98 protein-coding genes, 2 pseudogenes, 1 CRISPR repeat array and 1 other annotated feature (1 of these 102 running past the window's edge) are annotated in these 115,343 nt (G+C 36.7%); of the genes and pseudogenes, 29 read left to right on the forward strand and 71 right to left on the reverse strand.

Features of this window, described 5'->3' with window-relative positions:
- Positions 1-195: 195 nt before the first annotated feature.
- The 4 genes from JZO71_RS09725 to JZO71_RS09740 form a co-directional block, all read right to left on the reverse strand.
- Complete coding sequence (locus tag JZO71_RS09725) at positions 196-1,128, reverse strand: alpha/beta fold hydrolase (RefSeq protein WP_206899302.1); 933 nt, start codon at positions 1,126-1,128, stop codon at positions 196-198.
- A 202-nt stretch (positions 1,129-1,330) separates the two neighbouring features.
- Complete coding sequence (locus JZO71_RS09730) at positions 1,331-1,687, reverse strand: Spx/MgsR family RNA polymerase-binding regulatory protein (protein ID WP_206899303.1); 357 nt, start codon at positions 1,685-1,687, stop codon at positions 1,331-1,333.
- Between the two features lie 26 nt (positions 1,688-1,713).
- On the reverse strand, positions 1,714-2,124 hold the full coding sequence (gene spx, locus JZO71_RS09735; RefSeq protein WP_206899304.1) for a transcriptional regulator Spx: 411 nt from the start codon (positions 2,122-2,124) through the stop codon (positions 1,714-1,716).
- Between the two features lie 121 nt (positions 2,125-2,245).
- The gene (locus JZO71_RS09740) at positions 2,246-4,411 is read right to left on the reverse strand and encodes an ATP-dependent helicase (protein ID WP_206899531.1); all 2,166 of its coding nucleotides are present in this window, start codon (positions 4,409-4,411) and stop codon (positions 2,246-2,248) included.
- Positions 4,412-4,635: 224 nt separating this feature from the next.
- Between JZO71_RS09740 and JZO71_RS09745 the strand changes: the two genes are divergently transcribed.
- A complete protein-coding gene (locus JZO71_RS09745; RefSeq protein WP_206899305.1) occupies positions 4,636-5,319 on the forward strand; it encodes a YoaK family protein in 684 nt (227 codons plus the stop codon).
- Positions 5,320-5,401: 82 nt separating this feature from the next.
- Here the strand turns inward: JZO71_RS09745 and JZO71_RS09750 are convergent, their stop codons facing one another.
- Both JZO71_RS09750 and JZO71_RS09755 read right to left on the reverse strand, forming a co-directional pair.
- Complete coding sequence (locus tag JZO71_RS09750) at positions 5,402-6,115, reverse strand: deoxynucleoside kinase (protein ID WP_206899306.1); 714 nt, start codon at positions 6,113-6,115, stop codon at positions 5,402-5,404.
- 149 nt (positions 6,116-6,264) lie between these two features.
- Positions 6,265-6,477 carry a hypothetical protein gene (locus JZO71_RS09755; protein ID WP_206899307.1) on the reverse strand — a complete coding sequence of 71 codons (213 nt, stop codon included), beginning with the start codon at positions 6,475-6,477 and terminating at the stop codon, positions 6,265-6,267.
- A 458-nt stretch (positions 6,478-6,935) separates the two neighbouring features.
- On the opposite strand from JZO71_RS09755, the gene JZO71_RS09760 reads away from it, so the two are divergent.
- The gene (locus JZO71_RS09760; RefSeq protein ID WP_206899308.1) at positions 6,936-7,664 is read left to right on the forward strand and encodes a LytR/AlgR family response regulator transcription factor; all 729 of its coding nucleotides are present in this window, start codon (positions 6,936-6,938) and stop codon (positions 7,662-7,664) included.
- A 118-nt stretch (positions 7,665-7,782) separates the two neighbouring features.
- Positions 7,783-8,991 carry an AI-2E family transporter gene (locus tag JZO71_RS09765; protein WP_347401346.1) on the forward strand — a complete coding sequence of 403 codons (1,209 nt, stop codon included), beginning with the start codon at positions 7,783-7,785 and terminating at the stop codon, positions 8,989-8,991.
- A 62-nt stretch (positions 8,992-9,053) separates the two neighbouring features.
- Here JZO71_RS09765 and treC read toward each other — a convergent pair whose 3' ends face one another.
- On the reverse strand, positions 9,054-10,685 hold the full coding sequence (gene treC / locus JZO71_RS09770) for an alpha,alpha-phosphotrehalase (RefSeq protein WP_206899309.1): 1,632 nt from the start codon (positions 10,683-10,685) through the stop codon (positions 9,054-9,056).
- Between the two features lie 251 nt (positions 10,686-10,936).
- Between treC and rbsR the strand changes: the two genes are divergently transcribed.
- The 5 genes from rbsR to JZO71_RS09795 all read left to right on the forward strand — a co-directional run bounded on the left by rbsR (position 10,937) and on the right by JZO71_RS09795 (position 17,221).
- Positions 10,937-11,950, forward strand: coding sequence for a ribose utilization transcriptional repressor RbsR (gene rbsR, locus JZO71_RS09775; RefSeq protein ID WP_206899310.1), 1,014 nt, complete (start codon positions 10,937-10,939; stop codon positions 11,948-11,950).
- Positions 11,951-12,059: 109 nt separating this feature from the next.
- Entirely contained in the window at positions 12,060-12,971 is a 912-nt protein-coding gene (rbsK, locus tag JZO71_RS09780; protein WP_206899311.1) for a ribokinase, read from the forward strand.
- A gap of 39 nt (positions 12,972-13,010) precedes the next feature.
- The gene (gene rbsD, locus JZO71_RS09785; RefSeq protein WP_206899312.1) at positions 13,011-13,406 is read left to right on the forward strand and encodes a D-ribose pyranase; all 396 of its coding nucleotides are present in this window, start codon (positions 13,011-13,013) and stop codon (positions 13,404-13,406) included.
- Positions 13,406-14,779, forward strand: a complete 1,374-nt coding sequence (locus JZO71_RS09790) for a PTS transporter subunit EIIC (protein ID WP_206899313.1) — start codon at positions 13,406-13,408, stop codon at positions 14,777-14,779. The genes rbsD and JZO71_RS09790 overlap by 1 nt, the downstream gene beginning before the upstream one ends.
- A 330-nt stretch (positions 14,780-15,109) precedes the next feature.
- Entirely contained in the window at positions 15,110-17,221 is a 2,112-nt protein-coding gene (locus JZO71_RS09795; protein ID WP_206899314.1) for a glucosaminidase domain-containing protein, read from the forward strand.
- 56 nt (positions 17,222-17,277) lie between these two features.
- Here the strand turns inward: JZO71_RS09795 and JZO71_RS09800 are convergent, their stop codons facing one another.
- Both JZO71_RS09800 and JZO71_RS09805 read right to left on the reverse strand, forming a co-directional pair.
- Complete coding sequence (locus JZO71_RS09800; RefSeq protein WP_206899315.1) at positions 17,278-18,447, reverse strand: galactokinase; 1,170 nt, start codon at positions 18,445-18,447, stop codon at positions 17,278-17,280.
- Between the two features lie 17 nt (positions 18,448-18,464).
- Positions 18,465-19,499, reverse strand: coding sequence for an aldose epimerase family protein (locus JZO71_RS09805; RefSeq protein WP_206899535.1), 1,035 nt, complete (start codon positions 19,497-19,499; stop codon positions 18,465-18,467).
- Between the two features lie 152 nt (positions 19,500-19,651).
- Here JZO71_RS09805 and JZO71_RS09810 point away from each other — a divergent pair, with 152 nt between their 5' ends.
- Entirely contained in the window at positions 19,652-20,557 is a 906-nt protein-coding gene (locus tag JZO71_RS09810) for an AraC family transcriptional regulator (protein ID WP_206899316.1), read from the forward strand.
- A gap of 264 nt (positions 20,558-20,821) precedes the next feature.
- Here JZO71_RS09810 and JZO71_RS09815 read toward each other — a convergent pair whose 3' ends face one another.
- The 9 genes from JZO71_RS09815 to JZO71_RS09855 form a co-directional block, all read right to left on the reverse strand.
- Positions 20,822-22,630, reverse strand: coding sequence for an ABC transporter permease (locus JZO71_RS09815; protein ID WP_206899317.1), 1,809 nt, complete (start codon positions 22,628-22,630; stop codon positions 20,822-20,824).
- A gap of 13 nt (positions 22,631-22,643) precedes the next feature.
- Complete coding sequence (locus JZO71_RS09820; RefSeq protein ID WP_206899318.1) at positions 22,644-23,396, reverse strand: ABC transporter ATP-binding protein; 753 nt, start codon at positions 23,394-23,396, stop codon at positions 22,644-22,646.
- Positions 23,397-23,405: 9 nt separating this feature from the next.
- Positions 23,406-23,768, reverse strand: a complete 363-nt coding sequence (locus JZO71_RS09825; protein ID WP_206899319.1) for a YxeA family protein — start codon at positions 23,766-23,768, stop codon at positions 23,406-23,408.
- A gap of 199 nt (positions 23,769-23,967) precedes the next feature.
- A complete protein-coding gene (locus JZO71_RS09830; protein WP_206899320.1) occupies positions 23,968-24,840 on the reverse strand; it encodes an SPFH domain-containing protein in 873 nt (290 codons plus the stop codon).
- A 50-nt stretch (positions 24,841-24,890) separates the two neighbouring features.
- Positions 24,891-25,379, reverse strand: a complete 489-nt coding sequence (locus JZO71_RS09835; protein ID WP_206899321.1) for a DUF5348 domain-containing protein — start codon at positions 25,377-25,379, stop codon at positions 24,891-24,893.
- A gap of 136 nt (positions 25,380-25,515) precedes the next feature.
- Positions 25,516-26,466 (reverse strand): DUF4097 family beta strand repeat-containing protein, encoded by a 951-nt coding sequence (locus tag JZO71_RS09840; RefSeq protein WP_206899322.1) that lies wholly within the window; start codon positions 26,464-26,466, stop codon positions 25,516-25,518.
- Positions 26,467-26,471: 5 nt separating this feature from the next.
- Entirely contained in the window at positions 26,472-27,098 is a 627-nt protein-coding gene (locus tag JZO71_RS09845) for a DUF1700 domain-containing protein (protein WP_206899323.1), read from the reverse strand.
- Positions 27,091-27,408: a PadR family transcriptional regulator gene (locus JZO71_RS09850; RefSeq protein WP_067481404.1), complete on the reverse strand. Its 318-nt coding sequence runs from the start codon at positions 27,406-27,408 to the stop codon at positions 27,091-27,093. The genes JZO71_RS09845 and JZO71_RS09850 overlap by 8 nt, the downstream gene beginning before the upstream one ends.
- Positions 27,409-27,815: 407 nt before the next feature.
- Positions 27,816-28,544 (reverse strand): DUF554 domain-containing protein, encoded by a 729-nt coding sequence (locus tag JZO71_RS09855; protein WP_206899324.1) that lies wholly within the window; start codon positions 28,542-28,544, stop codon positions 27,816-27,818.
- A gap of 152 nt (positions 28,545-28,696) precedes the next feature.
- Here JZO71_RS09855 and JZO71_RS09860 point away from each other — a divergent pair, with 152 nt between their 5' ends.
- Complete coding sequence (locus JZO71_RS09860; protein WP_206899325.1) at positions 28,697-29,587, forward strand: LysR family transcriptional regulator; 891 nt, start codon at positions 28,697-28,699, stop codon at positions 29,585-29,587.
- Positions 29,588-29,824: 237 nt separating this feature from the next.
- Here JZO71_RS09860 and JZO71_RS09865 read toward each other — a convergent pair whose 3' ends face one another.
- The gene (locus JZO71_RS09865) at positions 29,825-30,889 is read right to left on the reverse strand and encodes a sensor histidine kinase (protein ID WP_206899326.1); all 1,065 of its coding nucleotides are present in this window, start codon (positions 30,887-30,889) and stop codon (positions 29,825-29,827) included.
- On the reverse strand, positions 30,886-31,560 hold the full coding sequence (locus tag JZO71_RS09870; RefSeq protein WP_206899327.1) for a response regulator transcription factor: 675 nt from the start codon (positions 31,558-31,560) through the stop codon (positions 30,886-30,888). The genes JZO71_RS09865 and JZO71_RS09870 overlap by 4 nt, the downstream gene beginning before the upstream one ends.
- A gap of 142 nt (positions 31,561-31,702) precedes the next feature.
- On the opposite strand from JZO71_RS09870, the gene JZO71_RS09875 reads away from it, so the two are divergent.
- Positions 31,703-34,039 (forward strand): ABC transporter ATP-binding protein/permease, encoded by a 2,337-nt coding sequence (locus JZO71_RS09875; protein WP_206899328.1) that lies wholly within the window; start codon positions 31,703-31,705, stop codon positions 34,037-34,039.
- 78 nt (positions 34,040-34,117) lie between these two features.
- Here the strand turns inward: JZO71_RS09875 and JZO71_RS09880 are convergent, their stop codons facing one another.
- From JZO71_RS09880 to JZO71_RS09890, 3 genes are all read right to left on the reverse strand, one after another.
- Positions 34,118-34,414, reverse strand: a complete 297-nt coding sequence (locus JZO71_RS09880; RefSeq protein WP_206899329.1) for a hypothetical protein — start codon at positions 34,412-34,414, stop codon at positions 34,118-34,120.
- Positions 34,415-34,590: 176 nt separating this feature from the next.
- Positions 34,591-35,298, reverse strand: coding sequence for a DUF4811 domain-containing protein (locus JZO71_RS09885; RefSeq protein WP_206899330.1), 708 nt, complete (start codon positions 35,296-35,298; stop codon positions 34,591-34,593).
- Positions 35,295-36,773: an MDR family MFS transporter gene (locus JZO71_RS09890; protein ID WP_206899331.1), complete on the reverse strand. Its 1,479-nt coding sequence runs from the start codon at positions 36,771-36,773 to the stop codon at positions 35,295-35,297. The genes JZO71_RS09885 and JZO71_RS09890 overlap by 4 nt, the downstream gene beginning before the upstream one ends.
- 139 nt (positions 36,774-36,912) lie before the next feature.
- Here JZO71_RS09890 and JZO71_RS09895 point away from each other — a divergent pair, with 139 nt between their 5' ends.
- Positions 36,913-37,386 (forward strand): MerR family transcriptional regulator, encoded by a 474-nt coding sequence (locus JZO71_RS09895; RefSeq protein ID WP_206899332.1) that lies wholly within the window; start codon positions 36,913-36,915, stop codon positions 37,384-37,386.
- A 92-nt stretch (positions 37,387-37,478) separates the two neighbouring features.
- Here JZO71_RS09895 and xylB read toward each other — a convergent pair whose 3' ends face one another.
- Positions 37,479-38,993, reverse strand: a complete 1,515-nt coding sequence (xylB, locus tag JZO71_RS09900) for a xylulokinase (protein ID WP_206899333.1) — start codon at positions 38,991-38,993, stop codon at positions 37,479-37,481.
- A 157-nt stretch (positions 38,994-39,150) separates the two neighbouring features.
- Entirely contained in the window at positions 39,151-40,305 is a 1,155-nt protein-coding gene (locus JZO71_RS09905) for a class C sortase (RefSeq protein ID WP_206899334.1), read from the reverse strand.
- A gap of 159 nt (positions 40,306-40,464) precedes the next feature.
- On the opposite strand from JZO71_RS09905, the gene JZO71_RS09910 reads away from it, so the two are divergent.
- On the forward strand, positions 40,465-42,132 hold the full coding sequence (locus JZO71_RS09910; RefSeq protein ID WP_206899335.1) for a hypothetical protein: 1,668 nt from the start codon (positions 40,465-40,467) through the stop codon (positions 42,130-42,132).
- Positions 42,133-42,356: 224 nt separating this feature from the next.
- Here the strand turns inward: JZO71_RS09910 and JZO71_RS09915 are convergent, their stop codons facing one another.
- The 3 genes and pseudogenes from JZO71_RS09915 to JZO71_RS09925 form a co-directional block, all read right to left on the reverse strand.
- Positions 42,357-42,632: a hypothetical protein gene (locus JZO71_RS09915; RefSeq protein WP_206899336.1), complete on the reverse strand. Its 276-nt coding sequence runs from the start codon at positions 42,630-42,632 to the stop codon at positions 42,357-42,359.
- 440 nt (positions 42,633-43,072) lie between these two features.
- Positions 43,073-43,903, reverse strand: a complete 831-nt coding sequence (locus tag JZO71_RS09920) for an endonuclease/exonuclease/phosphatase family protein (protein ID WP_206899337.1) — start codon at positions 43,901-43,903, stop codon at positions 43,073-43,075.
- A 104-nt stretch (positions 43,904-44,007) separates the two neighbouring features.
- A pseudogene (locus JZO71_RS09925) lies at positions 44,008-46,108 on the reverse strand (PTS transporter subunit IIBC); the annotation flags it as partial.
- A gap of 290 nt (positions 46,109-46,398) precedes the next feature.
- Between JZO71_RS09925 and JZO71_RS09930 the strand changes: the two are divergent.
- From JZO71_RS09930 to JZO71_RS09950, 5 genes are all read left to right on the forward strand, one after another.
- The gene (locus JZO71_RS09930) at positions 46,399-48,693 is read left to right on the forward strand and encodes a glycoside hydrolase family 65 protein (RefSeq protein WP_206899339.1); all 2,295 of its coding nucleotides are present in this window, start codon (positions 46,399-46,401) and stop codon (positions 48,691-48,693) included.
- Positions 48,686-49,351: a beta-phosphoglucomutase gene (gene pgmB, locus JZO71_RS09935; RefSeq protein WP_206899340.1), complete on the forward strand. Its 666-nt coding sequence runs from the start codon at positions 48,686-48,688 to the stop codon at positions 49,349-49,351. Before JZO71_RS09930 ends, pgmB begins: the two co-directional genes overlap by 8 nt.
- Positions 49,344-50,351, forward strand: a complete 1,008-nt coding sequence (locus tag JZO71_RS09940) for an aldose epimerase family protein (RefSeq protein ID WP_206899341.1) — start codon at positions 49,344-49,346, stop codon at positions 50,349-50,351. The genes pgmB and JZO71_RS09940 overlap by 8 nt, the downstream gene beginning before the upstream one ends.
- Positions 50,352-50,375: 24 nt before the next feature.
- Complete coding sequence (locus JZO71_RS09945; protein ID WP_206899342.1) at positions 50,376-51,398, forward strand: LacI family DNA-binding transcriptional regulator; 1,023 nt, start codon at positions 50,376-50,378, stop codon at positions 51,396-51,398.
- Between the two features lie 144 nt (positions 51,399-51,542).
- Positions 51,543-51,815 (forward strand): SemiSWEET family transporter, encoded by a 273-nt coding sequence (locus JZO71_RS09950; protein WP_206899343.1) that lies wholly within the window; start codon positions 51,543-51,545, stop codon positions 51,813-51,815.
- A gap of 86 nt (positions 51,816-51,901) precedes the next feature.
- Here the strand turns inward: JZO71_RS09950 and nhaC are convergent, their stop codons facing one another.
- The 4 genes from nhaC to tyrS all read right to left on the reverse strand — a co-directional run bounded on the left by nhaC (position 51,902) and on the right by tyrS (position 58,469).
- A complete protein-coding gene (nhaC, locus tag JZO71_RS09955; protein ID WP_206899344.1) occupies positions 51,902-53,269 on the reverse strand; it encodes a Na+/H+ antiporter NhaC in 1,368 nt (455 codons plus the stop codon).
- Positions 53,270-53,349: 80 nt separating this feature from the next.
- The gene (tyrP, locus tag JZO71_RS09960) at positions 53,350-54,807 is read right to left on the reverse strand and encodes a tyrosine-tyramine antiporter (RefSeq protein ID WP_206899345.1); all 1,458 of its coding nucleotides are present in this window, start codon (positions 54,805-54,807) and stop codon (positions 53,350-53,352) included.
- Between the two features lie 237 nt (positions 54,808-55,044).
- Complete coding sequence (gene tdc / locus JZO71_RS09965) at positions 55,045-56,922, reverse strand: tyrosine decarboxylase (RefSeq protein WP_206899346.1); 1,878 nt, start codon at positions 56,920-56,922, stop codon at positions 55,045-55,047.
- 290 nt (positions 56,923-57,212) lie between these two features.
- Positions 57,213-58,469, reverse strand: a complete 1,257-nt coding sequence (tyrS, locus tag JZO71_RS09970; RefSeq protein ID WP_206899347.1) for a tyrosine--tRNA ligase — start codon at positions 58,467-58,469, stop codon at positions 57,213-57,215.
- A 107-nt stretch (positions 58,470-58,576) separates the two neighbouring features.
- Positions 58,577-58,780: a binding site (T-box leader), on the reverse strand.
- Positions 58,781-59,075: 295 nt separating this feature from the next.
- Here tyrS and JZO71_RS09975 point away from each other — a divergent pair.
- Entirely contained in the window at positions 59,076-60,371 is a 1,296-nt protein-coding gene (locus tag JZO71_RS09975; RefSeq protein ID WP_206899348.1) for a polysaccharide deacetylase family protein, read from the forward strand.
- A gap of 49 nt (positions 60,372-60,420) precedes the next feature.
- Here the strand turns inward: JZO71_RS09975 and nagE are convergent, their stop codons facing one another.
- Together nagE and JZO71_RS09985 are read right to left on the reverse strand one after the other, a co-directional pair.
- Positions 60,421-62,415: an N-acetylglucosamine-specific PTS transporter subunit IIBC gene (gene nagE / locus JZO71_RS09980; protein ID WP_206899349.1), complete on the reverse strand. Its 1,995-nt coding sequence runs from the start codon at positions 62,413-62,415 to the stop codon at positions 60,421-60,423.
- Between the two features lie 253 nt (positions 62,416-62,668).
- Positions 62,669-63,265 carry a TetR/AcrR family transcriptional regulator gene (locus JZO71_RS09985; RefSeq protein ID WP_206899350.1) on the reverse strand — a complete coding sequence of 199 codons (597 nt, stop codon included), beginning with the start codon at positions 63,263-63,265 and terminating at the stop codon, positions 62,669-62,671.
- Between the two features lie 220 nt (positions 63,266-63,485).
- On the opposite strand from JZO71_RS09985, the gene JZO71_RS09990 reads away from it, so the two are divergent.
- Both JZO71_RS09990 and JZO71_RS09995 read left to right on the forward strand, forming a co-directional pair.
- A complete protein-coding gene (locus tag JZO71_RS09990; RefSeq protein ID WP_206899351.1) occupies positions 63,486-64,367 on the forward strand; it encodes an ABC transporter ATP-binding protein in 882 nt (293 codons plus the stop codon).
- A 21-nt stretch (positions 64,368-64,388) separates the two neighbouring features.
- Positions 64,389-65,999: an ABC transporter permease gene (locus JZO71_RS09995; protein WP_206899352.1), complete on the forward strand. Its 1,611-nt coding sequence runs from the start codon at positions 64,389-64,391 to the stop codon at positions 65,997-65,999.
- A 300-nt stretch (positions 66,000-66,299) separates the two neighbouring features.
- Here JZO71_RS09995 and JZO71_RS10000 read toward each other — a convergent pair whose 3' ends face one another.
- The 7 genes from JZO71_RS10000 to JZO71_RS10030 form a co-directional block, all read right to left on the reverse strand.
- Entirely contained in the window at positions 66,300-66,959 is a 660-nt protein-coding gene (locus tag JZO71_RS10000; protein WP_206899353.1) for a helix-turn-helix domain-containing protein, read from the reverse strand.
- 12 nt (positions 66,960-66,971) lie between these two features.
- Positions 66,972-67,502, reverse strand: a complete 531-nt coding sequence (locus JZO71_RS10005) for a ferritin-like domain-containing protein (protein ID WP_206899354.1) — start codon at positions 67,500-67,502, stop codon at positions 66,972-66,974.
- A 1-nt stretch (position 67,503) separates the two neighbouring features.
- A complete protein-coding gene (locus JZO71_RS10010; protein WP_206899355.1) occupies positions 67,504-67,734 on the reverse strand; it encodes a cation transporter in 231 nt (76 codons plus the stop codon).
- A 27-nt stretch (positions 67,735-67,761) separates the two neighbouring features.
- Complete coding sequence (locus JZO71_RS10015; RefSeq protein WP_206899356.1) at positions 67,762-69,669, reverse strand: heavy metal translocating P-type ATPase; 1,908 nt, start codon at positions 69,667-69,669, stop codon at positions 67,762-67,764.
- A gap of 129 nt (positions 69,670-69,798) precedes the next feature.
- Positions 69,799-71,124 carry a DUF438 domain-containing protein gene (locus tag JZO71_RS10020; RefSeq protein ID WP_206899357.1) on the reverse strand — a complete coding sequence of 442 codons (1,326 nt, stop codon included), beginning with the start codon at positions 71,122-71,124 and terminating at the stop codon, positions 69,799-69,801.
- Complete coding sequence (locus JZO71_RS10025; protein WP_206899358.1) at positions 71,124-71,354, reverse strand: DUF1858 domain-containing protein; 231 nt, start codon at positions 71,352-71,354, stop codon at positions 71,124-71,126. Before JZO71_RS10025 ends, JZO71_RS10020 begins: the two co-directional genes overlap by 1 nt.
- Before the next feature lie 115 nt (positions 71,355-71,469).
- Positions 71,470-72,126: a glucose-6-phosphate 1-dehydrogenase family protein gene (locus JZO71_RS10030; protein ID WP_206899359.1), complete on the reverse strand. Its 657-nt coding sequence runs from the start codon at positions 72,124-72,126 to the stop codon at positions 71,470-71,472.
- A 144-nt stretch (positions 72,127-72,270) separates the two neighbouring features.
- On the opposite strand from JZO71_RS10030, the gene JZO71_RS10035 reads away from it, so the two are divergent.
- The gene (locus JZO71_RS10035) at positions 72,271-72,591 is read left to right on the forward strand and encodes a putative heavy metal-binding protein (RefSeq protein ID WP_206899360.1); all 321 of its coding nucleotides are present in this window, start codon (positions 72,271-72,273) and stop codon (positions 72,589-72,591) included.
- A gap of 269 nt (positions 72,592-72,860) precedes the next feature.
- On the forward strand, positions 72,861-72,980 hold the full coding sequence (locus JZO71_RS12500) for a putative holin-like toxin (RefSeq protein ID WP_242590566.1): 120 nt from the start codon (positions 72,861-72,863) through the stop codon (positions 72,978-72,980).
- 155 nt (positions 72,981-73,135) lie between these two features.
- Here JZO71_RS12500 and JZO71_RS10045 read toward each other — a convergent pair whose 3' ends face one another.
- From JZO71_RS10045 to JZO71_RS10060, 4 genes are all read right to left on the reverse strand, one after another.
- Positions 73,136-73,981 carry an LPXTG cell wall anchor domain-containing protein gene (locus JZO71_RS10045; protein WP_206899361.1) on the reverse strand — a complete coding sequence of 282 codons (846 nt, stop codon included), beginning with the start codon at positions 73,979-73,981 and terminating at the stop codon, positions 73,136-73,138.
- 221 nt (positions 73,982-74,202) lie between these two features.
- Positions 74,203-74,499: a rhodanese-like domain-containing protein gene (locus tag JZO71_RS10050; protein ID WP_206899362.1), complete on the reverse strand. Its 297-nt coding sequence runs from the start codon at positions 74,497-74,499 to the stop codon at positions 74,203-74,205.
- Entirely contained in the window at positions 74,492-76,141 is a 1,650-nt protein-coding gene (locus JZO71_RS10055) for an FAD-dependent oxidoreductase (RefSeq protein ID WP_206899363.1), read from the reverse strand. The genes JZO71_RS10050 and JZO71_RS10055 overlap by 8 nt, the downstream gene beginning before the upstream one ends.
- 1 nt (position 76,142) lies before the next feature.
- Positions 76,143-76,457 (reverse strand): rhodanese-like domain-containing protein, encoded by a 315-nt coding sequence (locus JZO71_RS10060; protein ID WP_206899364.1) that lies wholly within the window; start codon positions 76,455-76,457, stop codon positions 76,143-76,145.
- A 204-nt stretch (positions 76,458-76,661) separates the two neighbouring features.
- Here JZO71_RS10060 and JZO71_RS10065 point away from each other — a divergent pair, with 204 nt between their 5' ends.
- The gene (locus tag JZO71_RS10065) at positions 76,662-76,898 is read left to right on the forward strand and encodes a metal-sensitive transcriptional regulator (RefSeq protein ID WP_206899537.1); all 237 of its coding nucleotides are present in this window, start codon (positions 76,662-76,664) and stop codon (positions 76,896-76,898) included.
- A gap of 67 nt (positions 76,899-76,965) precedes the next feature.
- Here the strand turns inward: JZO71_RS10065 and JZO71_RS10070 are convergent, their stop codons facing one another.
- The 15 genes and pseudogenes from JZO71_RS10070 to JZO71_RS10140 form a co-directional block, all read right to left on the reverse strand.
- On the reverse strand, positions 76,966-77,529 hold the full coding sequence (locus JZO71_RS10070) for a CDP-alcohol phosphatidyltransferase family protein (protein WP_206899365.1): 564 nt from the start codon (positions 77,527-77,529) through the stop codon (positions 76,966-76,968).
- An 85-nt stretch (positions 77,530-77,614) separates the two neighbouring features.
- Positions 77,615-79,540 (reverse strand): endonuclease MutS2, encoded by a 1,926-nt coding sequence (locus tag JZO71_RS10075; RefSeq protein ID WP_206899366.1) that lies wholly within the window; start codon positions 79,538-79,540, stop codon positions 77,615-77,617.
- Between the two features lie 391 nt (positions 79,541-79,931).
- Positions 79,932-80,801, reverse strand: coding sequence for a VOC family protein (locus JZO71_RS10080; RefSeq protein WP_206899367.1), 870 nt, complete (start codon positions 80,799-80,801; stop codon positions 79,932-79,934).
- A gap of 148 nt (positions 80,802-80,949) precedes the next feature.
- Positions 80,950-81,666 carry an MIP/aquaporin family protein gene (locus tag JZO71_RS10085; RefSeq protein WP_206899368.1) on the reverse strand — a complete coding sequence of 239 codons (717 nt, stop codon included), beginning with the start codon at positions 81,664-81,666 and terminating at the stop codon, positions 80,950-80,952.
- Positions 81,663-83,495: a type 1 glycerol-3-phosphate oxidase gene (glpO, locus tag JZO71_RS10090; RefSeq protein ID WP_206899369.1), complete on the reverse strand. Its 1,833-nt coding sequence runs from the start codon at positions 83,493-83,495 to the stop codon at positions 81,663-81,665. The genes JZO71_RS10085 and glpO overlap by 4 nt, the downstream gene beginning before the upstream one ends.
- Positions 83,496-83,508: 13 nt before the next feature.
- Positions 83,509-85,005, reverse strand: a complete 1,497-nt coding sequence (gene glpK, locus JZO71_RS10095) for a glycerol kinase GlpK (protein WP_206899370.1) — start codon at positions 85,003-85,005, stop codon at positions 83,509-83,511.
- Between the two features lie 148 nt (positions 85,006-85,153).
- Positions 85,154-86,614: a helix-turn-helix domain-containing protein gene (locus JZO71_RS10100; protein ID WP_206899371.1), complete on the reverse strand. Its 1,461-nt coding sequence runs from the start codon at positions 86,612-86,614 to the stop codon at positions 85,154-85,156.
- Positions 86,604-87,905 (reverse strand): FAD-dependent oxidoreductase, encoded by a 1,302-nt coding sequence (locus JZO71_RS10105; protein WP_206899372.1) that lies wholly within the window; start codon positions 87,903-87,905, stop codon positions 86,604-86,606. Before JZO71_RS10105 ends, JZO71_RS10100 begins: the two co-directional genes overlap by 11 nt.
- A gap of 511 nt (positions 87,906-88,416) precedes the next feature.
- Positions 88,417-90,030: a glycoside hydrolase family 13 protein gene (locus JZO71_RS10110; protein ID WP_206899373.1), complete on the reverse strand. Its 1,614-nt coding sequence runs from the start codon at positions 90,028-90,030 to the stop codon at positions 88,417-88,419.
- A gap of 348 nt (positions 90,031-90,378) precedes the next feature.
- Positions 90,379-90,939 carry a bactofilin family protein gene (locus JZO71_RS10115; protein WP_206899374.1) on the reverse strand — a complete coding sequence of 187 codons (561 nt, stop codon included), beginning with the start codon at positions 90,937-90,939 and terminating at the stop codon, positions 90,379-90,381.
- 156 nt (positions 90,940-91,095) lie between these two features.
- The gene (locus tag JZO71_RS10120) at positions 91,096-92,409 is read right to left on the reverse strand and encodes an NCS2 family permease (protein ID WP_206899375.1); all 1,314 of its coding nucleotides are present in this window, start codon (positions 92,407-92,409) and stop codon (positions 91,096-91,098) included.
- Positions 92,410-92,601: 192 nt separating this feature from the next.
- Complete coding sequence (locus JZO71_RS10125; protein WP_206899376.1) at positions 92,602-93,312, reverse strand: B3/B4 domain-containing protein; 711 nt, start codon at positions 93,310-93,312, stop codon at positions 92,602-92,604.
- A 1-nt stretch (position 93,313) separates the two neighbouring features.
- Positions 93,314-93,843 (reverse strand): annotated as a pseudogene (locus JZO71_RS10130) (GNAT family N-acetyltransferase).
- Between the two features lie 18 nt (positions 93,844-93,861).
- On the reverse strand, positions 93,862-94,314 hold the full coding sequence (locus tag JZO71_RS10135; RefSeq protein WP_206899377.1) for a MarR family winged helix-turn-helix transcriptional regulator: 453 nt from the start codon (positions 94,312-94,314) through the stop codon (positions 93,862-93,864).
- A gap of 136 nt (positions 94,315-94,450) precedes the next feature.
- Complete coding sequence (locus JZO71_RS10140; protein ID WP_206899539.1) at positions 94,451-95,032, reverse strand: NUDIX hydrolase N-terminal domain-containing protein; 582 nt, start codon at positions 95,030-95,032, stop codon at positions 94,451-94,453.
- A 206-nt stretch (positions 95,033-95,238) separates the two neighbouring features.
- Here JZO71_RS10140 and JZO71_RS10145 point away from each other — a divergent pair, with 206 nt between their 5' ends.
- Together JZO71_RS10145 and JZO71_RS10150 are read left to right on the forward strand one after the other, a co-directional pair.
- Positions 95,239-95,946, forward strand: coding sequence for an AzlC family ABC transporter permease (locus JZO71_RS10145; protein WP_206899378.1), 708 nt, complete (start codon positions 95,239-95,241; stop codon positions 95,944-95,946).
- Entirely contained in the window at positions 95,933-96,262 is a 330-nt protein-coding gene (locus JZO71_RS10150) for an AzlD domain-containing protein (protein WP_206899379.1), read from the forward strand. The genes JZO71_RS10145 and JZO71_RS10150 overlap by 14 nt, the downstream gene beginning before the upstream one ends.
- A 446-nt stretch (positions 96,263-96,708) precedes the next feature.
- Positions 96,709-97,602: a CRISPR direct-repeat array (repeat unit 36 nt; unit sequence GTTTTGGAAGCATTCAAAACAGCATAGCTCTAAAAC).
- A 118-nt stretch (positions 97,603-97,720) separates the two neighbouring features.
- Here JZO71_RS10150 and csn2 read toward each other — a convergent pair.
- From csn2 to JZO71_RS10180, 6 genes are all read right to left on the reverse strand, one after another.
- Positions 97,721-98,374, reverse strand: coding sequence for a type II-A CRISPR-associated protein Csn2 (gene csn2, locus JZO71_RS10155; RefSeq protein WP_206899380.1), 654 nt, complete (start codon positions 98,372-98,374; stop codon positions 97,721-97,723).
- Positions 98,358-98,705, reverse strand: a complete 348-nt coding sequence (gene cas2 / locus JZO71_RS10160; protein ID WP_206899381.1) for a CRISPR-associated endonuclease Cas2 — start codon at positions 98,703-98,705, stop codon at positions 98,358-98,360. The genes csn2 and cas2 overlap by 17 nt, the downstream gene beginning before the upstream one ends.
- Positions 98,702-99,568 (reverse strand): type II CRISPR-associated endonuclease Cas1, encoded by an 867-nt coding sequence (gene cas1 / locus JZO71_RS10165; protein ID WP_206899541.1) that lies wholly within the window; start codon positions 99,566-99,568, stop codon positions 98,702-98,704. The genes cas2 and cas1 overlap by 4 nt, the downstream gene beginning before the upstream one ends.
- A gap of 4 nt (positions 99,569-99,572) precedes the next feature.
- Positions 99,573-103,556 (reverse strand): type II CRISPR RNA-guided endonuclease Cas9, encoded by a 3,984-nt coding sequence (cas9, locus tag JZO71_RS10170; protein WP_206899382.1) that lies wholly within the window; start codon positions 103,554-103,556, stop codon positions 99,573-99,575.
- 538 nt (positions 103,557-104,094) lie between these two features.
- Positions 104,095-104,481: a DUF1622 domain-containing protein gene (locus tag JZO71_RS10175; RefSeq protein ID WP_206899383.1), complete on the reverse strand. Its 387-nt coding sequence runs from the start codon at positions 104,479-104,481 to the stop codon at positions 104,095-104,097.
- The gene (locus JZO71_RS10180; protein WP_206899384.1) at positions 104,478-104,843 is read right to left on the reverse strand and encodes a DUF1622 domain-containing protein; all 366 of its coding nucleotides are present in this window, start codon (positions 104,841-104,843) and stop codon (positions 104,478-104,480) included. Before JZO71_RS10180 ends, JZO71_RS10175 begins: the two co-directional genes overlap by 4 nt.
- A gap of 233 nt (positions 104,844-105,076) precedes the next feature.
- On the opposite strand from JZO71_RS10180, the gene JZO71_RS10185 reads away from it, so the two are divergent.
- Together JZO71_RS10185 and JZO71_RS10190 are read left to right on the forward strand one after the other, a co-directional pair.
- Complete coding sequence (locus tag JZO71_RS10185) at positions 105,077-105,205, forward strand: methanol dehydrogenase (protein WP_206899385.1); 129 nt, start codon at positions 105,077-105,079, stop codon at positions 105,203-105,205.
- A 50-nt stretch (positions 105,206-105,255) separates the two neighbouring features.
- Positions 105,256-106,950: an oleate hydratase gene (locus JZO71_RS10190; RefSeq protein WP_206899386.1), complete on the forward strand. Its 1,695-nt coding sequence runs from the start codon at positions 105,256-105,258 to the stop codon at positions 106,948-106,950.
- Positions 106,951-107,038: 88 nt separating this feature from the next.
- Here the strand turns inward: JZO71_RS10190 and JZO71_RS10195 are convergent, their stop codons facing one another.
- Positions 107,039-107,470 (reverse strand): GNAT family N-acetyltransferase, encoded by a 432-nt coding sequence (locus tag JZO71_RS10195; RefSeq protein WP_206899387.1) that lies wholly within the window; start codon positions 107,468-107,470, stop codon positions 107,039-107,041.
- 242 nt (positions 107,471-107,712) lie between these two features.
- Here JZO71_RS10195 and JZO71_RS10200 point away from each other — a divergent pair, with 242 nt between their 5' ends.
- Complete coding sequence (locus JZO71_RS10200; protein ID WP_206899388.1) at positions 107,713-108,315, forward strand: sugar O-acetyltransferase; 603 nt, start codon at positions 107,713-107,715, stop codon at positions 108,313-108,315.
- A gap of 65 nt (positions 108,316-108,380) precedes the next feature.
- Here JZO71_RS10200 and JZO71_RS10205 read toward each other — a convergent pair whose 3' ends face one another.
- From JZO71_RS10205 to JZO71_RS10220, 4 genes are all read right to left on the reverse strand, one after another.
- Positions 108,381-109,619, reverse strand: coding sequence for a class C sortase (locus tag JZO71_RS10205; RefSeq protein WP_206899389.1), 1,239 nt, complete (start codon positions 109,617-109,619; stop codon positions 108,381-108,383).
- Positions 109,620-109,708: 89 nt separating this feature from the next.
- The gene (locus JZO71_RS10210) at positions 109,709-111,364 is read right to left on the reverse strand and encodes a SpaH/EbpB family LPXTG-anchored major pilin (RefSeq protein ID WP_206899390.1); all 1,656 of its coding nucleotides are present in this window, start codon (positions 111,362-111,364) and stop codon (positions 109,709-109,711) included.
- 9 nt (positions 111,365-111,373) lie between these two features.
- Positions 111,374-112,669: a pilin N-terminal domain-containing protein gene (locus JZO71_RS10215; protein WP_206899391.1), complete on the reverse strand. Its 1,296-nt coding sequence runs from the start codon at positions 112,667-112,669 to the stop codon at positions 111,374-111,376.
- On the reverse strand, positions 112,666-115,343 hold the 3' portion of the coding sequence (locus JZO71_RS10220) for a SpaA isopeptide-forming pilin-related protein (protein ID WP_430733288.1). 1,852 nt of this gene lie beyond the right edge of the window; only the last 2,678 of its 4,530 coding nucleotides appear in the window; the start codon falls outside the window, past its right edge; the stop codon is at positions 112,666-112,668. The genes JZO71_RS10215 and JZO71_RS10220 overlap by 4 nt, the downstream gene beginning before the upstream one ends.

A 115,343-nucleotide genomic window follows, 5' to 3' on the forward strand; every position in this document is an offset into this window, starting at 1 on the left:
GTTATTTGTCAAGAACTTTTTTGAAGTTTTTCTTGATAAGATCAAGCTTCATGAGTAGTTCTTTTTAAACGACTTAGTTATCTTATCATGTGACAACTCACAAGTCAACAACTATTTTTCATGTTATTTACGAAAGTTTCATGAATGTTACTTTCGCAACAACGGGAATAAATATATCATGTAATTTTTTACCTGTCAATAAGTATCAATATATTTTTTTAACCAATGATAAAGATCTTGATATACCACCTCTTGATTGATTTCATTAAGTAATTCGTGGCGTGCTTCCTCATATAGTAAAAGCGTTAATTGACTAGTAGTATATTCTCTCATTGCTTGAACGAAGGTTCGAACACCCCGGCCATTCGCACCTACTGGATCTTTCGCTCCCGAAACAACTAGCATTGGAAGTGAATCTGGAATTTGCTTTACTTCATCAAGACTACAAGCTTGTCGAACTAACCGGAATAATTCTTTATATGAAGCAGCTGTAAAAATAAATTGTGTTCTTGGGTCCAACAGATACTTATCCACCTCTGTTTGATTACGCGTAAGCCAATCTTTTGAAGTTCTTGCTGGTTCAAATTGTCGATTAAAACCGCCAAATGCTAATTGATCTAGAAATTTTGAACGATATTTCGCTCCATGAACAGAAACGATTGTAGAAGCGATTGCTTCAGCAGCTCTCATTTCTTTAGGATTGTGCCATCCCGTTCCCATAATAATTACACCAGAAAAATCTGTCTCAAACTGCGCCAAATAATTTCTTACTAAAAAAGAACCCATACTATGCCCCAAGATAAAATGCGGAAGTGCTGGATATTGTTCCTTGATTTTTTCGTTCACTGTATGAATATCTGAAAGTAAAAACTCTGAACCATTTTTATCTGCAAAATGACCAAAATATTCCTTAGATTGGATAGAATGTCCGTGTCCTAAATGATCATGTCCCATCACAATGATTCCTTTTTGATTGAGATAGTCAGCAAATAAATCATACCGCTCGATAAACTCAACCATCCCATGGACAATCTGCACGGTTGCCACCGGCTGTTGTTGAGGATACCAGCAACTTACTTCCACCATCGTCTTTTCGTCAGCAGATAGAAACTGTACTTGTCTTTTCATATAAAGAGTTCCTCACTTTTGTTTTATTCTATATGATGTTAATTATCGTTCATCGCAATCATCATAGTTAACTAATCAACAGTTAACTATAATGATTCCTTAAAGCGATTGCAAGTATCGTTCTTTACTTCTATACATTATTTTTAAAATGTTAGAAACAATAAAAAAGCAGAGACGGTTACACTCTGCTCTTTACTCAATCTTATTCATGAACGACTAGTTGCTCTAACAATTGTTCATCATATCCAATAAATAAAACATCATCAATAATAATCAATGGACGTCTCAAGATTTCTGCATGTTCTCTACAAAGTGACATTAGCTGAGAATCTTGTAAATTTGATAAATCCACTTGCATTTTAAGAAATGCTTCAGACCAAGTAGCAAATAGCTGTGTTGCTTGAACTTCTTTAAAGCTACATAGCTCTTTAGCATCTTGTACGCTTAATGTTGTTTTTTCTAAGTCAATGAATTGATAAGCTAAATGATGATTTTCTAACCACTTTTTAGCTTTCAAACAAGTTAAACAATCTTTCGATCCAAATACTTTTATTTTCACAGGACCTCCCTCTTTCTTTTAGTTGGCTATGAGTTTACCGTGCCATAGTTTTGCAAATAAATCAGGTTTCGTTCAACACAGCGGATTTCTCTAGGAACGAATGAGCGAATTTCATCCTCATTAAAACCGATCAGAATTCTCTTTTCATCAATTAGAATAGGACGACGAATCAGCGAAGGATACTCTTTAAACAATACAATCATTTGCTTGAGTGTCAGTTCATTGAAATCCAAACACAATTTTTCATAAATTTTTGACCGAGTGGAAATAATATCCTCAACCCCGCCTTCAGTTGCTGCTAGAATTTCTTTGATTTCTTCTTCAAGTAACGGATCGACAAAAATGTTTTTTTCTTCAAAATCAAGTTGATTCGTTTGTAACCATGCTCTAGCTTTACGACAAGAAGTACAACTAGGTGAGGTATATACTTTTATCATTTTCTCACTCCTCTTTAATTATAATCCCATTTTAACTGAATTATTAAAAAAAGACCAATCATTCGCTAGCCAAACTAAAAAAACTATGACACAAGTATCAGTTGTGTCATAGTTTTTTTAGTTATTTTCTTAGTTGAATACCAGATTCTTTAATAAAACGAGAAGGCTTTAACTGCCTAGTTCCTTTCAATTGCGGCACACACAAATACAGCCGATTTCGAGCCCGAGTCATCGCTACATAAAATAATCGACGTTCTTCCTCAATCGTCGTCACAGGCTCCACTTTGATCTCCTCTGATGAAACGGCTCCTTTTTCTGCTGCACCATTATGTGGCAGTGCGCCTTCATTACAACCAATCAAGAAAACATTTCTATAACTCAACCCTTTACTTTTATGGATACTCTGAATACACAACGCATCTAACTTTCCTTGTCGGTAGGCAATCAAACGGGTTTTTAATTGTTTTGCTTGAGATTGAATCGATTTTTCTAAGTCAATTAATTGCGGTAAAGTTGGTTGTTTTTTGATTTCTTCTAGTAACCAATCACGCTCTCCTTGCTCGAGTTCTTTTTTTACTCGTGGAAGATTGATAAATAGTTGCCAAAACAGGTACATGTTTTTTCTTGGTCGCTGAGTGAAATCTTGCAATTCTTTTACTAATTGTTGAAGTTCCTTTTGCCGTGATTTTAAAGAGGATTTTGCTTGAACAATGTACGTAATGAGATCATTATCTGAGTGTTTTTGAGAGAAGAAGCGGTCGCATTCTGATTTTTTTAAATAGCAACTAATCATGATTTGTCTCAAAATTTGCTGGTAGTTTTGTTCTCTTTTCGGACTGGTTGTTGCTCTTTGCCAGTCAAGAAGTCTTCTATATAATTGTTGAAAGTTTCGTACACCAAAAATCCCTTCATATGGTGCATCTGCCTCAAGAACAAATGGAATGTCTGTTTGTAAAAGATTTTGTACTAATTTTTGTGTTTGCGAAAGCGAACGGTACAAAATAATAGACTCTTTGTATTTGCCTTTTTGTCTGATAAACGTTTGAACTTGACGAATCACCCATTGACTTTCTGCTTGTGGATCCTTAAAAGAAACGGCCTCCATAACACCCTCTTCTTTTTGTGCAGGAATCATAGCTTTTGGAATGCGATCGCCCTTATTGTAACTAATCAACCGGTTTGCTCCTTGAACAATCGCGGCACGAGAACGATAATTTGTTAATAAAAAGAGTGTTTCAGTCGGATATTCTTGTTCAAACTCCTTGATGTAGGCTGGCTCTGATCCACGGAACCCATAAATACTTTGATCGTCATCGCCAACTACAACAAGCTTGATGTTTGTTCCTTTAGTAATCAATTTTACGACCGCCCATTGCAGAGGATTTGTATCTTGAAACTCGTCAATAAATAAAAAGTCATACTTCTTACCAACGAACTGTCGAACATTTTCATTAACTAAGGCTTCTTTTAAGTTTTGCAAAATATCATTAAAGTCAGCTAGATGTTGCTGCTGTTTTAACTCTTTCAACTCCCTCATCAACAGACCAATACGCTCAGAAAGTGGTTGATTTGTATTCTTTTCTGTTCCATCAAACTTTTCCTTTACCAAATGGATAATTTCTTCTACAGAAAGATTCATATTCTGCCAATAATCCAAGCGTGCCGACAAATTTTTCTCACCATATTGGTCAAAAGAATAAAGATTATATTTACGAATCAGGTGTTGTAGAATTGCTCCAATTTTTTGACTAGAATCTTTGGAAAAATCTCCATGGATACCTTGCATTGCAATGTCTGGAAATTCCTTACAAATTTCATTGTAAAGACGAAAGAAAATACTATGGAATGTTCCGATATGTACCGCTGTTTTATGTTGACTAAAATTATCCACTCTTTTTTTCAATTCATTCGCTGCATTTCGAGTAAATGTAATCATCAAAATTCGTTGTTCAGCAACTTGTTTTTGAGTCATCAAATAGACTGCTTTTGCACAAATCGTTTGCGTCTTGCCACTACCAGCACCAGCAATAATACGAAGATTTTTTTTCATATCGTACGTGATTGCAGCTTTTTGCTCTAGGTTAAACTGATTATAAGATCGTTTTTCCATCATTTTAAAAAACGAATCATTCACTATATCAGCTGGCTGTTCTTCTTCAATCAATCCAGGTGCTTCCCCGTAAGCAGCCTCATAACTAGCAATTATCTCTTCTTGTAGTCGAAAGATTTGTTGAAGTTTATGATATCTGCTCTTCCAAGATTTCAGCTCATCTTTTAACCGTAACATTTCTTTTTCATTTAGCTGAGTAATCAGTGCCACCAACTTTCTTTTTCAAAATTTTCTTATTTATCTTGCCATTCTTGTTTTCTTTATACTACCAGACCTTTATTGAAAATGAAACGCCGTTATTCAATCACTTTGTTTCAGAAAATTTATCATTTTTTTCGGAAAATTATGCTAAGATAGAGGCAGTTAAATTAAGTAAAATAATAATTGAAGGTGGAGAAATCATGCGTACTTCGTTTCACGAGGATCGTACTATCGGACTGTTACTAACTTTTATTGGTGGTGCAATGGATAGTTATACTTATATTCATTATGATGCTTTTGCTTCTGCGCAAACTGGTAATATTATTCTTGCAATTATTCAAGCCTTCGACGGGGAATGGATTAGTTTTGGAAAAAAGGTGTTATCAACGCTTTTCTTTTTCATAGGTATTTTATTAACTAAGTTTTTGATTGATTATTTTCAAAAACGTGAAAAACATTTTTGGCGGTTATTTGTTCTTTATTATGAAGCACTGATTTTTTTCATCGTTAGCTTAAAAATAGTCAATATCCATCCCTCACTTGTAACAATTTTAATTGCCTTTACAGCTGCAATCCAATGGGTGTCATTCGACAAAATCAATGGACGTGCCTATACGAATCTTTTTACAACCGGAAATTTAAAGGGTGTGGCAACCAACCTTTATGATTTTTTGATTTCGAAAGAAAAATCTGATTTTGATCAATTTTTTCACTTTCTCACAGTTGTATTAGCTTTCATTTTAGGAGCAGTCGTTTCCGTTTTTTGTTATCATCTATTCGGTGCACAAGCTATTTTATTAGTGTCATTTCTCTTTTTGGTAATGGCCCTCAGCCAAACATTTCAACTTTGGCGCTTTTTCAGAACCAATCAATACCCACTTTAAACGATTTGAATATAGGGATTAATTCAAAAAGGCACAACAAAGTAGAAACATCTTTGTCGTGCCTTTTTCTTATTTATTTTTCTTAAGAAAAAATTCCTTTTGCTTCTGGAACTAAAGTTGTATACCGAATTTTTTTGTTCGTTGCTATCTTGCTCATCTCTTTAGCTTGGGCTTTAATCGACTGAACAATTTGTTCACCACATTCCGGTTCTGCTACAAAATCATAACGATCTCCATCTATCACTAGTTTGGGACAGACATCAAACGCATCAAACCATTCTTCATAACGGCGATTTAATTCTTGATAATAAGAAAACAACTCAGGGTTTTGCTCAATTTGCTCATATTCTCGTCCACGCTTTTTGATGCGCTCTAACATTGTTTCAAAAGAAACCCGAATATAAACTAATAAATCCGGCTTTTTTTGGGGCGCAATATCTTCTAATTCATTCAGCATCGTTTCAAGTAATCCTTGATATTGCTCAACTTCTACTTTTGATACCCTTCCTAAATCTGCATTCAAATGAAAAAGCAAACTGTCTTCGTAGATAGAGCGATCCAATACATTATCGTCATGACCAAACGCATCTTTGATTGCTAAAAATCGTTTATTTAAAAAGAAAATTTGTAATAAAAAAGTATACTTTTCTGGATTTGAGTAGAACAAAGGCAAGACCTCGTTATCCTCAACATTTTCATAAAATGGCTTAGTATCTAAATTTTGTGCTAACATTTCAGTTAGTGTACTTTTTCCAGCTCCGATAGTTCCCGCAACAATAATCACAATTATCGGCATCCTTCCTTTTATAAATTCTGCTCCCTATTTTACCACAAAAAAAGACCAAACTTTTCACTAGCTAATAACAATTTTTCTGCTATTTTTTGAAAAGTTAGTCTTTTTAATTACAAAATTGAACTATTTGAAAACAACTAGTTCCTGTTTACTTAGTTATTTTCAATTAAAGCGTTCGATTTGCGAACAATCAGCTGCCATTGTAGATTATCGGCTGTTTCTGTTTCATCTGTCGCACATTTCATTACGCGAATCATTACACTATTTTCATATATTTTTTCGATTTTCCCTTTGACTGGTGATTCAAACAAATCCGAATGAAATTCGTAAGTTTCGCCTACTTCAAATAATTGTTCATTTTCCATAAGAATACCTCCATCACCTTTTATCAGGTTAGTACTTTTTTAACATAGAAATAAAAAATTAGTTCACACGCTCAAAAAAAGCCTTTCTAACATCAAAACTGTGAAATTTTTTCACAAAATTCACAAGAATCGTCCATTTTGCCTAACAATTAAGTGAAATCCCACAGTTATGAGCTGAAACACATATTTTATGAGTGAACCGTTTTTGTTCTCTTTTTTTTATTACACTTTTAACTAAGAGTTTTTAGCTATTTTGTATAACGTGGGGAAAATCTTTGATTAGCAATGATTCTTAAAAATTTAGATGCACGTCTTCTCGCGCTAAACATTAAACTCCAATGGCAAGTTAACGCTCAGATTTTTAACTAATCAAAATATGAACATAACGAAAAATACAGATCATTTACTGAAACATGTTTGATACATAGCCAATTTATTTTAAGTAAAGGAGTATTGATATGATCCCAATTTACATTTGCGAGAAAAATCCACGGCAATTAGAAATTATCACAACTGTCATAAAAAATCAGATCACTCTTGAAGATCTCAATAGTTACGTTGCTGTTTCTTCAACTGATCCAATTGAACTTCTTGAAATTGCCCGTCATCGAACTACTGATTTTGGTATTTATTTTTTGGATACAGAGATTCAAAATCATGAATTGACTGGTATTGCGCTTGGGAAAGACATTCGTCGGATGGACCCGTTAGGTAAAATCATTTATGTGACAGCTAATCCTGACTTCTCTTTAGAAATTCTAAAAAATCGTATTGAACCAACCGATTATATTTCGAAGGAAGATGTCTTTGAGTTAAAAGATCGTTTAGAACATATCTTAAGTAAGATCTTTCTTAACTTTCATAATTCTCAACCTCAAAAGGATATCTTTAAGCTAGAATTCAACGGAGAAATCAAGTTTCTTCCACTAAATGAAATTCAATATTTTTCTACGTCAGCAATTACACCTCATAAACTTGAAGTACACATGACACATGCCCATCTACAGTTTTATGATAAAATCAAAGACATTGAGAAAAGAAACAGTTATTTTATTCGTTGCCACAAGTCGTATGTTATTAATAAACTCAATATTCGGACTATTGATAAGAAAAAAAGAGAAGTCACTTTAGCAAACGGTGAAACAGTCCCCATCTCGATTCGTGGTTTAAAAAAAATCATCTCATAACAAACTTACTCCTCAACTTGTCAGCTTCTTGCTAATTAGTTGAGGAGTTTTTCAAAAAATAAGATTTCTTCCGCATTTAGTTTGTTTCATTTTCTTTTTCGTTTAACTTCTGACTATAATAAAAACAAAAGAGAGAAAAGGAGGAAAAAAATTGAACAAAAAATCGAACTCTCGACTGATTCAATTTTTAGGGGGAAAAACTTCGTATTACGTACTAGGTTTATTAGTCATGCTTGCCTTAGTCATTTACGTGTTTTGGCAAGTTGCCTTTATCTTTAAACCCTTAGGAGTTATTTTTGCAGCATCATTACCACCTGTACTATTTGCACTTATTTTATATTATTTACTAGATCCACTCATTCGGCGTCTAAGTAAACGAATGTCACGTAACATTGCCGTCATTTTGGTATATGTCTTGATTTTTGCTGTAATTGGTTTAGGGAGCGTCTGGTTTGCACCTTTCTTGCAACAGCAAGCAACCGAATTATTTAATAGCTTACCGAACTTATTCAATGATTTTCAAGAAGGCGTTAGAAATATTTTAGAACACACACCTTTTGCCGATAAGTTCAATGAATTCTTCTCTTCCATTGATAATTTTACAGATCAAGCAACATCTTTCATCGGTAATTACTGGGAAAGTGGGGCACAAAGTATCAGTAATCTGTTTTCTGCCGTAACAACTACTTTTATTACTCTATTTACTGGTCCTATTGTTGCCTTTTTCTTACTTCAAAATCCACATGGGTTCTACCAATCAGTCTTAAAAATCGTACCCCCAGCATTTCGTAAGGATTTCCAAGAATTGACTAAAATTGCTAACCAACAATTGGGTGCATTTTTGAAAGGACAAATTATTTCTTCGTTTATTTTAGGAGCCATTTACTGGGTCACATTTTTACTCATTGGTATTGATTTTGCTAGTATCCTAGCTATCGCCGCTGGTGTGCTATGTATCATTCCTTATATTGGGCCATTCATTGCCTTCTTTCCTGGACTTTTTATCGCCTTCCAAGATTCAACATTTATGGTCGTAAAATTTGTCCTTGTTTGGTTCATTGTCCAGTTGCTCCATGGTGATTTAGTCATTCCGCGTGTGATTGGGAACCGACTACAAGTTCATCCTATAACGATTTTGATTGTGCTGCTTGTTATGGGTGACTTACTTGGAATCATGGGCGTGATCTTTGGTATACCAATTTATACTTTACTAAAATTACTGGTTGTCTTTGCTTTTAGAAAATTCAAGCAACGTTACAATAAGTATTACGGTGATAAAGGAGAATACGAAGAAGCAGATTTTTCAGAAGACGATTACTTTGATTGATGTTTATCTGACAATAAAAAAAAGAATTCCTACTCAATTATTCGCTGAGTAGGAATTGTTTTTTATTTCACAAGTAATGCAATCGCTTGGTATGGTTTTAGCGTCAATTCTTTACTTATCACTGTATCAGAATAGTTATCAATCAGTCTTTTGCCTTCAACAAATTCTTCTGGAAGATCAATTTTAGTTGTCTTTTCATAAAAATTTGTTAGAACGAGTAATTTTTCATCTCTATAAGATCGTAAGAAGGCATACACTTGTGGATGTTCTGGTGCATAGGCTTGATAATCACCTTCAGAAATCACCAGATGGGTTTTGCGTAGCTGAATTAAACGCTGATAATAGGCAAAAATTGATTGTTCTTTCTCATTTTTTGCTGCCTCCACGTTGATTTCAGGATAACTGGCGCTCACTTTCAACCATGGTGTTCCTTCAGTAAAACCAGCATGTTTTTCGTTAGTCCACTGCATCGGTGTTCGTGAATTATCACGAGATTTAGCTTGGATTCTACGAAAGGCTTCTTGCTCTGATAGACCTTTTTCTACTAACATTTGATAAGCATTTTTACTTTCAATATCGACATAATCATTCATAGATGTAAACGCCGGGTCAATCATCCCGATTTCTTCCCCCATATAAATATAGGGTGTGCCCCGATTCAGATGAATCAAAGTCGCTAACATTTCTGCCCCTTGTTTTCGATAATTTTCTACTGAAACAAAACGGTTCAAAGCTCGTGGTTGATCGTGGTTATTTAAAAACCAAGCATTCCAACCATTACCTTTACTCATTTCTTCTCCCCACGTATGGAACAAACGTTTTAATTCTTCAAAATCAAAAGCTGGAGTTGTCCACTTATCTCCATTTTCATAATCAACTTTCAAATGATGAAAGTTGAAAGTCATTGTCAGTTCATGGCGGTTGGGTTCAGTGTATAAAATACAATTTTCAACAGTAGTTGCACTCATTTCGCCAACTGTGATAATCTCTGGATCACGTCCAAAAGTTTCTTGATTCAACCATTTTAAATAATCATGAGTGATTGGCTTATCCGTATACTCAGGTTTCCCATCATCCACTGGATTATCTTTCAACACTTCATCTTTCCCAATAACATTGATGACATCAAAACGAAATCCTTTCACACCTTTTTCCATCCAGAAACGCACAACTTTAAACAGTTCTTCGCGAACTACTGGATTACGCCAATTCAAATCCGCTTGTGTAATATCGTATAGATGCAAATAATATTTTCCTGTTTCTCCAAAGGGTGCCCATGCATTTCCACCAAATTTTGAAACCCAATCAGTTGGTTCATCACGTATATAGAAAAAATCTTGATAGTATTTATCACCTGCTAGTGCTTTTTGAAACCATTCATGTTCAATCGATACATGATTCAAAACCATATCAAGCATAAATTCGATTTGATACTCTTTTCCTTCTTTGATTAATGCTTCAAACTCTTCCATCGTCCCAAACAATGGATCAATCGCTAAATAATCTGAAATATCATAACCATTATCTTTTTGTGGACTAGGATAAACCGGATTTAACCAAACCATATCTATACCTAACTCACGTAAATAAGGTAATTTCTCTCGGATCCCATTCAAGTCGCCAATTCCATCATGATCTGTATCATTAAATGATTTTGGATAAATTTGATAAATGACTTTTTCTTTAAATGACATATACTCTCCTCCATTAAATTAGTCGCCCTCGAACTTATATATACAAGTTGCTCAAAAATTATTATAACTGAAAAGGAAGCGTTTGTAAAACTTACTCGACTACGCTCGATCAGATAACCGATTCTTTTTAGTTCCAAAATTTTTCTTTTTTTTAAATCATTCTTAGTTTCCTCTTATCAAATGATTTCGTTTACTTCTTTAACATTTCATGGGAAAATAACCACAAGATTTAGTTAGGAGTATAAAAAGTTATGGTGAAAAAAAAAGTAACGATTAAAGATGTCGCACATCGATCCAGTGTCTCGATTGCCACTGTTTCGCAAATCCTAAATGGGAACCAAGATAAATTTAGTTCAAAGACAGTCGAAAAAGTCCTAGCTGCCAAAAATGAACTTGGTTATCAAGCCGATTATTTTGCGCGTCAAATGATTACGAAAGAGACAAAAACGATTGGCGTACTTGTTCCTGATATTACGAACCCTTTTTTCAATCTACTCATGCGAGGGATCGAAGAAATTTTGTATCAACAGCATTTCGTGACCATTCTTTGTAATGCCGACTCTAATCAGCAAAAGGAAGTCCAGTACCTTTCAGAACTAACTCGCCGTGGCGTAGATGGTTTTATCATTGCTTCTTCTGCCATCTCTACTCAGGCAATCAAGGAGGACTTACAACAACAGAGTCGCCCATTTATCGTCTTGGATCAAAAAAAAGCAGAAGATTTTAGCGACTCCGTGCGCACGGATGATTTTCGCGGAGGCTACTTAGCTGGCACGCACCTGTTCTCTTTAGGACATCGACAAGTTGCCCTCGTTTACCCAGAGAATCCACCAGCAAATGTCCAAGAACGTATCGAAGGTTTTAAATCAGCAGCAGATGCTTATCAAATTGACTACAGTCAACTGCTTCTCATTCCAACAGCTTTTTCAAAACAAGGTGGCTACCAAACAACCCACGAAATTGTTGGCTCTAAAACAACCGCCATTTTTGCATTGAACGATGAATTAGCATTTGGCTTGTACCGTGGACTAGAGGAGTTAGACAAAAAAATACCTGAGGACTATAGCATTATTGGTTATGATAATGTAGATATGTCTGAGTATGTAAAACCTAAACTTACAACGATTGCACAGCCAATCTTCGAACTAGGTCAAGAAGCAGCGAAACTTTTATTAGAACGTATTCAGCATCCTGAAAAAACGCCGGAAGAAAAACTGCTTCCAGTTCACTTAGAAAAAAGATTTTCAACAGCACCCTTGAAATAGCTTTCAAGGTGTGCTATATTTTAGCCAAGTTATTAAAACGTTTTAATAAAACGTTTTAATTCATTTTCTTGCAAGGAAAAATTTCATCAACTTTTTGGAGGTTCGAAAAATGAACACGGTTACAGTTATCGGCAGTATCAATATGGATACAACTTTACGTTTAAAAAAAATGCCTAAGCCAGGCGAAACTATGCACACAAGCAACATCTTCCATTCAGGCGGAGGAAAAGGTGCCAATCAGGCCGTTGCTGCAAAGCGTTCTGGTGCAAACACGGCTTTTATCGGTGCAGTTGGCGCTGACAGCGAAGGCGCTACTTTACTTGAGTTATTGGCAAAGGAACAAATCAACATCTCAGGTATCTCTACAATCGCTGACACCGCAACTGGTCAAGCAATGATCATGGTTGATGATGCTGGCGAAAATAGTATTTTGATCCATGCTGGTGCAAATAATGCTTTTCATGAAGCAGAAGTTCAGCAACAAAAAGCGTTGATTGAAAAGAGCGACTTCCTAATTGCACAATTTGAAAGTAGTTTAGATGCGACGTTGGCTGCATTTAAACTTGCTAAAAAAGCTGGGAAAAAAACAATCTTAAATCCTGCACCCGCTCTTGAAACAATTCCAGCAGAGCTACTGGCACAAACTGATGTCATTATTCCAAATGAAACTGAAACTGAAATTATTACTGGGATTGAAGTGATAGATGAAGCAAGTTTATTGCAAGCTGCAACTGCTTTTCACCAACTTGGAATTGAGACAGTGATTATTACTTTAGGAAGTAAAGGTGCCTTCTATCATACTGCGACTGAACATGGTATCGTCCCTGCTTTCAAAGTAAACGCAGTTGATACTACCGCTGCAGGTGATACGTTCATTGGTGCTTTAAGTAGTCAATTGGATCCAGATTTTAACAATTTACCAGAAGCCATTCGTTATGGAAACCTTGCTTCTTCTGTTGCTGTCCAAAGTTATGGTGCTCAACCATCAATTCCTTATCGTACAGACTTAACATTTGAATAACAGACCACAAACATTTAATGAAAAAGGATGGATCTTGATATGAAAAAAAGTAAAGTTATTAATTCAGATATTTCTAGAGTTATTTCACAAATGGGACACTTTGACAAATTAAGTATTGGTGACGCTGGTATGCCTGTACCTTTTGGAACTGAAAAAATTGATCTTGCTGTCACAAATGGCGTACCCAGCTTTATGACTGTCTTAGAAAATGTCCTAGAAGAACTAGAAGTTCAATCAATTGAACTAGCAGAAGAAATAAAGACAATGAATCCTGATGTACTAGAGCAAATCAAACAATTGATGCCTGAAACGCCTATCGCATTTATTCCTCACGAGGAAATGAAACAAGACCTAACTCATTGCCATGCTTTTATCCGCACTGGTGAAATGACGCCTTATGCAAATATTATTTTGGTGAGTGGAGTGGTTTTCTAATGGAAAAAATCATTCAACCAGAACAACTTTTATTGTCGGAACAAGTTCAACTTTTGCTTACTCAGTTAGGCGGGAAAAATAATATTGAATCCATCACACCTTGCGCCACTCGATTACGCATTCAACTAAAGAAACAACCAACAGCGGAATCGAAAGAAATTATTCAACAAATTCCCGATGTAAAATATTTCATTCTTTTAGATAAGTATGCAGAAGTCATTATGGAACAAGGTTTAAATGAAACATATGAAGCCTTAAGCCAACAACTGGATCAATCAGCAACCAAGGAAAAATTGAATCCCATCGAAAAATTATTTGGCTTGATTTCTGAGATTTTTACGCCAATCATCCCACTTTTTGCTGGTTCAGGAATTTTAAAAGGATTAGTCGTGTTAGCAACGACGCTTGGTTGGTTAAGTGAAACTAGCGGAACTTACCATATCTTAGCCGCTGCTTCCAACGCTGTCTTTTATTTCTTACCTATTTTCCTAGCCTTTTCTGCAGCCAAGACATTTAAAGTCAATGGCTATATTGCTGGTGTCATTGCAGCTGCTTTGATTGAGCCAAATTTGACCAGTCTTTTGACTAACGGAGGGAAAGCTTCGACTGATTTTCTAGGTATCCCCGTGGTACTAATGCAATATACTTCCACGGTGATGCCAGCTATTTTAGGAATTTTCTTTTACTCTTTTGTTGAAAAATTTCTAAAAAAATATATTCGTGAAAGTATGCAATTAGTTTTTGTTCCCTTGTTGTCATTAGTGATTACAGTGCCATTGACCTTGATGGTATTTGGTCCTGCAGGTGTGTACTTGGGTGAAGGATTAGCCGCTGTTATCACTTGGATGATGGATATTAATGGACCAATTAGTGGCGCAATCATTGCTGGTGGTTGGAATATCTTAGTGATTTTTGGTATCCAATGGGCTGTCAATCCAGTCATGATTAGCAACATCTCAAGTTTTGGCTTTGATCGCATCGTTCCATTAACTGGGGCAGCAAACTTTGGGATGGCTGGAGCAGCTTTGGGTGTATTTCTAAAAAGTAAACAGTCAAGAACACGCTCAATATCTGGCTCGGCATTTGCTTCCATTTTATTAGCTGGCGTCACCGAACCAACTGTTTATGGCATTGCCATTCCTTTGAAGAAACCTTTTGTAGCTGCTTGTATCGGTGCTGCAGCTGGTGGCGCAGTCATGGGATTTGCAAAAGTAAAAGCAATTGCTTTTGTTTTTGGTAGCTTGACCACCCTTCCCGCATTTATTTCAAGTACTTTTTGGTGGTACGTCATCGGTCTTGCTGTCAGCCTGGTAGTTGCAATGATTACCACTTTAGTTAGCGGGTTCGATGAAACTTTGATGCCTCAAGAATAACTTTCTCCTCCAAACAATGAGTTTTCTCACTGTTTGGAGTTTTTTTATTTTTTACGTCCCTTTATTTCACTAATTTTTTGTCGAAATGTTCATCTTCTGGTACAATTGGATAGAGTATGCGTATCTTATTTTGAACCACACCTTTTCCCCAACAAAGTAAGAACGATACCCAAAAATTTAAGCCAGACAACTTTTACTCGTAACTATGCCAGCTACTCTGTCAGAAAAGTTGGTTCTTTCATTGAAAATGAAGAGTCACTTTACCAGTTAAAGAGTATTTTATGAACTACTTGGATATGAGCAAAAAAAAACGAAAAGGACTAGATGACTATGAAGAATAACAAGGCAATTCGCCTGTTAGCGGCTACGTGGCTCATTGCTCCGACTGTCTTATCTACTCAGTCCGTTTTTGCAACAGAAGAACAGCCAGTTGCAACGACCGAAAGTTCAGTCGTAGCCTCAGAACAACCTGAGACTAGCACGTCAGACGCGACAACTTCTACTGATTCTTCCTCTCAGCCGGAGAGCGAAACACCAGCAGAAGCTACTTACACAGCAACAATTAATCCCGCATTGATTGGTAAGATCACTATCACAACAATGGATGGGCAACCTTTATCAATTAATGAAGGTGGTGTCTTAACTGGGTTAACAGAAGGGACACAACTGAACTACACGATTACACCAAGTGCTGGAGAACAACTTGCATCTGTTCAAATTGATGGTGTTCAAACAGTTGATTACACAAATCAAACATTTGTTGTTGGCACAGCCAACTTAGTAATCAATGCAACCTTTGAAGCTATTCCTGAGTCTTCAACAGAAGACCCAACAGAGCCTTCGACTGATCCAAGTGAAGGTACAGGGAATACTTCAGATAGCACTACTGAAAACACTTCGGACAGCTCAACAACTCCTACAGAAGAAAGTACCACTCCTGATTCAAGCACTACAGAAAGCAGTAGTACAACAGACTCTTCTGATAAAGGGAATACATCAAATCCAAGCAATAATAAACCATCAAAGCCTGCTGGATCAACGAATAGTTCACAAAAGGGTTCCTCTAAACCAAACACTGGGAACAGCTCTTCAACGAACAATCAGCGGCCTTCAACAAACGTAACAAAACCAAAGACAGAAAGTCCTTCTGCTTCAACTTCTGACTTTGTTACAAAAACACCAACGGATGCCGTTTTACCAGCGAATACTACAAGTGTTCAACAGGCCATCGTCAAAGAAGCATACAAATATCTTGGAAGTCCTTATGTTTGGGGAGCAAAAGGTGCTTCAACTTTTGATTGTTCTGGACTAGCTTATTATGTATACATGCAAGCCACTGGTCATTATATTGGTGGCTGGACAGGTGAACAACAATACGCTGGTACTCAAATTCCAGTTAGCCAAGCACAACCAGGTGATTTGTTATTCTGGGGACCATCTTCTGGTGTGACACATCACGTAGCAATCTACATTGGTAATGGGCAATACATTCATGCTCCTCAACCGGGTGATCATGTTCGTATCACTTCCATTGCTGATTACACGCCTGACTTTGCTGTTCGGGTGAACTTAGCTGGTTTGCCAGTAGCCTCTGGTTCATTAGCTAATTCTATTGGTTCCTCTGCTTTAGATAATCTAGGTGATTTTTCATTTTCTAAAAATCAATCAACCGATGATTTTTTAAAGGAAATTGCTGATTTTGCTCAAGAGATTGGACAAAAAGAAGGAATCTATGCTTCAGTAATGATGGCACAAGCCATTTTAGAAAGTGGTTCAGGAAATAGCTTATTATCTAGCGAACCAAATTATAATCTTTTTGGAATCAAAGGTGATTTTGAAGGTTCAAGTGTTTCCTTTAATACACTTGAGCAAGACGAAGCTGGTCAAAGCTACCAAATCAAAGCCCAGTTCCGCAAATACCCTTCTTACAAAGAAAGCTTGGAAGACTATGCTGATTTAATCAAAAATGGTTTATCTGGAAATAAGGATTTCTATAAACCAATTTGGAAATCTGAAGCTAAATCTTACGAGGATGCTACAAAATATCTTGAAGGTCGCTATGCAACAGATAAACAATATTCGAAAAAATTAAATGCGATCATCAAAGCATATGATTTAACAAAATATGATGAAGCTAAAGAAGAACCAATTAAAACACAAACAAAATCAACCAAACAACTTCTGACTGTACCAACTGTTTGGAAAAAGAATCATTTAACGTTTAGTGACGTATTAGATCTACCTATCGTCAAATCTAACATCAATTCGCCAGCTTTCCTTTCTGAATTGAAAGTCGCAAATGTTTGGGAATTATGGTATCACTTTACTGTGAACCAGATTCCAGAAACACAAACGTTAACAGTTCGATCAAATGAATTACCAATGGTTAGTTTTTTAAGTTTAAACAAATCATTTTGGTTAGACTTTCCACTTTTTAAATAAAGTAAAAGAGCTTCAGACAAATTTTGTCTGAAGCTCTTTTTTATATCTTCTTTCACTTATTTGATTTTCTGTGCGCCATCCCCAATATGAGCAACATAGAAATCAGGCGCATAACCAATTTTTTCTAGATAAGTTTCTTTAACGTTATCTTCAAATACTGGAATCGCCTCTTCTTTCACTAAAGCAATCGCACATCCACCAAATCCTGCCCCTGTCATCCTGGCACCCAATACTCCTGTTTGTGCTTGCGCTGCTTGAACTAAAGTATCCAACTCAATGCCGGTCACTTCATAGTCGTGCTGCAACGAATCATGAGAGGCATTCAATAGTTGGCCAAATAAAACTAAATCACCTGCTACTAAAGCATCTTTTGCTTTCAATGTCCGCTGATTTTCTGTCACTGCGTGTTTTGCACGCTTTGTTAAAATAGCATCTTCAATAACTTCGCTGTAACGTTGGAATGTCTCTTCATCTAATTCTCCTAATGATTGGATATCGACAACTTTTTGTAGACGTTTCAATGCTTCCTCACACTCACCACGACGTTCATTATATTTGGAGTCTGCTAGTTCGCGACGTTTATTCGTATTCATGATGACAATTGCGTAGTCTCCTAGTTCAGTCGGTACCATTTCATAAACTAATGTATTTGTATCTAATAAAATAGCTTGTTCTTTTTGGCCAAAACCAATTGCAAATTGATCCATGATTCCTGAATTAACTCCAATAAATTCATTTTCAACTTTTTGACCGATTTTAACTAATTCCAAACGACTAATTGGTAAATCATACAATTCCTCCAACATGACGCCTACTAGTAGTTCTAATGAAGCACTACTTGATAAACCAGCACCATTAGGGATCGTTCCTTCAATCACAAGTTCAAATCCGTGAGTAATCGGATAGCCTGCTTCTTGGACTTTTAAAATGAACCCTTTTACATAGTTTGCCCAATTATCTTCTTTTGTATAGTTTAAGTTATCCAAAGAAAAAGTAATCACGCCAACTTCTTCAAAATTTAGGGAATAAACTTTTACTTGATTGTCTTCTCGTGGCGCAGCTACACCATAAGTTCCATACGTAATGGATGCTGGAAACACATGTCCACCATTATAATCTGTATGTTCTCCAATCAAATTGATCCGACCTGGAGCAAAGAATGAACTGGTTGCTTTTTCTCCAAATAATTTATGAAATACTGCTGTTACTTCAGCTATTTTTTCCATCTGTATCCCTCATTCATCTATTTTTTTATTTGATATTCCGTCACAAATACACGTGCCTGATTAGGTACAAGCGTAATATCGCCAAAGCTTTCGAATCGTTCTGATCCAGGAGCTTCTTGCGTTTCAAAAGTGATTCCACCATGGTTCACTAATTTATCTCCGCGCATAACTGGTGCATCATCGCCAAAATTAGCAGTAAACAAAACGATACTTCCTGCATTGGTCGCTATTTGAATCGCGACCTTTTTATCAGGACTAGTTAATTTTGCTACTCGATTCATTTGCCCCGTTTTCTGTAAGAAAAATGGATGATCCATTCCACCAACCATTTTGGCTTGAGGAAAGTCACTAATAAAAACATCTGAAAGTGCTTTTGGCGTTGTAAAATCAAATGCTGTCCCTTTAACTGGTGCTACTTCTCCTTTTGGAATCAAATCTTTTTGTAAAGGAGCAAAAAAACGACTTGCTAACCACAATTCGTGCTGATCGATTGGTTCCGTTACATCCCCAGTTAGATTAAAGTACACATGATTGGTTGGGTTAAATAAAGTCAATTGATCGCTAATCCCACGAATACTTATCCGCCAAACGTCATCATTTGTCAAAGTATAGCGTGCTTCTATGTCTAAATTACCAGGAAAACCATTTTCTTGATCAGGACTTGTTAAATAAAAAATAACAGAAATTTCATTTTCACCTTTAATAATCGTATACGGCCAATTTTTCGTTTCAAAGCTAGGATCTCCGCCGTGTAAACAATGGCCTGTTTCTTCACTGATTTTCGCCTGATACTCTTGATTGTTTAGATAAAATTTTCCTTTAGCAATTCGACCAGCTGTTCGACCGATTGTTGCACCGATATATGCGTCTTTCGTAAGATATTCTTCTGCGTGATCAAATCCTAGAATCAATTCCCGTTTTGTTCCATCAATTAACGTCTGTAAATGAACGATTCGTGCGCCAAAATCCGTAACGGCCAATTCTGTTTTTTGATCATTGATCAATGTGATCAGGTGAGAATCATTTCCAAATTCTTGTTCTTTGACTTGCATACTGTCGCCCTCTTTCCATTCCATAGTTGATTACTTCATGTTTATTATAGCAAGTAATCGCTTTCTTTTTATTGCTATCATGTGATACAAATTTAACTTTTTGTTGCATTTTTTTTTGAGAAAGCGTACCTTGAAGAAAAGGAGCTGAGCAGATGGAACAAACTGTATTTTTACGAAAAGAACATCATTTTTTATCAAGTGAACTTTACTTTAACTTTTGCGGATTTTCTAAAACAATGCCTTTCCACTCTTTTGGCCCAGCTATCCGGCAACACTTTGTCCTCCACATCATCTTGGAGGGTGAAGGCGTATATTCGGTCAACCAGCAACGATATCATTTAAAAAAGGGAGATTTATTTCTTATTCGCCCTGGCGATCAAACTTTTTATCGTTCCGATGTGACCAATCCTTGGGTCTACGCCTGGCTTTCCTTTGGTGGAAAAGAAGCTGAGGAATTAATTAAACACTCACCTTTTAAAGAAGATGAGTATACTTTTCGTTCAAATCAGTTAGTTGACTATAGTCAGTTGATTTTAACTTGTTTTGATTATGCGCCAGATACACTGCTGAACGAAATCAAATTGAATGAGTTATTGTATCGTTTTTTTGAAAAATTGCTAGTGGATGGTGGAAAGAATCACTTAAGTACACCTCAAAACATCTCGCGTTTGACGATTGAAGCCATCGAATATATCCAAGCTCATGCAACAGAGGAACTCACTATTCAAGAAATTGCTGACGCATTATCTGTCAATCGCAGTCACCTCTCTCGCACCTTCCATGAAAATATCGGCGTAAGTGTCAAGGAATGGTTACTGGGTATCAGAATCAATCGAGCTGCTTTTTTATTGCTGATGTCAGATGATTCAGTTGAAAATATTGCTTTTCAGTCAGGCTTTCATAGCTTAGTTGTCTTTAGTCGGACTTTTAAAAAGAAGACTGGCGAAACACCAACAGCTTATCGAAAACGAGCTAGCCAAAAAAAACATAACAATCTTTCTTTAGAGTCCGTTATGGAGTTATTAGAACATCAAGCAATCGTGGGCCGAGCCACTTAAGTTTCGTACTAAAAATCAGACGCAAAAGAACCCTCAAAAATGAAATGGCTAGTATACTTTGATTTTTACTTGCACAATACCAAAAAGAAAGAGGCTGGGATCATGAACCTTCCCAACCTCTTTCTTTTTGAGTTTCGATTAAAGAAACGGTAAAACAAAACTTGTCAATTTGAAAACATTCCAACGTTCAGACGGAAATTCAGAACTTTAGTCTGTTTTTTGACATTAACATTCTTCTGCTTCAACCACTTCTAACTCATTTATTTATACTTGTTTCTTTAAAACGATTCCTGTATACAACCATGTCGTTATTACATAATAAATGAAGTATAAGACAAAGAAAATTGTAAATGGAATCCATAAGTTATCATAAGGGTCACTCATCAATAACTTGAACATTTGTAAGCCGAACAAGACATGAACAACACCTAAAATACCAGGTGCTAAGAACAAGACACCAATTTCTCTACGAATCGATTGTTTTAATAAACCTTGGCGTGTTCCAATCTTTTGTAGCATTTCATAACGCACTTGGTCACTCTTACTTCCTGAAAGGATCTTGAACATCAAGCAACTTGCTAACATCGTCAAGAAGGCTAAACCTAAAAAGAATCCCATGAATTCAAATCCAGAAAATGCACCATTGAATGTGTTGTACACATCTGCTTTTTGAGTAAAGCTATAATTCACATCTTGAAGTGCTGGATTGTTTGTTTTATTTGTTGCCACCAATTTTTCAATGTTACTTAATTGTTTTTCAAAGTCAGTTACTTGAACTAATTGTAGCGACGTTTCTGGCAAATTCAATTGAGCAAATTCTGCTTGCGAAATTAATTTGATTTCTTTTGGTTGTTGTTCAGGCAACTCGTAATCTCTTAAGCTATCTTGAAACTTCAGTTCGTTTGCTAATTGTTCGGCAGTGATTTCTTTATCTTTCGGTTCAACTGCTCGATCTGTACTTGTTTCTTTAATCAAAAACGGTGTTTGTTCAAACTCTTCCGTCACATAATACATCGTTTGCTCATCTTCTTTTTGTGTGTAAGAAGCATTTAATTTTGGTGCTAATTTCGTTACCTCTTGTTGGTCAACTTTTTGTGCATTGTTCAACACAAGATCATAAACAGTAAAGCTATTTGTTACTTTTGAAATTTCATTTCTAAATCCTAATCCGACAGTCAGAGCCCCTAGTGCTAGAGCAAATAGCATTGCTACCATTGAAAGCATTTGTGTATACTCACGAATACGGAAACTTAGTTGTGAAAAAGTAAAATTGTTTAATTTTCTTAACGCGATACTATCTGCCTTTTTCAATAGTGATAAACAGAAGATGATCACGGAATGGAAGATGAAGTATGTTCCCAAAACGATGGTAACTAATGCTACTCCAATTCCAAGTAACTGGAATTTCACTAAGTTTTGCATCATGTAATAGCCACATGTCAAGCAGGCAATTCCCAATACTACTTCAAGAAAGAAGAGAAATTTGTGTTGTTTCATTTGTGTAGGTGTTTGATCTGCACGAATCAAAGTTAAAATTGGTTTTTTTACGATTGAAAAAGCATTAACAATAGCTGCTAATAAAAATAAAATAGAGAAAAACGCAATTGTAATCAATAATCCATGTATACTAAATGGTGAAAAATTTGAAATTTGAACATTCAATTGTTGAACTAATAGGTGATTGACCACACTCGTTAAACCAATGCCGACAACTGAGCCAACCAATGTTGCTAAAATCCCCACAATAAACGTTTCTGAAAAAATCATTTGTGCGATTTTTCGTCCTTTCGCACCTAGCATCATAAACATCGCATAATCTTTTTGACGCATCGTCATTAAAAATGAATTGGCATAAAGAATATACACGAAGGTGATGAGTCCTAACAAGACAGACCCTAAGCGAAAAATGATTACCGTTGATGCAATCGTCGAATTACTTTTCAGAAAAGCTTCATTACTTGCCATCGACTCAAACATATAAAAAATTGCTGACGCCATGACTAATCCTGAAAACAAGACTAGATAGTCACGCAAGCGGCTTTTGATTCCAGTAAGTGATAGTTTCCAAAGCATATTTTTCTCCCCCTTACTGTTCCAAATTTCCTAGAATAGTTAAAATTTGACGATAGAATGATTCACGACTTTGATCGCCTCGTTTAACTTCTTGATGGATTCCGCCATCTTTGATAAATAAGATTCGTTGGCAATAACTTGCTGAAAAAGGATCATGTGTTACTAATAAAATAGAAACGTTATCTTTTTGGTTCAATTCATCCATCGTGTCCAATAGATCGCGCGCACTCTTAGAGTCAAGTGCTCCAGTTGGTTCGTCACCTAGTAAAATCGTTGGTTGAGTAATCAATGCTCTAGCAGCTGCGACACGTTGCTTTTGTCCACCAGAAATAGCTGAAGGATAGCTGTCTAAAATATGACTAATTGATAAACGTTCTGCAATTTGCTTGACTCTTTGTTTGATTTCTTTTGGACGAACCCCTTGTAAAGATAATGGTACGGCGATATTTTCTTGCGCTGTTAAGTTTTCCAATAAATTGAAGTCTTGGAAAATGAACCCAATTTCTTTCGCACGGAAATCTGCCAGTTGGTTTCCTTTTAAAGCTGTTACATCTTTTTGATTGATCCGAATACGACCATCTGTTGGTTTATCTAAGGTAGATAAAATATTCAACAAAGTTGATTTACCAGAACCGGATGCCCCCATGATTCCAATAAATTCACCTTTTTCCACTGAAAATGAAATGCCATCTAAAGCTATCGTTTTCTTTTCATTATTTTTACCATACACTTTTGTTACGTCTTGGATTTCAACAATTTTTTCCATTTTTTACGCCTACCCTTTAGTTAATTTTTCTTGTGCAGCTTTAGGTATTGCTGATTTTTCAACTTCTTCATAACCAGTTACACCTTTATTTTTATTCCAGACTACTTTGAGATACGCATTTTTTCGTAATGGGCGTGCTTGCATCCCTTGAAATTCTAGCTCTTTTTCAGCGCCTTCTTTATTAAATCCAGATAAATTATATTGGTAAGTAATCACATCTTGATTTTGATCATCTTTTTGAACGAGTTTTTCACCGTTTGTTGTGATTTGTACATAGTAATCATCTCCGCCCATAATAACAGCATCTGCTATTTTTAAACCAGCGACTCCGATACCCACGACAACCAATAATCCAATCAGAAATTTTTTCATGGTCTATACCTCTCTTTTAACTTGATGAACTTAGTATAGAAAAAAAAGAACGAACATGCCTTAGATTCTTCTGTCAGTCATCTTTCAATATTGTTAGCTCTTATCCAAGAATAGGGTGCAACCTGATAGTGGACTTATTCAATGAAAAAAGAGTGAAGCAAACTTGCTTCACCCCTTTATTTTTACTTTCAATCGTGATTTATTTTCGATCAGTTAAATCTCCCGTGTTAATCACCGGCTGCGTTCCCTTATCTGTAATAATCGATACTAATAAGTTGTTGATTAGTTGAACTTTTCGATCATCTGTAAAGTTGATTTCTTGACCCGATTCAATCTGTTCCAGCGCCATTTGTGTCATTGTGACCGCGCCTTCAACGATTGTCTGACGTGCAGAGAGAATTGCCTTTGCCTGCTGTCTTTGCAACATGGCACTCGCAATTTCAGTTGCGTAAGCCAAATGATTCAATCGTGCCTCGATGACTTCAACTCCCGCAACAGCCAGTCGTTCTTGAAGCTCTGTTGCTAATTTATCCGAAACCTCGGTCGTATTTCCGCGTAAAGTAATATCAGTGTCATTGAAAGTATCATAAGGATATTGACTTGCAATGTGACGAACAGCAGTCTCACTTTGGATTTCTACAAAGTCTTGATAATAAGCAACATCGAACAATGCTTTCGCCGTATCCACCACTCTGAAAACAACAACAGCAGAAATTTCAATAGGATTCCCATCTAAATCGTTTACTTTTAGAACAGAACTATTGAAATTTCGAACTTTAAGTGACACGTTGATTTTATTAGTTAACGGAACGGTTAAAAAAAAGCCATTTTCTTTGATTGTTCCTAAATAGTTACCAAAAAACAAAATAGCTTTTGATTGATTTGGACTGACCACTGTTGCTGAGCTAACTAATAAACAAGCAACTCCCCACAAAACGATGCTTAGAATGATGAATGTTGGGCTAGTTGCTACTGTGCCAAAATAAAACAAGATGGCACCTGCGATTGCTAAAACAACGACGCCAACTAATCCAATATACCCATTGATATAGAGCGCTTTTTTCTCATTCATTTTCAATATCTTTCCTCCTCTTACACAATAGCCTCAACTTTCTTTCCTGACTACTCAGTTATTCTCAGTCTTGCTAAAGCACCTTCTAATTCTAAATCTTTATCTTCGCTAATGTACCATCCAGTTGAGTGCGTTCCCCCCGCAGCTTTTGGTAAATACTCTAATCGGGTTCTGACCCAGTGTTTTTGTTCTGTAAAGTAATCTTCAACTAAAATTTCCAAATCCATTCCCGCATTGAGAATGATATTTTTTCGGACAGACTTAAAAATAAAACGTTCTTTACTTGGATCATATTGTAAAACACCCGTGTCCATGATTGGCAAAGAGTAATAATCCATCTCCTTTTTTACTTTCATTAAATGGCGAAACATTTCATTATGTACTTGTTCTAACTGACGTCCTTCTGAATTTTTGGGATACTCAATCGTTACTTTTTCATTATCATCATCATAATATAATTCGTTCAATGACTTTAATTGCGCATGTAGCTCAAGCATTTTTTCTCGTAGTTGTTCTCGCTGAACATCTTCTGTTTTCATTTTCCCCACCCTAATTCTTTTACTAAGTTTCAACTTCTCATTTGTCTATACCTATCTTACTATAAGAAAACAACTTAAGCGAAACAAAAAATGATATTGAAACAAAAAAATGTCTCAATATCATTTTTACGAAATTTTATTCAGTTTCATCTTCCATATGGTTGTCCATGTGATCCATCTGTTGCTCCATATGATCACTCATGTCTTCCATCATGTCTTCCATATCGTCGTCCATTTGCTCACTCATCGAATGTTCTTGCTCATCGTCCATCCATTCAATAAAGGTATCCTTTCCTTCAACAGTCAATCCTTTTTTCGTATTTCCTTTTTCAAAGGATAAACCTGCTTGTACTTCATTGTTCATTTGGAAAGTCGAATCTCCTGTCAATGTTAGTTGATAGCCAGGAACATCTAAATCTGTCAACTGAACAGAACCATTTTTAGCAACAATCGTGCTTGACTCTGTTAACGCACTATCATAAAAATAAAAATTACTTCCCTCACCAGTAAAGTTTCCTTTTTTCGTCTTCAAACGACTAAAATCAAGTGAACCAAATTGATCTTTGGCTGTCACTGAGTCCGTCGTTAAGCCAATAAAACTCAACCAACTATTTGCATAAGCGTCAACAGTTAGATTTTTTGTTGCAATATCTGTCATCGTTAGTCGACTATTGCTGCTTTCAATCGTAACATCACTGAGAGACATTTCTTTTGGTACTGTAATCGTTACCTGTGGCTGATTTTCTTCCAAACTAAGCTGAATTGGATGTTCCGGCTGACCTTGCGCTTGAATAGCTAATGTTTGATTCTTTAAATCAATTTTTGGTGCATCTGACTTTTCATAACGAGTCGTGACTTCAAAATCAATTCCTTGTCTGATTTTGATTTCTTGGTTTTCTGCCTGAATCACTAATTTTTTGATCTCGTTTGCTTTAAATTTTTCTGTATGCTCTTGCATTTCTAATAACTTAGGACCGTTTTCCCAAACGATTGTCTTTTGTGCGCCTGCCGTGTATGTTCCTGCTGCCAAAATTCCGCCAAAAATCATCAAGCTACTACCAATCAATAAAAATTGTTTTAGTTTCATTTCACTCACCTCTCCGTTCCATCATGTGTTGGATGAAGACCACGTTTAGTAACAAAGCGGCGGCCGACCCATTTCACAAAACGCATCATCAACTGGGCTAACCATTTTGTCAATCTCACTAAAATCGGAGTAAAAAAGATGGCCGCACCAGTCGCAAACAGACCTAAGCCAACGAAGAATAAGCCACTGACAACTGATTGTCCTAAAACCATCAGTCCTGCTAGTGTCATAACCACACCTACGCCTAAAATCACAATGCAAACAACATAGATACTAAAAATAACCGCAAATAATGCGATGACTGAACCAACCAACACAGCAATAAATAGCAACGCTAAAGGAATTAAGATTGGCGATGCAAATAAGCCAAGCAAAATCAACCAAATCAAACGCATTTGTCTTTTCGGACTATTTTGATGGATCTCTTCTTGACCTAAGTCATCTGCTTCAGAAAAATAATTGATCTTCAACTTCAACGCAAACTGTTTAGGCGTGCCATATTCTTCTAAAATTTCATCGACAGTCTTGCCTGAATCCAAAAAATACTCTTCGTAATATTGGATCAAATCAAAGCGGTCAGCTTCAGGAATTTCTTGAAGCTCGTCTAAGACTTCACTTAAATATTCATTCATGTCTATTATCCTCCAATAACCGATCTAAAGAGTCTCGAAAAACAATCCATTCATCAATAATTTCTTCCAAATGTGTATGTCCGATTGGTGTTAAGCGATAATATCTTCGATTTCGACCTTCGAATGGTTCATCATAGGTTTCTAAATACCCTTCTTGTTTCAATCTTCTTAATACGGGATACATGGTAGATTCACTAATTGATAAACTTTCTTGCACAATTTTTGTTAGTGCATATCCATACATATCTTCTCGACTCAATGCTGCTAACACAGTTCCATCAAGAAGAACCGTTGGAATTTGAATATGCATAGCGCCACCTTCTTTTACAATATTTTTAATTTCACTATATTATATCAGATATAATATAGTTTGAGCAACACATTCTGGTTTTTATTTGAGTAAATAAAAAAAGAGAAAGTCTTTACACCTTCTCGTCAATTAAATATAGTAGTCATTTTGATTCATTAGCAACTGATTTTTCTTGAATCATTCCTCATATAAGTTGATCCAACTGGTAAAAAAGCTTTTTACTTATCTGAATCATGGAAGTACGCACCTCTTACTTCTCCTCACTTTCGACTGGATAGCCACAAACCACACTGTCATCTCGCCTGCTAGTCTAGCATGGGTGGAAATGAAAATACTTTACTTTAAAATAATATTGTTTTGTTATAACTCTGTTGTCTTATAAAATTTTTTCTTATTTATTCTGGCTTTTATAATAGAGGCAAAATGATTGTCGTCCACAACCAACTAAAAGGCATTACTACAACCATCGCCGGAATCATATCCGCAACCGGAAACATTTTGACATGAATCATTCGAAAACCAGTTGCAAGCATCAAAAAGCCACCACAAGCTTTGAAATCTAGAATCATTGCTGGCGTTGTCATTGGAAAAATGAATTTTGCTAATAAAAACAAAGCATAAAAAATAATAAATTGCGGTATCGCTATGACGGAAACTACAAATCCTAAGTTACAAGCAAAAATTGTTGCTGTAAAAAAATCTAAAACAGATTTTGAAATCAAAATCGTGTTATCTCCTGTCATTCCTGAATCAATACTTCCGTAAATCCCCATCCCACTCGCACAAAATAACACAATCACTGTGACTAGGGTATTAATGAACTCTTCATGGGATAAATCTAGCTTTTCACTAGGAAATAATTTTGAAATTGGCTTTTGCATCAAGTTTGCACCTTGATCAATCCGCTCTCCTAGATGAATGACTAGCCCAATCACTGTCCCAACCACTAAAGCAAAAATGACAGGCGGCATATTTTTCATCGGGCCCATCGAATAAATCCCCATCCCCATTGAACAAACACCAAACACCATCATTAATTGTGTTTTAAATCGATTACTTAACTTCTCTCCTAAAAAACCTCCAAACAGCCCTCCAAAAAAAACCGTTCCGACGTTGATTAATATTCCAGTTGGCATAAAAAAAACTCCCTTCGACCTTAACGCGCTCCATTTACTCTTTCAACGCGTTCCTTTTCGCTGCATTTTTTAGTCTATCAAAGTTTTTTCATTCAACCAATTCAAATTTCATGTTAAAGTATTCATAAACGGAATAGTTAGGAGAGGATTCCTTGAATATTCAAAAACTTGTTGTCTTTCTTGATCTAGCAAAGACGTTAAGCTTTACTAAAACAGCGGAACATCTTTTCATGACGCAAGGAACGATTTCCAAACAAATCATTGCTTTAGAAAAAGAACTAGACACTCAATTATTTGACCGTACGCATCGAAAAATCGAGTTAACAGAAACGGCGCAACTCATTCTTCCCTATGCGAAAAAAATTGTCGAACAATACCAAGGCATGACAGATGTCCTAGAAATGCATACAAAAAAACAAAATCTCTCTTTAAGTATTTTAACGATTCCTACTATGACCCACTATGCTGGATTTCGTCATATTACCCAATTTTTGAAACTTCATCCAGAATTTTCCATTCAGCTCAAAGAAGTTGAAAGTGCGGAAGTCCCCTATTATTCAACTGAACAAATTGACTCAATTATTTTTGGCCGAAATTTTCATGAGCCACCGACAAACTTTGAATGGCTTCCCACTGAAAAAGATTATTTTGTTGCAGTACTCCCAGCTCATCATCCTTTAGCACGTGAAAAAAAAATAAATTTACGTGAACTAAAAGATGAAGCCTTTTTATTACTTGGACAGCAAACCAATCTTTATCAACCAGTGATTGATCTTTGCCACGAAGTCGGGTTTGAACCTAACATTGTCTATAACGGGTCTCGAATGGACTTGATTCTCAACATGATTGCAAACGATATGGGTATCTCAATTGTGATGGAAAAAACAGTTAATTATCTATTAAAAGAAGATACGGTACTCGTTCCCATCACACCAAACAGAGAAAGTTTTCTGGCATTCGCTAGAAAGCAAGGTGAACATTCTTTAGCCTCAAATACGTTTTGGAAATACTTAAAACAAAATATACAGCTTCTTAAAAGTTAACTTTCTTGTTCAACCTCTAAGAAACTGTATAAAATAGTTTGTTCTATTCGCTTCTCTGATGTCAAAATCATGAGGAGTTTTTTGTTAGTTATTTTGTGTGCTCGCAATCTGTTCGGAGCTAAACATTTTGTGCCACAACCTCTTTCTCGGTGTTCCCAAAATAGCTCCTCGATATAGCTTGCATACAATTCAAAACATGAAGGCTGTTTTGAATGAATGCGCGCTATCTGTTCGAAGCTAAACATTTTGTGCCACAACCTCTTCTTCCACATTTCTCAAACGTATCATCACTGTCGTCCCCACACCTTCAATACTACTGTAGTCAATACGTCCCTCATGCAACTCCAAAATTTTCTTCACTAACGAAAGCCCCAAACCATTCCCCGCAATTTGATGGCTCGTATCACCTTGATAGAATTTATCAAAAATTTTTGCCATAGTTTCCTCATCCATACCGATACCGGAATCTGTCACTTCCAACACGATTTCGCCCTTTTTCTGCGTGAGTTTTACCGCAATTTTACCAGTAGGACGATTGTATTTGATGGCATTATCCATAATATTCAACCAAACTTGGTACAAGAGTTCTTCATTTCCAAAATACTTTACTTTTTCCAATTGGATATCCAACTGTAACTGTTCTTTTTCCCATTTCGGTTGTAAAAATAAAATCACTTCTCGTATTTGTTCATCTAAACGAAATTCCTTTTTCTCCATTAGCATATGTTGATTTTCTAACTTATTCAATTTCAACACATTTTCCGTTAATTGAGAAAGTTGCGTGATTCCTTCAATGATTCGTTGCAAAAATACCTGTCGTTCTTCGTCAGAAAGGTCGGGATTTTGTAATAATTGAACGTATCCCTGAATAGTTGCTAACGGTGTTTTGAATTCATGCGAAACATTTGAGACGAAGTCATTGCGCAAAGTTTCGATGCTATTCAACTCTTGAACCATTACATTGAAATCTTGATACAATTGCTGAACTTCTGCTACTTTTTGTTGTTCATTCATCTGGATTGTAAAATCACCCTTTGCTACTTGGCTCATATTTTTTCGTAGTTCACTAATCGGATACAAGATCCCTCTACCAACAAATGCAGAGATTCCTGTGCCAACAACTGCACTAAATCCTGCTAAAATCATGATTGGATACAGTGTCGGCCGCTCTGTTGGTGTCCAAGAACGTTGATTTGCCAACAAATAGACCAATCCTACAAAACAAGCTAGTGTTACTATAATGCACAAAAAGACAATCAGTGCAAAATAGATCCAGAGCTGTGAAAATATTTTTTTCTTCATTTTTTGATAACCGCCTTATATCCGAGTCCACGAATCGTTACAATTTGAAAATCTTGGTTGTTCTCAAAACGCGTACGTAAACGTTTCACATGAACATCGATCGTTCGTTCCTCCGTATTCGTATCCATTCCCCAAATCTCATCCATTAATTGTTGGCGCGTGAATATTTTATTAGGATAGGAGAGCAACTTATACAATAATAGAAATTCCTTCTGCGGTAAAACCATTGTCTCCTCTTTACACGTCACCTCATAGGTTTCTTGGTCTAAACAAGTCTCACCGATTTTCAGACGTTGACTATGATTGATTTTTGCTCGGCGTAACAAAGCCTCTACTCGCAAGACCATTTCGTTGACGTCTACTGGCTTCGTCATGTAGTCATCTGCCCCTAGATGAAAGCCCCGTTTCTTGTCCTCAAAGTCATGCTTCGCAGTAATGATCAATACGGGTGTCTCAATCTTACTCCCTCGTAAAGTCTCCAACAGTGTGTAACCATCCATTGCTGGCATCATCACATCAGTTATAATCAAATCAACATGATTATTTTCAAGTTTTTTCAGTGCATCTTCACCATTAAAGGCGAGAATAATGGAAAAACCAGCTCGTTTTAACACAGATTGATACAATAATTGTAGATTCTCATCGTCTTCAACAACTAAAAGTCGGTTCATTGCACTTTTCCTCATTTTTCTAAAAAATTTCTTGAATGTTTCACTCAGTTCATATTCAGTTAACATTCATTCGTTATACTTTCACTATCATTCTGTTATAGTTGTTATTATACAGAATATTTTTAATGAGAGAAGGATGAAGATGCTACAACTAAAAGATATTAAAAAGTATTATAAAGTTGGCGAAACAACAACTAAAGCATTAGATGGCGTTTCCGTTGCTTTTAGACAAAAAGAATTCGTCGCGATTCTCGGTCCAAGTGGTTCTGGAAAAACGACTATGCTAAACGTTATCGGCGGGTTAGATAACTATGATTCAGGCGATATGGTCATCAACGGAAAATCAACAAAAGATTTTAAAGATAGCGACTGGGATGCCTACCGTAACAATTCGATTGGCTTTGTTTTCCAAAGCTACAACTTGATTGGACATTTAGGAATTATTGAAAATGTTGAACTTGGAATGACTTTAAGTGGGGTTCCTAAAGAAGAAAAACGAAAAAAAGCAGAAGAAGCTTTGACTCGTGTTGGACTTTCTGCCCATATGCACAAAAAACCAAATCAACTTTCTGGTGGTCAAATGCAACGTGTCGCAATTGCCCGTGCTTTAGCAAACAATCCAGATATTCTATTATGTGACGAACCAACTGGGGCATTAGATACCGAAACAAGTATTCAAATTATGGAATTGATCCGAGAACTTTCTAAAGAGAAATTAGTTATCATGGTCACACATAATCCTGAATTAGCTAATCAATATGCTGATCGAATTATTGAATTTTCAGACGGAAAAATTTTAGCAGATTCTCATCCACATATTGAGCGACCAAAAAATGATCAGTTCAATTTACGCCGTACGAAAATGAGTTTTTGGACAGCTCTAAAACTTTCTTTCAATAATATTCGAACAAAAAAAGGGCGAACGTTCTTGACCTCTTTTGCATCAAGTATCGGAATTATCGGGATTGCGATTGTCTTAGCTTTGTCTACTGGGTTCCAAAAACAAATTGATAGTACACAATCAGAAACAATGTCAAAATTTCCAATCACAATTTCAAAAGTGACAACTAGTCAAACAAATAACTCTGCCGCACTTGGCGCAAGTAAAGCGGACTATCCAAACAAAAAAACAATCACCGCAAAAACTAGTGATGAAGATAAGGCACAACACACAAACAAAATTGATCAAAAATATGTCGATTATGTAAATGATATTGATCCTGATTTAAGTAATAATATTGGTTTTACTCGATCAACAGGAATTAATTTGCTTCGTGAAATTGATGGAAAAGCTCAACCAGTAAGCTTCTCCAATGCGAACCCTGATAACGATGCTCTTTCTTTTTCAAGTACGATGGCTTCCATGACTGGTGTCGGTGTCTCAACTTTCCCAACACAATTAGCAGCTGATAAAGGAAACTTTTTAAAAGACAACTATTCACTACTTGCTGGCAGTTATCCAAGTGCAACAACTGATGTCGTTCTGATTGTCGATGGAAACAATAATACGAATATCAATGCCCTTAAAAATCTTGGTTTTGATGTAAAAGAAGATCAAAAATTTGATTTTGATCAAATTATTGGCACTACGTTAAAACTAGTGAACAATAATGACTATTACTCTCAATTGCCAACTGGAACATTTATTCCAAATTCTGACTACGACAAAATGTATAATGACTCGACTGAAGAGTTAAAAATAGCAGGCATTTTGCGTGTGAAATCATCTTCAACAATGAATCTTTTATCTCCAGGTATTGCTTACAGCGACCAGTTAACAACACAAATTGTTAACAACAACAAGGACTCTGAAATCGTTAAGGCACAAAGAGATAGCGATACAAATGTGATGACCACTGAAAAACTAGATGCTTCTGCCAAAGAAACATTTATTAGTTACCTTGGTGGCGATAGCCTACCTTCAAGTATTATGATTTATCCAAATAATTTTGAAGACAAAGATAAAGTTCTTGATTATCTGGATGATTATAACAAAGGCAAATCAGAAGAAGATAAAATCATTTATTCTGACCTCGCAGGTACAATGACTGAATTAACTGGTGGATTGATGGATGCCATTACTTACGTATTAGTCGCTTTTGCAGGTATTTCATTGGTGACAAGTATGATCATGATTAGTATCATCACCTATACTTCAGTAATTGAACGAACAAAAGAAATTGGTGTATTGAAAGCTTTGGGTGCTCGTAAAAAAGATATTACTCGCGTTTTTGATGCCGAAACCTGCATTTTAGGGATTTCTTCCGGTATTTTAGGGATCTTGATTGCTTGGTTAGCTACCTTCCCAATCAACAGTATCTTATACAGTATGACTGACTTGAAAAATGTCGCTCAATTAAACCCCGTTCACGCATTGATTTTAGTAGTAGTTTCAACCATTTTAACAATGCTTGGTGGACACATTCCAGCTCGCATGGCAGCGAAAAAAGATGCCGCTATTGCTTTACGCGCTGAATAACCAACTTATGTTTATGAACAAAAAAGCAACTGAAATCACTAATGATTTCAGCTGCTTTTTTATTTACTTCTCAGTTATTTACAGCTTTGGAATACTATCTTGTCCCTTATGCCAAAGTTCTTCTGAAGTATATCGATCGGTTTCATTCAGCACGACCGTTCCATCTGATTCAATTTCAGTTTTGCTACCAATCCACATGTTTGTTGGCATTCCTAAAAGATTTTTGCGTGCTCCTTTGCTGTTTAATTTGAAAGCATCTCCGAGATCTTCAACCCAGTGTGATTTCAGGTATTTTGTCTGACCATTATCAAAATCTACTTTCAAAATATTGGCTACATTTTCTACTTTTATCGCTTTCGGTACTTGCTCTTTCATCTTTACTCCTCCAATCCTTTTTTAGATACCCCCCACACCGCAAAAAAGAAAGCGCTATCTAACAACTAGTTTAACATGTTAAAAATATTCTTACAATCATTCAAAAAAATAGACTAGAACCTTTAACAGTCCTAGTCTATTTTGTAAACAGTTGGTCAAACAACTGTTTTTATCATTTATTTTTCTTTCACTTCTTGAATCAATTTGGCAAATGCTTCTTGTTGATAAGCAGCTGTCAACTTCTGAATCGTTGCTTCTTGATCAGATTGACTCATTTGTGGATTGTTCATCATCGCTTGCTTCAAGCCGTCCTGTACATAAGCTTTTGCTTCACTTTCCATAGTACGTTGACGTTCTTTGGAAAGTTTGGCTAATTTTTCTGCTTGATCTGTATTTAAAGTAATCCAGTCTTTTGGTAATTTAAATGTATTCACACGTTTATCAAACTCATGATTATTATCAGCTATATTAAACCAAAATTTATAGTGATCATTCTTGTATACCCAATAAGTCGTTTTTGTGACTTTTTCTGCACCTCCAGTAGTTGATTCCACTTTGTTCGTTACATTGTCTGTTCCAGTAGCTGTTGGTTTTTTCTGACTGTCTTTGGTCTTATACAAGTAAATCTTTTCAGTTCCATCACCAAGTTCTTTATAAAGTAATAAATTGGCACCTGAATCAGCGCTAGAAACAATTTTTTTCGTTGTTGTTTCCGTCACTCGTTCCATCCCAAAGTGGTTAGAAATATTCGCTACAATCAATCCTAAAGCTCCAACAAAAATAGCACCAAAGATTAACGAAAGGACTGTTTGCCATGCTTTTTTGGCAAAAACGTTAACCAAAGCAAAGGCAACTAAACTAATAACCAAAACACCAATTATCATGCTTGATCCCCCTTCACTGAAAGTTCTTTAAGTGGTTCTTTTTTCTTTAAAAAGAAAGCAATAACAAAGCCAATGATCCCAAAAATAATCGCTACTACAAACGCAGCATGATAGCCAGATAAAGTGGCATTGATTGCTTGGTCTTTATAAGCCAATGGTGTTGCTTTTAATATTTCTTTGTCAGGTAAATTGTCTTTTGTAACATTGGTCAATACACTAATCAAAATTGCTGTACCAATTGAACTAGCAATTTGACGGAAAGTATTATTGACCGCTGTACCATGACTAATCAAATTATTTGGTAAAGCATTCATACCTGAAGTTGTAACTGGCATCATAACCATTGAAATCCCAAACATCCGAATCGCGTATAAAATCACGATATAAACGATTGGTGTTGTTTCTGTCAAAAATGCAAATGGTGCAGTAGCAGCAGTTAAAATAAACATACCTGTGATAGCTAAACGTTTTGCACCATATTTGTCAAAAATCATCCCAGTAATTGGCATCATTGCCCCCATGATCAATGCACCTGGAAGCAACATCAATCCTGAGTGAAAGGCTGATTCTCCACGAATATTTTGAATATACAAAGGAACAACCATTTCTGCACCAACCATCGCCATATTGGTTACTCCTGCTAAAATAGCTGCAATAGTGAAGGTTGTTGATTTAAAGACCCGAAGTTCCAAGAAGGGGTGTTCTAGACGTAACTGACGTAATGAGAATAAGACAATAAAAATGATCCCTATGATCAAGAAGCCAATTACTTGGACACTTCCCCAACCTTCATTACCTACACTAGAGAATCCATAAAGTAAGCTACCAAATCCGATTGTTGATAATATGGCTGAAAGCAAGTCAATACTTGGATTTGACAACGGAATCACACTCTTCATCAAGAAGATTGCCAATACTAAAACTAATACAACGATTGGAATAATCATCCCAAACAAATCACGCCATTGATAATTATCAATAATGTAACCAGATAATGTTGGGCCTAATGCTGGTGCAAGTCCAATAACAATTCCAGACATCCCCATCGCAGAACCTCTTTTTTCTGGTGGGAATATCGATAACATAATATTTTGCAATAATGGCATTGAAACGCCAACACCTGCAGCTTGAATCAAACGGCCAATCAATAATGTTGAAAAATTAGGTGCGATGTAGCAAGTAATTGTTCCAATTAAAAATACCGTCATTGCTGAAAGATACAAACTGCGTGAGCTGAACTTGTTGATCAGCCAAGCTGTAATTGGGATCATGATCCCATTCACTAATAAAAATCCGGTTGTTAACCACTGTACATCTGAAGCCGTGATATCAAAAGCTTTCATTAATGTAGGAAAAGCTGTTGTCAACAGCGTTTGATTCAATACGGTACAAAAGGTACCAATTAGTAAAACAACCACTAGTAATGAGCGGTTATATGGTTTGCCGTAAATATCTACGGGCTGTTTTTTACTCATGTGTCTCCTTCTTTCTAATTATTTTTGCGAAATCACTAGAATACTTTATTCCTAATCAGATAGTTTGTCAACCTACTTGACACAAAAGTCAACAAAAGTATAATTAAGGAAAGAAGAAGGTCAAAAGGAGTGACAAAAAGTGATTCATAACCACCTCAAAGAACTATTAAAAAATGATCATTTGCTTGTTGGTATTAGTGAACTTAGTGAACTTGTTGGGGTTTCTCCACGTCAATTGCGTTATTGGGAAAAGAAAGGTTTTATCCAATCTGTCGAAACCGATTCCAACGGACCAAGAAAGTATCGTTTACCTACAGTTGTTAAGGTTGAAATCATCAAACAGTATCTCGATGAAGGATATACTTTGACAAAAGCTGTTGAAAAAGCCACTGCTCATATCCAAAAAATGCACCATGTTCGCAGAGTTTTTTCAAAATGTATCAAAGAAATCGAGTTGTTCGACCAACGCTATACAGCAATTTCGTTTGGGGATTTCAAAGAAGATGACTCCCAAATTTATATTATTCATGATGATGAAACAGATGAATTAACGTATAAAATCGTTCCTATAGCTGAGAATGTAGATATTAAGAAATTAGTCAGAGAAGCTTAGCCTCATCCACTCAAAATAAATTTCAATAATTTGGAACACTCATTTTCTTCCTCGAATCAATTTATTTTGAGAATAAGTGAGTGGTTCTTTTTTTACTCCTTTTTCTCATTCTCCTCGTCAAATACACGTAACTGGTGACTCAGCTCCTTTGTCTGCCCGTATACTTGTTGATAAATTGAATAAATTTTTTGATATATTCGAACATTTTTAGTAATTGGCGTTGCTACTTTATGATAACTAACAAAACTTTCTGAGCAATTTTCCAATGAATCAAACCATCCAACTCCAACTGCCGCAATCATCGCAGCACCCATACTTGGTCCTTCTTCAACAGTCAGACCAAAAATGTCTACATCAAAAACGTCCGCTTGGATTTGTGCCCATTCTTTATTTTTAGCACCTCCACCAACAGAAATAACTTGGGTAAATGTTTGTTGCAGCATCTCTTCGAGCAACAATTGAACGTCTTTCAAGGAAAAAGTGATTCCTTCAACCACTGCACGCATAAAATGTGGAAATGTATGTTTCGTATCGATCCCTAAAAAACTCCCTCTAATTTGGCCATCAGAATGCGGTGTTCTTTCCCCTATAATATAAGGTGTAAAGAGCAAGCCATTCGCTCCTGGCGAAATCTGTTCAATTTCTGATAATGCTTCCGAAAAACTCTTCTCTTGAGCAAATGTTTGTTTCATCCACTGCAAACTGTACCCTGCTGCCAAGGTGACTCCCATCAAATAATAGCTGTCAGAAACTGCATGATTGAACCAATGAAGTTCTCCAGTAGCTTGTTTTTGACTCTTACCACAAGTCAAAAATACACCTGACGTTCCAATACTCACTAACCCTTTTCCTGAAGAAAAAACCCCTGTGCTTAACGCCGCACAAGCATTGTCCGCCGCTCCAGCCATAACTTTTACTTTTTGTTTAATTCTCACATCGCCTAAAGATCCCGGCTGCAAAAAACCTACACACTTTATCGATTCAACTAATGATGGGAAATACGTTAATGGGATGTCGAAGATTCCAGCAATTTCTTCTGACCAAGATTGCTGTTCAAAATCCAATAACAAAGTTCCTGCTGCATCTGAAAAATCCATATTTATTTTTCCAGTCAATCGATACCTCAGATAATCTTTAGGTAATAAAATATGGCGAACTTTCGACCATATTTCTGGTTCATTTTTCTTTACCCACAATATTTTGGGAAGAGTAAAGCCCTCCACAACCTGGTTTTTTGTAATTCCTAAAAGCTGCTCTCCACAACTTTCCTTAATCTGTTCACACTCCAAATTTGTACGAACATCATTCCACAAGATAGCTGGACGTAATACCTGTTTTTGTTCATCTAATAAAACTAGACTATGCATTTGTCCCGAAAAACTTATTCCTTTTAGATTTTCACTAAAATCTGCTAATTCCGTTACAAATTTTCTCAATACTTTTTGTAAAGCATAGAACCAATCATCTGGATTTTGCTCACTCCAACCAGTCTTTTCCTGAAAAAAAGAATAACTCTCGCTTGCACAGGCTACTACCTCTCCACTTTTATTAGCCACGATTCCTTTTAGCGAACTAGTCCCCAAATCAATTCCTACCACATATTCCATCAAATCCACTCCATCCCCTGATTTCTTAAACAAACAATTTTTGATCCCTTTCATCATGTAGTTACGCCTTTTTTCATTTTTCTATGTCAAAAAGTAGATTTTTTACAAAAAAACTGGAACAAGCAATGCGCGCATCATTTGTCCCAGCTTTTTGACTCTATTCAACAATAAATTTTCGATTATCAACTATTAATTGTTTCACTCTTTTTCTTCTACTAATAAATAACATAGCTGACTCTTTTTTCTTTTTCACACCAAATTTAATCTTAACGTGGTTATGGGATACATCAACTAATTGATATTGTCCGCCTGGCAATCGCTTAAATTCTACTTTGCCAAACTGATTACTCGTTGATTCAATCGGTTCACCCTCTCGATAAACCAATCGTCCTTTTTGCATTAAGCGAAAAGTTGATTCTGTTACTGGCAATTCTGATGTGTTACGTACACTAAAAGAAAAATCAAATGTTTTTTGGCTTAATTGATGGTGATAGATCAAACGATACACCAAATAAATCAAAAATAGTGTGGCAACAATCACACCAATCAAAATCAAAACATAACGCAAAATTCGCCATTGATTTCCTTTTATTTCACTCGCTTTTACGGCTTCATTATAAGGAATGCGGTAACCCGTAACCAATAAGCGGTGAGAATTAACCATATATGGTGTGCAAGTTAACAATGTAACTAAATCTCTGTCTTCTTGAATCGATAATGAAGAGGTATCATCTGGTGTCACCACCTCAATGTTCTCGACTTGGTAAGCTAATTTTTTATCTAAGACGGTCAAAATAAACTGATCACCAATTTTCATTTCTTCTAAATCAGTAAAGAACAGACGATTGGGTAAACCCGAATGTGCTGAAATAACAGAATGCGTTGATTTTCCGCCGGTAGGAAAAGACGTCCCTTGTAGAACTCCTGCACCGATTTCCAAAACATCAGTAGTTGTTTCATCATAAAGTGGTAACTGGATATTGATTTTAGGAATATTGATGCTACCAATTAATTCAGCTTGCATGCTTTCTCCCTTTTTTTCATCATTAAACGGGTCAGAACCAAGATTGAGCCCATTTTTTCGTAAGCGTTCATTTTCCGCTGTCATTTTTTGTTGTAAGGAGGCAGTTTCTTCAACCGATTTCTTCTGTGCCTGTTCAATTCTTTTTTGGTCAAGCAATCCATTCAGTGAATCAACGTAAAAAGGATAAAGTGCAATCAGTAATCCTAGGAGAATTACGAATAACAACGTTATTTTTAACAATAGTGTTCTAATTTTTTGTTTCCTTTGAAATGGCTTTTCGCTTTTCATATACACGCCTCCTTTGGTACCCTTTTCATTTATCATTACATAGTTAGCAACCTTTTTCAACAATAGAGAGATGTTTCAATTTTCTTTCAAAATTCTTGCCTCCATTTTCAATTGGTTTTATCATATAACTAATTCAACCAATTGAAAGGAGTTTTCTCTTTGAAAAAAATCAGACCTTTTTTGGTGATTAGTTTGATTGCCCTTATTTTTGTTCTTCCACATTTATTTGCACACAAACTGATCCTTGGCGCAGATGCTTCTTTTCATTATAATCGCTTTTATGAAACAGCCCAGCAAATAAAAAATCATAACTTTCATTACTTTATTTCCATTTATGGATTCCAGCAAAGTGGGCGGATTGTCAATGCTGTTTACGGTCCATTTTTTGCTTATTTTCAAGGACTGCTTGTCCTGATCTCTGGAAGTTGGTTTCATTACCAAATACTTTCTAATTTTCTTTTATACTTGATAGCTGGTTACTCTATGGTTGCTTTATTGAAGTATGCGAAAGTCCAAGATTCGATTGCTGTACCGATTGCTGTCATTTTTATGAGTACTTATTCTATCCAATATTGGGCGATCAACCAAGGATTTACTAGCTGGGGAACGGCATTTTTTCCTTTGTGCTTACTACCCATCGTTGATTTTGTCGTTAACAAAAGGTTTCCTTTGAAAAAAGTAGCAGTTTCCATAGCCTTAATGACCCAGATTCATTTACTTTCAACTATCATGCTTATTTTAATGTATGTACCTTTTTATATAACTTTCTTTTTTTCACAAACAAATCGTGGAAGTCAATTACTACAGTTTGGAAAATCAAGTTTACTTTACCTCTGCCTCACTGCAAACGTTTGGGCTAGCTTACTGGTTGTCTATACTGGAAATGAAATTTTAGCGCCATTCATTAATAAGAACATGAGTGAAAAGGCCATTAATCTTGGTGGAAATTATTGGCTACGCTATCCAGGAATCTTTCCTGTCATTTTAGCTGTAGGCGTTCTTTTACTAATTTTATTCCGAAAAAAACTAACACTCTTTGAGAAATTACTCTTTGGAACAAGTTTGTTCTTCTTACTCCTCTCAACCAATCTGGTGCCTTGGACGACATTAGTAGCAAAAGGTGTCCCTTTTGTTCGTTTGATTCAATTCCCTTTTCGTTTTTTTGTGCCTTTCACGGTACTATTTTTGCTACTCTTTGCATTGGTCTCTAGCCATTGGCATTCTCAGAAATGGCTGAAGATAATCGGTACATTCTTGGTGATTATTTGTACTGGACAAACTGTCCAAACGCTCTCTAGCCACTTAGCACAATGGGAACAAACAAAATTTGTCAGCAGACATACTTATTTATTTGAAAATCAAGCTGCCACGAGAAAAACATTTTTTAACAAGGATTTAGAAACCAGTTTGTTTGCTTCTCAAAAAACAACACCAGATTATCTACCAATCTATCAAGCAAATAATGCAAATAAATATGATCGTTATAGCCAAGATATTCTAGATAATGAAACAAAATATATCAAGAGTTATTCAAAAGGTGATTTAACTGTTAAATGGAAAAATACTGGAACCGAAACAGTCAAACTACCAATTATTGTCTATGATCGAACAAAATTAGTTCGAAATGGCCATACGATCACAGACTATCAATTAACTGATATTGGTACACCAATCATTAAGCAGCACAAAGGTATCAACAAAGTAACGATTCACTATTCTCCACCGTTCTATTTTTATATTTCTTTTGTCATCTGTCTCGTCACTTGGGGAATCCTATGTTTATCTTCTAGTTATGAAAAATATACGCTTTGGCGCAAAAGAAAGTAACTGTTCAGATAGTTATTGTATCCTTTAACAAGAAGTCCCTCCACATATAAATGCAACAAGTCCTCGTATGATAGGTATGTTTCTCAACTACCATACGGGGACTTATTGATAAAATTATCTAACTTGAGTAAAAAGTAACAGATACTTTTATGAAAAAGGAATCATTTAAAGGTGGTAGTAGTTCTTTCATTCTGAAACGAGGGGTGGGAGAATAAGCTCTTCGTTTACTTTCTTCGTTTCTTTCCCAAAACAAATAAAACTGCGATAATAATCAAAATGATTCCTGCCACAACCAGTTCAACATAAATATTTTCTCCAAGAGATGCGATGGATTGATTTCCTTCACTTTCAACCAACTTTTCTTTACTAGGTGAGGGATAGCTAGCTGAACTCTCTTCCACCTTCCTCTCTTCAGCTGACTCATCAATCGTTTCTTCTGTTTCTGGAACATAAAATTTCACTTTGCCTTTTGTATCTGTGGCAATCAATCGCTCATACATTCACTATGCCCCTCCTTCCGATTTATGAAAGCTCTCCTTCGTTCAACTTCTTGCCCTCTTTTTAATTAACTACTGTAAAAAATTTACTTGAAAAGAAATCGTTGTTATTTAGAATAAACAATACTACTTTTAAAGCCATAAAATATCTTCTAAACTATGGTCTATCTATAAAAAACTGAGATGTTTGACATTCATGATCAATACGTATGTTCCGACAGTGAGCGCTTATCTCCTTATTCCATTTTATAGATTAAACTTATCATACGCACAAAAAAAGAAATATCTTTATGCTCATAGATGATCTTTCTTTTTGCGTTCTATAAATAACTTACGAAAAATCAGTGATCCTGAATAATCCTACAAAAAAACTACCGACTAAAATTTTTTAGTCGGTAGTTTTGACAGTTAGATGGTCATCTTTTCATCAACCATATAGTTGTTTAAAATGTAGTGATTTCTATCTCAATTCCAAAATGATCACTAACGATTGGAGCATTTTCCCCGTCAAATACAATTTGATGAGAATAAACAATGCTAGTTTCTGGAACAAAAATATAATCAATTCTTAGTTTTCGAGTATTCTCTTTCCAACCATCGATTGCTTGCTCTACTGTTGCTTCACCGCTCTTTGTTTTCGCTATGTGATAGCTATCTATTAGCGCAAGTGGACTTTTTTCAACAAGTAAATAACCTGCTTCTTGCGCCGGATTATTAAAATCACCAAGTAAGAAAAGTGGGTTATTCTCCGTTAATAATCGCTTTTCTAGCTGTTGCCATTCAAAAGCAAAACCGGAATTTCCATCCTGCCACCAAGAAAAGTGAGTACTTACGACACAAATTTCTTTTCCTTGGAATAACGTATTTCCAATTAGTAGTTTTCTCGTTCGATAATCTTGATAGTTACTTGTTTCAGATACGATAATTGCCTCACTTGCCAAAGGATGTTTTGAAAGTAGCGCGTTTCCTTCTTCGTAAATATCATAGCCAATATGACTCATGTCCCAACTCCAATAATAGGAGCGTCCTTTCATTGCCAATTTTTTGATTAAACAATAGGCAAAATTATCTTCATGGATACTTTTTTGTCCACTTACTGAACAAAAATTAACAAGGTCACTCTGAGAAACAACAGCTGACTCCACTAGTTGATTCACTTCTTGTAATGCAATGATATCATAGTCTGCTTCCACAATTTTCTCAACTAATTCTTGTAACTTCCGTTCAGCCTCATCTTCTAGCCAACTATGTGTATTTAGTGTGAGCAATTTCATTTATCTGACTCCTTTTTCATTCCACAAGTATCCACTTTAAATGCGGATTGTTCCAACGACTTCATTCGCTTGCACATTTCCAAACCGTGGGATTTCTAATGTTTCAACCTTATCACTGTTCGTGAAAACAACCATAATCGTTTTTTCTTTACCGGCTTTTTCGATAACATCTAGATTCATTGATGCAAGTTTTGTTCCTGCAGTAACTGTTTGCCCTTCTTTAACAAAAACTTCAAAAGCCGATTCCGTTAATTCAACTGTATCGATTCCCATATGGATCAAGATTTCAATACCATCTACCGTTTGTAAGCCCATCGCATGTTTGGTTGGGAAAATACTAATAATCTTCGCATCAACTGGTGCTACCACTGTTTCTTGTGTTGGGATGATTGCTAATCCTTCACCCATCATTTTTTGTGAGAACACAGGATCATCAACATCTTCTAGTGCAATCAATTCTCCTGTTGTTACCGCATGAATCGCTTGTTCTTTGCCTAAAAATGTCGTTTGTGATTCTGTTGAACTTACAAGGTTATTTTTTGGTAAAGGTATAGTTGCACCGGATTGTAATAAATCTTCAATATCAGATTTCAAAACATCCGCTTTTGGTCCATAAACGGCTTGCACCCCATTATCTTTTACAATCAATCCCATTGCGCCAGCACGTTTCCAAGCATCTTCTGCACCGACCTTTTCACGATCATTGACGCTCACACGTAAACGAGTCATACATGCGTCTACTTCACTTATATTTTCTTTACCACCTAACAAATGAATGATTTGAATAACTTGTTCACTTGCTACACCTTCACCTGCATTTGTTGTCTCTGTTGCATCGCCACCATCATTATCATAGTTTCCATTACGTCCAGGTGTTGCAAAATTGAATTTTTTGATTAAAAAGTTTGATAAGAAATAAGTTCCTACACCAAATACTACAACACACAGAACAAAGTTAAGTAAGTCCCCACCTAAACCAGCTTTGATAGCTAGTGGTGTCCGTGTCAATAACTCAATATTCCCAAAAGAATGTACTCGTAATGGTAAGATATCTGCCATTGCAAAAGCTGCCCCTTGGATAAAAGAATACACGATATATAATGGCATCGCTGCAAACATAAACATAAACTCAAGAGGTTCTGTTACACCTGTCAAGAAAACTGCTAAGGCTGCTGAGAAATACATTGATTTATATTTTGAGCGTTTGTCAGCATCCACATTACGATACATTGCTAAAGCCAAGCCCATTAAAATACCAGATGAACCAATCATTTGGCCAACTTTAAAACGTGCAGGTGTCCAATTTTCCAATACAAAGGCGTATTGTGATGTGTCACCAGCATCTTTAAGGTTAACTAAGTCCGTTGCCCAAGCAAGCCATAATGGATCTTGACCAAATACTTGTGTTCCAGCTTGTGCACCAGATAGAATTTCATACGTTCCACCCAATTGTGTGTAATTGATTGGAATCGTTAACATATGATGCAATCCAAAAGGTAAAAGTAATCGTTCAAGTGTTCCGTACAAGAACGGTGCTAAAATTGGTGCACTATCTTGTGATTGGGCGATCCACAAGCCAAAGTTATTAATTCCTGCTTGGATATTTGGCCATACAATAGCAAGAATCAAAGCAACAATCGTTGACCATAAGATCACAACAAATGGGACAAAGCGTTTCCCATTGAAAAATGATAATGCATCAGGTAATTTTCGATAATTGTAATATTTATTGTAAGCCATCGCTCCAACGAATCCGGCGATAATCCCAACAAAAACACCCATATTTAAAGCTGGTGACTCTAAAACGCTGGTAAAGAATCCTTTAACCATGATTTTCGTACCAAATAAGGTATGTGTAAATGCTTCTTCATTCGCTAACATATCCGCAGTAACACCAAAAATTGCTCCAGTGATTCGATTGATTAATACAAATGAAATCCCTGCAGCAAATGCTCCTCCTGCACGATCTTTTGCCCAACTACCTCCAATGGCTAGTGCAAATAAAAGATGTAGATTTCCAATAATTGCCCAACCAATGCTCTCAACCACGCCACCTGTTGTAACTAACGGTGCAAAATCTGGATTGATCAGAGGTAGTGATTTCCCAATACTAATCATTAACCCTGCAGCTGGCATAACTGCAACAACAACCATTAATGCTTTACCGAATTTTTGCCAAAATTCAAAACTAAATAATTTCTTCATGTTCTCTCTCCTTTGCGCAATCGGTTTCGCTACATTGCCATTATAGCTTGGGTTTTATTTTTTGTAAATGCTTTATTTTTAATCAGCAACAAAAAAATTTTTCCTACTTCTAACAGCTCTTTTTTGTTTATCACGTTGGCTTTTCTAAAAAAACGTAAGCACTCCGTATTTAGCCCTTCATCTTGTCCTCCGTTCAAAATAAAAAGATTTCTTGAATTATTTTTATTGACTAACGCAATCGGTTGCGTTTATTATGGACGTATCAATATGAATTAACTAGGAGGCAAATCATGAAACAAATCAAACGTCTTTTTCAAATCGACCCATGGAAAATCAAAACAAATCAATTAAACAAAAATGAACTACGACTACAAGAATCCCTCACAAGTATCGGAAATGGCTACATGGGTATGCGTGGTAACTTTGAAGAAAGTTATTCTGGCGATCACCATCAAGGAACTTATCTTGCAGGAGTTTGGTATCCAGACAAAACTCGAGTTGGCTGGTGGAAAAATGGCTATCCAGAATACTTTGGTAAAGTAATCAATGCTGTGAACTTTATCGCGATAGACTTATTTATCGATGAGCAACCTGTCGACTTAGCGATCCACCAGCCAGAAGATTTTTATCTAGAATTAGATATGAAGAACGGACTATTATCACGCCAATTTACAATCACTACTGACACAAATAAAGTACGCTTTTCTTTCGAGCGTTTTCTAAGTATTTCTAAAAAAGAAGCTGCGTTTATCCACTTGACTGTTGAAATGCTTGAAGGCACAGGCACGATCGAGCTTCGTTCAAAATTAGACGGAGATGTTCAAAATGAAGATAGCAATTATGAAGAACATTTTTGGCTACCAATCGCCGTTGGTTCAAAAGATGGTATCGGTTATTTAACGACTGAAACAATCCCTAATAACTTTGGAATCGAAACTTTTACCGTTACTTCTGCCGTTCGCCATTTAATTGACGGTGAACCAACTCTGCCAACATATGAAGAAACTAAATTGACATTATCTGCAACATTTACCAAAACATTACAAGCTGGCGAATCGTTCACGATTGATAAAGAAGTCGTTGTTTTAACCAGCCGTGATGTCGAAAAAGAAAAGCAAGTTCCACAAGCAATGGAGATGCTTAATCAACTTGATCAAACATATGCACAAGAAAAAGCAGATCAAACAGCAGCTTGGGCAAAACGTTGGGAATTGGCTGATGTCATTATCAAAGGTGATGATGAAGCACAACAAGGAATCCGCTTCAATCTTTTCCAACTATTTTCAACTTATTATGGAGAAGATCAACGATTGAATATCGGTCCAAAAGGATTTACTGGTGAAAAATATGGCGGCGCAACTTATTGGGACACGGAGGCTTATGCTGTACCACTTTATTTAGCTTTAGCCAAACCAGAAGTAACAAAAAATCTTTTGAAATACCGTCACAACCAATTGCCACAAGCCATTCACAACGCACAACAACAAGGACTAAAAGGCGCACTTTATCCAATGGTTACCTTCACAGGTGTCGAATGCCACAATGAATGGGAAATTACTTTTGAAGAGATCCATCGAAATGGCGCGATTGCTTATGCCATTTATAACTATACAAATTATACCGGCGATCAAGAATACCTGAAAAAAGAAGGTCTGGAAGTCTTAGCTGAAATCGCACGTTTCTGGGCAGATCGTGTTCATTTTTCAAAACGACAAAATAAATACATGATTCACGGAGTTACTGGACCAAACGAATATGAAAATAACATCAATAACAATTGGTACACGAACACGATTGCTGCTTGGGTCTTACGTTATACAGCTGAAAAATATTCTGAGTTCGAAAAAGAAGCAACTATCACAATTTCGGACGAAGAATTAGCGAAATGGACAGAAATCGCCGCAAATATGTACTTCCCAACAGATCAAGAATTAGGAATTTTTGTACAACACGATACTTTCCTAGATAAAGATCTACAACCAGTAGCAGAGCTTTCTCAAAGTGATCTACCTTTGAATCAACATTGGTCTTGGGATAAAATTTTGCGTTCTTGCTTCATCAAGCAGGCGGATGTTTTACAAGGAATCTATTTCTTCAATGACCAATTCACAACTGAAGAAAAGCGTCGTAACTTTGATTTTTATGAACCCATGACTGTTCACGAATCTTCCCTTTCTCCAAGTATCCATGCCATTTTGGCTGCAGAGTTAGGCATGGAAGAAAAGGCGGTTGAAATGTACCAACGTACCGCACGTTTAGATTTAGATAATTATAATAACGATACCGAAGATGGACTTCACATTACTTCAATGACCGGCAGCTGGTTAGCCATTGTGCAAGGATTTGCGCAAATGAAAACAGACCACGAAACATTGAGTTTTGCACCATTCTTACTTAAAACTTGGGAAGCCTATTCTTTCCATATCAACTATCGGAATCGTTTGATCTCTGTCGTTGTTGATAATAATCAAGTCACTTTCACTTTATTAGAAGGCGAACCTTTCAGTTTCGTTGTCTATAACCAAACCTATGAATTAGCAAATACATTATCTCTACCGCTTAGAAAGGAAGATGAACATGTTTAAGGGCGTTTTATTCGACCTAGACGGTGTTATTACTGATACAGCTGAGTATCACTACCACGCTTGGAAAAAACTTGGTGAAGAAATCGGTATTTCAATTGACCGCCGATTCAACGAACAATTGAAAGGCGTTAGCCGTGAAGACTCTTTAACTTTAATGCTACGTTATGGAAATAAAGAGAACGATTTTACAGCCGAAGAATTTGCTGAACTAGCTCAAAGAAAAAACGATTATTACTTGGAAATGATTCAAGCAATCACCCCCAGTGATGTTTATCCGGGAATTTTAGAACTACTTACAGATTTAAAAACAGCCAATTTTAAAATTGCTCTTGCTTCCGCAAGTAAAAATGGGCCTTTTCTACTCCGAAAAATGAATTTAACTTCTTATTTCGATGCAATCGCGGATCCTGCGAAAATTGCTCATGGTAAGCCAGCACCGGATATTTTTCTGCTAGCAGCTAAAGAAGTAGGTTTAACAACAAAAGACTGCATTGGTATTGAAGACGCGCGTGCCGGAATCCAAGCAATCATGGCAAGTGGTGCTCAACCTGTGGGCGTTGGTCAAAAGAAAGATCTTGGTGAAAACATCCCGATCGTTCCTGACACAACTGTATTAACGCTAACCTATCTTAAAAAAGTGTGGCGAGAACATGAATAAATCGAACATCCTTGTTACGCCAATTACTCACAATTTAAAAAAAATCACTTTGAAGAACGACTTTTTAACAGTCGTTCTTCTCAATTATGGTGCTCGTCTTCATCAACTATTTGCGCCAGACAAAGATGGAAACGTTGAAAACATCTTACTAAGTTATGATAACTATGAAGATGTTTTAACTGACAAAAGTTTTTTTGGTGCAACTGTCGGCCCTGTCGCGGGGAGAATCCGCGACGGCAAATGGAAAAATCATCAACTTGAAAAAAACAACGGCACACATCACATTCACGGCGGAACAAACGGCTGGTCTTTTCAATATTGGGAAATTGAAATTTTTAAAGAACCTGATGCAATCGGCGTTGTCTTTTACTTAAACGATACTTTTTCTGGTTATCCAGGCCCGATAAAAGCTACCATAACGTATCGTTTACAAAACAACCAGCTTCAAATGACCACTAAAACAACTAGTAATGTGACTACTATTACGAATCCAACTAACCATGCGTATTTCAATCTGTCAGGGAACGGGCAAAGGGATATTTTAACGCATTCTCTGACTTTAAATACGTTAGGAATGTTGGAGCTAGACTCTGAAAAATTACCTACAGGAAACTTGCTCGAAGAAAACGATTTACGTATAAACTTCAAAAAAACGAACTCGATAAAACAAATTCTCGATGTTTATCCAGTTGGTTTAGATGATGTTTTTTTATTACGTTATCCCAAAGTAACTAAACCTTCACTTCTTCTGGAAGAAAAAGAATCAGGTAGACAGATGTCTGTAGCAACTTCTAACAAAAGTGTGGTATTATTTTCTACGACTGGTTTTCATGCTGATTTTAAGTTGAATGGTCAGAAAATGCATTCAAACTACGGATTAGCTATTGAACCACAGGAAGCACCCGACATCGTTCACTTTCCAGAATGGGGTTCGATCACACTGCATCCTGGACAAGAACGTATTACTCAAACAACTTATCAATTCATGACTACTTCATAGTTACAAGAAAGGCGTGGCAAAATAATGGCTATCACTGTAAAAGATGTCGCAAAAAAAGCAGGTGTTGCTACTTCAACTGTTTCGCGTGTAATCAATGATCATCCAAGCATCTCAGAAACAACCAAGAAAAAAGTCCGAAAAGTGATGGATGACCTTGGCTACGTTCCAAACATGACTGCCAGAAATCTCGGAAAACGGACATCTAATGCTGTTGGCGTTATTTTGCCCCCACTAGATTCTAAAGAAAGACTTGGTAATCCGTTCTACCTTGAAATTATGGAAGCAATTAATGATGAAGCTCGTCTTTATGACATGACGACAGCTATTGCAACGGCTAAAAGCTTTGAGCTCTTGCTTGAGAATGTCAAACGCATGCACCTACAAAAACAGGTCGACGGCTTCATTCTCGTTTATTCAGACAGTGCTGATCCAGTGATTGATTATTTATATAAAAATCAGATTCCGTTCACCTTGATTGGTCAACCTTATCAACATGAAAATGATATCGTTTATGTCGATAACGACAACCAATTACTTGGGAAACAAGCGACCGAATTTTTAATCCAAAATGGGCACCAAAATATTTTATTCGTTACAAATACTACACATGAAAGTTTATACTTCGAGCGTTATTTTGGTTACCAAAAAGCGCTGATGCTCAATCAATTACCCACTTTTCCTAGCGTCGTCTTGGAAAACCCAGAAGACTATCTGACTTTTAATGATACGTTAACGACAACGAGAGCAACTGCCTTAGTTGTCATTGATGATATTTTTGCACTGCGTACGATGCAGCTTGCAGAAATGTATGGCTATACTATTCCTGATGATTTATCAGTAGTGAGTTTTAATAATTCAATTTTTTCAACATTAACGCACCCTTACCTAACAAGTATTGACATCGATATTTCAGAATTAGGTAGAATGGCTATGCAGAAGCTAAGAGAAATTATCCATGACGAATTAAGTAGTGGCGTTCGTATGGTCATCCCCCATAAATTAATTAAAAGAGAAACAGTCATTCCATTAGCTGAAATAACTAAATAATTGAACAAAGAAAAAAGCGTTAGGACATCCATCCTAACGCTTTTTATTCTGTTTAATAACAATCGATTTCTTTTAATTAGACGATTATCGCAAGAAACTTTATACTATTAGATAGAACAACTGCGAAAATCAAGGAGTGTTTACATGGAAAACGAAGAAAAAAGAGAAAAAATCATTGGACATATCGGACGTATTGCATCGGTTCTTTCTGTGATGATGTATGTTTCCTATATCCCACAAATCATGGACAATCTAGCGGGTTCAAAAGGCAATCCTATCCAACCATTAGTAGCGATGGTCAACTGTATCATCTGGACTATTTACGGTACGTTCAAAAAAGAAAAAGATTGGCCAATCATCATTGCTAATGTTCCCGGAATCTTTCTAGGTGCTATCACTTTCTTTACTTCGCTGTAACAAAAAAATGATTGAGTTCTCATTGATTATCTATTCAATAAAAATAATCGACACTGAGACGTATTCTTGTCCAGTGCCGATTATTTTTATTTGTCCAATTTGATTTTCTTATTCAAAAGAAAACCAATTATTATTGTAAATATTGGCGCAAACAACGGAAAATAAGCAAATGGTAAATATTGTAACGCACTAACCTTCATCGTCCCCATAATAAACGTCCCGCTAACTCCCCACGGAACTAAGGAATTGACCGCAGCACCCGCATCAGCTAGCGTGCGTGTCAAATAGGTTTTGCGTAAACCCGTTTGCTCAAACGACCCTTTAAAGGTTTCTCCTGGCAAAATAATTGATAGATATTGTTCACCAACAATCAAATTAATTCCGATACTACTTAATGCAGTAAAGCCAATCAAACGTGAAGGCCGATCCATTTTTTCGCGTAGCGTTTGAACAATTGTCCCAACGATTTCATATTTGATCAATAAACCACCTAATGCCAAAGCTAATAGAATCAAACTGGCAGAACCAAGCATACTCATGATTCCTCCTCGAGAAAGCAATGTGTTCAACTTTTCATCCGAAGTTTGAGCAAGGTAACCATTCATCAAGATATCAGCGACTTTTTGAATCGTTATTTTTTGATGAATAAATGCCAATACAACTGCTGCTGAAGAACCCACTAATAAAGTTGGAATTGCTGGGATTTTTTTGATTGCACCACCAAATAAAATAACTAATGGAATCAATGTCCAAGGAGAAATCCAAAAGCTTGCCTCCATCTTATCAATCATTCCAGTGATATTTGATAAATCAGCCGAATGACTGTTTTGACCTAATAGTGTATACAAAATTAAAGACACAATAAACGCTGGTAAATCCGTATAACGCATTGCTGCAATATGGTCAAATAAATTTACTCCACCAATTCCGGCTGCTAAATTCGTGGTATCAGATAACGGTGAACAGTTGTTTCCAAGAAAAGCTCCAGAAACTACAGCACCTGTTGTCATCGCATCAGAAAAGCCTAGTAGATGACCGATTCCTAAAAAGGCAATTCCAATTGTCGAAATCGTCGTAAATGAACTTCCTACCGTAATCCCCACAATCGTGCAAACTAAAAACGCCGTGGGTAAAAAGAAACGGATAGAAATCAATTGAAAGCCATAAACCATAATTGTTGGAATCGTTCCTGCTAAAATCCATGAAGCAACTAACACGCCAATCAGCAAAAAAATCAAAATCGGGATGATTCCCGGTGTGATTCCTTGTACGATTCCTGCATGGATGTCATCCCAAGAAAAGCCTCTGAATTTCCCATAAAATAACAAACCCATAAAAACGATTAAAATTGGGATGTGTGGTGTTAAATGAAACCCAATAATCAAAATACCTAATATCGCTAATAGTACCACCAAGACAGCGATACTTTCTTTTATCGAACTTTTTTTATTCACTTGTTCTCACTTCTCCATTATTTTTTTCATGAAAAAAGTCCCACCTCGAAAATATTATTCTCTTGGTAGGACAATCTGGATTAGTGACTATGTGTCACTTGATCAGAGTATTCATCTAAATTTTCTTCTAAAATTGCTTCAACTGCAGTATTCCAAGAATCTTTCTTGAAATGGTTGATGATCAATGGGATTACAAACATAACAACTGCGATAGCTGTTACAAGTAATGCATCACTCATTGTTGCTGTTCCTAATGTAGCAAAAACAACGACAACGATTGAGAAAATCAACATGCAACTAATAACCCAAGCAAAGAAGTTTCCTGATTTACCAATACGATAAGGTCGGTTCAATTCTGGATGTTTTTTTCTCATTTCAAGTAAAGAAATAGCAATCAACACATAAACAATACAGTAAATAACTGTAGTTGCATTTGTTAATGTCAAGAAAACAGCACTAACGTCATCCATTACACCATAAAGTAGCGCAAACAATGAAATAACAATAGATTGTGTTAACACGACATTTTTAGAAACACCATATTTGTTTTCTTTGTGGAAACCAAATTTTGGTGGTAAGAAGCCTTCTCTGGCCACTTGGATGATGGTTTTTGATGGTCCAGTAACCCAAGCAGATAACTGTAACAATACACCAATGAAGACCATGAAGCTAAAAATATTTCCGATAACTTCTGGTAAACCTAAAATTTGGCAATCAATCAAGATTGGTTGTGTAATGTTTGCCAATTCCATTTTTCCATTTGGAACAACGTTCGCAACTAACATCGCATTGATGACATTCAATAAAACTAAACCAATCAAGGCAATAAACACACCTTTAGTATAGTTTTTCGTTGCATCTTTCAAGCGAGGCATATAAACAGAGCTCATTTCAATCCCAACAAAAATAAAAGTAATACCAGCTAGATATTTTAATGAGTCTACGTGTTCTAAGTCTGGGAAAGCTTTTGACCAAGAAAATGCACCTAAATAGCCGTTTGAAACCAAACCAACTTTAAATGCTGCCAATAAGCCAAGCACAAACATGATTACGACAGGAATGTATACACCCAACCAAACACCAATATTTCCGCCAACTTTTGCCATATCAAATTTTAAATTCAATAACGTAATAATCCAATAAATAACTAAAATACAAGCTAATACGAACCAATGGTTATTTCCTAGTTCCACGTTCCCAAAGGTATTTCCAAGCAATGGGCCTAATGTTGAAGCAACCATTACCATACCAGGAAACATTTGAACCCATAGCAACCAAGCAACGACAAATCCCCATTTACTACCCAAAGCTGTTTTTACCCATAACTGTGGGCCACCTTCTTGAGGAAGCATGGTTGACAGTTCACCAGAAACCATTGAGATCGGACCAGCAAAAAATAAAACTGCAAAAATCGAATAAAAAATTAACGTCCAACCTACTGCTGCCAAAGTCGGAATACTCCGAACTGTAGCACACAGTGCCATTGTCAGACCAATAAAGGTTCCAAGACCCATCTTACTTACTTTAGATTCACTCACGGTTGACACTCTCCTTGATTTGTTGGATAAAATAGTGTCTTTGAAGCAATCTAAATTGGCAATAAACAAAAGTAATTCCATCGATTCAAAGTTCGGTTTCATGCTTCAGCCTATCGCTTAAACGACAATGCTCCAAAGACGTCCTCAAAACTAAGAAATGGAGAAGCGAAGCCTGGGCAATCATTCCCAGACTTCTCCTACCTTCACGAAATAAACGGATACTCCATCTCGATTAAATTATTTTGCTTCGCTTGCCAATAATTGGTCTGCGTAGATTTTTTCCAATTTTTCTTGAAGAGCAGCTTTAATTTTTTCAGCATATTCTTCAAAGTTTTCTGCTTTATTCATATATGGTGTCATTACACTTGCACGTAGAACTGTCACTTTTCCAGCACGGTTCCATTCATCATCTGAGAAGCCTAATTGGTTCACAAATTGTAGTGGACTGTTACCATAATCAGGAATAGCAAAATCAGTATGTGAAGTTAAGAATTCATTTCCATAAATGCTACCTTTTACATATGAAGAGTAGTCATATACGTCATGGTTCAATTTATTCATAGAAACTAGATCATCGTTTCCTTTTTCTTTGAATACATAATCAACCATGTTGAAATCTGGATAAGTCAATGGATGAACTTCGATTTCTTTATCACCAACTTTAAATGACAAGTTGTTTAGGAAATTGAAGAAACGATGTGCACCTTCGATTGATGCGCCCATTAATTTTCCGTAACCAGTTACGTTCAATGGTAATACATGATGAGCAGCCCAAACACTAGCAGCAGTTGCCCCAGCTTTTGAACCTTCAAGAATGTACGCACCAAGTAAAGCAGGGATATCTGCTCCTTTTTCAAATACGTAAGTAGCAAAGTAAGAAATGACGTCTCTCATGCGGATATCTTTAATAACGATCCCACCAGCTGAATAAGGTACATAACCCATTTTATGTGGGTCAATTGTTACAGATTCAGCTTCAGAAATTGCTTCATACGCATGGTGAACTTCTTCTAAAAGATAATTTTTGTTTTCAGTAAAGACATGATGTTTCGCATGAACATCTTTTAATTCTTCAAAAGGAATAAAGTTGTTGTCTTCGTCTAAGAAAATTGCGCGACCATAACCACCATAAGCAGCATCTACGTGCAAGTAGAAGTAAATTCCTTCTTTTTCTAAAACACGACGTAAAGCAACAATTTTATCAATGCTATCGATTGCGCCTTCTTCAGTTGAACCAACGACTCCGACTACACCCAAGATAGGTGTTTTTTCAGCAGCTAATTCACGAACGATTTTTTCTAATTCGTTGATATCCATACGATAGTTATGATCAACTGGCACTGGAATAACTTGATCTAAACCAACCCCAATGATATCGGCTGCTTTTAGCCATGAGTAATGTTTTGTTTGTGGCACTAACCATTTACCTAATTTTGTTAAATGTTTACCACTACGTGCTGAATGAGCTTTGATATCATCAATTTTTTCTGGGACACTATCTAACAGATTCATGATTTCTTCTGTTGACATGTTCATTAATTCCCAATCACTCTTACCAGCAACTAATTCAGGTGTTACTTCTTGCATTGCAAGAGGTAAAGATTTGATATTACGAGCATACCAAAGACCTTCTAAGTTTGCTAAAGAACCGTCGGCAACAATGTGTCCCCAGCCATCTTCATAGCTCATTAATTTTGCAAATTCATGTCCTACTTCTTCTTCCATTTGACTTGTTGCTGGAGAAGATTCGTAGGCAACGTTATTACCATTCCATAACATTGCGAAATTGTACGCTAGTAAAGATGGCATTAATGTTTCAGAGTTCATGTGTCCCCAATAACGTCCGGCATTATGCCAAGGAACAGAATGAGTACGCATACGTGCTGAAATTTCTGATAAAACGTCTTTCGTTTTATTTACAGTGTGCTCGAAACTAGCACTACTTTTTTCTTCCGGCGTAATAATAGGCATGTCTTGAGGCATGTAGTTTTGACGCCATCCTAAATGTTCATCAACTAACTCATTTAACAAAGCTTTATAGATTTGGCCGTTCTCCGCTTTGTCACCAATGAATAGTGCATTCAGGTTTAGATCATTTGACAATGATTCACTCATGTGAAACCCTCCTAAAAAAATATTTAAATTTTGTCGAGCCCTACATTACACCTGTTCTTTAATTCTGTAAACTAAAAATAAGCCGATTTTATAATCATTTTCTAATAATATGTAATTGAGTGAATTGTATGTGATTTTAAAAAAATTCAAAAAAAGGAGGGAATTTACAAAAGTAAATTCCCTCTTAAAGATTGTATTAACGACAACCGTTGTTCTCTTTTAGGATGGGTTTCAAAAGTTTGAATCTTGTAATAGAGCTTCCCTTTTTCAAGGCAAAAAATTACTAAATTCTAATCAACTACTTTGGCCAAAAAGTAATTTTTCTTACCTTTTCGAATAACCACAAACTTACCATCGAATTCATCTGATGGATTTACGACAAAATTTAAATCGGTAACACGGTCACCGTTAATACTAATAGCTCCGTTTGAAACATCTTCGCGTGCTTGACGTTTTGATGGTTCAATTTTTGTTGAAACAAGTAGTTCCACGATATTTTCAGGTGTACTTGAAATGTCGACGTTTGGCATTTTACCAAAACCTTGCGCGATTTCTTCAGCATTTAGTTCTTTAATATTTCCTGAGAATAAAGCTGCTGTTATTTTTTGCGCTTCTTTCAAGTCTTCTTTACTATGAACAAAAGCAGTTACTTCTTCTGCCAAACGTCGTTGTGCTTCACGTTTTTCAGGTTCAGTTTCAACTTTTTTAGCTAAGTCATTGATTTCTTCTTCTGTTAAGAATGTGAAGAATTTCAAGTATTTCACAACGTCACGATCATCTTGGTTCAACCAGAATTGGTAGAATTCAAATGGTGATGTTTTCTTAGGATCTAGCCAGATTGCGCCACCAGCTGTTTTCCCGAATTTTGTTCCATCCGCTTTTAACATTAATGGAATCGTTAGTCCAAAGGCTTCTGCATCAGGACCTTCTAGTTTACGGATCAAATCTAAACCAGCAGTGATATTTCCCCATTGGTCAGCGCCACCGATTTGTAATTGCACATCAAATGTTTTGTGTAAGTGCAAGAAGTCAATTGATTGAAGGATTTGGTAAGTGAATTCAGTAAATGAAATCCCTACTTCTAAACGACTTGCAACGATATCTTTTGCCAACATCGTGTTAATGTTGAAGTTTTTGCCGTAATCTCTCAAAAATTCTAGTAAAGAAATTTTTGATAACCAGTCGTAGTTGTTTACAAATGTGATGTTTGCATCTGCACCAAATAATTTACCCATTTGTGCTGAAAGTGCATCAACATTATGTTGTACTTGTTCCATTGTTTGTAAAACACGTTCCGTTTGTCGTCCGCTTGGATCACCAATTGTTCCTGTTCCGCCACCAATAAGAATATATGGATGATGGCCTGCCAATTGAAATCTTTTCATCATCATAAAGGGAATCAAGTGTCCGATATGCATAGAATCGCCTGTCGGATCAACGCCACAATAAAGTGAAATACTCTTCTCTTCAACGAGTTCGCGAAGTCTTTCTTCGTTTGTTTGTTGATTAATGGCATCACGCCAAGTTAATTCATCAATAATATTCATTATATTGACCTCCGTATAGTTTTTATGAAAGCAGGAACCTGCTAGCATTCGTAAAATTAGTAAAACTTTTTTGAGTGAACAAAAAAAGTCCCTTGACTAATAACTAGTCAAGGGACGAAAATTCGCGGTACCACCCAAATTATATGTTCTGCAAGAACATATCTCTCAAACATTTAACGCTGTCGCGTGACAAAAACTGTCAAAGACTCCTGAAATGTAATTCGTTTTAAGGCTTGTACTAGTTCGCAGCAACCACTAGCTTTCTGAAACATCGACCTTAACCACTACTTCGTTTCGTTCTTCGTCTTGTTATCTATTAACATGTGTCTATCATAGAGCCCGTTTTTTTCTTTGTCAACACAAAACAAATATTTTTTTATTAAATAACATCAAATTACAAAAATCCCAGTGTTTAAAATCACATTTGAGTAGTTTTCCTAATAATTTTATAACACATCATTTTTTCTGTTAGAGTTGATGATAAAAATAGCCGATTTTCTCATAAATCAGCGTATCACTTTTACTTCTTTCCTGTCTTCGTTACAATAAAAGAAACAAAGTTATTCTATTATTTGAGTAAAAGTGTAAAGGTAGGGGTATAAGTTAATGGAACCAAAACAAAGAAAAATTCTTGGAGTCACTGCCGGTATAACCGTGCTAATTTCAATCTTCAGCCTATTTTTGATTATTCATGCCACTTCTAGTGAAAAGTCAGCTTCTTCAACGACGGCTGAACAAACAACCGAAAGCCAACCAACAACTGTCAATTCCGATGATAAACAACTGAGTGAAGCACAACAATTAGTCAAAAGTTATCACTATGACGAAGCGATCAAGCAATTAGCTGACGCTCATTCCGCTGAAGCGAAGGAGCTCCTTCAAACCATCAAAAAAGAAAAAGAACAATTAGTCAAATGGGAGGACCCAACAAAAATCTCTCATTTATTTTTCCATAGCTTGATTGTTGACCCAGCTAAGGCATTCCAGTCACAACAAGCACAAGGCTACAAAGAATACATGGTCACAATTCCTGAATTCAATAAAACAATTGAACAGCTTTATAAAAACAATTATGTTTTAGTCAACTTACCAGACTTAGTTACGATTGATGATCAAGGAAATGTTTCCTTTGTAGGTGTTTCTTTACCTAAAGATAAAAAACCACTCGTCCTTTCAGAAGATGATGTTAGTTACTATGAATATATGAAAGATTCAGGTTTTCCTGACAAGTTGATCATTGATAAGAACAAAGTGAAAAATGTGTATGTTACTAACAAAAAAGAACAGATTGGTGATTTTGATATGGTTCCTTTGATTGATAAATTTGTCGAAGATCATCCTGATTTTTCTTATCAAGGAGCTAAGGGAACACTGGCATTAACTGGCTACAATGGCGTGCTTGGTTATCGAACTTCCAAATCTGAATACGGGGACAATGAGAAAACAAACACAGAAATCAAAAAAGCGACAAAAGTTGCTGAACAATTGAAAAAGGATGGCTGGACCTTCGCTTCTCATACGTGGGGACATCTGAATATGACAAACGCTTCTCTGGAAGATGTAAAACGCGACAATGAGCTTTGGCAAACAGAAGTCGCTCCAATCTTAGGAAAAACAACGATGCTCATTTATCCTTTTGGTGCAGACATCAGTGATTGGCACGACTACACAGCTGAAAATCAAAAATTTGATTACTTAAAATCACAAGGTTTTTCAATTTTCTGTAATGTGGATGCCTCTACTCCTTCTTGGGGACAATTGGGAGCAAACTATTACCGTCAAGCGCGAATCAATATTGATGGTATTCGCTTTGAATCTGAACTTTCGGGTCAAAATAATGTCTTAGAGCAGTTCATCAACGTGCCTTCTGTGGTGGATAAACAAGCTCGTGGATTAAGCTAAATACAAAATGAGTCAAAAGAGAAGCTGGGGTTAATCCCAGCTTCTCTTTTTATTTTGCTTCCACTTTTCCGATAATTTCATTTCCATGAACAGAAGTTACAGTATCTATTGCTATTGTTTTGATTGCCTCTTTATTGGTGAAAACAACAATCATATCAGTTTTTTTCTCATTCATTGCTAACATGGTCAGATCCACTTCTGCGATTAGTTGTCCACGCGCAATGCGTTGTCCTTCTTCGACATAAATCGTAAATGGTTCTCCTTTTAAGTCAACCGTGTTGATCCCCATATGAAGCAACACTTCAATACCACTATCTGTCTTGATTCCCACAGCATGTTTCGTTGGAAAAATACTTGCGATCGTTCCAGAAACCGGTGCGAAAATTTCTCCTGAGGTTGGGATAACCGCAAAGCCATCTCCCATCATTTTTTCCGAAAAAACTGCATCTGCAACTTCACTAATTGGAATCAATTTTCCATTTGCTACAGCATAGACTTCAGTTGTTTTTGTAATTTCCTTGTCAATTGGCGCTTTCACCTCAGCGGGTTGGCTTGATTCGTTTGCCAACTTGAAACTCCGTGGTTGTCCATGTAGTTTGCTCATTTCATCAGCAACAAATTGTACTTCAGTCCCAACAATAACTTGAATATTTGTATCATCAATTACGTTAACTCCTGGCACACCAGTTGCTTTGATTTTTTCTTGATTCACTTGATTAGTGTCTTTTACTTGTAAACGCAAACGGGTTGTACAATTATCGATTACTTGGACGTTTTCGATGCCGCCAAGCGCTAGATAAATCTCAGTTGCTAAGTGTGAAAACTTCTCTTCCCTCGTAGCAACTTCTGGCGTTTCCTCGCCAGTTCCAGCTTCCCTTCCCGGAGTCATCAAGTTGAACTTTTGAATAGCAAATCGAAAACCAAAATAATAAATAACTGCAAACACAGCTCCCTGTACAAGCAACATCAAAGGTTGATTTGCTACTGGATTTTTCAATGACAAGAAGTAATCAACAAATCCTGCACTAAACGCGAAACCTGCTGTCCAATGGAAAAAGGCACTAACTGCCAATGAGATTCCCGTAAAAATAGCATGTAAAACATACAACGGCCAAGCAACAAACATAAATGAAAATTCTAATGGTTCTGTTACACCAGTAAAAAATGAAGCAAAGCCTGCTGCAAGCATTAATGAAGCAGTCTGCTTTTTCTTTTCAGGACGAGCGCTTTGATAAATAGCAAACGCTCCAGCAGGTAAACCAAACATCATCACAGGGAAAAATCCTGCTTGATACATCCCAGTTTGTCCAATAATTGCTTTTCCAGTATCCAACGCTTGTTGTCCAGCTAAGAAGTTTCCAATGTCATTAATTCCAGCTACGTCAAACCAAAAAACTGAATTCAATGCATGGTGTAAGCCAGTTGGAATCAATAAACGATTAAACAAACCATACACGCCAGCGCCAATAAATCCTAATCCAGAAATTCCTTTCCCAAATGCAACTAACACGTCATAAACACTAGGCCAAATGAATAATAAAATAGCCGAAATTAGAAGCATTCCTAATGCTGACATGATTGGAACCAACCGCTTCCCACTAAAAAATGATAAGGCCATGGGTAACTTGACTTGACTAAAACGATTGTACATTTCAGCAGCTACTAAGCCAGCCACGATTCCCACAAAAACATTATTATCCATGCTATTGAACGCCGGATTGACGTCAGCAAGATTGGTTAAGCCAAATAACCCTTGAACAGAAAGTGGTGCTAAAACAGTTTGTGGAACTAAATAAGCGACTAAACCAGCTAACGCGGCTGATCCATCCTTATCTTTAGACATTCCCAACGCTAAACCAACAGCAAATAGTAACGCTAAGTGATTTAAGATAGCTAACCCAGCATTCATCAAAAAAGTTGTTCCTGCGTTACTAATACCCATTCCTACGATCCAATTCGCAACCCCTACTAAAAGTGATGCCGCTGGTAAAACTGCAACAGGCAGCATTAATGAGCGACCCATCCTTTGCATGTATGCTTTCATTCTCTTCCTCCAAAAAAACAAGACCATTTATTTACCTGATCTAGTCTAAATTATTATTGATTTCTGTTTATGGAAAATTTTCATGAAAAAAACAAAAAACCAACAAAAGAAAGTATACCATTTCAAATAAAAAAAAGCATGAAAATTTTATCGAACAAGAAAAATCACTTCTTATCCACCAATCTCCATACTTAATAGTAAACTTTTATTCTATTGCAGAAATAAACATACGTAAAACCAATCTATACCAATTTTAATTACTAGGAGAGATTCCTTTTAATAACAACTCCGTCCATTCCGCTGTGTAAGGTAATAATTTACTGTAAATAGCGGGCTTAGAAATCCCTTCGATCATCGCTTGAAAATACAGCAACAAAAATTCATCTGAGTATTTTAGGTCCACTTTTCCTTCTTTTCTGCCACGATGAAAAAGATCCAACATCATGTCTAAACTCTCTTTCGTATATTCATCCATCATTTCTGAAAATCGTTGGTTACTTTTTTTCGTATAATAAGCCATCAAATCAAGATAAAATTGTTGATTTACTTGTTTTAAATAATTGATTTTATTTTCACTCATCTTGATTAACGTTTCTTCAAACGAAAGATTTTGTTCCATAATTTTTTTTGCCGAATCTTTTAACTCATCCATAAATTCAAAGAATACTTGGTAAATCAACGCTTCTTTGTTCCCAAAGTACTTAAAAACTGTCGCCTTACTAACAGATGCCCTAGCGATTACTTCATCAATCGTTAAAGCAACCAAACCATTTTCAGAGTTGATTATCTCGAAGGTTGCTTCAACAATTTGTTTCTTTTTTTCTTCGGTTCTTTTTTCAAAACCATTCATTCTATCAACCTCTTTTTAAACTTCTCTACCTTAAATAGTTCATTTCTACAAGTAAAGGTATTATACACCCAAAAAATTAAACCAACAATAGCATTTCAGTTTTATTTATACAATGATTTTCATTGACAGTAAAAAACAAAAGGAATATCATCAGTGACAAGATTCACTGCAGCGAACCAAACATTGGCCTGTAGTCGAAGACGGAAGGAGTGATTTGGGAATGCCCGAAGTTGTTAAGGTACAGCATCTACAAAAAAAGTTTGGAAAATTTGAAGCACTAAAAGATGTGTCTTTTTCTGTGGACGCTGGTGAAGTTGTTGGTTTTATTGGTCCAAATGGGGCAGGAAAATCGACCACTATCAAAACATTGTTAGGAATCATCCGAAAAGATGGTGGACAAGCTGAAATTTTCGGTAAAGATGTGTTCAAAGAAAGTCTTGCCATCCATGAACGTCTTTCATATGTTCCGGGAGACGTTGCTTTGTGGGGGAATTTGACTGGTGGCGAAATTATTGATCTATTTATGAAACTACACGGAAATGGCAACAGAGAAAAACGTGATGAGTTGATTAAACGTTTTGAATTAGATCCTAAGAAAAAAGCCAAAAACTATTCAAAAGGGAATCGGCAAAAAGTTGGATTGATTGCGGCATTATCAGTAGATTCTGATTTATACCTATTTGACGAACCAACTTCAGGTCTTGATCCGTTAATGGAAGCAGTATTTCAAGAAGAAGTCGAAAAAATCAAACAGGCTGGGAAAGCTATTTTGCTTTCTTCACATATTCTCAGTGAAGTGGAGCGCTTGGCAGATAAGATTGTTATTATCCGGAAAGGAAAGGTTGTCGAAGAGGGGTCATTAGCCGAATTAAGACACTTGACTCGCTCGACAATCACTATTGAAACACAAGGTGATGTCACAACACTCGCAAATTTGTCTGGCGTTTACGACTTTGTACAAAAAGAAAATCAAGCACATTTTTCTGCGGATACCGAACAACTCAATGAAATTTTACTCGCCGCTACAAAACTAGGAGTGAAAAAGTTTGAGTCTGTTCCACCAACACTCGAAGACTTATTTATGCGTCATTATGAAAATTAAGTCACTGGGAGGTTTTTTATTATGAATAAGCGATTTTCACGTTGGTCTGTTCTTTTTTTACAATATCTCAAGCGTGACTGGAAAAAAATAGGTTTTTGGGTCATTGGATTGGGCTTATTTTCTGGCGCATATGTTCCAGCCTTTGAAGAAATCGCAAAAGGAAATGGCTTAACTGGAATGTACGAAACGATGCAAAATCCAGCGATGATTTCAATGGTCGGACCTTCACCTGTCCATTCAGCAGCTGATTACACACTAGGTGCGATGTATGCGAACGAAATGTTACTTTTCTGCGGGTTATTTGCAGCTGTGCTATCTATCTTACATGTAGTCAGTCATACAAGAAAAGAAGAAGATCTTGGCTTAGCAGAATTGATTCGCTCCTTCAGAGTTGGCCGCCAAGCCAATTCATTTGCTGTTTTAACTGAAACGCTGTTAATCAACTTGTTACTAGCGGGATTCACCAGCGGAATGATGATTGCTTTTCAAGCTTCTTCTATAACAGTAGAGGGATCTTTATTATTTGGTTTTTCAGTTGGAGCTGCTGGTTTTTTAGGTGGCGTAATTGCTTTATTTTTTGCTCAGGTAATGCCGGTTTCTTCAAGTGCAACTGGCGCATCACTTTCACTAATAGGAGTAATGTACTTATTAAGAGCATGGACCGATGTCAGCAACAGCGATTTGTCCATGCTGAATCCCTTGAGCTGGACTTATTTAACGTTTCCTTTTACTAAAAATAACTGGATACCACTTCTTTATCTGTTCCTATTTAGTATTGTAGTCTGCGTTTGTGCCAGTTTATTAGAAGAGCATCGTGATTTGAATTCTGGCTATTTTCCAGAAAGCGAAGGAAATGCAACAGCAAAACAGTCGCTATTGTCTATACCAGGGTTATTTTTACGGCTAAATCGAGGAGTAATCATCAGTTGGTTCGTAGCCTTCGTTATCATGGGGGCCGCTTATGGTTCGATTTACGGAGATATGCAAGACTTTTTAGAAAGTAATGAGTTAATGAAACAAATGTTTATGCAATCAGGTTCTTCTATAGAAGAGTCGTTTACTAGTACAATTATCATGGTGCTGATTTGTCTTTCGGCTATTTTACCTATTGCGATAACAAATAAATTATTCTCAGAAGAAGCTCGTGGCCATCTGGATCAATTGTTTTCAACTAAGACTTCTCGTCATACGTTTTATTGGACTACAATTAGTTTAGCTATACTTGCTGGCGGAGTAGCCACTTTATTGAGCGCAGGCGCCCTCGGTGTGACAGCATTGTCTGTCATGACTGCTAAAACATCTATGACATTATCTGTTTTTTTAGCAGCAGGCTTCAATCTTTTCCCAACAATTTTATTTTTCATTGGGTTAGCTGGATTATTCTTAGGTTGGGCACCTAAGCTTGGTAAAATTAGTTACGTCTATTTAGGTTATTCATTCATGTTGAATTACTTCGGTGGCATCTTAAATTTGCCTGATTGGTTTGCCAAAACAGCTATCCAAAGTTGGTTTCCAAAGTTGCCAACAGAAGCATTTGACTTTCCAACGTTTAGCACGATAATGTTCATTAGTATAGGCATGATTTTCTTGGGTTCTCTTGGTTATCGTCAACGAGATTTAATTATCGATTAAAAAAAGGAGGTATGACAAAAATCTTGTCATACCTCCTTTTATGATTAAATGATGTTCAAGAAGTACCTCTTCATTCTAACTTACATCTACTTCAAAATATAAAAAGCTATTTTGAGTGCCTACTCACATCTCTTCGGAGCTGATTGCTTTGCGCCACAACCTCTTCTCACGGTGTTCCCAAAGTAACTCCTCGCTATAGCTGCATCCACTTCAAAATATAAAAAGCTATTTTGAGTGCCTACTCGCTATCTCTTCGGAGCTGATCGCTTTGCGCCACAACCTCTTCTTTCAGCAAACATTTTATAGATCTTCTAATTCCTCTACATCAATCAGTTCAACGATTCTTCCCTTTCGTTGAATGAGTTGTTGTTTCTCCAACAACTTGAATTTTCTAGATAACGTTTCAGGTGTAGTTCCCAAAAAGGCAGCCAATTCTTTCATTTTCATTGGTAGTGTCAATTGCAGATTTTCTTCTACTTGAAACAGGTCAAGCAAGTATGTGGCTAAACGTTCTTCCACTTTTTCCATCATCAAAAATTGTGTTTGTTGCTCAATCTTCGCCATTTTTTCTGCATTAATTTCTAACAATTTCAAGCTTAATTCTGGATAATGAAGTAACAGATTTGAAAAATCTCGTTGTCTTAACAAACAAATTTCTGTGGGCTCCAATGCTTCAGCAAATAAGGAATCATTGGGAACACCAAACAATTGACTTTCTCCCTCATAACTTCCTGGCAAAGCAACACGTAATAGCTGTTCCTTACCACCAGAAGAAAGCTGGTACACTTTCAACTTTCCATGAGCGACAATCACTAATTGAGCATCGTCAGCTGGCGAAAAGATTTGTTCCCCTTTCTTAAACTCTCGATGGCTCACTAATTCATGGATTTTTTGTTGTTCTGCTTCTGCCAGATGATTAAACAATGGTACGACTGAGACACACAAATGTTGATGATCCACGTAACACCCTCCTTATTCTTCCTCCATTAATCCTTCTTGAATATCTTTTCCTAAATAACTTTGCCATGTATACAATTGGTGATTAAGCCAAGCATATAATCCTTTGAGCCATTCTGCTAATCCATATTTACCTTCTTTTTCCGCTAAAACAATTCCACGAGTAACAAATAACTTTTGAGTAGCAAAATCAGTGACCATCTCAGTCAACATTTTTTCAGCAGATTCATATTTCAGCTGACCACTTTCCTTAATCATTGCATAATCGACAAATTCAGCAGTCGTTGTTGGAATGAGTTCCCCTTCATCTAATACCAATTGACTTAATTCGTCAAACAACTCATCTTCTTTGACGATGATTGTTGGTAACTTGGTTTCTAAATAACCACGTTGGTTACCTTTAAGGTATGCTCTTGCTTGTTTAAGCTTTGTACGATGAATAACTAAGTTAGACAAAATGTGACTAATCATCGCTGCAGCGGTAGGCGTATGATGATCTTGTTCACTTTGGATTTTTTCTTGTTCGTATTTTTGGGTTGGGTTCATCTTATGCTAACCCCTTTACTTTCATTCCTTCGACATCATAACCTAATGCTTCGATCTTTTTGCTTAAATCTTCTGGTTGAATATCCTTTTCATTTATTTCAACTTTTACTTTGCTGGCATTAAACAAAACTGTTACTTTTTCAACACCAGTTTGTTGGCTAAGTCCTTGTTCGATTTTTTGCATACAAGACGGACAAGTTAATGTCCCTAATTGGATAATTACTTTTTTCACGATAAATTCCTCCCTTTCACTACATCTTTAGTTTAATTCCTCTGTTTCTTTAAATAATTGATTTCTATCAAGTTTTTTCTTTTTTTGATGATAAGATAATAAACGCATGCCATTGAAAACAACTAGTAAAATACTTAACTCATGAAATAACATACCGCTTGCCATATAGACATAGCCGAAAATCAGTCCGATTAGTAAAAACAAAACTGTGCCTAACGCAATCCCGATGTTTTCTTTCATATTCAAAACTGATTTTTTGGTTAACTCATAGGCATAAAGCAATTTTTTAAAATCAGATTGCATCAAAACGATATCGGAAGTTTCTACCGCAACATCTGTCCCATTCCCCATAGCAATTCCAATATTTGCAATCGCTAAAGAAGGACTGTCATTGATTCCATCACCAACAAAGGCAACGACTTGACCCTCTTCTTGTAATTTTTTGATGTAGGTTGCTTTGTCTTCTGGTAATAAATCTCCATGTATCTCTGAAAGACCGATTTCTTTCCCCACGCTTTCAGCAGTCAGTTGATTATCGCCAGATAACATCACTAGCCGTTTGATTCCTTTTTCTTGCAAACTCTGTAAAGTTTCTTTGACTCCCTCACGCAGTTGATCCTTGATTCCAATCAATAAGCCGACCTCGTTTTCTGTTGCTACAAATACTAAAGAATTCCCTTCTTCTTGTAGTCGTTGCTCGTCTGATTCAACTTCTGTCAGAGAGATGCCTTGATCGCTTAACAGTTGGTGATTACCTATAAATAGCTTTTCTCCTGCTACTGTTGCAATAATTCCTTTTCCTTTGATTACAGTGGTGTCTGTTACTTGGTATTGCTCCATATTTTCTACCTGTTTTTCCACATACTTTACAATTGCCTGTCCCAAAGGATGATCCGACTCTTGTTCGATTCTAGCAACGAGTGGTAGAATATTCGCCGGTGTTTGACCATAAGACTTGATACTTGAAACACTTGGTTTTCCATTAGTTAACGTTCCTGTTTTATCAAAAACCATAGTATCTACTCGACTAAATACTTGCATTACTTCGCTACCTTTGACCAGCACACCGTTTTTTGCACCGTTGCCAATCCCAGCAACATTGGAGACTGGAACACCAATGATTAACGCTCCTGGACATCCTAAAACTAAAATTGTGATTGCCAAACGAATATCCTTAGAAAACAGCCCAATTAAAAGTGCAAGAATTAACACAAATGGTGTGTAGTATGTCGCAAATCGATCAATAAAGCGTTCAGTTGTCGATTTAGCGTCTTGCGCTTCTTCAACTAATTCAATAATTTTCCCAAATGTTGTCTCTTCACCGACTCGTGTTGCCTGTACTTTCAATGTCCCATTTTCTACAATCGTTCCAGCAAATACTTGATCCTCGGCTTTTTTCGCTACTCGTTTCGCTTCACCGGTAACGCTCGATTCGTCAATTGAACCTTCGCCTTCTATGACTACGCCATCTACAGGAATTTGGGCGCCAGTTTTAACTAATAACAAATCATCTTCCTCGACCTCATCAATTAGGATCTTTTCCACCGTATCTCCAAAGAATTTCCAAGCTGTCGTTGGGGCTAATTGAACAAGACTTTGAATAGCAGAGCGCGTTCTTTCCAATGTTTTTTGTTCCAGAAAATGACCAAATAAAAATAAGAAAGCAACAATCGCAGCCTCATTATACTCACCAATCGCAAACGCACCAAAAATCGCAATCGTCACTAGCAAATCAATACTGATAACTTTCACTTTCACTGCTTGATATGCTTGAAGACCAATTGGCAAAATCCCAAAGACAGCCGAAATCGCCATACTTAAACGATACCCTTCTTGATACGAAAAAAACTTAGCGGCAAGCGCTAAAATAATGAAACTACCACTCACTATCATCAATTGTTTTTTATGACTTAAAATCATTTTTTGACTATTCATCCTAACTCCTCCTTTACTTTCCAATAACAGAATAATCAAAAAAAAGACGGAAAACATTGATAGCTATCAAGAAAGCAAAAAAGGTTGCAATGAGCATTCACACTCATTACAACCCTCTATCATTGGCGTTTAGTCTAATAATCTTTTTTGCCCTTCAAGTGATTGAATTTCTGTCACATCTTGAGTAACTTCTAAACAACCAAGATAGTCATTTGCTTCATTTTTTAACGCAAAGTAGCGAATATAGATTTTTTTCCCGCGCATGTCAATCCAAAATTCAGCTTCCGAACGGGCACCTGAACGAAAATCATCTAAGATTTGCTGCACGATATGCATACTTTTTGGTGGATGACAATTCACCACTTCTCGTCCAATCACGGATGTCGTTCGCGGGAAAACCCGTTCTTTTCCTTCAGAGAAAAAGCGTACGCGATCTTCACTATCCACAAACGTCAAATCAACTGGTAAAACTTGAAACATTGCAATCATTTGTTCTAGTTTCAATGTTCCTGTTGGTAGGACAATCGTCTCAGCGACTTCTTCAACCTCTGCCTTGTTTTGTTTTTCTACAAATACGGGTACGCTATCCGGCTCATTCAACAAACTTTCTGCAATTTCGTCTGTGGTTTCTTTTGCTTGTTGGATTGCTAGTTGACGAGCAGGTTCGCGCTCACTTTCTTTTTCCAATGCTTCTTGGCTTGGTTTCCAAGGAAGTGGTTCTGGAATAAAGGCAAAACCGATATCAAAGCTATCTGCTGCGATTTTTTCCCAATCAGATAAACTAAATACATCCAGTGTCATCGGCGTCATGATCTCTTCTTCTTTAAAAATCATTTCTTCGATTTCATTTTTTGTTTCTTCCCACTTGGTAGCAATTGGGTTATACGCAGCTCGTTCATCTTCTACTAGTTGAATCAATGCCTTCACCATGTCACGAATATCGTCATCCACGCCCCACATCACTTTTGGTGGTGCTGAGATTCCATATTTTTCCATGTAAGAAAAAATCAATGTTTCTTTACGTGCATAATGCTTATCGATTTGTCTTAGATCCTTGAGCGCTTTAAGTAATCGTTCTTTTTGTGTCCAATCACCTGCTTTGATTTTTAACAATAAGTCGTCAACTTCATCTGTTAACAAAGATTGCAGCACTTGATTTTCTAACTTCAGCGTGTGAATTGGATGACCCGGTTGTTCATGTTCCAAGTTGGACCGGTGGATCTCATTGATTGATCCTTTAAATACTGCCGCATGGATATTACATAATCGTTGAATTTCTTGAGGATTTAAGCCACTCTGAATCAATGCTTTTTCGGCTGCTGTGATTTCTGTCACATCCACTCCGTCAAACTCTTGATTGAATAACTCTTTCGCCGCTTCAAACGAACCACCTTCATGTAACAACGTTAAAATTTCCACAATGCGTTCTTGTCGTTGCTGTCTTGTTCGTTCCATCACTCTACTCCTTTCACAACAAAGCCATTTGCTTCAAAAAAATCAATCACTTTTTCTAAAGGAATTTTTTTCATTTTTGCCCCTCTAGGAATCGTCATATAACGACCCGCTGTTTGTAACATTCCTGGTTTTGCAATTGCTTCAAAACCTAATCTATACATCAATTCCTTTACTTCAGGGTAAAGGGAAACTAGTTCAAACAAAGACTTTGATAAATCCAATTCTTTCATTGACATCCTCCTTTTTAATCATGAATGCTCGCTTATTATACGCCTCTTTGCTACTATTTTCATTCAAAATTAACACATTTTTTCACAAGCTTTGCTAGAAAAGGTAGGAACAAGTTTATTTTTTTAATGCAAAATACAGAGGAGCTAACTCGTTTAACGCTTTGGTTGTTTCCGCTACAAGATCTTCTACTGGACAATCTGTTTTAAAAAACAAACGGCCAATTTGAAACGAACGATCCTCCATCGCTTCCCTCAATGCTTCTTGACCTTTCGGATCCGCTAAATAGGTAGCCAAAGGTAAGTGATCCACCAACTCATGTTCTACTTGAGGCCAAATGTAATATCTTTCTATCGCAACTTGCTTGCTCCATTCTGATAATGTAGCTAGCAACTCATTGTATTCTTCTACTCCCCCACTTCGCTCGTCACTTTTGTAATGTTGAAACATCAAATAAACTTGAAATTGTTTTTTATTTAATAACACAGCCATGCACGCATTTTCTTGCTGGCGATCTTCGCTGCGGTAAGCACTCCAAAAATGACTTCGCAAATTCCAACCATTCGTCCAACTCTCAACTTTTGGTTTTTGCATTCCATATGCTACCGGCAATTCTTTTGCAACTTCCAACTGTAACATTTTCCATTTTTGCCACTGTTTTTTATAATCCGCTTTGATTTCTTCGATTTCTTGTGCTGAAGCCTGTTCTTTTAACTGCTTGAAGGTATATATTTCTCGATCAAATAATTGAAAATCAGTTTGATTCAATTCCATGTGCGCACCTCTTTCTATCACCAGCTTCATTGTAAACAGTGCGAGTCAAAGTTGCAATTTTTACTCAATTTATCCTCACCTTAGTTGAAAAAGAGCGCTTTATTAAAAAATTTGTTATACTTTTGCTATGAAAGGAGTGATCATATGATTACAACAACTACAAATAGTGTTGAAGGAACAACGATCGAGGATTATAAAGGAATCGTTTTTGGTGAAGTGATTACTGGTATCAATGTTTTTAAAGATATCGGTGCAGGATTACGAAACGTATTTGGTGGACGCTCAAAAAGCTACGAGGACGAACTATTACAAGCTCGAGAAGAAGCGCTAGCTGAAATGGCACGTCGCGCTGAATCTCTTGGTGCTAACGCCATTATTGGTGTAAAAATGGACTATGAGGTTCTTGGTAGTGACAACGGTATGTTAATGGTTACTTGTAGCGGAACTGCTGTAGCTACTCGATAAACAGTTTTCCACAGATTAGAACGAAACAAAAGCATCGCTTCTCAAAAGGACTACTATTTTTGAGAAAGCGATGCTTTTATTCTGTTTCTAAAAATGAATGGATGCGCTATAAAAAAACATCCAGGATTATTTTAAAGTCAAGTTTTTTTTCTGATGAACATGGTATACTAACAAACGACAGTAGAGTTTATGACGATGGCTATCCAATTAAAAGTGAGGGGGGATGCGTATGTGCATACTTCCAAAATCCAGAGAGAGGAGAAGCCTTTTTGTCTGTTGAATCAGCTTTGGAGCGAATGATTGGTTTCGATTCGTTAATCGCAACGATCATTTTTGGCATCCTAGCAGTAGTCAACCAAGACAAAAAAATAACCGTCTACTTCCTCTAATCAGGACGATTATTTTCTAAGATTATTACTGGTCACCGTCTTAAACGGTGCTGTTAGGGAGTTGTTGACGCAACTCCTTTTTCTATATTTATTTTAGCATATTTTCGCTTGAAACACTAGAAACATTTTTTCCTACTTAACCTAGCTGAAGCTGTTCAGGCTCTTTTTTTCATTAAAACAGCTGTGACACTAACCAAACCGAAGCCTAAAACAGCTAACCCAATTGATTGTTTGTCGTTCGTTTTAGGTAACTCTTTTACCGTAGAGCTAGCTGCTAAAGGTTCCACACTTTGTTTCGTATCAGCGGCATAAACGTCTTGGTTCTCTACGTTAGAACCAGCTGAGTGTAAAATGGACTTGATTCGACCGATACTGGACTCAAGATCTGTTTTCTTTGCCTTTGCATCTTCAATTGCCGCTTGTGCGTCTTGAATTTTCGCATCAATTTCAGCACTCGCTGTTTCAATATCTGATTGTGTATTGGTTAAAGCAGTGGATGTATCTGTCCCCAATGCATGGATTTGTTCTTGAATCTCTTTCGCTTTTTGAATTTTTCCATCAATATCTTTTTGTGTTGCATCAGCAATTTCTTGTGCATTGGCTAAATTTTGTTCTAATTGTTCATGATTTTTTTGTGCGTTCTCTTTTAGTTCAGACAAATCTTGATGAATCGTTTCTTGATTTTCTTTCAGTTTATTCTTAGCATCCTCTAAAGACTGTTCGATTTCTTTTCTTCGTTCTTCCAACTTTTGAAACCAATCAGGGTCGAATCGCTGTGTTGAAGATGCCGTCGTTTCGTTTGCATCAGAAGTAATCGTTGATTCTGTTGACTCAATTGGTTGTGGTGCTGATTGTGACTCACTCGTTGCCACTGTTTCCTCGATACTTGTCGAGCTAGTTGTTTGTGTTATTCCCGTTGTTTCTGCTAAGACTGGTTGTGCTAAAAAAAACAATCCCGAAGCAGTAACGGTCACTGCTAGACTTGTAACAAATTTCTTCATGTCTGGATCCCGTCCTTATTCTTCAATATTCGTTTTAGTATAAAACAAATCAAGAAAAAGAAACATAAACACTCTATGGAATTTGTCTAATAAAACGAAGCTACTAGCCATCCACTTTCTAAAACTACAAGCTAATTGTTTCTTTAAATCACTTATTGAAGTTGCCTACTGAACTCACTTGCTAGAGAAAAAAGGTACTAAATTCTGTCATTCAGCTCTATCTAAACTAAACGATCTGGCCAAGCGGAAGTTCCACCCATTACATTAATGACATCAAAGCCTTGTGAAGCTAACCAATGACAAGCAGTTGCTGAACGTCCACCTGATTGACAGATAACATAATACGTCTTCTCTTTGGTCAACTGTGAGCTAGCCGATTCTAGCTCACTTAGCGGAAACGATTCTGCATTTGGCACATGCCCCATTTGATACTCTACCGATTCACGGACATCAATAATAGGTACACTTTTCTTTTTTGTTTCTTGATAAAATTCTGCTGGACCAATACTTCTATACATAACTAATCTCCTCTGGTAACACCATTTTATACAGTGCAAATGCACCGTCTAAATTTTTCACTTTAAAGCCTGCTTGTTTCAAAATACGCTCTGCAAGATAACTACGCAACCCACTATGGCAACTCACAATGTATTCTTTGCCTTGGTCCAACTCACCTAAACGCTCGCGTAAATCATTTAGTGGAATATTGATCGCTTCTTTAAATTTCCCGTTAGCTAGCTCATTCTCGTTGCGCACATCTAAAAGGATTTTCCCGTTTTCTAATTCCGTTGCAAGTTCGTGCCACTGAATAGTTTCACTCACTCCTTCCGCGATGTTCATCGCCGCATAGCCCAATAAATTCACTGGATCTTTTGCCGAACCGAATGGTGGAGCGTACGTGAATTCTAATTCAGGCAATTCAAAAATCGTCAGCTGTCCTTTGATTGCTGTTGCCAAAATGTCTAAACGTTTGTCAACTCCTGCAGCTCCTACGCCTTGAGCACCGTAAATCTCACCCGTCATTGGATTAAAAATTAATTTTAACAACAACTCAGTTGCTCCCGGATAGTAAGAAGCGTGACTTTTTCCAAGCACATGTGTCACTTGTACTGGCAACCCAGCTGCTTTCGCACTTTTTTCACTCAACCCAGTTGAACCTGCGGCCAAATCAAATGTTCGCACAATTGCTGTTCCAATACTTCCTTGATTCGTTCTCGGTAATCCAGCAATAACATCAGCAACTTGGCGCCCTTGACGATTGGCTGGAGAAGCCAATGAAATCAGTGCATCTTCACCAGTGATTTGCTGTTTGACTACAATTGCATCACCCACAGCATAAATTGCAGGGTTGCTTGTTTGATAGTTTTCATTCACAACAATCCCGCCACGTAAGCCCAATTTTAATCCAGCATTTTCAGCTAACGTACTTTCTGGTTGAACACCAACTGATAAAATCGTCAAATCAGAAATCAACGTTTCACCATTTGCTAAACGAAGTTTTTTCCCCTTTTCTTCAAATCCCACGACTGATTGACTCGTCAAGACCTCTACACCTTGTTTGACTAGCTCTTGTTGAACATAGACAGCCATCTCTTCGTCAAGGGTCGGTAAGACGTGTGGTGCTTGCTCCACAACCGTGACTTGCAACCCGCTCTTTTGTAAATTTTCTGCCATCTCTAAACCGATGAAACCTGCGCCAACAACAACCGCGTTTTGAGGTTTTGCTTTCAACGCGTGCATGACTCGGTCAATATCAGGTACATTTCTAATTGAAAAAACATTTTCTGCGGCCGAAATCCCCGAAATATTAGGAACAAATGGTTTTGCCCCTGGTGATAAAATCAGTACATCATATGCAACTATTTCTTTTTGCCCATTCCCTACCACTTCGATCTGCTTCTCTTCTGGAGAAATATTCACTACTTCATGGTTTGGTCGAACATCTAAGCGAAAACGAGCAGCCAATGCTTCCGGTGTTTGAACTAATAATTTTTCCCGCTCATCAATTTCTCCTGAAACAAAGTAGGGCAGTCCACAGTTTGCAAACGAAACAAATGGTCCCTTTTCAAATACGATAATCTCCGCATCTTCCATCAAACGTCGTAATCTCGTAGCAGCAGACATCCCACCAGCTACACCACCAATAATAATAATCTTCATTTTATTTCCCTCTCACTTTCGTTCCACGCCATTGATTCATACCACCACGAACATTCACCGCAGGATAGCCCGCTTTTCTCAACTTCTTAACAGCTTGTTTACTCCGCATACCAGATTGACAAATCACGTAAATGGTTTCTTCTTGATTCCCATGATAATGATTGATTCGGGCTAAAGGAAGATTCTGAGCTTGTTGAATATGCCCCCCTCGGTATTCAGAACTTGTCCGAACATCAACAATTTTAGGATTAGTTGGTAATTTTTCAGCTAATTCTTGTGTAGTGATTGTCGGAATGACCTTAAAAAATGAAAACATTGCTTTCCCTCTTTTCGTCTTTTGAAATATACCTCATGGGGTATATTTAACAGAAGTATTTCAAAACTGTCAAGAGAAATAATTTTGTTACTCTGAAAAAAAGATTTTTATTTGCAAAAAATACCTACCTGAGGTATATTTCATTTATTAGTATCAAAGGAGGACGTCGTATTGGAAAAAGAAGCCAAAGAAACCAAAAAAATCATGAATCGTCTGAAACGGACTGAAGGACAAATCCGCGGTATTCAAAAAATGATTGAAAATGAACAAGAGTGCATTGACGTCATCACTCAGTTAACCGCCGTCCGTTCAAGTATTGATCGAGTAATGGGAATGATTGTTGCTGACAATCTTAAAAATTGTTTTGAAAACCCCGAAACCAACCCTGAAGAACAAGCAAAAAAATTAGAACAAGCAATCAATATGATTATCAAAAAATAAAGATCATTGACTCTTTTCCACAAAAAAGGCTGTGACAAAATATTGTCACAGCCTTTTGAGAAACAAGCTAGTTAAGTTTAGTTGAACGCAACATGTTCCGATACTCTAACGCATATAGAACAAATGATAGCATCAAACATAGGGCAATCACGCTGAAAATTACTCTTACCCAAGTTTCTGCCAATTGAGGAAAGACTAATAAAATCACCATACCTAGGTAAATCACTGCTGTTGCCAATTTTCCATACCATTTGGCTCCACTTAATTTTACTTTATGTTTCAGCCCAATTATCCCTGCAACCAGCATAAAGCCCTCTTTTATTACAAATAATCCTAACAATAGCCAGATCCATGGTCGATACCATGCCATTGATAAAATCAACACAAATTGTGTAAGTTTGTCAGATAAAGGATCCAACAATTTTCCTAAATCGGTAATTTGGTTAAAACGACGCGCGATATAGCCATCTAAAAAATCAGTTAGTCCTGAGACAGCAATCACTATTCCTGCCAAATAAAAGGCATGTTGCCAAACAAAATAAACATATACTGGCAACAAAACGATCCGAAAAAGCGAAAGCCCATTGGGAATTGTTTTGATTTCTTCTCGCCAATTTTGCGTAATTTTCATCTACCAACAACCCCTTTCTCAAAACCTATTCCATTTTATTTTAACTTAAGCCACCCGAAAACACTACCATAGCAGGTTGTCTCCTTTAGTGAATATCGGGTTCTTTTTTCTTTTGATGTTGTCGTGTACGCATTTCTTTCAGCAACTCTTTATGCGCCTTTTTCGATCCTCTTTCTAAATCACGTTGTTTTTTTCTTATTTTAAAGTCTACAAATAGGCTATCTAGATCGTATCCTTCAGGGTACAATTCACTTGCACTTCGTCTGAACTGTACGCGTTGACGAAGAACTGTTAATTTTTCATTGTTCAAGTAAATCACTACTCTTTCTGAGCCATCGTCTTCAAATACTAGCCCCTCTTTTTGATATTCAGTTAACCATACACGGTCTCCTTTTTCAAAACGTTGTTTAACAAAGTCAGTCGCGTTAGATCCTACTTTTGAGCCTAGTTCAGCAAAATCTTTTTTCTCAGTTTGATACGTTTTTTGTTGGATATATTTTTGCGCTTGGTCAATCAGCGTGGAAGACATTTTCATTTTTTTCGCAATCCACAACGCTTGACTATCACCTGTTTCACCTACTTGTAACAAGTATTTTGGTTGTAAAGCGTCTCTATCAAATGCCATTGCTGCAGGGATAAAATCTTCATGCTCCTTAGCAAACTTCTTGATTTCGCCATAATGAGTCGTTGCAACAAGCAAGGCACCTTTCTCATACATCGTTTCCATGATTGCAACAGCCAACGCCGCGCCTTCATTAGGCTCTGTTCCACTACCAATTTCATCAAGCAAAACTAACGTATTTCTGTTCACCTTTTTTAAAATTTCTGCAATATTTTGCATATGACCAGAGAATGTACTCAAGGCATTTTCTAAGTTTTGTTGATCGCCAATGTCTACAAATAATTCGTCAAAAATAGCAAGTTCTGTACCTTCTTGTGCTGGGACTTGCAAGCCGAACATCGCCATTAATGTAAATAATCCTACTGTTTTCAATACAACTGTTTTCCCACCAGCGTTCGCACCTGTAATCACCAATCCACGATAATCAATTCCTAAGTCAAAATCTAACGGTACTGCATGTTCAGCTAAGAAAGGATGCTTTCCTTGCTTGATTGAAATTCTTTCTGATTTATTGATTTGTGGCGTGACACCTTGTAATTCACGGCTATACTTTGCACGAGCGAAAATGATATCTAACGCTGTAATCGTTTCAATAATCAAACTGATTGCTTGTTCTTCTTCTGCTAGCAACCCAGTTAATTCAGCTAACACTTGGTATTCTTCCGCAATTTCTTCTGCTTTTAGCAATTGGTATTGCTCATTTGACTTAGCGATAACCGCTGGCTCCATAAAAACAGTCGTTCCTTTATTTGATTGTTCAATAATCGTTCCTGAAAATTTATTTTTATAGCTTGCCTTGATCGGAATCGTGTAATGCTCACCCTTTTGAACGATCATCGCCTCTTGGATCATTTCTTTATGATTTGGATGGCGTAAAATTTTTAGTAAACGTTCTTGAATTTCTTTCTCTAAATTCTGCAGGTGTTTTCGTACTTTTCGTAAGTTTCGTGAGGCATCATCACTCACTTGTTGGTTCGTGATTTTTTGATAAATCATTTCTTCCACTGCCAATAAGTCTGGCAAATGACTGGTATACGCATGTAAAGTGGGTGTTTGGTATTGATTTTTCTCAAAAAACTTCGTAATCATTCGACTACTTCTCAAAAAATCAGCATACTCAATCAAGTCTGCAGGTGTTAAAATCAACCCTTTCTTCACTTGCTCTGTTAAATGACCAATTCGACTAAGCCCCATAAATGGTACGTGTTGGTTACTTTCTAAAATCGTCCGTGCTTCTTTCGTTTCCACTTGCCAAATCTGAACAGTTTGCAAATTTGTTTGAACAGTTGTTTGTTCAATTCGCTCCTTGGTGTATTGCCCAATCGCACGTTTTTTTACTTCTTCTTTGATTTCATTAAATTGTAGTTTTTCAATCATTTGATTATTCATATTCTCTCCTTTTCTACGAAGAGATACCCGTCCTAAAATAAATAAATCCCTAGAAACATTTCATTGTAAAAAACAAACACTCATCTTAAGCCTATTTTAAAGTGCGATGAAATAACACAGACCACAATCGCTTGTTACGTCTTTTTCCGTACAAAAAAAGGACGCAACACAGCTTAAAAGTTGTGTCCCATCCTTAAAAGGTCAAAAAGTATGTTCTTCTGACAGGTATCACTCATAAGCACGCCAAATAAACCTCTATTGGTTCATTGGTTATTCAACTTACTAATTAGATACCTGCTACACTCACAAAAATTCCCCATTCATCTAGGTTTATTTATTTTCTATTTAAATATAGCAAGGAGATTTTCGTTTGTCAATTTTATGCCTCAATTTATGGTTTTCTGCCAGTGATTCTGACTTGGATTCCATTTGGATCAAAGAGGATCAGTTGTCCTTCTTCATTTTTTTCATAGTCGATTGCTTTTGTTCCCCAATGTTCTTCTAAACGAGTTAATTCAGCTAGCGGTACTTCAAACGTATAGTAATTCAAGCCAAGATCATTGGGCGCCATCGCTGGAATATGTGTACCTAACCAAATATTGCTACCAATATGGTGATGATAAGAACCAGCCGCAAAAAATTTTGCTTGGTTACCAAAATCATTTTTCAAACTCAATCCAAGCACTTCTGTAAAAAATGTTTGTGTTTGGTCTAAATCTCTGACTTTTAAATGAACATGACCTACAATCGTTCCCTTAGGAAATCCGTGCCAATGGCGACTAGCTGATTCTAGTACGCCATCGCCATCCAATTCTTCGGTTACTCCGACGATTTCGCCGTCTTCTTTGATTTGCCAATCGCTCATCGGCTTGTCTCGATAAACTTCGATGCCATTTCCTTCTGGATCGGTTAAATACAGTGCTTCGCTATACCCATGATCACTAGCACCAGCAATCGGCGCTTTAACTTGTAAATAGTGAAGTAAAGCATCTCCCAATGCTTCTCGCGTTGGTAATAAAAATGCGACATGATATAACCCAGTTTTCCGAGTAACTGGTAATGGATTTTCGATTTTGGTTAAAATCAACAACACTTGATTTTCCACGCCTAAAAGACTTTGGTTTTCTGTTGATTCAAGTAACGTCAATCCAATGACACGTTCATAAAAATCAGTCATTTTTACTAAGTTTGAAACATTTAATGCGACTACTCCGATGTGTGCTGTAGCTGTTAATTGAAAATCTGGTATTAAAATCGCCATCGCTTTATCCTCATTTTCTATTTATTTGATTACATCCAGTATACAGCTTACTTTTTGTAAGTTGAAATAAAATGCTTATTCGCCAAAAAAAGTGTGAGGCCAATTTTCACCCCACACTTAAAGATTCACGATTTAATTTGGTTAATTATCAAACCATCAATGAAAAGACACCGACAGCTACGATGGCACCAACAACTGGTCCAAGAACTGGTACCCAAGAATACGCCCAGTCCGACGTTCCTTTATTCCCAATCGGCAACACCGCATGAGCAATACGCGGACCTAAGTCACGTGCTGGGTTAATGGCATATCCCGTAGGACCACCAAGGGATAGACCAATTGCTAAAATCAAGCCCCCAACAGCAAATACATTTGTTCCATCAGCAAATGCATTTTCACCAAATGCTAGCAGACCTAAAACTAAAACAAACGTACCAATCAATTCAGTGATAAAGTTTGCAGGATAATTTCTAATTGCTGGCCCAGTGGCAAACGTTCCCAAAATAGCTCCTTGATCTTTCGTTGCTTCCCAATGTGGTAAGTAAGAAAGCCATACTAATACTGCACCAAGAAATGCACCTAGCATTTGGGCAATAATGAATGGGAAAACAAGGTTCCAACCAATTGCACCGGTCATCGCCATTGCAATACTAACTGCGGGGTTCAAGTGAGCGGGTCCCATAAATCCCGAAATGTAAACAGCCATCGTTACTGCCATCCCCCAGCCTAAAGCAATGACGATCCAACCAGATGCTTGCGCTTTACTCTTATTTAAGTTAACCGCTGCACAGACACCATCACCAAGTAATACTAAAATCAACGTACCAATAAACTCTCCCATGATTTGGGTCATTTCTGCGCTCATTTATTTTCCTCCTTTAATTCACGTAAATCTGACTCATCGACCAATTGATTGAAGCGACTTGTTTCTTGTTCTTTTTCTTCTTGAGACCAGTTGAAATAAGTAGCCATTGCGTCAATCACAGGTTGTTTTAATTCATCCAACTGATCGCGTTCAAACAACATATGATTTGTTCGACGGATGAAGTAATCACCTGGTGTTAAGACCATTTCATTTTCTAGACCGTAACGTAGCCGAGCAGATTCTGCCAAACTCAAGCCGGGATATGGTGTCATTTCTTTAGCTAATCCAAAGATTTGTTTAGCATTCGTCCCATAAAAATCAGCGATATAACGTGCATCTTCTTCAGACAAGCCAGCTTCCACACCGACTTTTGCTAATTCTTCAACCGTTTCTTCTAGTTTTGTTGGATCAAAATCGCCACCAGAAATAGCATACGTTTTTGAATCAATTTCTTTGAAAGTTAAGTCATATTTTTCTTGTAATAGTTGGCGTATCAAAGTCAATGCCCCTTCAGACATTTTGCGGTAATCGGTGATTTTTCCACCAGATAAAGTTACTAATCCATCTGGTTCGATTTCAAGAGAACTTCCTCGAGAAATGGCAGATGGTGCTAAATCTTTTTCACCACGACTATTTTCTAAATGATTCAAAACGTCTTCTACTTCAATTCGAGAAACTTGATTTTCTTTAAATTGAGTTACTGCATCAATTACTTGATTAAAACTTTTATCTGAGATCGAACCATTATCGCCACCATTGTAATCTGAACCAGAATTTCCAATTAACAATGGACGTAATCCTGCCCAGCTTGACTCAATATCATCTAACGTAATATTTGCTTCTGGATAACGATGGTTGATAACATCTAAAAGATAGTCCACATCTTCTTGTGTTACTTTTGGATCCGTATATTCGCCTTGATAATCCGTATCTGTTGTTCCAAAATACGTCTTGTTTTCACGAGGGATAGCAAAAACCATACGTCCATCTTGCTTACCCGTATCAAAATAGGTTGGTTGTGGAACTGGTAATTTCTTGCTATCGACTACTAGATGAATCCCTTTTGTCGGACGCATTTTCGGCACAACTGCCCGAGAGAAATTCATATTACGAACTTTGTCGACCCAAGGCCCACTTGTATTGATTACAACTTTTGCTTTGATTTCAACTACTTCGTCAGTTAATAAATCTCTTGCTTTAACGCCAACGATTTGATTTCCTTCATACAAAAAGCCAACCGCTTTCATTTTACTTACCAAGTAAGCACCATCTTCAGCTGCTTTTTTGATATTATCAATCACCAAACGTGAATCATTGTTACGGAAATCAAGGTAAACACCTGCACCTAGTAGCCCTTCTTTTTTTAAAAATGGTTCACGCTCTAAAACTTCATCTGGTGTCAATGTATAATTTTCATACTTTGTCCCAATCACATTAGCCAAACGATCGTATAAATCCATAGCAATTTTGACAGAAAACATGTTGAAGGTCGTTGCACCTTCATCTTCATAAATAGGTAGTAGCATTGGATCTGGTTTAGGAATGTGTGGCGCAACCTGTTGGACCACTGCACGCTCAGTAACCGTATCCGCTACAACTTCAACGTCAAAATTTTTCAAATAACGAATTCCACCGTGGACTAGCTTAGTTGAACGTGAAGAAGTGCCTTCAGCAAAATCTTGCATTTCGATCAAGCCAGTCTTCATGCCAGACGCAGCAGCTTGTACTGCTACCCCAGCACCAGTAATCCCACCACCAATGATGAGTAAATCTAACTCTTCTTTTTGCATTGCTTGAATACTTGCTTGTCGTGTTTTCTTTGAGAACATGGTTTTTCCTCCCTTATTCAAATACGCGTGTTGCTTCTACAGCTTTTTTCCAACCACTGTAAAGTTTCTCACGTCTTTGTTCTTCCATTTGAACCTCAAACATTTTCCCAGCTTCGTAAAATTCACGAATTTCATCCATATCTTTCCAATAACCTACTGCTAAACCTGCCAAGAAAGCTGCTCCTAAAGCAGTTGTTTCCAAGTTTTCAGCTCGTTGGATTGGTGTATTCAAAATATCTGTTTGGAATTGCATTAAATACTCATTGTTAGCAGCTCCGCCATCTACTTTTAATACCGGAATTTGAATGCCCGTATCTGCCTGCATGGTTTCAATGATGTCACGCACTTGGTAAGCAATTCCTTGTAACGTTGCTTTAATGATATCTTCTTTCGTCGTTCCCCGAGTAATCCCAAACATTGCTCCACGTGCTGCTTGATCCCAATAAGGTGCGCCTAATCCTACAAATGCTGGAACAACATAGACTTCATCATCACTTGTTGAACGTCTTGCTGCTTCCTCTGAGTCACTTGCTTTTTGCATCATCTGTAATCCATCACGCAGCCATTGAATCGAAGAACCTGCCACAAAAATACTTCCTTCTAAGGCATAGTACACTTTGCCATTGATGCCATAACCAATCGTGGTTAATAAATTATTTTTTGATAATTGCGGTGTTTCACCCGTGTTCATGACAATAAATGAACCTGTACCATACGTGTTTTTTACCATGCCGGGTTCAAATGCCATCTGACCAAATAATGCTGCTTGTTGGTCGCCTGCCATTCCTGAAATTGGCGCTTCACTACCATAAAAATGATAGCCTTGTGTATGACCATAAACTTCTGAATTAGACGTTGCTTTTGGCAACATTGCACGAGGAATATTCAGTAAATCAAGAATTTCTTGATCCCATTCTAAATTATGAATATTGAACAACATCGTTCTGCTAGCATTGGAATAATCTGTTACATGTGCTTGTCCATCTGTCAACTTCCAAACCAACCATGAATCAATCGTTCCAAAAAGTAATTCGCCTTTTTCTGCACGCTCTTGCGCACCCTCCACATGATCTAAAATCCAGCGAATTTTAGTAGCTGAGAAGTACGCATCAATCACTAATCCTGTTTTTTCATGGAAAAATTTTTGATAGCCTTCTTCTTTCAATTGATTCGCAATATCCGCTGATTGACGAGATTGCCAAACGATTGCGTGGTAGATTGGTCGTCCCGTATCTTTTTCCCAAATAACTGTCGTTTCGCGTTGATTTGTAATACCAATCCCAGCGATTTGATTGGGTTTAATCCCGGATTCAATAAATGCTCCTGCAATAACTGATTGAACTGAGTTCCAAATTTCATTTGCATCGTGCTCGACCCAACCATCTTGAGGAAAATGTTGAGTAAACTCTTTTTGCGAACTGCCGATGTGTCTTCCTTTTTTGTCAAAGATGATCGCTCGTGAGCTCGTTGTTCCTTGATCAATGGCCATAATGTAAGTTGATTCTGTCATTGTTATCCCTCCATTTTTTGCAAACGCTTTCTTTAACTGAACTAATCATACAATGTATTTAAAAAAAGAAACTGCCAAAAATTGAGTTTTTTGAATTATTTTTGACAGTTTTCTTTCAATCCCTTGATACATCTAACTTTTAAAGATATTAATTTTTTTCTTTTTTGTAGCGTTCAATTTGTTTTTTCAATCGCACAATATCATAACTAGAAGCAAATTCAGAAAGATAATAACGATTTTCTTCTTTGTTAATTTGATTAAACGTTATGATAAGATCATATTTTTTTCCTTCCTGATATGATTCTACTTGTACACCGCTAATTCCCTTAAGCTCGCGCAATAAAAATTGCTGGAAAGCAATGCGATAAATCGGTAAAGTTGTCAAATCAATCCCGATAACCACTAGTTTCGCAATGTAAAAATCGATCATCATCAGAACACTAGCATATAGAATCATTAAATTATCCAATGTTTGAACATCAAATTTTTTCGTAGGTAGCTGCTTGATAGCTGTTTCTTTTAGTTGTTCCAATAACTTGCTCAACGAATGACCAAGCATTTTTTTCTGTTGTTCAAGCAAGTGCTTACGATCATAAATCGTTAATTTACCATAAAAAAAATATAACTCATTGTTGATTTGCGAGAGTTGATACCCGACAGCTTTTTCTTCACTGATTTTTAGTCGCCTTGGACGATAATGCCATAACATCGTTTCTCGAATATATGTATCCAAAACCGCCGTTGGCAATTTTTTGCTTCGAGTCAACTCATACTGATAAAATGTTTCCTCTTCTAAAATAGAGAAGGAAACAAAAAAACTATAAAACATCAGCGTTTCGTATGCACTTAGATCTGCTGCTAAACGACTCAAATATAAAATCAAGATAGAGTCGATTGTTTGATACAGCCGATCTTCTTGATACAGCTGTTTCTTTTCCCGTAAAGTTGAAAAAGTCGTTTTTTCGCTCACTAATCGCTTCTTCGTGATTCCCACCCAACAAGCGAATTGAGCAGTCGAAAAGGTAGAAAAAGTTGTTTCTAACACATTTTCTAGTCCTAAGATAATCGTCTTTTTATCTGGTGTATTTTGGAGATAAAGTGGACGTTGTTCTTCAGGAATAAATTGGAATAATTCGTAATAAAAGTACCGTACTTGGAGTTCTTCTCCGTAAAGTTGACCATTTTTTATCTGGATTCCGAACTCTTTCAGTAATCGATTCAATTCTTTGATCTTCCGAAAAACAGACGATTCACTGATAGAAAAAGCCGTTGCTAATTGAACGATCGAAGCCTGTTGATGTTCCAATAAATATGTCAGTAATTTATATTTCAAGCTATCTTTTAAAAGGTGCAATACGATTTGTTCCAAACTTACTGTTTCATCCAAAGACAAGATTACTTGATAATCAGTTCGAACAACTTCTACCTTTTTTTGCATACTCAAACCAATCAATTCAATTTCTTCCAAGTAAGAATCAAAGGATGACTTGGACAAATCCACCTCATGACGTAGATCATTCAAGGAGGCTTGCCCACCTCGCAAGACTAATTGACGTAAAATTGTTACTTGTAGTTGTTCCTTCTTTTCTAGTAATTCTTCAACCCTCATAAGAAGACCCACTCATCTCTGTTAAAATCGTTTCTGGAGTTCGGTATTCTGGTTGGAAAAATAACTCATGCGCTCCCAATTGCTGCAACGTCCACTGCTGTTCAATCGCAATCGTCAATAGATCCAATAATCGAAAAACCGATGACTTACTTTGGAGTTGTGCACCAATCAATTGATCTGTTTCCTGATCAACTAATAACTGGAGGTAAATCTTTTCATTATTCGTAAGTGAAACACGATGTTCTTGATTGATTTTCCGAACTTTTCTTGTATAAAAAAAGTGTTCACTTTCGGTCAAACCTACGCTACCAACGAAATGTCCAAACCATTTATTACCAACTGGACGATAGGTACCAATATCTTTCGTCGGTTCCCCACTGATTGTTTGACTCACTACTTGAGCTGTTCGAATAGCATTATTTACTAGCGAAACATACATTTTTTCTTGTGTTGGTCGAAAGGTTACTTGGATAGCATCTCCAATGGCATACACATCTTTTCGTGAAGTTTGCAAATAGTCGTTCACCCAAATTGTTCCATCATCATTCAGCTTGATAGTCTCTGCCCATAAGCTGTTATCTGGTCGTGTATGATTAGCTAATAAAACCAAATCATAATAGGCTTTGCGTTTTTCAGACTCTAAAATAGCACCATTTTTATCGGCTAAAACTTGGACTTGTTCGTTCAAGAAAAGTTGTATGCCGCTTTTGGTCATTTCGTTCAGGATTGGCTCTGTCATTTGTTCATCAAGATAACGAAACAAAATCTGGTTTCGGCTTTCATAAAGGTCAACTTTTTTCCCTAAAGTTATTAAGTCTTCTGCTAGTTCCACACCTACTTGTCCTGCCCCAACAACTGCTACTTTATCCGCTTTTGCGAGCACTGCTTCCAACTCAGTAAAATTGGTTCCACTCTTAACGGAATAAATATACTGTGCTTTTGGCTCTTCCAATCGTCTAAAACTTTGCGCGGAACCCGTCGCAATAATCAATTGGTCAAAAGGTAACCTTTCACCGTTGTCTAATAACACTTCGTTTTCAACTAATCCAATCGCTGACTTTTGTGTCAATACATTGATTCGACTCGTTTTTTCAAGTCTTTCTTTTGTTATCCAATGACTTTGTTTTTTATCAATGATTTGTTGCGTCAAAAGCAGATGAAAGCTACTTGGGATAAAACCGATTTCATTTTGTTTTTCGATCAAATAAATTTCTGCTTTTGGACAAGCTTCGTTAAGTAATTGGGCTGCGTGGATTCCTGCGAATGAACCACCAATGATCACAATCTTCATCTATGTTCTCCTTTTCTGATCTTCCTATTTGCAGAATAGCATTTCAGTCAAAATGTTTCAAAAATATCACTCTTCTTAACGATATTTTTCTTTAAAACAACAAAAAAACTCAGTAAAAAGAATCCTTCACCCTCTCGGATGAATCGTTCTCTTTCTCTAAGTTTTCTCGCGTGTGTTGGAATTGTAAATGAATTGGACTGAATTTATGTAAAGTTTCTGATCAAGAATGATTACTTAAGCAAAAACTTCTAATGATTTAAACAACGTCAGTTGCAATTGTTAACTAAATTTCTTTTCACGAAAAACTGATTCTATCATCTTAATTTTCGTTATTTAAAGTTATAAAACAATTGTATACTTTTGTTGTAAAAATCATGTGTGCATATCATATGATGCTTTGGATTATTTGTCAAAAATCTATACCTATTTTATCGTACTGACTTGATAATAAAGTCAGACAGCTTCTTTAACTCATTGGAACTGCCTGACTTTTCTCATTATTTACTTTTTGTCATACCTTTAACACAAACGCTTCATAAGGACGCATCGTCACTTCTCCAACAGGTACCTCTGTCAATTCGTAGTTCGTTAAAATAATTTCTTTACTTTTTGGAACCGAAAGTGCCTGACTTTGATCAGATAAATTGCATGCAATCAGCCATTTTTCATCACCTAAACTACGCAAGTAAGCAAAAATTTCTGTTGGTGTTTGCAATAATTCATATTCTCCCCACACAATAACATCGTGTTCTTTTCGTAAAGCAATCAATTGCTGATAGGTATAAAAAATCGAACTCGAATCTGCTAATGCTTGCTTTACATTGATTGTTTGATAGTTTGGATTCACATGTAACCACGGCGTCCCTGTCGTAAAGCCGCCATTTGCACTTTCATCCCACTGCATTGGCGTCCGAGCATTATCTCGCCCCTTGACATTGATTGATTCAATCAAGTCTTCTTTCGCAAAACCTAACGCTAATCTTTCTTGATACATATTGATAGTTTCAATATCAGTTGCTTGTTTGATATCAGTAATGGGATAGTTGGTCATTCCAATTTCTTCTCCTTGATAAATATAGGGCGTCCCCTTCATCAAGTGTAATAAAATTGCAAAAGCTTTGGCACTCTCTACTCGATACTGTTGATCATTTCCCCATCTTGAAACGATTCGTGGCAAATCATGATTATTCCAAAACAGACTATTCCAACCTTCGTTTCCTAAAGAAGTTTGCCATTTTGACAATACTTCCTTCAATTTGGTTAAATCTAATGGTGCTAAATCCCATTTTTCTTTTCCTTCTTGCTGATCTAAACCAACATGTTCAAATTGGAAAACCATGGACAATTCATTTCGTTGTGGATTAGAATACAGTTTCGCAATTTCTGGCGTTGCCCCCCAGGTTTCTCCAACCGTCAAAAGATCTTTGCCACCAAATGTTTCGGCATTCATCTCTTGTAAGTATTCATGGAGTTTTGGTCCATTTCCTGTAATTTCTTGGTCCGGAAGTTTGCCAATCAAGTCAATCACGTCCATCCGGAATCCACCGACACCTTTCTCAATCCAAAAATTCATCATGTCATAGACTTCCTGACGAACTTTTTCATTTTCCCAGTTTAAATCAGGTTGTTTTTTGCTAAATAAATGTAAGAAATATTGTCCTGAGTCTTCATCAAATTCCCAAGCAGAACCACTGAATGTGGAGCGTAAGTTATTAGGTACCTGACCAGCAACAGGGTCACGCCAAATGTAGTAATCACGAGAAGGATTTTCTGGACTCTTTCGTGCTTCAACAAACCAAGCATGTTCATCTGAAGTGTGATTGACTACTAGATCCATAATGATTCGGATATTTCTTTTCTTTCCTTCTGCAATCAACTCTTCCATATCTGCCATCGTACCAAACTCACTCATGATTTCTTCGTAATTACTGATATCGTACCCATTATCATCATTAGGTGACTGATAGACTGGCGACAGCCAAATAGCGTCTATCCCTAAAAGTTCAAGATAATCTAAACGCGAAATAACTCCTTGTAAATCTCCAATTCCATCCCCATTCGTATCTTGAAAACTTCTTGGATAAATTTGATAAACGACTGCACGTTGCCACCATTGTTCACTCATATTCATTCCTCCTGTACATTTGCCCAAACAAAAAAGAAATCGCTTACGTTTTTGTTCAACTAAATTGGCTTTTTCACTTTAATTCTTGTTGCTTGAATTGTAGCGTGACTAAATCAAATAGTAAATAGACCTTTTCTTGTCATTTTTCATAAAAAAAACAAAAAGCCTTTCATGACAATCACTAGAAAGAATATTCGTAATAAATGTTAACGATAACAATTTTTAAATCAATTAAAATCTCTTCACAACAAAAAAATCCAGAGGACTTCTCCTCTGGATCACACCTCGTACTTCTCTATCAAGATCACTTGATGAAGATTCGGATATTATTTAGTTAAACACACCACTTTATTCAGCGACTGTTACGTCACCAGTTACTGATGCGCCATCTTCATCTAAAACAGCAGAATCTTTATATTCTTGTTTTTCAAATGTGATGTTTCCGTCAACTTTCGCACCGTTTAAAACAAAACCGTTTGCTTTTACTTCGATGTTTCCTTTAACTGTTCCGTGAACAATGTTGAAGTTTTCTGATTCAACGATCAATGTTGGAACTGTTACTGTGTATTCATCTGTTACATTACGTTTATCATCTTGTGCGTACAAAGCAAATTTACGGTAGATATCGTTACCTGCTTCCCCTTTGTCGTGGAATTCACCAGCAACTGTTACGTCGTTATCAAATGTAACGTCTGCAGTTGTTGCAACGATCCAGTTACCGTCAGTGCCTAATGCTTTTTCTAAGTCGCTTGCTTTATCACTTACTGATGCACCTGAAACTACTTCTGTTGTTGAAGCAGTGCTTGAAGATGCTGCTGTTCCTTTATCTGAATCTGAGCCACAAGCTGTTAAAAACATTCCTGCTGCTGCCAAAGTTACGACTGTTGTTGCTAATTTTGTGTGTTTCATGATGTTACCTCCAATTATTATGAGTTAGTTTTACTCATCACAATTTTACTAATAAAACGCCTACAAATCAATAAATTGTATCTTTCCTTCTGTTTTAATTAAGAAAAAAGCCTATCTGTAAGTTATTTCACTTACAAATAGGCAACGATTTATTTGTTAATTCACATTTAAAATCCACATAAAGCCAATAAAAACAAAGAATAATAAATACATGATAGGCGAAACTTCTTTTCCACGTTTAGCAGCAATCATTGTGATTGGATAGAAAATAAATCCTAACGCAATTCCATCAGAAATACTGTAAGTTAACGGCATACCAATCAAAATCAAGAAAGAAGGAATCGCAATTTCCATTTTTCCCCATTCAATTTGGCGAAGTGACTGAGCCATCAATACACCAACAATAATCAAGGCAGGTGCTGTCACTTGTGGTGTCACGATTGCTAATAAAGGTGAGAAGAACAAGCCTAATAAGAAAAATCCACCCGTTGTAATAGCAGTCAAACCAGAACGGCCACCAACCGCGATTCCTGCAGAAGATTCTACATAAGCGCCAACTGGCGAAGTTCCTAACAATGAACCAGCTAACATCGCTGTTGAATCAGCTGCCAATGCTTTACCAACTCGAGGCATTTTATTGTCTCGCATGAATCCTGCTTGATTGGCTAAACCAACTAAAGTTCCAGCCGTATCAAAGAACGTAACTAATAAGAAAGTTAAAACAACGACCCACATTTGTAGAGAATTAATATCACCAATGTGTTTCAAAGCAACCAAAAATGTTGGTTTCAAACTCGGTGCAGCTGAAATGATTTGTGTTGGCATTTGGATCAAGCCAGTAACTAAACCAAGTAAGGTGGTTCCAATCATCCCAATAAAAATTCCACCTGGTACACGACGAACCAATAGAATAGCTGTTACGACCAAACCAAAAATAGTTAACCAAGTAGACCCAACGTTCAAGGGTCCTAAACCAACTAATGTCGATTCATTTGCTACAATAATTCCGCCTTCACTTAAACCTAAGAAAGCAATAAATAAACCAATACCACCAGAAATTGCATACTTTAAATCTGCTGGGATTGCATCAATAATCATCTCACGCAATTTAAAAATCGTAATGATAATAAAAATCAATGAAGCGACAAATACTCCTGCTAGTGCTGTTTCCCAAGGAATACCCATTCCCAAACAAACAGAATACGCAAAGAATGCATTAATTCCTAGCGCTGGCGCAGTTGCTATTGGATAACGTGCTAAAACTCCCATTAAAATACAACCTAACGCACTGGCTAAGGCCGTTGCTGTAAAAACTGCTCCTTCATCCATACCAGAAGCACCCAATACAGTTGGATTAACAAATAAAATATACGCCATTGAAATAAACGTAGTAAAACCAGCTAATACCTCACGTTTGACCGTAGTATTTAGCTTTTCTAGCTCGAAGTAGGAAAGTATTTTTTCCTTCATCTGACATCCTCCTAAAAATCCGAACATTAAAAAATAAGTCCGTAAAAAAATGATTAAACACTAAAACAACGTGTTTAATCATATAATAATTAGCAACATAAGTAAACTAAAATTTAGAATAATCAGTAAAACACGAACATTTTTCACACTCAGATTCCATTTAACACTAGCATGCTAACATTAGTATTTTTATCAAACAATTGTTTCAGGGCTTTCAGCTGTTAACGTACTTCTTTTTCCACTTACATTGAATGTCTTCTCCGTTAATTCTTTCAAAGCTTCCATTGCTTGTGCGCCACGAACTGCCTGCGCTTCATTGATTGATTCGATCACCAAGATGGCCTTGGTTGTTTCTTCCGTCAACATCGTCCGCTGTGCTTCACGCCAATTCAAACACCGACAAATTGCGCCCTCTTCATCAAAATAAATGAGTTCTTCTGGTAAAGCCGGCGCATCTTCTTGCGCACCCAAAGGCAAAAATTTTTCGCCACCGACCGCTTTTCCCAACTGTAAATCACCTTTGATTTTTTCTAGATCTTCGCCCCCACACGGCACGCCATATTCCAAAGAAATACTGTTGTAGCAGTCCACCAATGGATTGATTGGCGTGAATTCACGCCCCTGACTGACTCGCTTTAATAAAGCTTCAATGGATGAACGCGCACCTTTTTTCGTTTTGAATTTCGTAAAAGCTTGTCGCCACTGTGCAATCACTTCATTTTGACTAAATGGCTCTTCCGTAATGTAAGCTTTTGCTTCTTTAGCTGCTTGATTCAACAACTGAGTAAACTCCGACTCATTGGACGGATCAACCTGATTATTGATTCCTTCGATAACTAATAATTCAATTGTTGCATTCGGAAAAATTTCCCAAAAGCTTTGATCGACGATCACCTTTTTCATTTCACTTTTCATCCTCTCCAATAAGATCTTTGACAAAAATATAATCTGTTTGCGCATCATCACCCATATAAAAAATATGTTCACTAAAATGAGTAAATCCCCATTTACGATAAAAAGCTAACGCTGTTTTGTTGTGCTCCCAAACACCTAACCAAATTTTTTCTTCTCCTTCGCTTTCGCAACAGCTAGTTCCATCAAACGATTTCCTAAGCCCATGCGTTTAAACTGTTTTCGTACATAAATACGTTCAATTTCTAAAAAGTCCGCCGGCATCTCTTCTGACTGTTGCTCATCAAGATTGATTTTTAGATAAGCTGCCGGTACATCAGATACCATTAATAAATAAAATTCTGAACCATTCGTCGTTAGTTCTCGACGCAACTTATCGATTTCATAAGCTTCTTCCAAATAAGTAGCCATATTTTCATCTGTATTGAATTCTCCAAATGTGTCTACATATGTTTCAATACTGATTGCTTGTAGTTGTTGTGCTTCCTCTTCTGTTAGTTTTTTTAGAATTATTTCTGTCATATAAAATATAATTTCCTTTCAATAAATTCGTTTATTTCCTTTTTTTACAAAATTCCAATCATCACTTACGTTCGCACTCACTTTTTCTAATAAAGTTTTCAATTGTTGTGCTTCTGCTTCTGTAATCCCCTGTAGAGCAACTTGATTTGAATATTCATTTTCTCGAATGATTAATGGATAGACATTTTCTCCTTTACTTGTTGGATAAAGATGTCGTATTTTTCTGTTTTCTTGATCTTGTTCTTTCTTAATCATCCCGTTTTTTTCCAGCTTTTTAATGGCACGAGCGGTTGTCGTTCGATCCACCTTGATCATTTCTGCTAATTTTTCCTGGATGATTCCGGGGTTTTCACAAATGCGAACAAGATAAAGATACTGACCACGAGTCAAATCAACTTCTTTGAATTCAATGTTACTGATGGAATCCAAGGCTCGAGCAATCACACCAATATCCCGAAGAATCTCTACCAATCAAATCCCTCTTTTCATTTATTTATGTTCTAGTTTACTCTTATTTGTTGTAAATGCAACAATTTATTTTGATTAAATAAAAGCCAAATCAATCAGCTCATCTGCCAATCAATTTGACTCAATCGTTTGAATCACTTCACTCAAAATAAGTATTCTCTTGTTGCTGCAAATGCTCCAGTTGTTCTCTCGTCGTTCGTTTTATCGATAGTTCGGGTAAGCTGTTTAACGCAAAAAAGGCCATGTTTGAAGTTTCGTTATTTTCAACAAAAAAGCCATCAATAATTGAGCAACTAAAAATCAATTTATAATATTGATAGACTTGTGGGATATCTTTTCTCAAATTCGTATCAAAGATACCCAATAAATCGTCTACTTGAACAATTAATCCTGTTTCTTCTAACACTTCTTTTTGAATATTTTCTTTGGGAGACAGACCTACTTCGGCGTAACCACCAGGGAGTGCCCATTCTTTTGTTTTTTTGTCTTCAACCAGCAACACCTTATCCTCTTGCTTAATATACGCACGAACATCCACTTTAGGTGTCGGGTATCCTTCATTTTGTTCTGTTAATCGAGATAGCTCTGCAACAGATTCCTGCCCAATCCTACTCAGTAGCGCCAAAGAAAGTTCCTTTAATTCTTGATACCGTTCTTTGTCAAATTCATCTTTTCCATAATACAAACCTGCTTCAGCAATCGCTAATAGCCTGCGATACATCTCTAAATCATTCACACTTCTTTTCTCCTTCCAAAAAATACAATCACTTACTCTCAGTTTAACGCAACCGTTTACACTTAACTAAATGTTTCACTTTTCTTGACAAAAATTTAGAGAAAATTCCCAATTATTTATTTTGCTACAGAAGTAGAATCATACCAAGTTTTCTGCTATGCTTGGTGGCACACCAAGAAAGGAGAAAAAAGATGAACGGACAATTAGATTATAAAACAGCCATCAAAGATACTTTGCCCACTGTTTTTGGGTATATCGGAATTGGCATTGCGTTTGGAGTCGTTGGACACGCTGCTGGTCTTCATTTATTCGTTATTTTCATGCTCTCAGCTTTTGTTTATGCAGGCTCTGCACAATTCATCACCGTCAGTATGTTAACTGTTTCAAGCCCTGTATTATCAATTATTTTATCCACTTTTCTAGTCAACTCACGCATGATCTTAATGAGTACAACTTTAGCAAATTATTTGAAAGAAAACTCTTTAGCACAAAATTTAATGCTAGGAACATTGCTAACGGATGAAAGTTTTGCGTTAGGGATGAACAAGTTGAATTTTAGTAAAGGAAAGCTATCATTTGAGTGGCTCAACACAGCAAATATTATTTCTTATTTGACATGGATTGGCGCAACAATGATTGGTGCTCTGATGGGGAATTTTATTAATGACCCCAAACAATTTGGACTTGATTTTGCAATCGTTGCGATGTTTATTGGTCTGCTTTACCTTCAGGTAATCGCAGATCGAACATTACCTCTTTCTCTACAATTTTCCGTTATTCTATTTACACTCATATTAATCGTTCTTGGATTAATCTTTATACCAAGTAATTTATTAATTATTGTGGTAACACTTTTAGGCTGTGGATTTGGGGTGATGATGAAACATGTATTCTACTAGTTATCTCTTTTTTACTATTTTAGGTTGTGGCTTAGCAACTTGGTTATCAAGAGTCTTACCCTTTCTTTTCATTAAGCGAATGAACATTTCTCAACCCGTAGCAGAATTTTTGAGCTTTGTACCAATCGTTATCATGTCTGCCTTATGGTTCAACAGTTTATTCATTCAAAATCTGGGACATCTTCCAAGCATTGACTGGGAAAACTTACTTGCTTCCTTGCCAACCGTTGTCAGTGCAATCATTTCTAAAAACTTACTAGTAATTGTCATCGTAGGGATGATCTCTTTAGCAGCTCTTCGATTTTTCATTTTATAATAAGCAAAAAAAATCCTGCAATCACAGTAAAAAACACTGTATTTGTAGGATTTTTTGTATTAATTTTATAAAACTGTCCCTAATATTATTATCGTAAAAATCAGAAATACAATCACAAGAGCAAACTTTACGCTAGAAACGATCAACCCGCAACTCAAACAACAAATGAAGTTTATTTAAAAGTCTCAAGTCGCCCTATTTTGAATCTGTACTCGTTACTTCTCTGATTATATCAAGTATTTGCCAGTGACATCGTACTTTTGTCTATTCTCGGTGAACATTATGTATATAGTGGAGAGGAGCATCCTATCAAACTCACGAAGGAATCCCATTTGTTTTAGAAAGCTTGGTAGACCTTTTCATCATGAAAGAAATATTACTGAGAGCAATACACCTGCTATCAATACTAAATCAAGCATATTTTCAACCTACAACAGGAAAAATAATCTTTGTATCTATTCAAAACAGCATAGCTCTAAAACCCATCTTGACGCAGGGTGATTGTTTTGCACGTTTTAGAAGCATTCAAAACAGCATAGCTCTAAAACCCACGTGCTCGCTACATTCACAATCGCTTGGTTTTGGAAGCATTCAAAACAGCATAGCTCTAAAACAGCCAACTTCTTGCAATCGACACAATATCGGTTTTGGAAGCATTCAAAACAGCATAGCTCTAAAACATTCTTGGAACAATCACTTGCGGACAACCAGTTTTGGAAGCATTCAAAACAGCATAGCTCTAAAACCGACCATTTATTATTGGCTTTCATTTCTCTGTTTTGGAAGCATTCAAAACAGCATAGCTCTAAAACAATCTAAAAGAGACTGTGAACTGGTATGAAGTTTTGGAAGCATTCAAAACAGCATAGCTCTAAAACACTTCCCTAAATTTTTCTTTACAACATTTCGTTTTGGAAGCATTCAAAACAGCATAGCTCTAAAACTCTGTACGTGTTGAAATTGACGTGAGTAAAGTTTTGGAAGCATTCAAAACAGCATAGCTCTAAAACTATCTAACATTATAACGTCTTAGAATAGCTGTTTTGGAAGCATTCAAAACAGCATAGCTCTAAAACTTAACTCCCCGTTCATACGATTGTAAAAAGGTTTTGGAAGCATTCAAAACAGCATAGCTCTAAAACATCGAAGCTTAAATTAAAACGACGAGGGAGGTTTTGGAAGCATTCAAAACAGCATAGCTCTAAAACTATACGTCTATCTATATTGACCATCTATTTGTTTTGGAAGCATTCAAAACAGCATAGCTCTAAAACAACAACGATATCGTGTCGATTGCAAGAGGCGTTTTGGAAGCATTCAAAACAGCATAGCTCTAAAACCTCGGATAAAAATTTTTGAGGTTCCGTAATCGCACTATTCGCCCATAGCAAGGCTTCAGCATGAATGCTTCATTAGTTTGATTTACTTGTCAAAGAACGAAAAGATGAGTGATGCTTGTTATCTTGTTATCAAAAAATAATCTTGGTCTAGAATTTGTTGAGAAGCACCCTCAACTGGTCGAGGTTCCAAAAACAATACATCCACATTGTATAAAGAAATATGGTCAAATAATGTTTGTAATTCTGACGTTGTTAAATAGGAACAAGCATTCACAAATACCAATAACTTCTTTTTCACTAGGTAACGATATACTTGGATTACTTCAATCATTTTTTCTAAAATGGTATCACTTTTTGTTTCAATCCGTATTCCTAGACACTTAAATATCTCCATGAGGGTCAACTCATCTTCTTCAAGATCTAGCGCATGTTCTAACAATTCGTGTTGCATCACTTTAGCAATCTCCATCGACAAATGATCAATTTTCGTTTTGATTTCTGGCTTTTCATTCAACTGATTTTCTAAATCGGCGTAAATAAATTTCAGTGTTGCAGGTGAATTCACTTCATACCCCAAAATGTCTGTAATCAAAATCAGTTCAGATTCTTTGAGGTTTTTTTGATTTTTATCAAACAATTTTAGTTCACTCGTCTCATCATAATGATAAAACTGTTCAACGGTATGTGCATAAGTCTTTACATCTTCAATCACTAAAATCGTTGATAAATTTAATTTTAATGATTCATCAAGTAGCTTAAAGTTCAAATTCATCATGTGATTCTCCTAAAAAAACGACCCTAGCATCCGAATTTCCGATGCAAGTATCCTGTTCTCCTGTCAAATAGAGCATTCGTGCAAATTGTTTTTCCGTAATCGTCAAAATTGTTACCAATCCTTTTTTAGGATTATGCTGCTTCAAGCGATTAATCATAGCAGTATTGGCAGTGTTATTCAGCAGAATTTTACTATAAACAGAAAATTGGTGCATAATAAACCCTTCACTAAGTAAAAATTTCCGAAATCTCCGATAAACTTTTCTTTCTTCTGCAGTTTCTGTCGGCATGTCGAACATCAAAATCATTCTCATATAACGATAGCTCATATCCTAAAATTAGGCGCCCTTTCTATCTCTTTATTTAGTGATTTCACTACTTTTTTTGTATAATCACTGATGATATTGGTCAAAAACATTTTTTTGTTATGGTAAGGATAATTGTTCGTAAACAAATCAAATAGTGCGCGCTTGATTACTTGAAATTCTCGGTGCTGATTTTCATAAACGATTTGATCAACTAGCGGTCGAAATGGTTCCATGAAATCACTTGCTAAGTTGAAATCATTGAACTGATTTGCATGCTTTAATCCAAATTGCGTCATGCAGCCTGTTTGAACTACTTCCCTTGCAAACATACTTAATAATAACGTATAGCCATAATTCAACCCAGCGTTGATTGCATTGTCCGCCTCACGTGTAAACTCCTTCCCAAACAAAGCATTGAAATAAATTCTTGCAGCATGACCTTCACGATTGCTGGGATCAAAAATTTCCAATTCATTTTGCAGGTTAAGAAGTGATGCTGCTTTCTCTTGAAAGTCAAAGCCAGCTAGTAACTGACTTTGATTCAAGATTTTTTGTGAAATGATTTCAGTCCAGATTTCCGCTTGTCTGCTTTCTTCCCATTCCAACTGCCGAGCTAATTGCAAACTGCTATCATGACGTGCATAGAAAGATAATAATTTACCAATTGGCAAACGCTTATCATCACAAAAAAGAATCAGAATATTTTCATCAATTAAACGTTTGATCAGCATGGTAGTTAACGTAATGTCTGTTGTTTCCAGTAAGAGAACATCGATTTCAGACAGGTGAATCAATTCTTGGCGATCATATGTCCGAAAAACTAAGTGATTGTTTTTATAAGTCAATTTAGAATGCGTATTTACTACTACTGTCCGCCACCCCATTGACTTAGACCAACCTTCTTCGAGTTTCGTATAATCCTGTAATTGATTGATTAATAAATGTTGCATTATATAGCTCTGCTGTGTTTTTGTATCTGCTTCGTTCGATCGTTTCTCCAAAGAACTTAAAGCTTGCTGGTGCACCTTGTTTATTCAATTGAAGTAACTGAATAAATGATGGGGCTAATTCTTTCATATTTGCATCATGATTCTTTTCATATAGATCACGGACTTTTTTCTGTCTGTCTTGCGCACCGACATAGCGGTCGGTAAACTGTAAGATTATTTCTAATAATTCAGTGAATTTTGCGCGATGATTTTCTAAATAAATCAAGCTTTTACCACTGGAATCATCCACATGTTTGGCATGATACAATAGTTCAACTAAGTCATCTGGCAAGACCATTTGATTGCCTTTTTGAGATTCATCTGCACTTGCCAATAAACGACGACGACCATCAGCAAATTGATACAAAGAATATTTTGGGAGCTTCAATTGAACTATGGGATGGATAAATCCTTTTTCTTCTAAAAAGGCGACTTCATTTTTTTCAAACGCTTGTCGTTCTAAAATTTTGATTCCGACTAATTGTTGGACAACTTTCGCAGCTTTTCCTTTTTCATGAGTAATAATAACAGAATATGCCACTGTTGGACTGTCAACCCCACCATAATTGACAGGTGCCCAGTTGTTTTTTCTAGCAATCAATTTTTTTGAAGGTCCTTTAGGTAAGATTGATTCTTTCGTAAATCTACCCGTTTGTATTTCAACTTTCTTTACGATATTCATTTGATGATAGTTCATCACTTTTTTGATCGTCTTGATGTCTCTTTGACGATTCCAAAGGACTTCGCCCGTTTCTTTGTTTTTTAACACCTCATCGCTTGTAAAAAAGTTCATGATATTTGAATAGAACTCTTTTTTGTCGGTCGCTTTGTTAAGTGCACGAATCGAAACTTTTTGGTACTTACCATAGACAAATTCTGGCTCAAGTTTCGGATAAACTTTCAATAAAGCTTGTGCAATGACCCCATTCAAGTAAGCGTCTTGCGCATGGTGGTAATCATTGAGTTCGCGAATTTTATATAACGAAAAATCTTTGCGAAACTGGCTTGCTAAAGCAGATTTTAACGTAATCACACGAACAGGTTTTTCGGATGATTGTTCATTGTTATATTTCTGATGTAGAATCTGAGCAACATTTTTGGTGATCTGACGTGTCTCAACTAATTGCCGTTGAATGAAATGTGCTTTGTCTTCTTCCGTCAAACCGCCATTGACTGCTTTCGTCAAATAACTGAATTTCTTTTTGCTGATCAGTCCGGAAGCCAAGAGTCTTTCCCAAGCAGGTCGCATTTTTTTCACTACATTTTCAGCAGGTACTGTGTTTGATTTGCCACGATTCATGCGAGAAGTAGTCAACACACGGTTGTCGATTGAATCATCTTTTACGAAACTTTGAGGAATAATGTGATCAATGTCATAGGAAGATAAGTTGTTGATGTCTAGCTCATCACCGGTATACATATCACGTCCATTTTGTAGATAATATAAGAACAAACGATCATTTCTCAGTAAATTAGCGTCCTTACTAATCGGTTCATCTTCCAAAATACTACTACCAAATTTCTTGATAGCTTCTTCTAAATATTTCATACGCGCCCGCGAAGCACGGTTTCCTTGCGCAGTTGTTTGGTTTTCTCTCGCCATTTCTACCACAATATTTGTTGGCAATTCCCCCATGATCGCAATGATTTCTTCCACGATTTTCAAGCTTTGTAAAATTCCTTTTTTGATTGCAGGGCTACCTGCTAGTTCCTGGACGATTTCTTCTGTACTCTTGTCATTATCAAAAGCTATTTTTTCGATTTCTTCTTTAAAAGATAGATTTTCATCGTTAATTAATTGCATAAAGTTACGGTTACGATTTCTTGGTAGATCATCATCGTCAATCAAGTAATCGAGAATCGTTTTTTGTGTTTTTTGGTCAACAATGCCATGAATCAGCTTGGCAGATAAACGTCCCCAGCCTTTGTAATGTTTACGTTCCAATTGCTTTTGTTCTTCTTCAGTTAATAAGCCGGAAAACTGTTCTAATTGTTTACGTCGCATTTTACGATCTTCAAAGACAGTCAAAATTTTCACGATTTGTTCAAATTGTTGTTCATATTCTGGTTGTTCAAATAACGCTGGGCGGATACCCAGTTTGATTAAATCATGATACGTCCCTAGACCTGCATTAAAAGCTTTCTCGATTCCTTCCACTTTTGGATTTTCAATGCCATATTCATTTTTCAGAAAGGCTTCCAGTGTTTCTTTTTTTACTTTTCGTTGTTGTTTAAACAAATTATTGACGATTTGCTGTTTTTCTTTGCTCGAAAAATTCTGCACACGTCCGTTATCATCAATGTATCTTACCTTGGTCAATTCATTGTACACAGTAAATTTTTCATATAACAAGCTATGTTTAGGCAAGACTTTTTCCATTGGCAAATAAGAGTCGTTATTTGTCATCCGTTCCACAAAGTCCGTTGCTGATTTTTCGATATCTACTTTTTCATTCAAATTCCATGGTGTGATTTTTCCAGATTCTTTTCGAGTTAACCAAGCAAAGTTTTCTTTTCCTTGTGCTAATGGTCCTACGTAATAAGGAATTCTAAATGTCATGAGCTGGCTAATTTTCGCTTCATCTAAAAACGGGTAATAGGGTTTTTGGTTTTTGATAATTGCTTTTAATTCTTCTAGATGGAGTTGATGAGGAATCACACCATTATCAAAAGTTCTTTGTTTGCGTAAAAATTCCTCCTGCTCTATTTTTGCTAAGAAATCTTCCGCACCTGTCGTTTTCGCTAGCGTTTTTTTCAAGTATTTATAAAAATCTTCTTGGGTCGCACTGCCATCGATATATCCTGCATACCCAGCTACTTTTTTATTTTTAAATAGATCATCATACTCGTTCGGTAAGTTTTCACGAGCAAATCGCTTCAATGCTTTTAGATCTTCTTTGTGATCTGTAAAGCGCGCAACCATACTACTTGATAATTTTGCACGTGTGGAAGTATCGGTTACTTTCAAAATATTGGCCAATGAAATCGCATCATAGACACTTTTTGCTGCATCAAACACACCGCGAAAATCTTCCCCTATCTCAGCGAGTAACGTTTCTAAATTTTCTTCATACTCTTCTTTGGAAAACTGGATTTTAGCATCTTCATCCAACGAAAATGTTTTTTTGACATTTCCTTGATTTCCAACGATCATTTTAATGAATTGTGCAAAGTCTCCCGTACTTTTTTCTTCAGGAAATAAACTTAAAATCAGCTCTGCTCGTTTCATACGCGAAACTTTTTGTTCAGCAATTCCATCTAAATCGATCATTAAATCCAACGATTTTTCAACATTGAATGTTTCATTGTAGACTTTAATAAACTGTTCAAACATCCCAGAAACAGAAGAGTTTTCTGTATTCAGTTCTCCTTCAATCAAAAAGTGTCCCCTGAATTTAATGATGTGTGCTAATGCAAGATAAACCAAGCGTAAGTCTGCTTGCTCAGAGGAATTAGCCAAATATTGCCGTAAATGATAGATTGTCGGAAACTGTTCATGATAAGTTACTTCTTCGGCTAGACTTCCAAAAATCGGGTGACGTTCATTTTCTTTTTCATCTGTGATAAAAAAGCTCTCATCCAAACGAGCAAAAAAATTGGGGTCGATTTGATTCATTTCTTCACCGATTATCGTACGCAAATATTGAATTCTTTGTCGGCGTCGAGCGATTCTTCTACGAGTCGTCCGTTTCAATCGTCGTCCTTCAGCAGTTTCACCTTGCTCAAATAAGCGAACACCCCAAAAGTTTTTTTTGATTGCTTTTTTTGGTGTATCGCCTAAAATTTTCATTTTTCGTTTAACTAAATCATAATCTTCTGTCAGTACTGCCCATCCGACACTTGCTGTGCCGATATCAAGACCTATCGTGTAATTTTTTTTCATTTTTCTCCCTCCCAAATTTACTTTTGTAGCTCCTCTTGTAAAAAATAAAAAGAATATTTCTGTTGTGTATTCTCGAATATGTGATAAAATATACTTGTTGGTAGCATTCAAAACAACATAGCAAGTTAAAATAAGGCTTAGTCCGTAAACAAATCTTGGCACTGTATTCGGTGCTTTTTTTGTGCTCTTTTTTAAAAGAAAACGTCGTTTTTTAGAACACAGTATTTCTGACTAACCTTTTTAAATTATACCACTACCTTATATGCAAGCAAGCCTTTTCAATGAATACATAATCGATTATCTTTCTTATTAAAATAAAAACAAAAACAAAACATTTATTGAATTTAAAATAACTCAATATCAATCAAAATCTAGTTATTTTTATCCAAATAAAAAAAGTGAGGCAAACATTTTTCTGTTTTGCCTCACTTTTTTTGTTTCGCAGGTTCAATCATTCTCTTTAGACTGAAACTAAAAATCAACTTCCACTCGTGAAAGTAATTCAATCATCTTTACTTAGTTCATCTATTAGCTAGTTCTACTTACGTCCTATTGATCCTTCATTTTCAGAAGGATCAATAGCACCCAACTCTTCATTCAAGAAATAAGAAATAATCGTGCGAATTCCTACTAATGCCGCCAATTGAAAAATATCTTTCAGCGTTGGTTTTATGATCGACTCGATGATTCCAGCAGAAATAATAATTTCCAAACTTAGTAGAATGTAGCCACCTAACATTTTTTTAATTTCAGTGTTCTTTTTGATTTTTTCTTGCTTAGCTAATTGCTTATCCAATGAAAAATAGAAAAAATCTTTTGCAGATAATACCGCTCCCCACAACAACAATAAGATAGCAAAAAAGTTAAATCCTAAAACGAGGTATTGTGCATAAGACAAGAATTGCTCACTCAACATATCCTTCATCCTTCACTCCCCCTTACTCGTTTTTGTTTATCCGAAACTTCTCTGTTCAAGAAATAAGAGATTACTGTTCGAATGATAACCATCACAGCCAACTTCAAAATATCCGCCCAGGTTGGTCGAATAATTGATTCAACAATATCCGCTACAACTAACACTTCTAAACTCAATAAAATATAACTAGCCAGCAATTTTCTAACTTCTGCATTGCGCTGATTTCTTTGTGTATAACTTTTTCTTATCGACTGAAACTGAAATAGCGTTTTAAGCACTAAAAATATTCCCACAATCAAAATTAAAATGGAAAAAATATTTAAAATAAAAATGGCCCATTCCAAATAGAAAACAAACGTTTCATCAAACATCTCTTATCACACCTCTTCCACTATCCATAACTTTATTGTAAAGAATGCAAGATGTCTCGTCCAATCAAAACAAAAAAATTCATTTGTCATGCTTACTTATATAAATTAGACAGACCACAAAACTTGTCAAAAAAATCTTTTTTTGACACGCGTATCATTTGGTAGTTTCAACTATTGGGTCTATCATTTAAAGCATAAGAGAGATGTCACGAGAAATAAAGGAGGATTTTCTTATGAACAAGAAACTACTAAAATTAAGCATTGGTTTAGGTGTTCTAGCAATTAGCGCACTTATCGTTGGAAAGAAGACTGGTTTCTTTGAAGACGACAGTCATTTATATGACGAATATGAATCAATCTAGTCGTCCAAACATCAGAGTTGTCAAAGCCAAGTACTGGAGGAAGAATCACAATGAAAAAAAGTAAAGCAATCATGATCGGGGCAGGCATTGCCAATATGGCTGCTGCTGTGTATTTAATTCAAGAAGGAAAATGGCAAGGAAATCAAATCACTTTTTACTCATTAGATGACCATGGCGCAAATGATGGCGCACCAACAGACACTGTCACAGATGAATATTGGAATAAAAACCATCCGATGGAAAACACCAAAGGCTATATCGCTCGTGGTGGTCGAATGCTGAACTATCGAACCTATGTTGACTTGATGGATTTGCTCAGTCGCATTCCATCTACAACAGAACCAGGGATGACTGCAGCGGAAGACACACGCGATTTCGATGCCAAGCATCGGACATACGACAAGGCACGTTTATTAGAAGGCGGAAAAGGAATTATTGATGGTGGAAAACTAGGATTCAACAATAAAGATCGCTTACTCTTAACAAAACTAATTTCGATGCCTGATTCAGAAGAAGAAAAATTAGACAACGTAACAATAGCTGAATATTTCAAAGAATCTCCTCATTTCTTTGAAACGAATTTCTGGTTCATGTGGGAAACAACGTTTGCTTTCCGTACTCAAAGTTCCGCTCAAGAACTTCGTCGTTACATGCATCAAATGATTTATGAATTTACACAAATCGAACATTTAGTAGGGGTCAACCGTACACGTTACAATCAATATGAAAGTATTATGTTGCCATTGATCAATTATTTAAAAGACCAAGGTTGTCAAATTATCTTGAATCGTTTAGTCACTGATTGGGAATTCAAAGAAACACCTATGCAAGATGAAATCACTGTAACTGGTTTAGAAATGATCAATACAGAAACAAATGAAAAAGAACATGTTATTGTTGACGACGATACAGCTGTTATCTTTACCAATGGTTCAATCACTGACTCAGCGACTTTGGGCGATTACGAAACACCTGCTGCCGAAAATATGGACTACGGTGCCGCTTCAAGTTTGTGGAAAAAAGCAAGTGAACGTTTCTATAATTTAGGAAATCCTGACAAGTTTTTCGCTGATCGAGATACTAGCGAATGGGTCAGTTTTACTTTAACAACTAAAAATCATTTGTTGCTGAATGAGATTGCAAGAATTACCACTCAAGAACCCGGAAACGCGTTGAATTCATTTATTTCAACAACGCCAATCACACCTTTAGGTCATAAAGATGTCAATATGTCAATTGTGGTTCATCATCAACCACATTTTACTTCACAAAAACCAAATGAAACGGTTATTTGGGGATACTTCCTTTACCCACGTCGCCATGGTGAGTTTGTGAATAAACCTTATATTGAAATGACTGGTCGAGAAATGTTGCAAGAACTTATTGGTCAACTATCAAAAGTTGATCCTGGTCCAGTAAATATCAGAGAAAAAGAAGAAGAAATTTTTGCTAGTGTTATTAACAACATTCCAGTATATATGCCTTATGCTTCTGCGTTGTTCAATAATCGTGCAAAAACAGATCGACCAAAAGTTATTCCACAACATTCAACAAATCTTGCCTTTACAGGCGAATTTGTCGAACAACCTTATCAAATGATTTTTACAGAACAAAGTGCTGTTCGTTCTGGTGAGATTGCCGCATTCCATTTTGCTGGAATTCCAATGTCACGTCTTGTTAAAACACCACGTTATGATAAAGACATACCAACTCTTGCAAGAGCGGCTAAGAAAATGTTTGAATGAACGTTGCTTGTAATAATTAATCAATCAACGAGAGACTAGGAAACGTAACATCCTAGCCTCTCGTTTTTTATGTGCACACTCTTCACAGTTAAAGATATTTGATCAAGCGTTTTTGATTCTTGGTAGACTGATAACCTAATCCTTCATAAAATCGATGCGCACCCAGCCTTTCTTCACCAGAATTCAGACGAATACCCGCATACTCTCGACGTCTTCCTTCTTGCTCAAGGGCCATCATCAATAAAGTTCCAATACCTTGATGCCGCGCTTTTCTTGCTACTGCTAAACCTAAAACATTGAACATGGTTTCCGAATACAAAGTTGAATAAACTTCTGCGTGAACGTATCCTACCACTTCTTCATCAAGATTTTCAAAAACAAGTAAAAAATGATGAAACGAATCTTGTTGAAACTCTCGGATTTTTTCTTGAACGCGTTGCTTGTCCAATTCATACCCTAGATCTTCTGCATTAATTGTAGCTAATGCTACAGCGTCTGTTACTAAAATTTTTCGTAGCATCTTACTCCCCCACCTTTCTCATAAAAACTAGCATGTATTAAGTGATTCACTTTTCGACTAATTACGTCGTTAAGTGTACTCCAATGAACGCATTCTTTGAACTAATTCCTTTTGGAGTACAGATTTACCTTGTCAGTAAGCAAAATAACGTGACCTTCTTTCTATTTACAAACTTATTTGTCTTTGTAAACAGACTATGTTTAACTGAAAGCAAGACTAAAATAAACAAAGTAGGTGTCCTGATGAAAGTGAACTATCTTGATTTTATTCAATCTGGAAAAATGTACAATGATTTGGCTAACACACTAATACAAGCCCGCCAGGCAACAATGGCAAAAGTTTTGACTTACAACGACCTCTACGGAACAGATGAGCCTGCCAGAAAAGAGATTTTATCCGAATTACTTGGGTCTGTCGGGGAATCTGTTTTTTTTGAACTGGGTTTTCGTTGTGAATTTGGCAAACATATTCATATTGGTGAACGTTTTTATAGCAATTTTGATTGCATCTTACTAGACGGCGCGGAAATTCGAATTGGTGATGACGTCTTATTTGGACCACGTGTTGGAATTTTTACAACCAATCACGCAATTGATCCAGAAGAACGAGTGGCTGGTGCTTGTTATGCAAAACCAGTTTCAATCGGTAACAAAGTGTGGCTAGGCGCAAACGTGACGGTAAATCAAGGAGTGACGATTGGCGAAAATACGATTATCGGTTCTGGCAGTGTCGTTACAAAAAATATTCCTGCAAACGTCATCGCTGTTGGAAACCCTTGTCGTGTACTACGAACAATTACCGAAGCAGATAAAACAGATTATTTCTCAACAATCACGACACCCTAGTGCCACTTTTCTTTTGTTTCCTATCTAAATACGAAAAAAAAAGACTGAGAAATCCCAGTCTTTTTTTATTGATGAAATTTCTTCGTTTTCTTCCACAAAACAAATTGCTTATTTTGTTTTTTCAGACGATAGTCATCAAAGCGATTTACCTTTAACATAAACGCTGATTTTTTATAATTGTTGATTCGAGCTTTTACGATCTGCTCTTTTGATTTCTCTTTGATGATTATCTTATAGCGTCCCCCTGGTAGTTGTTCAAATAAAATATGTCCCTGCGCATCACTGCTTTGTTGAAGGGGCAGTCCTTGTGCATCCCTAATTATTTGTTGATCCCAATCAGCTAGATATACTTGTTGATTCTTTTTTGGTTGACCGTCAACACAAAGCGTAAATGCTAAAGAATAATGAAAATCTTTACTTTTTATCTGGTTCCATTTTAACCAACCCCAGCGACTAGCAATAACGAAAAGAATCAAACAAATCAGTCCAAGTAAAATAAATCTGCTGAAATGATAAGTCGCTACTCGTTTTTCCGCCGATTGCGCTTTTTTTTCTTCGTAAGGGATTCGTTTGCTTGTAACTAGTAAACGGTGCGTATTTATACCATAAGGCGTACACGTCAATAAAGTCACTAAATCTTCCTTTTCTTTTATGGCTAACGCATCCACATCAGTCGGCAAAACAATCGTGATTTGACTAACTTCATATGCGAGCTTTTTGCCAAGAGTTTCAATATAAAATTGATCGCCAATTGTTAATTTCTCTAAATCAGTAAATAATTTTTTCTTGGGCAAGCCGCTATGACCCGTAATCACTGAGTGTGTGCTTTCTCCACCAATTGGATAAGATGTTCCTTGCAGTAAAGTCGCACCTCTTTCCAAAAATAGTTCATTCGTCTGATCAAAAATGGGCAAACTGACATTGATTTTAGGAATATGGATGGCACCGATCAAGTGATCCTCTAACTGTTGAATTTGTTTCTCCTCACTCTTTTGAGAATGCTTCGAGAAATAATCTTCTAGTTTTTCAGAACCGATCAGCAAGCCTTTTTCTCGTTGCTGTTGATTTGCTTTTGCCATGCTGTTTAGTCTTTTTTTCTGTTCTTTCTCACCTTTTTGACGAACTTCTCGTTGGTAAGTTTGCAGCCTCATTTGGTCAACCACATTGTTCAATGAATCAGCAACAAAGGGATACAAAAAAATAAAGAAACCAATCAAAAACAACATCAAAGCACTGCCCTTTAAAAACAACCCCAGTGGCTCTTCTTGCACTTGATTTTTTTCTTTTTTTCTCAACTTCTTCATATCCCTCACCTCTTTCGCCAAATTCTAGCTAACGAAAAATGGACAATGACAACTTTAACATCAGTTATCATCGCCCACTCTTCCTATCATTAAATTTCTGTTGGTTTCTTTAATTTACGATACCCACTATAAGCTGCTAGCATTAGGAATGAACCAATCAACAAGAATAGATAAATTCCGTTTCCACCCGTTGAAGGTAATGCACCTTTTTTCGTGTTCGGAACTTCTACATCTGTTGGTTGCCCAATTGTTTCAAACCCACTGTAACTTCCAAGTTCTACTGTAAACGCTGTGAATGCAGCATCCCCAGTTGGTAATGCGTAGCCGTCAGCAGCTTTGACTTCTTTCATGTAATAAGTACCATACTCTAATCCTTGGACTTCAAATTTTCCAGTATCTGCCAAAGAAACAAATTTAGTGGCACCTGTTTGGTCATCGACCCATTCAACGCGATCCGCATCATTTTGATAACTACTTAGAGCAGTCCCATCTTTATAGAAAACAGCGTACTTTTCTTTTGCTGCATCCCATAATTCAAACTCTGCTCCTGCAAGTTTTGCTTTACTTGATGCATCATACTTTTCAAATTGACGGCCTCCTGTTGCTACTTTTTCTGGTGGCGTCACATCTTCTGAGTAGTCATACGCATCACCACGGCCAATCGCAATTTTCGCCGTATTATCTTGTAGGTCATCCGGTGTGATTGTTGCTGTGAGCTTCATCGCATAGTTGACGGTTAATTGTCCTCCACGCGCAGCAGCAAGTTTAGCCAATGTAGTTGTGTTAGCTGTACCGTCTTTTTCTGTTAAGATTGTTAATTTGAATCCATTATCTACTTCTTCCAATGTATAATCTTCATTTAGAGTTAGCTCTGTAGTCCCTGCTGTCACAACCAATCCTTGATTAAAATAAGTCAAGCCAGCAGTTGGTTTATCTTCAATAGTAAAATTATTGATTACTGGTTTACCATTATTCACTGAATCAATAAAGTAAGGAATAGGCGCAGTAATCGTATAATTGATCAAATATCCTTTTTCTAAATCTGCGTAACTAATTTCTGTCCCGTCGCTTAATGTAACTTTTCTTAATTCAGCAGGGTCAATATTCATTGCCTTACTAGACTCTTGCGTTTCATTTTTTGGATATAAATGAATATCATCATTATACGTATCTAACCATTGCCCCGGATTATTTGTATCCGGCATCATCACTGGCATCAGCACAACCATTGGTGCCGCCACTTTGGCAATATCCGCTGGCGAATATGTTTCTAAAAATAGATACGCTTTATCCCGTTTTTCATTAGCTGCTTCTGTCACTTTTAATTGATCAAAGACAGCTTCACCCGTACCATTTGTCGTGACAGTTTTTTCAGCTACTAGATTATAGTTTTGGAACCAAGTGGCTGTATACTCATCTTGGATCAATTTGATTGCTTCCTGTGAAGCCATTCCATCATCCGCTTCAGGTGTTGTTGGATTATCCTTTAATAAGGCATAATAGACATCTGTTACATCAAATAGGCTAAAGTCAACACCTGGGAGTGGGTCGCCACCAAAATTACTATTTACCAAACCATTATTAAGAATGTCAGATGGCATCGATGAAAAACTACGCTTATGTAGCGTGATTGTTACTTCCTCTGGTTTTGTTGCTACTTCTGCTGCATCTACAGTTGTACTAAATCCTTGAAATAGCGGGGTAAGCATCCCCACAATCGTTAGTGCTTTCAAAATTTTTTTCATTTTTTCCTCCTATAACCCTTTTTTAGTTGTTTTTTGTCTTCTCAAGTAATACCCAACACCTACCAGAATCATTACACCAAACAAAAATGCACCTGTCTTAACTGCACCTGTTTGTGGAAACTTACTGAATGGCGGTTTATTCCCCATATTCGTCGACTCTTCTGAATCTTTCGCAGTTGTTTTTTGCCGTTCATTATAAACGCGCGGTGTTGCACTTTCTTTTGCCTCTTCAGGTACTTTTCCTGAAAGCAGCTCTACCATTTTTTGTCCAGCGACAGTTACAAAGGTTTCATTTCCTTCATCATCAACCCATGAAGCAGGAATCTTCACTTCAATTTGTTTACTCGCCTCATTGATTTCATACCCTTCCACACTCTGAACTTCTTCAAAATAATAAGTGTTCGGTGCTAGAAGCAACCCATCTGTGTCAACTAGTCCATTGTCTTTTGACTGATATTTACGAATATTTTCGTCAGCCAATGGTTCATTATTTTTTGCTTTTTCCCACTTGCTGTTAAAGCTTTTAGTAGAATCAGCTGTCAAATAAAGCTTTTCGCCATTTTCAATTTTATACAGAACAAATTTTGCTCCTGCTAATGGAGCGCCTTCTTCATTTGTTCCTTTGGTTCTACCATATTTAAAGAAATAAGGATCTCGTAAATACCCGATATTTTTGGGATACAAGTGGATTTCTTGTAATTCATTTGACGTATCCATTGGGTCCATAATTGGTAAAACAACTGCTAGTGGAGTAGTCAATGTATCTTTAGCCAAATTCGTTCCACTTCCAGTATCGGTATCTTGCTCAACAAATAAATACACCGCATCTTGGTTATTACTCTTTCGCGGAAGACGAATTCTGCCAATCCCCCCACCATATTTTCCATTCACTTCGCCTTCATCTTGTGTCTGGATCGTACCAACTAATGGGATGCCTTCCTTTTCAACTAAGTTATCAATCTGTTGAAAACTATAACTCGCCATTGTCTGAACAAATTGTTTCGCTGTTTCCGTGTTTGTTTTTCCATAGTATTCTGTTAGGTCGTATACCTGAAATTTTGCTCCGTTTAATGGCGTTGTTTGTGTGATGACATCTACATCAGTCGTCTTTTTATCAATTTCTTTGCCGTCATTTTCATACATCTCAAAATTTTCCCGACTGTAATCCACATCACGAATGATGCGCTTATGCAAAATAATCTCAACTTCATCATTTGTTTGTGCCTGAGCGATTGTCAACGGAATGTACAGAAAGGAAAGAGTCGCCAGTATCACACCAACCAGATTTAACATTTTGCGACTCATTTCAATCCCTTCTTTCTTTTGTTTTGATAATAGAAATAACTTCCACCGACTATTCCAGCCAAGCCAACTAAAATCGCTGAAATCAGCATAAAGATCTGCCTACCGCGACCACCTGTAGCCGGAAGTGGATTCTCCGTATCATTGCCTACCTCAACTGACAACTCGATTCTCTTGTTATCAATCAACTCATACGTCAGTTCCTTTGTTTCAGCTGGAGAACTTGCATCCATTGTTGGGTAATAGGCAATTTCTGCTTTCAAGCTTCCCTTTTCCTTTCCAGGAATGACTTTTGAATGCCCATCTAGCTCTGCTTCTTCTCGGTAACTAATAGTTAACAAGAAATAGCCCGGCAATTTTCGGTACCCTTTAGGTGCGTTTGTTTCAATAATTCGATAATTACCAGCTGCTAGATCTTTAGAGATAAAACTTGCAGGATCCTTTCCATCCACAGTCAAGCCATTTTCGATCAACTCAAAGCCATCATCTAGTTGTTTTTCAATACTAAAACTTGCACCTTCCAGTTTTTTCTTGGTCACACTGTCTAATTTTTCTAGCGTTAAATCGATTGGCGCTAAGTCATTCGTTAAAGTTAATTCTAAAATATCGTCAATCAGTTGGTAGCCAGTTGGGGATTGATCTGACTCTTTATCAAGATTGATTCCATCAACAATAAAATCGCCTTCTTCACTAACCTCAAATCGAAAATCTTTATCAGATAATTGATAGCCACTTGGTGCGACGCTTTCTGTAACTGTGTATTCACCTGGCATCAATCTCAGTGGTATATCATAGTCTAAATCAGCATATTTTTCAGTGTGATAACGATAAGCGTAGAAATAACCGATACCGTCTGCTTGTCGTTCCGTGTTTGGCTCTAACGGGTTCCCTGTATAGGCACGATAAGCAGGGAAAGACGCATCATTTTCTTTTGCAATCGTAAATCCTGCACCATTTAACAGCTGATTATTCGTATCTAATTTTTTCACGCGGACTTCTCGATATAAGAAAGTATTTTCAACCTCAAATTCGATCCACAGCGTATCATCAGTTTCATCAACGGTATAAGTTAAAAATGTCCAATCTGTTGCATTTATTTGTTTTAATCGGATTTGATCATTATTTTGGACCTGTAATAACCAATCCTCTTCTTCCACCGGGTCTTGATACCCCGCAGGATGTTTGGTTTCAACAATTCGGTATTCTACATATTGATAACCATCACCAGCATGAATAAAGCTGCCTGATTTAGCTAAAGAAGAAACTTTTTTCTGTCCATTTTCGTCTAATACATACTCTCCAGTGTCATCCACTTCGTAAAAAGTCAGCTTCCCTTTCGTGGCCTCTTGATTTTCGCCAGAAATGCCTTTTGCTACAGGTTTTCCTTGAAGTTCACCCGAACCATTTGTTTCATAAAGAGAAAATTCAGCACCATCGATTGCTAATCGACTTTCTTTTGCTACTTTTTTCAAGTTTAGTTGAACAGGTTTATATTCATTTTTCATTTCTAATTGCACGTATAATTCTTCAAAATCTGTCCCTGTTTCATTTTTCTCCTGAACAACTGATAATTTGTGATGACTACCCTCAAAATACGAATCAGGATCCTCACCTTCGATATCGCTGATGCCGCTTACGCGATTACCTGAGGTTTCTGCTACAGTCAATTCATAATGACCTAATGTCTCACCAGTTTTTGCAATATGCTTTTTGATTTGGAACTGCAAGGCTTCTTTTACTAGTTCATACCTCTCAGGTCCGTCAATTTCCTTCACCCAATACACATCACTAGTAGCCTCTTCTCCGTCCCCAAGTACACTGATTTTTGTATTAAAGATAGCTTGTCCATTATCTGTCGTTAAACTTTGCTCAATCAAGTTAGCTTCAGGCAAGCTGGGATCTGCATCATATAATCCAAACAAAACACCAGCTAATGGCTGACCATCTTCTCCAGTTTTCTTGATTTGCAAATTACGATCAGGATGTTCAAAACGAATTGACGGTGCCGGGAAAAACATTTTTCCTGACTCGACATCATTGTCATAATCCTCTTGATTTTGGATGTAAGCTAAGTTATTCACTGTGTAAAACTTTCCATCTTGGGCGCCACCATCTAACTTCACTTGATACTTGATTCGTACCATTTCTCCCTCACCTAATGAAATCGGCGAGAATTTATATGCGTGATTGTTTCGTCCTTGATAGCTCGTTGGCATTGCCACAACATCAGTTGGTCTTTGCCCATGCTTTTCCTCATCCCATAATTCTGGCGCTTGATAGCGAACATTGTCGTCTGAGCTATTATCAAGATGGTAATAGTTGATTTCTGCCGATGTTCCGCCATTAAATAAGGAAACATCAAAACCTGTTTCATCATATAAAGTTGCTTGGCGAATCGTTTTCGTAAATGTTGAAGAAATCGATTCTAGCGCTGTAACAATATCCCCTTTATTACTTGCATTGTAGTAATACGAGCTACCGTCGTCTTTGGAATCAGCAATATTTTGTAATACATTCCGACCAATCGCATCTAATCGCTGACGGCCACTAACAGAACCATCAATTCCTAGACCAATCGTGAAAATATTTGGTGGATCAGCCATCTTATTTTTCAACCAGTGATGGTAAGCCACTGTGTTAATCGCCGCGGTTTTTTCTTTCGAATTTGTGTTTCCTG

The sequence above is a fragment of the Candidatus Enterococcus courvalinii genome, assembly GCF_017315945.1.
Classification (GTDB): Bacteria; Bacillota; Bacilli; order Lactobacillales; family Enterococcaceae; genus Enterococcus_B; species Enterococcus_B courvalinii.

What these genes read in the sequence shown, in the direction of transcription:
- JZO71_RS09725 (WP_206899302.1), bottom strand. Translation starts at nt 1,128, where the DNA reads ATGAAAAGACAAGTACAGTTTCTATCTGCTGACGAAAAGACGATGGTG.
- spx (WP_206899304.1), bottom strand. Translation starts at nt 2,124, where the DNA reads ATGATAAAAGTATATACCTCACCTAGTTGTACTTCTTGTCGTAAAGCT.
- JZO71_RS09740 (WP_206899531.1), bottom strand. Translation starts at nt 4,411, where the DNA reads ATGTTACGGTTAAAAGATGAGCTGAAATCTTGGAAGAGCAGATATCAT.
- JZO71_RS09745 (WP_206899305.1), top strand. Translation starts at nt 4,636, where the DNA reads ATGCGTACTTCGTTTCACGAGGATCGTACTATCGGACTGTTACTAACT.
- JZO71_RS09750 (WP_206899306.1), bottom strand. Translation starts at nt 6,115, where the DNA reads ATGCCGATAATTGTGATTATTGTTGCGGGAACTATCGGAGCTGGAAAA.
- JZO71_RS09755 (WP_206899307.1), bottom strand. Translation starts at nt 6,477, where the DNA reads ATGGAAAATGAACAATTATTTGAAGTAGGCGAAACTTACGAATTTCAT.
- JZO71_RS09760 (WP_206899308.1), top strand. Translation starts at nt 6,936, where the DNA reads ATGATCCCAATTTACATTTGCGAGAAAAATCCACGGCAATTAGAAATT.
- treC (WP_206899309.1), bottom strand. Translation starts at nt 10,685, where the DNA reads ATGTCATTTAAAGAAAAAGTCATTTATCAAATTTATCCAAAATCATTT.
- rbsR (WP_206899310.1), top strand. Translation starts at nt 10,937, where the DNA reads ATGGTGAAAAAAAAAGTAACGATTAAAGATGTCGCACATCGATCCAGT.
- rbsK (WP_206899311.1), top strand. Translation starts at nt 12,060, where the DNA reads ATGAACACGGTTACAGTTATCGGCAGTATCAATATGGATACAACTTTA.
- rbsD (WP_206899312.1), top strand. Translation starts at nt 13,011, where the DNA reads ATGAAAAAAAGTAAAGTTATTAATTCAGATATTTCTAGAGTTATTTCA.
- JZO71_RS09790 (WP_206899313.1), top strand. Translation starts at nt 13,406, where the DNA reads ATGGAAAAAATCATTCAACCAGAACAACTTTTATTGTCGGAACAAGTT.
- JZO71_RS09795 (WP_206899314.1), top strand. Translation starts at nt 15,110, where the DNA reads ATGAAGAATAACAAGGCAATTCGCCTGTTAGCGGCTACGTGGCTCATT.
- JZO71_RS09800 (WP_206899315.1), bottom strand. Translation starts at nt 18,447, where the DNA reads ATGGAAAAAATAGCTGAAGTAACAGCAGTATTTCATAAATTATTTGGA.
- JZO71_RS09805 (WP_206899535.1), bottom strand. Translation starts at nt 19,499, where the DNA reads ATGCAAGTCAAAGAACAAGAATTTGGAAATGATTCTCACCTGATCACA.
- JZO71_RS09810 (WP_206899316.1), top strand. Translation starts at nt 19,652, where the DNA reads ATGGAACAAACTGTATTTTTACGAAAAGAACATCATTTTTTATCAAGT.
- JZO71_RS09815 (WP_206899317.1), bottom strand. Translation starts at nt 22,630, where the DNA reads ATGCTTTGGAAACTATCACTTACTGGAATCAAAAGCCGCTTGCGTGAC.
- JZO71_RS09820 (WP_206899318.1), bottom strand. Translation starts at nt 23,396, where the DNA reads ATGGAAAAAATTGTTGAAATCCAAGACGTAACAAAAGTGTATGGTAAA.
- JZO71_RS09825 (WP_206899319.1), bottom strand. Translation starts at nt 23,768, where the DNA reads ATGAAAAAATTTCTGATTGGATTATTGGTTGTCGTGGGTATCGGAGTC.
- JZO71_RS09830 (WP_206899320.1), bottom strand. Translation starts at nt 24,840, where the DNA reads ATGAATGAGAAAAAAGCGCTCTATATCAATGGGTATATTGGATTAGTT.
- JZO71_RS09835 (WP_206899321.1), bottom strand. Translation starts at nt 25,379, where the DNA reads ATGAAAACAGAAGATGTTCAGCGAGAACAACTACGAGAAAAAATGCTT.
- JZO71_RS09840 (WP_206899322.1), bottom strand. Translation starts at nt 26,466, where the DNA reads ATGAAACTAAAACAATTTTTATTGATTGGTAGTAGCTTGATGATTTTT.
- JZO71_RS09845 (WP_206899323.1), bottom strand. Translation starts at nt 27,098, where the DNA reads ATGAATGAATATTTAAGTGAAGTCTTAGACGAGCTTCAAGAAATTCCT.
- JZO71_RS09850 (WP_067481404.1), bottom strand. Translation starts at nt 27,408, where the DNA reads ATGCATATTCAAATTCCAACGGTTCTTCTTGATGGAACTGTGTTAGCA.
- JZO71_RS09855 (WP_206899324.1), bottom strand. Translation starts at nt 28,544, where the DNA reads ATGCCAACTGGAATATTAATCAACGTCGGAACGGTTTTTTTTGGAGGG.
- JZO71_RS09865 (WP_206899326.1), bottom strand. Translation starts at nt 30,889, where the DNA reads ATGAAGAAAAAAATATTTTCACAGCTCTGGATCTATTTTGCACTGATT.
- JZO71_RS09870 (WP_206899327.1), bottom strand. Translation starts at nt 31,560, where the DNA reads ATGAACCGACTTTTAGTTGTTGAAGACGATGAGAATCTACAATTATTG.
- JZO71_RS09875 (WP_206899328.1), top strand. Translation starts at nt 31,703, where the DNA reads ATGCTACAACTAAAAGATATTAAAAAGTATTATAAAGTTGGCGAAACA.
- JZO71_RS09880 (WP_206899329.1), bottom strand. Translation starts at nt 34,414, where the DNA reads ATGAAAGAGCAAGTACCGAAAGCGATAAAAGTAGAAAATGTAGCCAAT.
- JZO71_RS09885 (WP_206899330.1), bottom strand. Translation starts at nt 35,298, where the DNA reads ATGATAATTGGTGTTTTGGTTATTAGTTTAGTTGCCTTTGCTTTGGTT.
- JZO71_RS09890 (WP_206899331.1), bottom strand. Translation starts at nt 36,773, where the DNA reads ATGAGTAAAAAACAGCCCGTAGATATTTACGGCAAACCATATAACCGC.
- xylB (WP_206899333.1), bottom strand. Translation starts at nt 38,993, where the DNA reads ATGGAATATGTGGTAGGAATTGATTTGGGGACTAGTTCGCTAAAAGGA.
- JZO71_RS09905 (WP_206899334.1), bottom strand. Translation starts at nt 40,305, where the DNA reads ATGAAAAGCGAAAAGCCATTTCAAAGGAAACAAAAAATTAGAACACTA.
- JZO71_RS09915 (WP_206899336.1), bottom strand. Translation starts at nt 42,632, where the DNA reads ATGTATGAGCGATTGATTGCCACAGATACAAAAGGCAAAGTGAAATTT.
- JZO71_RS09920 (WP_206899337.1), bottom strand. Translation starts at nt 43,903, where the DNA reads ATGAAATTGCTCACACTAAATACACATAGTTGGCTAGAAGATGAGGCT.
- JZO71_RS09930 (WP_206899339.1), top strand. Translation starts at nt 46,399, where the DNA reads ATGAAACAAATCAAACGTCTTTTTCAAATCGACCCATGGAAAATCAAA.
- pgmB (WP_206899340.1), top strand. Translation starts at nt 48,686, where the DNA reads ATGTTTAAGGGCGTTTTATTCGACCTAGACGGTGTTATTACTGATACA.
- JZO71_RS09940 (WP_206899341.1), top strand. Translation starts at nt 49,344, where the DNA reads ATGAATAAATCGAACATCCTTGTTACGCCAATTACTCACAATTTAAAA.
- JZO71_RS09945 (WP_206899342.1), top strand. Translation starts at nt 50,376, where the DNA reads ATGGCTATCACTGTAAAAGATGTCGCAAAAAAAGCAGGTGTTGCTACT.
- JZO71_RS09950 (WP_206899343.1), top strand. Translation starts at nt 51,543, where the DNA reads ATGGAAAACGAAGAAAAAAGAGAAAAAATCATTGGACATATCGGACGT.
- tdc (WP_206899346.1), bottom strand. Translation starts at nt 56,922, where the DNA reads ATGAGTGAATCATTGTCAAATGATCTAAACCTGAATGCACTATTCATT.
- tyrS (WP_206899347.1), bottom strand. Translation starts at nt 58,469, where the DNA reads ATGAATATTATTGATGAATTAACTTGGCGTGATGCCATTAATCAACAA.
- JZO71_RS09975 (WP_206899348.1), top strand. Translation starts at nt 59,076, where the DNA reads ATGGAACCAAAACAAAGAAAAATTCTTGGAGTCACTGCCGGTATAACC.
- nagE (WP_206899349.1), bottom strand. Translation starts at nt 62,415, where the DNA reads ATGAAAGCATACATGCAAAGGATGGGTCGCTCATTAATGCTGCCTGTT.
- JZO71_RS09985 (WP_206899350.1), bottom strand. Translation starts at nt 63,265, where the DNA reads ATGAATGGTTTTGAAAAAAGAACCGAAGAAAAAAAGAAACAAATTGTT.
- JZO71_RS09990 (WP_206899351.1), top strand. Translation starts at nt 63,486, where the DNA reads ATGCCCGAAGTTGTTAAGGTACAGCATCTACAAAAAAAGTTTGGAAAA.
- JZO71_RS09995 (WP_206899352.1), top strand. Translation starts at nt 64,389, where the DNA reads ATGAATAAGCGATTTTCACGTTGGTCTGTTCTTTTTTTACAATATCTC.
- JZO71_RS10005 (WP_206899354.1), bottom strand. Translation starts at nt 67,502, where the DNA reads ATGAACCCAACCCAAAAATACGAACAAGAAAAAATCCAAAGTGAACAA.
- JZO71_RS10015 (WP_206899356.1), bottom strand. Translation starts at nt 69,669, where the DNA reads ATGAATAGTCAAAAAATGATTTTAAGTCATAAAAAACAATTGATGATA.
- JZO71_RS10020 (WP_206899357.1), bottom strand. Translation starts at nt 71,124, where the DNA reads ATGGAACGAACAAGACAGCAACGACAAGAACGCATTGTGGAAATTTTA.
- JZO71_RS10025 (WP_206899358.1), bottom strand. Translation starts at nt 71,354, where the DNA reads ATGAAAGAATTGGATTTATCAAAGTCTTTGTTTGAACTAGTTTCCCTT.
- JZO71_RS10030 (WP_206899359.1), bottom strand. Translation starts at nt 72,126, where the DNA reads ATGGAATTGAATCAAACTGATTTTCAATTATTTGATCGAGAAATATAT.
- JZO71_RS10035 (WP_206899360.1), top strand. Translation starts at nt 72,271, where the DNA reads ATGATTACAACAACTACAAATAGTGTTGAAGGAACAACGATCGAGGAT.
- JZO71_RS10045 (WP_206899361.1), bottom strand. Translation starts at nt 73,981, where the DNA reads ATGAAGAAATTTGTTACAAGTCTAGCAGTGACCGTTACTGCTTCGGGA.
- JZO71_RS10050 (WP_206899362.1), bottom strand. Translation starts at nt 74,499, where the DNA reads ATGTATAGAAGTATTGGTCCAGCAGAATTTTATCAAGAAACAAAAAAG.
- JZO71_RS10055 (WP_206899363.1), bottom strand. Translation starts at nt 76,141, where the DNA reads ATGAAGATTATTATTATTGGTGGTGTAGCTGGTGGGATGTCTGCTGCT.
- JZO71_RS10060 (WP_206899364.1), bottom strand. Translation starts at nt 76,457, where the DNA reads ATGTTTTCATTTTTTAAGGTCATTCCGACAATCACTACACAAGAATTA.
- JZO71_RS10065 (WP_206899537.1), top strand. Translation starts at nt 76,662, where the DNA reads ATGAATCGTCTGAAACGGACTGAAGGACAAATCCGCGGTATTCAAAAA.
- JZO71_RS10070 (WP_206899365.1), bottom strand. Translation starts at nt 77,529, where the DNA reads ATGAAAATTACGCAAAATTGGCGAGAAGAAATCAAAACAATTCCCAAT.
- JZO71_RS10075 (WP_206899366.1), bottom strand. Translation starts at nt 79,540, where the DNA reads ATGAATAATCAAATGATTGAAAAACTACAATTTAATGAAATCAAAGAA.
- JZO71_RS10080 (WP_206899367.1), bottom strand. Translation starts at nt 80,801, where the DNA reads ATGGCGATTTTAATACCAGATTTTCAATTAACAGCTACAGCACACATC.
- JZO71_RS10085 (WP_206899368.1), bottom strand. Translation starts at nt 81,666, where the DNA reads ATGAGCGCAGAAATGACCCAAATCATGGGAGAGTTTATTGGTACGTTG.
- glpO (WP_206899369.1), bottom strand. Translation starts at nt 83,495, where the DNA reads ATGTTCTCAAAGAAAACACGACAAGCAAGTATTCAAGCAATGCAAAAA.
- glpK (WP_206899370.1), bottom strand. Translation starts at nt 85,005, where the DNA reads ATGACAGAATCAACTTACATTATGGCCATTGATCAAGGAACAACGAGC.
- JZO71_RS10100 (WP_206899371.1), bottom strand. Translation starts at nt 86,614, where the DNA reads ATGAGGGTTGAAGAATTACTAGAAAAGAAGGAACAACTACAAGTAACA.
- JZO71_RS10105 (WP_206899372.1), bottom strand. Translation starts at nt 87,905, where the DNA reads ATGAAGATTGTGATCATTGGTGGTTCATTCGCAGGAATCCACGCAGCC.
- JZO71_RS10110 (WP_206899373.1), bottom strand. Translation starts at nt 90,030, where the DNA reads ATGAGTGAACAATGGTGGCAACGTGCAGTCGTTTATCAAATTTATCCA.
- JZO71_RS10115 (WP_206899374.1), bottom strand. Translation starts at nt 90,939, where the DNA reads ATGAAACACACAAAATTAGCAACAACAGTCGTAACTTTGGCAGCAGCA.
- JZO71_RS10120 (WP_206899375.1), bottom strand. Translation starts at nt 92,409, where the DNA reads ATGAAGGAAAAAATACTTTCCTACTTCGAGCTAGAAAAGCTAAATACT.
- JZO71_RS10125 (WP_206899376.1), bottom strand. Translation starts at nt 93,312, where the DNA reads ATGAAAAAGGTGATCGTCGATCAAAGCTTTTGGGAAATTTTTCCGAAT.
- JZO71_RS10140 (WP_206899539.1), bottom strand. Translation starts at nt 95,032, where the DNA reads ATGTATCGCAGGCTATTAGCGATTGCTGAAGCAGGTTTGTATTATGGA.
- JZO71_RS10145 (WP_206899378.1), top strand. Translation starts at nt 95,239, where the DNA reads ATGAACGGACAATTAGATTATAAAACAGCCATCAAAGATACTTTGCCC.
- JZO71_RS10150 (WP_206899379.1), top strand. Translation starts at nt 95,933, where the DNA reads ATGTATTCTACTAGTTATCTCTTTTTTACTATTTTAGGTTGTGGCTTA.
- csn2 (WP_206899380.1), bottom strand. Translation starts at nt 98,374, where the DNA reads ATGAATTTGAACTTTAAGCTACTTGATGAATCATTAAAATTAAATTTA.
- cas2 (WP_206899381.1), bottom strand. Translation starts at nt 98,705, where the DNA reads ATGAGCTATCGTTATATGAGAATGATTTTGATGTTCGACATGCCGACA.
- cas1 (WP_206899541.1), bottom strand. Translation starts at nt 99,568, where the DNA reads ATGGGGTGGCGGACAGTAGTAGTAAATACGCATTCTAAATTGACTTAT.
- cas9 (WP_206899382.1), bottom strand. Translation starts at nt 103,556, where the DNA reads ATGAAAAAAAATTACACGATAGGTCTTGATATCGGCACAGCAAGTGTC.
- JZO71_RS10175 (WP_206899383.1), bottom strand. Translation starts at nt 104,481, where the DNA reads ATGAAGGATATGTTGAGTGAGCAATTCTTGTCTTATGCACAATACCTC.
- JZO71_RS10180 (WP_206899384.1), bottom strand. Translation starts at nt 104,843, where the DNA reads ATGTTTGATGAAACGTTTGTTTTCTATTTGGAATGGGCCATTTTTATT.
- JZO71_RS10185 (WP_206899385.1), top strand. Translation starts at nt 105,077, where the DNA reads ATGAACAAGAAACTACTAAAATTAAGCATTGGTTTAGGTGTTCTAGCA.
- JZO71_RS10190 (WP_206899386.1), top strand. Translation starts at nt 105,256, where the DNA reads ATGAAAAAAAGTAAAGCAATCATGATCGGGGCAGGCATTGCCAATATG.
- JZO71_RS10195 (WP_206899387.1), bottom strand. Translation starts at nt 107,470, where the DNA reads ATGCTACGAAAAATTTTAGTAACAGACGCTGTAGCATTAGCTACAATT.
- JZO71_RS10200 (WP_206899388.1), top strand. Translation starts at nt 107,713, where the DNA reads ATGAAAGTGAACTATCTTGATTTTATTCAATCTGGAAAAATGTACAAT.
- JZO71_RS10205 (WP_206899389.1), bottom strand. Translation starts at nt 109,619, where the DNA reads ATGAAGAAGTTGAGAAAAAAAGAAAAAAATCAAGTGCAAGAAGAGCCA.
- JZO71_RS10210 (WP_206899390.1), bottom strand. Translation starts at nt 111,364, where the DNA reads ATGAAAAAAATTTTGAAAGCACTAACGATTGTGGGGATGCTTACCCCG.
- JZO71_RS10215 (WP_206899391.1), bottom strand. Translation starts at nt 112,669, where the DNA reads ATGAGTCGCAAAATGTTAAATCTGGTTGGTGTGATACTGGCGACTCTT.